Annotated in this window: 108 protein-coding genes and 2 pseudogenes (2 of these 110 only partly in view); 76 read left to right on the forward strand and 34 right to left on the reverse strand. The window is 52.4% G+C overall.

Translation table 11 applies throughout. The features are described from left to right. The 3 genes from cheA to ACMGGR_RS07900 all read left to right on the forward strand — a co-directional run. Nucleotides 1–970: the 3' end of a chemotaxis protein CheA gene (gene cheA, locus ACMGGR_RS07890; RefSeq protein ID WP_414148928.1), read on the forward strand. 1,031 nt of this gene lie to the left of the window's left edge; the window shows 970 of its 2,001 coding nt (coding positions 1,032–2,001); the start codon falls outside the window, past its left edge; the stop codon is at nt 968–970. Nucleotides 971–993: 23 nt separating this feature from the next. Then, complete coding sequence (gene cheW / locus ACMGGR_RS07895) at nt 994–1,491, forward strand: chemotaxis protein CheW (protein ID WP_246757587.1); 498 nt, start codon at nt 994–996, stop codon at nt 1,489–1,491. Nucleotides 1,492–1,700: 209 nt separating this feature from the next. Further along, nucleotides 1,701–3,359 (forward strand): methyl-accepting chemotaxis protein, encoded by a 1,659-nt coding sequence (locus ACMGGR_RS07900; protein ID WP_246757586.1) that lies wholly within the window; start codon nt 1,701–1,703, stop codon nt 3,357–3,359. A gap of 144 nt (nt 3,360–3,503) precedes the next feature. Here the strand turns inward: ACMGGR_RS07900 and pdxH are convergent, their stop codons facing one another. Beyond that, on the reverse strand, nt 3,504–4,088 hold the full coding sequence (pdxH, locus tag ACMGGR_RS07905; RefSeq protein WP_414148590.1) for a pyridoxamine 5'-phosphate oxidase: 585 nt from the start codon (nt 4,086–4,088) through the stop codon (nt 3,504–3,506). A 258-nt stretch (nt 4,089–4,346) separates the two neighbouring features. Here pdxH and ACMGGR_RS07910 point away from each other — a divergent pair, with 258 nt between their 5' ends. The 10 genes from ACMGGR_RS07910 (at nt 4,347) to ACMGGR_RS07955 (ending at nt 13,974) form a co-directional block, all read left to right on the forward strand. Beyond that, a complete protein-coding gene (locus tag ACMGGR_RS07910; protein WP_414148591.1) occupies nt 4,347–6,002 on the forward strand; it encodes a methyl-accepting chemotaxis protein in 1,656 nt (551 codons plus the stop codon). 349 nt (nt 6,003–6,351) lie between these two features. Further along, nucleotides 6,352–7,224 (forward strand): protein-glutamate O-methyltransferase CheR, encoded by an 873-nt coding sequence (gene cheR, locus ACMGGR_RS07915; protein WP_246757583.1) that lies wholly within the window; start codon nt 6,352–6,354, stop codon nt 7,222–7,224. Beyond that, complete coding sequence (locus tag ACMGGR_RS07920) at nt 7,224–8,273, forward strand: protein-glutamate methylesterase/protein-glutamine glutaminase (protein ID WP_246757582.1); 1,050 nt, start codon at nt 7,224–7,226, stop codon at nt 8,271–8,273. The genes cheR and ACMGGR_RS07920 overlap by 1 nt, the downstream gene beginning before the upstream one ends. Nucleotides 8,274–8,314: 41 nt before the next feature. After that, entirely contained in the window at nt 8,315–8,704 is a 390-nt protein-coding gene (cheY, locus tag ACMGGR_RS07925; RefSeq protein WP_034935773.1) for a chemotaxis response regulator CheY, read from the forward strand. 9 nt (nt 8,705–8,713) lie between these two features. Further along, on the forward strand, nt 8,714–9,355 hold the full coding sequence (gene cheZ, locus ACMGGR_RS07930; protein WP_246757581.1) for a protein phosphatase CheZ: 642 nt from the start codon (nt 8,714–8,716) through the stop codon (nt 9,353–9,355). A gap of 157 nt (nt 9,356–9,512) precedes the next feature. Next, nucleotides 9,513–10,658 carry a flagellar biosynthesis protein FlhB gene (gene flhB, locus ACMGGR_RS07935; RefSeq protein WP_246757580.1) on the forward strand — a complete coding sequence of 382 codons (1,146 nt, stop codon included), beginning with the start codon at nt 9,513–9,515 and terminating at the stop codon, nt 10,656–10,658. Next, entirely contained in the window at nt 10,658–12,739 is a 2,082-nt protein-coding gene (gene flhA / locus ACMGGR_RS07940; RefSeq protein ID WP_246757579.1) for a flagellar biosynthesis protein FlhA, read from the forward strand. The genes flhB and flhA overlap by 1 nt, the downstream gene beginning before the upstream one ends. Then, a complete protein-coding gene (flhE, locus tag ACMGGR_RS07945) occupies nt 12,739–13,131 on the forward strand; it encodes a flagellar protein FlhE (RefSeq protein ID WP_246757578.1) in 393 nt (130 codons plus the stop codon). Before flhA ends, flhE begins: the two co-directional genes overlap by 1 nt. Nucleotides 13,132–13,443: 312 nt before the next feature. Further along, nucleotides 13,444–13,833, forward strand: a complete 390-nt coding sequence (gene mchS3 / locus ACMGGR_RS07950; protein ID WP_414148592.1) for an MchS3 family protein — start codon at nt 13,444–13,446, stop codon at nt 13,831–13,833. A gap of 15 nt (nt 13,834–13,848) precedes the next feature. Next, nucleotides 13,849–13,974 (forward strand): hypothetical protein, encoded by a 126-nt coding sequence (locus tag ACMGGR_RS07955; protein WP_414148593.1) that lies wholly within the window; start codon nt 13,849–13,851, stop codon nt 13,972–13,974. Between the two features lie 180 nt (nt 13,975–14,154). Here ACMGGR_RS07955 and argS read toward each other — a convergent pair whose 3' ends face one another. After that, nucleotides 14,155–15,885, reverse strand: coding sequence for an arginine--tRNA ligase (argS, locus tag ACMGGR_RS07960; protein ID WP_414148594.1), 1,731 nt, complete (start codon nt 15,883–15,885; stop codon nt 14,155–14,157). Nucleotides 15,886–16,531: 646 nt separating this feature from the next. On the opposite strand from argS, the gene ACMGGR_RS07965 reads away from it, so the two are divergent. After that, a complete protein-coding gene (locus ACMGGR_RS07965; RefSeq protein WP_414148595.1) occupies nt 16,532–17,098 on the forward strand; it encodes a VOC family protein in 567 nt (188 codons plus the stop codon). Here ACMGGR_RS07965 and ACMGGR_RS07970 read toward each other — a convergent pair. Continuing rightward, entirely contained in the window at nt 17,095–18,243 is a 1,149-nt protein-coding gene (locus tag ACMGGR_RS07970) for a MalY/PatB family protein (protein WP_246757571.1), read from the reverse strand. The two genes, ACMGGR_RS07965 and ACMGGR_RS07970, sit on opposite strands and share 4 nt — an antisense overlap. 99 nt (nt 18,244–18,342) lie before the next feature. Here ACMGGR_RS07970 and cutC point away from each other — a divergent pair, with 99 nt between their 5' ends. Both cutC and ACMGGR_RS07980 read left to right on the forward strand, forming a co-directional pair. Beyond that, nucleotides 18,343–19,095 carry a copper homeostasis protein CutC gene (gene cutC, locus ACMGGR_RS07975; protein WP_414148596.1) on the forward strand — a complete coding sequence of 251 codons (753 nt, stop codon included), beginning with the start codon at nt 18,343–18,345 and terminating at the stop codon, nt 19,093–19,095. Nucleotides 19,096–19,262: 167 nt separating this feature from the next. Next, nucleotides 19,263–20,129 carry a hypothetical protein gene (locus ACMGGR_RS07980; RefSeq protein ID WP_414148597.1) on the forward strand — a complete coding sequence of 289 codons (867 nt, stop codon included), beginning with the start codon at nt 19,263–19,265 and terminating at the stop codon, nt 20,127–20,129. Between the two features lie 29 nt (nt 20,130–20,158). Here the strand turns inward: ACMGGR_RS07980 and ACMGGR_RS07985 are convergent, their stop codons facing one another. Continuing rightward, complete coding sequence (locus ACMGGR_RS07985) at nt 20,159–21,256, reverse strand: glycerol dehydrogenase (RefSeq protein ID WP_414148598.1); 1,098 nt, start codon at nt 21,254–21,256, stop codon at nt 20,159–20,161. A gap of 160 nt (nt 21,257–21,416) precedes the next feature. Here ACMGGR_RS07985 and ACMGGR_RS07990 point away from each other — a divergent pair, with 160 nt between their 5' ends. Further along, the gene (locus ACMGGR_RS07990; RefSeq protein WP_246757567.1) at nt 21,417–22,040 is read left to right on the forward strand and encodes a LysE family translocator; all 624 of its coding nucleotides are present in this window, start codon (nt 21,417–21,419) and stop codon (nt 22,038–22,040) included. A 296-nt stretch (nt 22,041–22,336) separates the two neighbouring features. Here the strand turns inward: ACMGGR_RS07990 and ACMGGR_RS07995 are convergent, their stop codons facing one another. After that, on the reverse strand, nt 22,337–22,798 hold the full coding sequence (locus ACMGGR_RS07995) for a hypothetical protein (RefSeq protein WP_414148599.1): 462 nt from the start codon (nt 22,796–22,798) through the stop codon (nt 22,337–22,339). Nucleotides 22,799–23,242: 444 nt separating this feature from the next. Here ACMGGR_RS07995 and ACMGGR_RS08000 point away from each other — a divergent pair, with 444 nt between their 5' ends. Beyond that, a complete protein-coding gene (locus ACMGGR_RS08000) occupies nt 23,243–23,497 on the forward strand; it encodes a hypothetical protein (RefSeq protein ID WP_414148600.1) in 255 nt (84 codons plus the stop codon). Between the two features lie 302 nt (nt 23,498–23,799). Next, on the forward strand, nt 23,800–24,837 hold the full coding sequence (locus ACMGGR_RS08005; RefSeq protein ID WP_414148601.1) for an Abi family protein: 1,038 nt from the start codon (nt 23,800–23,802) through the stop codon (nt 24,835–24,837). Between the two features lie 269 nt (nt 24,838–25,106). Here ACMGGR_RS08005 and cmoB read toward each other — a convergent pair whose 3' ends face one another. The 4 genes from cmoB to ACMGGR_RS08025 form a co-directional block, all read right to left on the reverse strand. After that, on the reverse strand, nt 25,107–26,072 hold the full coding sequence (cmoB, locus tag ACMGGR_RS08010) for a tRNA 5-methoxyuridine(34)/uridine 5-oxyacetic acid(34) synthase CmoB (RefSeq protein ID WP_414148602.1): 966 nt from the start codon (nt 26,070–26,072) through the stop codon (nt 25,107–25,109). Beyond that, entirely contained in the window at nt 26,072–26,812 is a 741-nt protein-coding gene (gene cmoA / locus ACMGGR_RS08015; protein WP_246757563.1) for a carboxy-S-adenosyl-L-methionine synthase CmoA, read from the reverse strand. The genes cmoB and cmoA overlap by 1 nt, the downstream gene beginning before the upstream one ends. 88 nt (nt 26,813–26,900) lie before the next feature. Beyond that, nucleotides 26,901–27,296 (reverse strand): MAPEG family protein, encoded by a 396-nt coding sequence (locus ACMGGR_RS08020; protein ID WP_414148603.1) that lies wholly within the window; start codon nt 27,294–27,296, stop codon nt 26,901–26,903. Nucleotides 27,297–27,380: 84 nt separating this feature from the next. Then, nucleotides 27,381–28,205: a DUF72 domain-containing protein gene (locus ACMGGR_RS08025; protein ID WP_414148604.1), complete on the reverse strand. Its 825-nt coding sequence runs from the start codon at nt 28,203–28,205 to the stop codon at nt 27,381–27,383. A 546-nt stretch (nt 28,206–28,751) separates the two neighbouring features. Here ACMGGR_RS08025 and ACMGGR_RS08030 point away from each other — a divergent pair. After that, a complete protein-coding gene (locus tag ACMGGR_RS08030) occupies nt 28,752–30,434 on the forward strand; it encodes a hypothetical protein (RefSeq protein WP_414148605.1) in 1,683 nt (560 codons plus the stop codon). Between the two features lie 32 nt (nt 30,435–30,466). Continuing rightward, the gene (locus tag ACMGGR_RS08035; RefSeq protein ID WP_414148606.1) at nt 30,467–33,862 is read left to right on the forward strand and encodes a hypothetical protein; all 3,396 of its coding nucleotides are present in this window, start codon (nt 30,467–30,469) and stop codon (nt 33,860–33,862) included. A 62-nt stretch (nt 33,863–33,924) separates the two neighbouring features. Here ACMGGR_RS08035 and ACMGGR_RS08040 read toward each other — a convergent pair whose 3' ends face one another. Next, nucleotides 33,925–34,488: a hydrolase gene (locus ACMGGR_RS08040; RefSeq protein ID WP_246757560.1), complete on the reverse strand. Its 564-nt coding sequence runs from the start codon at nt 34,486–34,488 to the stop codon at nt 33,925–33,927. 278 nt (nt 34,489–34,766) lie between these two features. Here ACMGGR_RS08040 and aspS point away from each other — a divergent pair, with 278 nt between their 5' ends. The 6 genes from aspS to ruvB all read left to right on the forward strand — a co-directional run bounded on the left by aspS (nt 34,767) and on the right by ruvB (nt 40,200). Next, nucleotides 34,767–36,563, forward strand: coding sequence for an aspartate--tRNA ligase (aspS, locus tag ACMGGR_RS08045; protein WP_414148607.1), 1,797 nt, complete (start codon nt 34,767–34,769; stop codon nt 36,561–36,563). Beyond that, on the forward strand, nt 36,563–36,997 hold the full coding sequence (gene nudB, locus ACMGGR_RS08050; RefSeq protein WP_414148608.1) for a dihydroneopterin triphosphate diphosphatase: 435 nt from the start codon (nt 36,563–36,565) through the stop codon (nt 36,995–36,997). The genes aspS and nudB overlap by 1 nt, the downstream gene beginning before the upstream one ends. 196 nt (nt 36,998–37,193) lie before the next feature. After that, nucleotides 37,194–37,937 carry a YebC/PmpR family DNA-binding transcriptional regulator gene (locus tag ACMGGR_RS08055; RefSeq protein WP_246757557.1) on the forward strand — a complete coding sequence of 248 codons (744 nt, stop codon included), beginning with the start codon at nt 37,194–37,196 and terminating at the stop codon, nt 37,935–37,937. A 34-nt stretch (nt 37,938–37,971) separates the two neighbouring features. Then, a complete protein-coding gene (ruvC, locus tag ACMGGR_RS08060) occupies nt 37,972–38,496 on the forward strand; it encodes a crossover junction endodeoxyribonuclease RuvC (RefSeq protein WP_246757556.1) in 525 nt (174 codons plus the stop codon). Nucleotides 38,497–38,569: 73 nt separating this feature from the next. Further along, entirely contained in the window at nt 38,570–39,187 is a 618-nt protein-coding gene (gene ruvA, locus ACMGGR_RS08065; protein ID WP_414148609.1) for a Holliday junction branch migration protein RuvA, read from the forward strand. Between the two features lie 8 nt (nt 39,188–39,195). Next, nucleotides 39,196–40,200: a Holliday junction branch migration DNA helicase RuvB gene (gene ruvB, locus ACMGGR_RS08070; RefSeq protein WP_246757554.1), complete on the forward strand. Its 1,005-nt coding sequence runs from the start codon at nt 39,196–39,198 to the stop codon at nt 40,198–40,200. 10 nt (nt 40,201–40,210) lie between these two features. Here the strand turns inward: ruvB and znuB are convergent, their stop codons facing one another. Together znuB and znuC are read right to left on the reverse strand one after the other, a co-directional pair. Beyond that, the gene (gene znuB, locus ACMGGR_RS08075) at nt 40,211–40,996 is read right to left on the reverse strand and encodes a zinc ABC transporter permease subunit ZnuB (RefSeq protein WP_246757553.1); all 786 of its coding nucleotides are present in this window, start codon (nt 40,994–40,996) and stop codon (nt 40,211–40,213) included. Then, nucleotides 40,993–41,745: a zinc ABC transporter ATP-binding protein ZnuC gene (znuC, locus tag ACMGGR_RS08080; RefSeq protein ID WP_414148610.1), complete on the reverse strand. Its 753-nt coding sequence runs from the start codon at nt 41,743–41,745 to the stop codon at nt 40,993–40,995. Before znuC ends, znuB begins: the two co-directional genes overlap by 4 nt. A 76-nt stretch (nt 41,746–41,821) precedes the next feature. On the opposite strand from znuC, the gene znuA reads away from it, so the two are divergent. From znuA to lpxM, 3 genes are all read left to right on the forward strand, one after another. Further along, nucleotides 41,822–42,769: a zinc ABC transporter substrate-binding protein ZnuA gene (gene znuA / locus ACMGGR_RS08085; RefSeq protein ID WP_414148611.1), complete on the forward strand. Its 948-nt coding sequence runs from the start codon at nt 41,822–41,824 to the stop codon at nt 42,767–42,769. A 12-nt stretch (nt 42,770–42,781) separates the two neighbouring features. Then, a complete protein-coding gene (gene mepM / locus ACMGGR_RS08090) occupies nt 42,782–44,113 on the forward strand; it encodes a murein DD-endopeptidase MepM (protein WP_246757550.1) in 1,332 nt (443 codons plus the stop codon). A gap of 219 nt (nt 44,114–44,332) precedes the next feature. Further along, nucleotides 44,333–45,208 carry a lauroyl-Kdo(2)-lipid IV(A) myristoyltransferase gene (gene lpxM, locus ACMGGR_RS08095; protein WP_414148929.1) on the forward strand — a complete coding sequence of 292 codons (876 nt, stop codon included), beginning with the start codon at nt 44,333–44,335 and terminating at the stop codon, nt 45,206–45,208. 52 nt (nt 45,209–45,260) lie between these two features. Here the strand turns inward: lpxM and ACMGGR_RS08100 are convergent, their stop codons facing one another. Next, the gene (locus ACMGGR_RS08100; RefSeq protein ID WP_246757548.1) at nt 45,261–46,493 is read right to left on the reverse strand and encodes an MFS transporter; all 1,233 of its coding nucleotides are present in this window, start codon (nt 46,491–46,493) and stop codon (nt 45,261–45,263) included. 151 nt (nt 46,494–46,644) lie between these two features. After that, nucleotides 46,645–48,087, reverse strand: coding sequence for a pyruvate kinase (pyk, locus tag ACMGGR_RS08105; protein WP_414148612.1), 1,443 nt, complete (start codon nt 48,085–48,087; stop codon nt 46,645–46,647). Between the two features lie 675 nt (nt 48,088–48,762). Here pyk and ACMGGR_RS08110 point away from each other — a divergent pair. The 10 genes from ACMGGR_RS08110 to ACMGGR_RS08155 all read left to right on the forward strand — a co-directional run bounded on the left by ACMGGR_RS08110 (nt 48,763) and on the right by ACMGGR_RS08155 (nt 59,347). Continuing rightward, nucleotides 48,763–49,593 carry a hypothetical protein gene (locus ACMGGR_RS08110; protein ID WP_246757546.1) on the forward strand — a complete coding sequence of 277 codons (831 nt, stop codon included), beginning with the start codon at nt 48,763–48,765 and terminating at the stop codon, nt 49,591–49,593. Between the two features lie 9 nt (nt 49,594–49,602). Continuing rightward, nucleotides 49,603–50,325, forward strand: coding sequence for a 2OG-Fe dioxygenase family protein (locus ACMGGR_RS08115; RefSeq protein WP_246757545.1), 723 nt, complete (start codon nt 49,603–49,605; stop codon nt 50,323–50,325). Then, complete coding sequence (locus ACMGGR_RS08120; protein ID WP_246757544.1) at nt 50,318–51,040, forward strand: SDR family NAD(P)-dependent oxidoreductase; 723 nt, start codon at nt 50,318–50,320, stop codon at nt 51,038–51,040. The genes ACMGGR_RS08115 and ACMGGR_RS08120 overlap by 8 nt, the downstream gene beginning before the upstream one ends. Before the next feature lie 45 nt (nt 51,041–51,085). Continuing rightward, nucleotides 51,086–52,069 carry a TauD/TfdA family dioxygenase gene (locus ACMGGR_RS08125; protein ID WP_414148613.1) on the forward strand — a complete coding sequence of 328 codons (984 nt, stop codon included), beginning with the start codon at nt 51,086–51,088 and terminating at the stop codon, nt 52,067–52,069. Nucleotides 52,070–52,073: 4 nt separating this feature from the next. Continuing rightward, complete coding sequence (locus ACMGGR_RS08130; RefSeq protein WP_246757542.1) at nt 52,074–52,421, forward strand: hypothetical protein; 348 nt, start codon at nt 52,074–52,076, stop codon at nt 52,419–52,421. 191 nt (nt 52,422–52,612) lie between these two features. After that, nucleotides 52,613–53,797: a PLP-dependent aminotransferase family protein gene (locus ACMGGR_RS08135; protein ID WP_414148614.1), complete on the forward strand. Its 1,185-nt coding sequence runs from the start codon at nt 52,613–52,615 to the stop codon at nt 53,795–53,797. Nucleotides 53,798–53,950: 153 nt separating this feature from the next. Next, nucleotides 53,951–55,219 carry an ATP-grasp domain-containing protein gene (locus tag ACMGGR_RS08140; RefSeq protein ID WP_414148615.1) on the forward strand — a complete coding sequence of 423 codons (1,269 nt, stop codon included), beginning with the start codon at nt 53,951–53,953 and terminating at the stop codon, nt 55,217–55,219. 15 nt (nt 55,220–55,234) lie between these two features. Continuing rightward, entirely contained in the window at nt 55,235–56,458 is a 1,224-nt protein-coding gene (locus ACMGGR_RS08145; RefSeq protein ID WP_414148616.1) for an MFS transporter, read from the forward strand. A gap of 404 nt (nt 56,459–56,862) precedes the next feature. Next, nucleotides 56,863–58,338 (forward strand): glucose-6-phosphate dehydrogenase, encoded by a 1,476-nt coding sequence (gene zwf / locus ACMGGR_RS08150; RefSeq protein WP_246757539.1) that lies wholly within the window; start codon nt 56,863–56,865, stop codon nt 58,336–58,338. Nucleotides 58,339–58,708: 370 nt separating this feature from the next. Beyond that, nucleotides 58,709–59,347, forward strand: coding sequence for a bifunctional 4-hydroxy-2-oxoglutarate aldolase/2-dehydro-3-deoxy-phosphogluconate aldolase (locus tag ACMGGR_RS08155; RefSeq protein WP_246757538.1), 639 nt, complete (start codon nt 58,709–58,711; stop codon nt 59,345–59,347). A gap of 99 nt (nt 59,348–59,446) precedes the next feature. On the opposite strand, the gene purT is transcribed toward ACMGGR_RS08155, so the two are convergent. Beyond that, nucleotides 59,447–60,631, reverse strand: coding sequence for a formate-dependent phosphoribosylglycinamide formyltransferase (gene purT / locus ACMGGR_RS08160; protein WP_414148617.1), 1,185 nt, complete (start codon nt 60,629–60,631; stop codon nt 59,447–59,449). A 138-nt stretch (nt 60,632–60,769) separates the two neighbouring features. On the opposite strand from purT, the gene ACMGGR_RS08165 reads away from it, so the two are divergent. Beyond that, nucleotides 60,770–61,111, forward strand: coding sequence for a YebG family protein (locus ACMGGR_RS08165; RefSeq protein ID WP_246757536.1), 342 nt, complete (start codon nt 60,770–60,772; stop codon nt 61,109–61,111). 478 nt (nt 61,112–61,589) lie between these two features. Here ACMGGR_RS08165 and ACMGGR_RS08170 read toward each other — a convergent pair whose 3' ends face one another. Next, the gene (locus ACMGGR_RS08170; RefSeq protein ID WP_414148618.1) at nt 61,590–62,429 is read right to left on the reverse strand and encodes a sugar phosphate isomerase/epimerase family protein; all 840 of its coding nucleotides are present in this window, start codon (nt 62,427–62,429) and stop codon (nt 61,590–61,592) included. 300 nt (nt 62,430–62,729) lie between these two features. On the opposite strand from ACMGGR_RS08170, the gene ACMGGR_RS08175 reads away from it, so the two are divergent. After that, nucleotides 62,730–64,793: a prolyl oligopeptidase family serine peptidase gene (locus ACMGGR_RS08175; RefSeq protein ID WP_414148930.1), complete on the forward strand. Its 2,064-nt coding sequence runs from the start codon at nt 62,730–62,732 to the stop codon at nt 64,791–64,793. Here ACMGGR_RS08175 and exoX read toward each other — a convergent pair. The 3 genes from exoX to ACMGGR_RS08190 all read right to left on the reverse strand — a co-directional run bounded on the left by exoX (nt 64,790) and on the right by ACMGGR_RS08190 (nt 66,537). Continuing rightward, nucleotides 64,790–65,452, reverse strand: a complete 663-nt coding sequence (exoX, locus tag ACMGGR_RS08180; RefSeq protein WP_246757534.1) for an exodeoxyribonuclease X — start codon at nt 65,450–65,452, stop codon at nt 64,790–64,792. The genes ACMGGR_RS08175 and exoX overlap by 4 nt on opposite strands. Nucleotides 65,453–65,464: 12 nt before the next feature. Beyond that, nucleotides 65,465–66,223, reverse strand: coding sequence for a carbon-nitrogen hydrolase family protein (locus ACMGGR_RS08185; protein ID WP_246757533.1), 759 nt, complete (start codon nt 66,221–66,223; stop codon nt 65,465–65,467). Nucleotides 66,224–66,306: 83 nt separating this feature from the next. Then, nucleotides 66,307–66,537, reverse strand: a complete 231-nt coding sequence (locus tag ACMGGR_RS08190) for a DNA polymerase III subunit theta (RefSeq protein WP_246757532.1) — start codon at nt 66,535–66,537, stop codon at nt 66,307–66,309. A 157-nt stretch (nt 66,538–66,694) separates the two neighbouring features. Between ACMGGR_RS08190 and yobA the strand changes: the two genes are divergently transcribed. The 3 genes from yobA to ACMGGR_RS08205 are packed head-to-tail and all read left to right on the forward strand — an operon-like array spanning nt 66,695 to nt 68,322. Beyond that, nucleotides 66,695–67,054, forward strand: coding sequence for a CopC domain-containing protein YobA (yobA, locus tag ACMGGR_RS08195; protein ID WP_414148619.1), 360 nt, complete (start codon nt 66,695–66,697; stop codon nt 67,052–67,054). A gap of 1 nt (nt 67,055) precedes the next feature. After that, on the forward strand, nt 67,056–67,934 hold the full coding sequence (copD, locus tag ACMGGR_RS08200; protein ID WP_414148620.1) for a copper homeostasis membrane protein CopD: 879 nt from the start codon (nt 67,056–67,058) through the stop codon (nt 67,932–67,934). A 49-nt stretch (nt 67,935–67,983) separates the two neighbouring features. Further along, complete coding sequence (locus tag ACMGGR_RS08205) at nt 67,984–68,322, forward strand: YebY family protein (RefSeq protein WP_414148621.1); 339 nt, start codon at nt 67,984–67,986, stop codon at nt 68,320–68,322. A gap of 333 nt (nt 68,323–68,655) precedes the next feature. Here the strand turns inward: ACMGGR_RS08205 and ACMGGR_RS08210 are convergent, their stop codons facing one another. The 4 genes and pseudogenes from ACMGGR_RS08210 to ACMGGR_RS08225 all read right to left on the reverse strand — a co-directional run bounded on the left by ACMGGR_RS08210 (nt 68,656) and on the right by ACMGGR_RS08225 (nt 70,345). After that, complete coding sequence (locus ACMGGR_RS08210; protein WP_414148622.1) at nt 68,656–68,928, reverse strand: hypothetical protein; 273 nt, start codon at nt 68,926–68,928, stop codon at nt 68,656–68,658. An 80-nt stretch (nt 68,929–69,008) separates the two neighbouring features. Beyond that, nucleotides 69,009–69,137 (reverse strand): annotated as a pseudogene (locus ACMGGR_RS08215) (site-specific integrase); the annotation flags it as partial. A 420-nt stretch (nt 69,138–69,557) separates the two neighbouring features. Next, nucleotides 69,558–69,908 (reverse strand): DUF1493 family protein, encoded by a 351-nt coding sequence (locus ACMGGR_RS08220; protein ID WP_414148623.1) that lies wholly within the window; start codon nt 69,906–69,908, stop codon nt 69,558–69,560. Further along, entirely contained in the window at nt 69,899–70,345 is a 447-nt protein-coding gene (locus ACMGGR_RS08225) for an STM2901 family protein (RefSeq protein ID WP_414148624.1), read from the reverse strand. Before ACMGGR_RS08225 ends, ACMGGR_RS08220 begins: the two co-directional genes overlap by 10 nt. A 464-nt stretch (nt 70,346–70,809) precedes the next feature. Here ACMGGR_RS08225 and ACMGGR_RS08230 point away from each other — a divergent pair. From ACMGGR_RS08230 to ACMGGR_RS08285, 12 genes and pseudogenes are all read left to right on the forward strand, one after another. Further along, a pseudogene (locus ACMGGR_RS08230) lies at nt 70,810–71,016 on the forward strand (phage repressor protein CI); the annotation flags it as partial. 147 nt (nt 71,017–71,163) lie between these two features. Beyond that, a complete protein-coding gene (locus ACMGGR_RS08235) occupies nt 71,164–72,423 on the forward strand; it encodes a hypothetical protein (protein ID WP_414148625.1) in 1,260 nt (419 codons plus the stop codon). 538 nt (nt 72,424–72,961) lie between these two features. After that, complete coding sequence (locus tag ACMGGR_RS08240; protein WP_414148626.1) at nt 72,962–73,381, forward strand: PH domain-containing protein; 420 nt, start codon at nt 72,962–72,964, stop codon at nt 73,379–73,381. Nucleotides 73,382–73,444: 63 nt separating this feature from the next. Next, nucleotides 73,445–73,693: a hypothetical protein gene (locus ACMGGR_RS08245; protein ID WP_414148627.1), complete on the forward strand. Its 249-nt coding sequence runs from the start codon at nt 73,445–73,447 to the stop codon at nt 73,691–73,693. A 242-nt stretch (nt 73,694–73,935) separates the two neighbouring features. Next, nucleotides 73,936–75,567: a TIGR04028 family ABC transporter substrate-binding protein gene (locus ACMGGR_RS08250; RefSeq protein ID WP_414148628.1), complete on the forward strand. Its 1,632-nt coding sequence runs from the start codon at nt 73,936–73,938 to the stop codon at nt 75,565–75,567. Nucleotides 75,568–75,579: 12 nt separating this feature from the next. After that, nucleotides 75,580–76,521, forward strand: a complete 942-nt coding sequence (locus ACMGGR_RS08255) for an ABC transporter permease (RefSeq protein ID WP_246757523.1) — start codon at nt 75,580–75,582, stop codon at nt 76,519–76,521. Continuing rightward, nucleotides 76,518–77,369 (forward strand): ABC transporter permease, encoded by an 852-nt coding sequence (locus tag ACMGGR_RS08260; protein ID WP_414148629.1) that lies wholly within the window; start codon nt 76,518–76,520, stop codon nt 77,367–77,369. Before ACMGGR_RS08255 ends, ACMGGR_RS08260 begins: the two co-directional genes overlap by 4 nt. Next, nucleotides 77,366–78,985, forward strand: coding sequence for a dipeptide ABC transporter ATP-binding protein (locus tag ACMGGR_RS08265; protein ID WP_414148630.1), 1,620 nt, complete (start codon nt 77,366–77,368; stop codon nt 78,983–78,985). Before ACMGGR_RS08260 ends, ACMGGR_RS08265 begins: the two co-directional genes overlap by 4 nt. Then, on the forward strand, nt 78,982–79,986 hold the full coding sequence (locus ACMGGR_RS08270) for a putative FMN-dependent luciferase-like monooxygenase (protein ID WP_414148631.1): 1,005 nt from the start codon (nt 78,982–78,984) through the stop codon (nt 79,984–79,986). Before ACMGGR_RS08265 ends, ACMGGR_RS08270 begins: the two co-directional genes overlap by 4 nt. 12 nt (nt 79,987–79,998) lie before the next feature. Continuing rightward, on the forward strand, nt 79,999–81,096 hold the full coding sequence (locus ACMGGR_RS08275; RefSeq protein WP_414148632.1) for an alkylhydroperoxidase domain protein: 1,098 nt from the start codon (nt 79,999–80,001) through the stop codon (nt 81,094–81,096). Nucleotides 81,097–81,176: 80 nt separating this feature from the next. Then, nucleotides 81,177–82,022: a VOC family protein gene (locus tag ACMGGR_RS08280; RefSeq protein ID WP_414148633.1), complete on the forward strand. Its 846-nt coding sequence runs from the start codon at nt 81,177–81,179 to the stop codon at nt 82,020–82,022. A 220-nt stretch (nt 82,023–82,242) separates the two neighbouring features. Beyond that, the gene (locus tag ACMGGR_RS08285; RefSeq protein ID WP_414148634.1) at nt 82,243–82,707 is read left to right on the forward strand and encodes an OB-fold protein; all 465 of its coding nucleotides are present in this window, start codon (nt 82,243–82,245) and stop codon (nt 82,705–82,707) included. 162 nt (nt 82,708–82,869) lie between these two features. On the opposite strand, the gene ACMGGR_RS08290 is transcribed toward ACMGGR_RS08285, so the two are convergent. Beyond that, entirely contained in the window at nt 82,870–83,040 is a 171-nt protein-coding gene (locus ACMGGR_RS08290) for a hypothetical protein (protein WP_246757516.1), read from the reverse strand. Between the two features lie 175 nt (nt 83,041–83,215). On the opposite strand from ACMGGR_RS08290, the gene ACMGGR_RS08295 reads away from it, so the two are divergent. The 3 genes from ACMGGR_RS08295 (at nt 83,216) to ACMGGR_RS08305 (ending at nt 84,954) form a co-directional block, all read left to right on the forward strand. Continuing rightward, nucleotides 83,216–83,416: a hypothetical protein gene (locus tag ACMGGR_RS08295; RefSeq protein WP_246757515.1), complete on the forward strand. Its 201-nt coding sequence runs from the start codon at nt 83,216–83,218 to the stop codon at nt 83,414–83,416. 355 nt (nt 83,417–83,771) lie between these two features. Continuing rightward, complete coding sequence (gene yjbD, locus ACMGGR_RS08300) at nt 83,772–84,071, forward strand: DUF3811 domain-containing protein (protein WP_246757514.1); 300 nt, start codon at nt 83,772–83,774, stop codon at nt 84,069–84,071. A gap of 235 nt (nt 84,072–84,306) precedes the next feature. Continuing rightward, the gene (locus ACMGGR_RS08305; RefSeq protein ID WP_414148931.1) at nt 84,307–84,954 is read left to right on the forward strand and encodes a metallophosphoesterase; all 648 of its coding nucleotides are present in this window, start codon (nt 84,307–84,309) and stop codon (nt 84,952–84,954) included. Nucleotides 84,955–85,029: 75 nt separating this feature from the next. Here the strand turns inward: ACMGGR_RS08305 and rsmF are convergent, their stop codons facing one another. The 3 genes from rsmF to yebS form a co-directional block, all read right to left on the reverse strand. Then, a complete protein-coding gene (gene rsmF / locus ACMGGR_RS08310; protein WP_343215861.1) occupies nt 85,030–86,466 on the reverse strand; it encodes a 16S rRNA (cytosine(1407)-C(5))-methyltransferase RsmF in 1,437 nt (478 codons plus the stop codon). A gap of 150 nt (nt 86,467–86,616) precedes the next feature. Next, a complete protein-coding gene (locus ACMGGR_RS08315; RefSeq protein ID WP_246757513.1) occupies nt 86,617–89,253 on the reverse strand; it encodes a PqiB family protein in 2,637 nt (878 codons plus the stop codon). Then, complete coding sequence (yebS, locus tag ACMGGR_RS08320) at nt 89,222–90,466, reverse strand: membrane integrity lipid transport subunit YebS (RefSeq protein WP_246757512.1); 1,245 nt, start codon at nt 90,464–90,466, stop codon at nt 89,222–89,224. The genes ACMGGR_RS08315 and yebS overlap by 32 nt, the downstream gene beginning before the upstream one ends. 199 nt (nt 90,467–90,665) lie before the next feature. Here yebS and ACMGGR_RS08325 point away from each other — a divergent pair, with 199 nt between their 5' ends. The 4 genes from ACMGGR_RS08325 to htpX all read left to right on the forward strand — a co-directional run bounded on the left by ACMGGR_RS08325 (nt 90,666) and on the right by htpX (nt 95,106). After that, entirely contained in the window at nt 90,666–91,166 is a 501-nt protein-coding gene (locus ACMGGR_RS08325; protein WP_246757511.1) for a GAF domain-containing protein, read from the forward strand. A gap of 97 nt (nt 91,167–91,263) precedes the next feature. Next, a complete protein-coding gene (gene proQ, locus ACMGGR_RS08330; protein ID WP_414148635.1) occupies nt 91,264–91,944 on the forward strand; it encodes an RNA chaperone ProQ in 681 nt (226 codons plus the stop codon). Nucleotides 91,945–91,963: 19 nt separating this feature from the next. Continuing rightward, entirely contained in the window at nt 91,964–93,991 is a 2,028-nt protein-coding gene (prc, locus tag ACMGGR_RS08335; RefSeq protein ID WP_246757509.1) for a carboxy terminal-processing peptidase, read from the forward strand. Nucleotides 93,992–94,224: 233 nt separating this feature from the next. Further along, the gene (gene htpX, locus ACMGGR_RS08340) at nt 94,225–95,106 is read left to right on the forward strand and encodes a protease HtpX (RefSeq protein ID WP_414148636.1); all 882 of its coding nucleotides are present in this window, start codon (nt 94,225–94,227) and stop codon (nt 95,104–95,106) included. A 42-nt stretch (nt 95,107–95,148) separates the two neighbouring features. Here the strand turns inward: htpX and ACMGGR_RS08345 are convergent, their stop codons facing one another. Further along, complete coding sequence (locus tag ACMGGR_RS08345; protein ID WP_414148637.1) at nt 95,149–96,534, reverse strand: MFS transporter; 1,386 nt, start codon at nt 96,532–96,534, stop codon at nt 95,149–95,151. A 190-nt stretch (nt 96,535–96,724) separates the two neighbouring features. Here ACMGGR_RS08345 and kdgR point away from each other — a divergent pair, with 190 nt between their 5' ends. Continuing rightward, nucleotides 96,725–97,516, forward strand: coding sequence for a DNA-binding transcriptional regulator KdgR (gene kdgR, locus ACMGGR_RS08350; protein WP_246757506.1), 792 nt, complete (start codon nt 96,725–96,727; stop codon nt 97,514–97,516). 36 nt (nt 97,517–97,552) lie between these two features. On the opposite strand, the gene ACMGGR_RS08355 is transcribed toward kdgR, so the two are convergent. Next, nucleotides 97,553–97,789 (reverse strand): YobH family protein, encoded by a 237-nt coding sequence (locus ACMGGR_RS08355; protein ID WP_246757505.1) that lies wholly within the window; start codon nt 97,787–97,789, stop codon nt 97,553–97,555. Between the two features lie 212 nt (nt 97,790–98,001). Here ACMGGR_RS08355 and ACMGGR_RS08360 point away from each other — a divergent pair, with 212 nt between their 5' ends. The 5 genes from ACMGGR_RS08360 (at nt 98,002) to ACMGGR_RS08380 (ending at nt 103,044) form a co-directional block, all read left to right on the forward strand. Then, nucleotides 98,002–98,268, forward strand: a complete 267-nt coding sequence (locus tag ACMGGR_RS08360; RefSeq protein WP_414148638.1) for a YebO family protein — start codon at nt 98,002–98,004, stop codon at nt 98,266–98,268. A gap of 25 nt (nt 98,269–98,293) precedes the next feature. Then, complete coding sequence (locus ACMGGR_RS08365) at nt 98,294–99,292, forward strand: MBL fold metallo-hydrolase (RefSeq protein WP_414148639.1); 999 nt, start codon at nt 98,294–98,296, stop codon at nt 99,290–99,292. A 698-nt stretch (nt 99,293–99,990) separates the two neighbouring features. Then, nucleotides 99,991–100,200 carry a transcription antiterminator/RNA stability regulator CspE gene (gene cspE, locus ACMGGR_RS08370; protein ID WP_001062678.1) on the forward strand — a complete coding sequence of 70 codons (210 nt, stop codon included), beginning with the start codon at nt 99,991–99,993 and terminating at the stop codon, nt 100,198–100,200. A gap of 165 nt (nt 100,201–100,365) precedes the next feature. After that, a complete protein-coding gene (gene rlmA / locus ACMGGR_RS08375) occupies nt 100,366–101,211 on the forward strand; it encodes a 23S rRNA (guanine(745)-N(1))-methyltransferase (RefSeq protein ID WP_246757502.1) in 846 nt (281 codons plus the stop codon). Between the two features lie 270 nt (nt 101,212–101,481). Continuing rightward, nucleotides 101,482–103,044, forward strand: coding sequence for a TerC family protein (locus ACMGGR_RS08380; protein ID WP_414148640.1), 1,563 nt, complete (start codon nt 101,482–101,484; stop codon nt 103,042–103,044). A gap of 10 nt (nt 103,045–103,054) precedes the next feature. Here ACMGGR_RS08380 and ACMGGR_RS08385 read toward each other — a convergent pair whose 3' ends face one another. The 4 genes from ACMGGR_RS08385 to pabB all read right to left on the reverse strand — a co-directional run bounded on the left by ACMGGR_RS08385 (nt 103,055) and on the right by pabB (nt 108,433). After that, nucleotides 103,055–104,617 (reverse strand): EAL domain-containing protein, encoded by a 1,563-nt coding sequence (locus tag ACMGGR_RS08385; protein ID WP_246757500.1) that lies wholly within the window; start codon nt 104,615–104,617, stop codon nt 103,055–103,057. A gap of 191 nt (nt 104,618–104,808) precedes the next feature. Beyond that, entirely contained in the window at nt 104,809–106,173 is a 1,365-nt protein-coding gene (sdaA, locus tag ACMGGR_RS08390) for an L-serine ammonia-lyase (RefSeq protein ID WP_246757499.1), read from the reverse strand. A 333-nt stretch (nt 106,174–106,506) separates the two neighbouring features. Then, nucleotides 106,507–107,079 carry a CoA pyrophosphatase gene (locus tag ACMGGR_RS08395; RefSeq protein WP_246757498.1) on the reverse strand — a complete coding sequence of 191 codons (573 nt, stop codon included), beginning with the start codon at nt 107,077–107,079 and terminating at the stop codon, nt 106,507–106,509. Beyond that, complete coding sequence (pabB, locus tag ACMGGR_RS08400; RefSeq protein WP_246758049.1) at nt 107,072–108,433, reverse strand: aminodeoxychorismate synthase component 1; 1,362 nt, start codon at nt 108,431–108,433, stop codon at nt 107,072–107,074. Before pabB ends, ACMGGR_RS08395 begins: the two co-directional genes overlap by 8 nt. A 108-nt stretch (nt 108,434–108,541) precedes the next feature. Here pabB and ACMGGR_RS08405 point away from each other — a divergent pair, with 108 nt between their 5' ends. Then, on the forward strand, nt 108,542–108,778 hold the full coding sequence (locus ACMGGR_RS08405) for a YoaH family protein (protein ID WP_414148641.1): 237 nt from the start codon (nt 108,542–108,544) through the stop codon (nt 108,776–108,778). Between the two features lie 147 nt (nt 108,779–108,925). Here ACMGGR_RS08405 and ACMGGR_RS08410 read toward each other — a convergent pair whose 3' ends face one another. After that, nucleotides 108,926–109,270: a RidA family protein gene (locus ACMGGR_RS08410; RefSeq protein ID WP_246757496.1), complete on the reverse strand. Its 345-nt coding sequence runs from the start codon at nt 109,268–109,270 to the stop codon at nt 108,926–108,928. Nucleotides 109,271–109,374: 104 nt separating this feature from the next. Here ACMGGR_RS08410 and ACMGGR_RS08415 point away from each other — a divergent pair, with 104 nt between their 5' ends. The 5 genes from ACMGGR_RS08415 to fadD all read left to right on the forward strand — a co-directional run. Beyond that, the gene (locus ACMGGR_RS08415; protein WP_414148642.1) at nt 109,375–109,794 is read left to right on the forward strand and encodes a DUF4186 domain-containing protein; all 420 of its coding nucleotides are present in this window, start codon (nt 109,375–109,377) and stop codon (nt 109,792–109,794) included. Between the two features lie 524 nt (nt 109,795–110,318). Further along, nucleotides 110,319–112,229, forward strand: coding sequence for an ATP-dependent DNA helicase (locus ACMGGR_RS08420; RefSeq protein WP_414148643.1), 1,911 nt, complete (start codon nt 110,319–110,321; stop codon nt 112,227–112,229). A 57-nt stretch (nt 112,230–112,286) separates the two neighbouring features. Continuing rightward, nucleotides 112,287–112,988 (forward strand): tRNA (adenosine(37)-N6)-threonylcarbamoyltransferase complex dimerization subunit type 1 TsaB, encoded by a 702-nt coding sequence (tsaB, locus tag ACMGGR_RS08425; RefSeq protein ID WP_246757493.1) that lies wholly within the window; start codon nt 112,287–112,289, stop codon nt 112,986–112,988. Between the two features lie 58 nt (nt 112,989–113,046). Next, on the forward strand, nt 113,047–113,646 hold the full coding sequence (locus tag ACMGGR_RS08430) for a Slp family lipoprotein (RefSeq protein WP_414148644.1): 600 nt from the start codon (nt 113,047–113,049) through the stop codon (nt 113,644–113,646). Between the two features lie 209 nt (nt 113,647–113,855). Next, nucleotides 113,856–115,343: the 5' portion of a long-chain-fatty-acid--CoA ligase FadD gene (gene fadD, locus ACMGGR_RS08435; RefSeq protein ID WP_414148645.1), read on the forward strand. Its footprint extends 180 nt past the window's final position; 1,488 of the gene's 1,668 nt are visible here — the first part of the coding sequence; its start codon is at nt 113,856–113,858; its stop codon lies off the right edge, out of view.

Genomic DNA, 115,343 nt, shown 5'->3' on the forward strand with positions numbered 1-115,343 from the left:
TTTCAGCCGCTTCCCGCGTCTGGTTCGCGACCTTGCCAGCAAGCTGGGCAAAGAAGTTGAGCTGACGCTGCTGGGTAGCTCCACCGAACTGGATAAGAGCCTGATCGAACGCATTATCGATCCGTTAACCCATCTGGTGCGTAACAGCCTGGACCACGGTATCGAATCGCCTGAAAAACGCGTGGCTGCCGGCAAATCCGGTACGGGTAACCTGACGCTTTCTGCGGAACATCAGGGCGGCAACATCTGTATTGAAGTGGTCGACGACGGTGCCGGCCTGAACCGCGAACGTATCCTCGCGAAAGCGCTTTCTTCCGGCCTGCCGGTGCATGACGGCATGAGCGATGAGGAAGTCGGCATGCTGATCTTCGCGCCTGGCTTCTCAACGGCTGAACAGGTTACCGACGTTTCCGGTCGCGGCGTAGGCATGGACGTGGTGAAACGTAACATCCAGGAGATGGGCGGCCACGTGGAAATCGCTTCTAAGCAGGGCAAGGGCACCACTATTCGTATCCTGCTGCCGCTGACGCTGGCTATTCTGGACGGCATGTCCGTTCGCGTCGCGGACGAAGTCTTTATTCTGCCGCTGAATGCGGTAATGGAATCGCTGCAGCCTCTGGCTGGCGACCTGCATCCGCTGGCCGGTGGCGAGCGCGTGCTGGAAGTGCGTGGCGAGTACCTGCCGCTGGTTGAGCTGTGGAACGTCTTTGACGTGCATGGCGCGAAAACCGAAGCAACGCAGGGCATCGTGGTGATCCTGCAAAGCGCAGGCAAACGCTACGCGCTGCTGGTAGACCAACTGATTGGCCAGCACCAGGTGGTGGTCAAAAACCTTGAAAGTAACTATCGCAAAGTACCGGGCATTTCGGCGGCAACTATCCTCGGTGATGGTAGCGTAGCGCTGATCGTCGACGTGTCGGCTCTGCAGTCTCTCAACCGTGAAAAGCGTGTGGCGGGAGCCGCAGCCTGACTTTAACCGATAAGGGTAAAACTATGACTGGAATGGCAACTGTCACTAAACTCGCTGGCGAAACCGTTGGTCAGGAGTTCCTGGTGTTTACACTGGGTGACGAAGAATACGGTATTGATATTTTGAAAGTGCAGGAGATCCGTGGTTACGATCAGGTAACCCGTATCGCCAATACGCCAGCCTTTATTAAAGGCGTGACTAACCTGCGCGGTGTTATTGTACCCATCATCGACCTGCGCGTTAAATTCGCACAGCCGGACGTGGAATATAACGAAAACACCGTGGTTATTGTTTTAAATCTTGAACTGCGCGTAGTGGGAATTGTTGTTGACGGCGTTTCCGACGTCCTGTCACTGACCACCGATCAGATCCGTCCTTCACCGGAATTTGCGGTAACGATGTCTACCGAATATTTAACCGGTCTGGGCGCGCTGGGCGAGCGCATGCTTATTCTGGTCGATATCGAGAAGCTGCTTAACAGCGACGAGATGGCGCTGATGGATACGCTGCGCAGCGCATAACGCTTAGCTTTAAATAAAGAATAAGAACACCCTGTGAGCAGGAAACTGCCGGGGTGTTTTTTATATCTTAAATCCGTTAACCAGGCTAAAAAATTAATTTACTTATTAAAGTATCACTTTAGTAAATCTGTTTGCTGCCTGCATAAAGTTCTAAAAATTAACGCCGATAAATTAAACGTTGATTCAATTTCTTCTACCAGGGGTATCCTATGTTTAAACGCATCAAGGTCGTTACCAGCCTGCTGTTAGTGCTGCTGGTATTCGGCACACTTCAGCTGCTGGCGGGCGGATTATTTATTCACGCGCTGACCAATGATAAAACCAATTTTTCTATTGCACAAAACTCCAGCGAGAACGTGGCGGCTTTTACCGATGCATGGGTATCGCTAAACCAGACTCGTATTGCTATTAACCGCGGCATGCTGCGTATACAGAGCGACACGGCAAATAATATCAACAGCGCTTCGCTGACGGATATTAGCAATCAGGGCAAAAGCCTGCTGGCCAGCGCGGATAAATCCTATGCGCGCTACCAGTCAATCCCTAATACCAAAGGGATGGATGCGGCCGTTATTGCACAGCTGGAAAAGAATTACGACAGCTATTCTAAAACGCTGGGCCAGATGCTGACGCTGATGGAAAACAGACAGCTTACTGAAATGTTCAAACTGAACATTGAGCAGAAGCAAAACGATATGCAGGATGCTTACACTACCTGGCGTGCCGCACAGAACGTGCTGACCGCGCAGGGTGCGGTAGATAACGAAAGCGCCTACGCCAAAATGCTGTGGGTGATTGGTGCCGTGATGGTGCTGGTTATCGCACTGATTTCACTGTGCTGGATTGGTCTGCGTACCGTGCTGATTAAACCACTGCAGGAAAACATTGAACATATCAGCCATATCGCCAGCGGCGACCTGACGCACGAGATCCAGGTTGAAGGCCGTAACGAAATGGCGCAGCTGGCAACCAGCCTGCGCGACATGCAGCAGGCGCTGGTGCGGACGGTCAGCGATGTGCGTGATGGTTCTGACGCTATCTATACGGGCGCTACGGAAATTGCTGCGGGTAACACCAATCTTTCTTCCCGTACCGAAGAGCAGGCTGCTTCGCTGGAAGAAACGGCTGCCAGTATGGAACAGCTGACCGCTACGGTGAAGCAGAACGCCGAAAACGCCCGTCAGGCTTCACAGCTGGCGCTGAGCGCGTCAGAAACCGCGCAGAAAGGCGGCAAGGTAGTGGATGGCGTGGTGAAAACCATGAGCGACATCGCGGGCAGCTCGAAGAAAATCGCTGATATTACCAGCGTGATCGACGGCATCGCTTTCCAGACCAATATCCTGGCGCTGAACGCCGCGGTGGAAGCAGCGCGTGCGGGCGAGCAGGGCCGTGGCTTTGCCGTGGTTGCTGGCGAAGTGCGCAACCTGGCGCAGCGTAGTGCCCAGGCGGCTAAAGAAATTAAGAGCCTGATCGAAGATTCAGTAGCGCGTGTCGATACCGGATCGCAGCAGGTAGAAAGCGCCGGTGAAACGATGGCGGATATCGTCAATGCGGTAACACGCGTGACCGACATCATGGGCGAAATCTCCTCCGCTTCTGATGAACAGAGCCGCGGTATTGACCAGATTGGCATCGCGGTTACCGAGATGGACCGTGTGACGCAGCAGAACGCCACGCTGGTGGAAGAATCCGCTACCGCTGCGGCTACGCTGGAAGATCAGGCCAGCCGTCTGACTCAGGCGGTTGCCGTATTCCGCGTACGCAAAGACCAGGGTAGTCGCGCCGCCGCGCCAGTTGCCCGTACCGTTAAATCCGCGCCGCGTAAAGCTGCTGCGGCCACTGACGAAGGTAACTGGGAAACGTTTTAATAACGAACCAGTAAAGGATTAAAAGCGGGTTTTTTAAGACCTGCTGCATAAGCCCGGTACAGCGCCGACCCAGATAAAGGGCGGTTCTGACCGGGCTTTTTTTATGCTTCTGGCAACGAAACGCGCGGCAATCGGAGAAAAGCCTCAAGGCTGGAGCAGCTGCTTTTCCCAGCGCCGATCTTCTGTCCTCGTATAAAGCTCTCGCAGATGCAGGCGGTTGTCGCGGAAGGTCAGAAATTCAATCGTTCGGGGGATAACCTGCACGCCGCCCCAGCGTTCAGGCTTTTCGATCGGCTGGCCTGCGGTTTCTTCTTTGGCCTGCCGGAGCTTTTTCGCCAGCTCGACTTCACCGCTTAATGGCTGGCTCTGCTGAAAACAAAGCGTGGTCAGCTGCGCGTCGCGCGAGCGCGTAGACCACCAGCTTTCCGACTGTTGCTCGCAGGCCCGCTGTGCCACACCTTCAACGCGCACCTGATAGCCTTTTGCTTCCCACCAGAAGGTAAGGGCGACGTTAGGGTTTTGCGCTATCTCTTTACCTTTACGCGAATCAAACCACGTACAGAAAGTAAAGCCCTGGTCATCGGCAGACTTCAGATCGACAAAGCGTGCGCTGGGTTCACCATCCGCAGAGACGGTGGAAACACATACTGCGCCGGGATGCTTCAGTGCCGCATCGCGTTTTACCTCGTCCCACCAGGTATGAAATTTAGCAAGCGGATCGTCTGACATGGTTGCTACTCCCTGAACAATAAGCGAATGAATTTTTGGCTGGCCCGGCGATGCATCAGTAAATTTCCGGGGGCTTCTACAAAGCATTATTCATCATTAAGACAGTGTAACGCACAGCAACGATTCGTCCCTTTTGGTGGCGCTGTAATGGCAGATTTCGCACCTGGCCGAATCACGCATAATCCGTGCTGTGCCTGCATAAAGTTCCCCTGGCCCTTGCCGATAACTAAACCAAATAGCCCCCCTACTGAGGTAGTTATGTTCAAGAGTATAAAAGTGGTGACCGGCCTGGTTAGCGTGCTGGTGTTGTTTGCTGTACTGCAGTTGGGAACTGGCGGTCTGTTTTTTAAAACCGTACAGAATGACAAGGAAAATTTTGAGTTCAACCAGCAAATGCGCGTCCTGCAGCAGGCAATGGGCACGGCATGGGTTTCGCTGGTCCAGGCGCGCAACACGCTGAACCGCGCCGGTATTCGCTATCTGCTGGACGTTAACAAAACAGGTCTGGGCGCGACTGCCAGCGATCTGATGACGCAGGCGCAGGCAGATCTGGCTGCGGCTGATAAAGGAATGGCGACGTTTAACGCCACGCTGAGCGAAGACGGAAAAAAGGCAGAAGACGTCCAGGCACTGCAGGCGCAATACAAACAGTTCCATGATGCGCTGGCAGACCTGGTAGTAATGATGCAGACCGGCCGTTTCAACGATTTTGTTGCCCAGCCGACGCAGAGCTATCAGGAGCAGTTTCAACAGGCTTACAACCACTGGCAGGACGTGGTTAACGGTCTGACCGCAAAAGGGGTTCAGGCTAACACTGATGCTTACCATCAGACCATCTGGCTGTTGCTGGGCGTGCTGCTGGTTTCCGCTGCGGTTATCGCCCTGGCCTGGAGCGGCATCCGTAAACTGCTGCTGCTGCCGCTGAACGCAAACATCGATCATATTCGCCATATCGCCAGCGGTGACCTGACGCAGACTATCGAGGTGGAAGGCCGTAGCGAAATGACGCAGCTGGCGCAAAGCCTGCGCGACATGCAGCAGTCGCTGGTGCGTACGGTCAGCGATGTGCGTGACGGTTCTGACGCTATCTTTACCGGCGCCACTGAAATCTCCGCAGGCAATAACGACCTCTCTGCTCGTACCGAAGAGCAGGCCGCCTCGCTGGAAGAAACGGCTGCCAGTATGGAACAGCTGACCGCTACGGTGAAGCAGAACGCCGAAAACGCCCGTCAGGCTTCGCAGCTGGCGCTGAGCGCGTCGGAAACCGCGCAGAAAGGCGGCAAGGTGGTGGATGGCGTGGTGAAAACCATGAGCGACATCGCGGGCAGCTCGAAGAAAATCGCTGATATCACCAGCGTGATCGACGGCATCGCTTTCCAGACCAATATCCTGGCGCTGAACGCCGCGGTGGAAGCAGCGCGTGCGGGCGAGCAGGGCCGTGGCTTTGCCGTGGTTGCCGGTGAAGTACGCAACCTGGCGCAGCGTAGTGCCCAGGCGGCCAAAGAAATTAAGAGTCTGATTGAAGATTCCGTGGCGCGTGTCGATACCGGATCGCAGCAGGTAGAAAGCGCCGGTGAAACGATGGCGGATATCGTCAATGCGGTAACGCGCGTGACCGACATCATGGGCGAAATCGCCTCGGCTTCTGGTGAACAGAGCCGCGGTATTGACCAGATTGGCATCGCGGTCACCGAGATGGACCGCGTAACGCAGCAGAACTCCTCGCTGGTAGAGGAATCTGCCGCTGCCGCTGCGGCGCTGGAAGCGCAGGCCAGCCGACTCAACCAGGCCGTCGCCGTGTTCCGCATTCGTAAAGAGAGCATCGCTCAGGCCGTCAGCAAGCCGCTGCCGGTAAGCACGCCGAAGAAGGCGCAGGCTGCCGCAGTTTCTAACGATAACTGGGAAACGTTCTAAGTAATCACGCGCCGTCGTCTGACGATGACGGCGCGACATTAAAGCATCTTACGCGTGAGAGGGTGTTTTTATGTCGCGGGCAGTAAAAAACAGCGTATTAACGCAATTTTAGCTCAGGAAGTTCGAACTGCTGCCGATAATCAGAGAAGCAATCTGAATGAATCGCCGGGTTAGCGCCCTCAGACAGCGTAAAACACATAACAGAACGCCGCGCTGGTAGTGGAAGCGGCAGCAGCCCCAGGCACGCTCGGGCCGCCCGGATAAGAGGTTTTTACCTTAACGACCGCGCAGGCCACAGGGAAAAATAATGACTTAACCCCTTAATCTGTACCTTGCAGGGTGGATCTGGATGAAAAAATCGACGTTGTTAGCACCGCCGGAAAACGCAACGATGCTGTCACAAATGGTGCAGCGCCTGCCGTTATCCGATACGCACTTTAAGCGTATCAGTCAGTTGATTTATCAGCGGGCTGGCATCGTTCTGGCCGACCACAAGCGCGAGATGGTTTACAACCGTCTGGTACGCCGCTTGAGAACGTTAGGTATCGACGATTTTGGTCGCTATCTGGCGCTGCTGGAGAGCGACTCCGGCAGTGCAGAGTGGCAGGCTTTTATTAACTCGCTGACCACTAACCTGACGGCGTTTTTCCGTGAAGCGCACCACTTTCCGATTCTGGCCGACCACGCCAAACGTCGCGGTGGCAGCTTTAGCGTCTGGTGTGCAGCGGCGTCAACCGGTGAAGAGCCTTACTCTATCGCCATGACGCTGGCCGAGACGTTAGGCGCGGGCCCTGGCAAATTCCAGGTTCACGCGACCGATATCGATACCCAGGTACTGGAAAAAGCGATGTCGGGCGTCTACCGCCAGGAAGAGCTGCGTACGCTGTCTCCACAGCAGCTACAGCGCTTCTTCTTTCGCGGGACTGGCCCACACGCCGGCATGGTGCGCGTGCGTCCTGAGCTGGCTAACACCATCACCTTTTCCCAGCTCAACCTGCTGGGCAATGAGTGGGCCGTGCCGGGACCGTTCGATGCGATCTTCTGCCGCAACGTGATGATCTATTTCGATAAAGAAACGCAGGAAAAGATCCTGCGGCGTTTTGTACCCATGCTGAAACCTGGCGGCATCCTGTTTGCCGGTCATTCTGAAAACTTCAGCCAGATCAGCAAAGAGTTTTACCTGCGAGGCCAGACGGTTTACGGGCTGACTAAGGAAAGATAATGGGCAAAATCAAAGTGTTATGTGTTGATGACTCATCGCTGATGCGTCAGCTGATGACGGAAATCATCAATGGTCATTCAGACATGGAGATGGTGGCGACAGCGCCCGATCCGCTGGTGGCACGTGATTTAATCAAAGAATTTAATCCTGACGTACTGACGCTGGATGTCGAAATGCCGCGCATGGACGGACTGGATTTTCTGGAAAAGCTGATGCGCCTGCGGCCGATGCCGGTGGTGATGGTTTCTTCGCTGACCGGCAAAGGCTCTGAAGTGACGCTGCGCGCGCTGGAGCTGGGTGCGGTGGACTTTGTGACCAAACCCTCGCTGGGTATCCGCGAAGGCATGCTGGCCTACAGCCAGATGATTGCCGACAAGGTGCGCGCCGCTTCCAGAGCGAAACTGCATGTACGCCGTGCGGCACCGACGCCGGTCATGCTGAAAGCCGGGCCGATGCTGAGTAGCGAAAAGCTTATCGCTATCGGCGCTTCAACGGGCGGAACGGAAGCGATCAGGCATGTGCTTGAACCGCTGCCGGCCACCAGTCCGGCGCTGATGATTACGCAGCATATGCCGCCAGGTTTTACCCGCTCTTTCGCCGAGCGTCTGAACAAGCTGTGTCAGATCACGGTAAAAGAAGCGGAAGACGGCGAGCGCGTGCTGCCGGGCCATGCTTATATCGCGCCGGGCGCGATGCACATGGAGCTGGCGCGCAGCGGCGCAAACTATCAGGTGAAACTGCACGATGGCCCACCGGTCAATCGTCATAAACCTTCGGTAGACGTGTTATTTAAATCAGTTGCGCAACATGCCGGTCGTAACGCCGTAGGCGTCATTCTGACCGGAATGGGTAACGATGGGGCCGCCGGTCTGTTGACCATGAACAAAGCCGGTGCCTGGACCATTGCCCAGAACGAAGCGAGCTGTGTCGTATTTGGTATGCCCCGCGAGGCGATAGCGCTCGGGGGCGCCAGTGAAGTGGTGGATCTCCACCAAATCAGCCAGCACATGCTGGCAAAAATTAGCGCCGGACAGGCATTACGTATCTAACGCAGCGCCCGTCCCGCGGGGCTACACAAACAGGAGTAATTATGGCTGACAAAAATATGCGGTTTCTGGTCGTCGACGACTTCAACACGATGCGTCGTATCGTCCGTAACCTGCTGAAAGAGCTCGGCTTCAATAACGTTGAAGAAGCAGAAGACGGCGTTGACGCCCTGGCTAAACTGCGCGCTGGCGGCTTCGACTTCGTGATTTCAGACTGGAACATGCCAAACATGGACGGCTTGCAGCTGCTGCAAACCATCCGTGCAGACGGCACGCTCGGCAAACTGCCGGTGCTGATGGTCACGGCCGAAGCCAAAAAAGAGAACATTATTGCGGCTGCTCAGGCGGGTGCCAGTGGCTATGTCGTTAAACCTTTTACCGCAGCAACACTTGAAGAGAAGTTAGGCAAGATCTTCGAAAAGCTGGGTATGTAAGGAGCCGAGATGAGCGAACTTCCGAAACCAAATGCCGATGCGTCCGCGCACGACATTATCTCCCGAATCGGTTCGCTGACGCGGATGTTGCGCGACAGCCTGCGTGAGCTGGGACTGGATCAGGCCATTGCTGAAGCGGCGGAAGCCATTCCCGACGCCCGCGATCGCCTGGACTACGTAGTGCAAATGACCGCTCAGGCGGCCGAACGCGCGCTGAACTGCGTGGAGGCTGCACAGCCACACCAGACAGAGATGGAGAATGGAGCTAAAGCGCTGAAAGGCCGTTGGGATGAGTGGTTTGAGAATCCTATCGAACTGGCAGACGCCCGCTCGCTGGTTTCGGATACCCGTGGTTATCTGGAATCGGTGCCACAGCATACGGGCTTCACCAATGCTCAGCTGATGGAAATCATGATGGCGCAGGATTTCCAGGACCTGACCGGTCAGGTTATCAAGCGCATGATGAACGTTATCCAGGAGATTGAGCGCCAGCTGTTGATGGTGCTGCTGGAAAATATGCCGGAACAGCCTGTGCGTCCGAAGAAAGACGCCGACAGTCTGAAAAATGGTCCGCAGATCAATGGTGAAGCGCCCGGCGTGGTGGCGAACCAGGATCAGGTCGACGACCTGCTCGACAGCCTCGGGTTCTAGTTTTTTCACTCCCTCAGGGCCGATGCTTATCGGCCCTTTTTTGCTATCAGCGAAATAACCCCCTTTTTACGCGTTTACTCGCGGCATCATCCCTGCGCGTTTTTGGCATGCTAGCCACATCAATCCCGTACCCCAGAAATTCCTTGAGGATTAGCCTGTGTCTGGTGATAGCGAAGAGGAAAAGACCGAATCCGCAACCCCCCACCGACTTGAAAAAGCACGAGAAGAAGGGCAGGTTCCGCGCTCGCGCGAGCTGACCTCGGTGTTAATGCTGGTGGCGGGCTTAGGTATTTTGTGGATGGGCGGCGAAAGCATGGCCCGCAAAATCGGTCAGCTGTTGGCGCAGGGGCTGGTGTTTGACCACTCGGTGGTCAGCGATACCAGCCAGATGCTGCACCTGATTGGCCGACTGTTTGTCCAGGCGGTTTATACGCTGATTCCGATGATGGCCGGTCTGGTTCTGGTAGCGATAGCCGCGCCGATGCTGTTGGGCGGCGTACTGATCAGCGGGAAAGCCATCAAGTTCGATATGGGCAAGATGAACCCGATTAAAGGATTAGGCAAGCTGGTTTCCGCGCAGACGGCGACGGAGCTGGGCAAGTCGATTTTAAAAGCGGTGCTGGTGGGCTGTGTGACCTGGCTGTATGTCAGGCACAACTGGCCGGAGATGATGCGCTTAATGAGCGAATCACCTTACACCGCGCTGGCCAGCTCGCTGAATATGATTGCTATGTGTTGCGTGCTGATAGTGCTGGGGCTGTCGCCGATGGTGGGCTTTGACGTGTTCTGGCAGCTCTACAGTTACTACAAAGGGCTGCGAATGACTCGTCAGGAAATTCGCGACGAATATAAGCAGCAGGAAGGTGACCCGCACATCAAAGGCAAAATTCGCCAGCAGATGCGCGCGGCAGCACGTCGACGCATGATGGCCGATGTGCCGAAAGCGGACGTTATCGTTACCAACCCGACGCACTATTCGGTCGCGTTGCAGTACGACGAGAAGAAAATGAGCGCGCCGAAAGTTATCGCAAAAGGCGCGGGTGAAGTGGCATTACGCATTCGTGAACTGGGTAAAGAGCACCGTATTCCGGTGCTGGAAGCACCACCGCTGGCACGTGCGCTCTATCGGCACAGTGAAATTGGTCAGCATATTCCCGGTACGTTATATGCGGCTGTTGCAGAAGTGTTGGCCTGGGTCTGGCAGCTCCGTCGCTGGAAGCTTGAGGGTGGCCTGGCTCCGAAAAAACCTGCTAATTTACCTGTGCCGGAAGCACTGGACTTTGGCTCTGGAGAGAAAGACTGATGGCGAATCTGGCCACACTGTTACGCTTACCGAACATGAAAGATACCCAATGGCAGATCATGGCCGGGCCGGTGTTAATCATGATGATCCTGTCGATGATGGTACTGCCATTGCCGCCTTTCATCCTCGATCTGCTGTTCACCTTTAATATCGCGCTGTCGATTATGGTGCTGCTGGTAGCGATGTTTACCCAGAAAACGCTGGAGTTCGCCGCGTTTCCTACCATCCTGCTGTTCTCTACCTTATTGCGCCTGGCGCTGAACGTTGCTTCAACCCGTATCATCCTGCTGGAAGGCCATACGGGCGCTGGCGCGGCGGGACGCGTGGTTGAGGCCTTTGGCCACTTCCTGGTGGGCGGCAACTTCGCCATCGGTATCGTGGTCTTTATTATCCTGGTCATCATTAACTTTATGGTTATCACTAAAGGTGCGGGGCGTATCGCGGAAGTTGGCGCGCGTTTCGTACTGGATGGGATGCCCGGTAAGCAGATGGCCATCGACGCCGACCTCAACGCCGGCCTGATTGGCGAAGACGAAGCGAAAAAGCGCCGTTCTGAGGTTACTCAGGAAGCGGACTTCTATGGTTCGATGGACGGTGCGAGTAAGTTCGTTCGTGGTGACGCCATCGCCGGTATCATGATCATGGTGATTAACGTCATCGGCGGTCTGCTGGTGGGCGTGGTGCAGCACGGTCTGGACGTGGGTCATGCGGCGGAAAGCTATACGCTGCTGACTATCGGTGACGGTCTGGTTGCACAGATCCCGGCCCTGGTCATTTCGACCGCAGCGGGTGTTATCGTTACTCGCGTGGCGACCGATCAGGACGTCGGCGAGCAGATGGTCACCCAGCTGTTCAAAAATCCGCGCGTGATGATGCTGAGTGCTGGCGTACTGGGTCTGCTGGGTCTGGTGCCGGGCATGCCTAACCTGGTGTTCCTGATGTTTACCGCCGCGCTGCTGGGTCTGGCCTGGTATCTGCGTGGTAAAGAAAACCAGCCGAAGGCCGAGACGCAGAGCAGCCTGGTGAAGAACATCGAAACGCCAACCAATATCGAAGCTTCCTGGACCGACGTGCAGCTGGAGGATACGCTGGGAATGGAAGTGGGCTACCGTCTGATCCCGATGGTGGATAATACGCAGAATGGCGAGCTGCTTGGCCGCATTCGCAGTATTCGTAAGAAGTTTGCGCAGGAGATGGGCTTTCTGCCGCCGGTGGTGCATATCCGTGACAACATGGAGCTGCCGCCAGCGCGCTACCGTATTCTGATGAAGGGCGTGGAAATTGGCAGCGGCGACGCCTATCCGGGCCGCTGGATGGCGATCAACCCGGGTACCGCAGCGGGGACGTTGCCGGGTGAAGCGACCGTCGATCCGGCTTTCGGCCTGGCTGCAATCTGGATTGACAGCGCGCTGAAAGAGCAGGCGCAGATTCAGGGTTATACCGTAGTAGAAGCAAGTACCGTCGTTGCCACGCACCTGAACCATCTGATTGGCCAGTACGCCAGCGAGCTGTTTGGCCGTCAGGAAGCGCAGCAGCTGCTGGATCGCGTAACGCAGGATATGCCTAAGCTGACGGAAGATTTGATCCCGGGCGTGATCACGCTGACCACGCTGCATAAAGTGTTGCAGAACCTGCTGGCGGAACGCGTTTCCATTCGCGATATGCGTACCATCATTGAAACGCTGGCAGAGCACGCCACCGTGCAGACCGATCCGCATGAGCTGACTTCCGTGGTGCGCGTTGCGTTGGGCAGGGCAATTACACAGCAGTGGTATCCGGGCAATGGTGAAGTGCAGGTTATCGGGCTGGACACCACGCTGGAACGTCTGTTACTGCAGGCATTGCAGGGCGGCGGCGGTCTGGAACCGGGCCTGGCGGATCGTTTGCTGGCGCAGGCGCAGGGTGCATTATCCCATCAGGAGTCGCTTGGCGCGCCGCCTGTGCTGTTGGTTAACCATCCGTTGCGCGCGCTGTTGGCTCGCTTCCTGCGTCGTAACCTGCCGCAGCTGATGGTGATTTCTAACCTGGAGCTGACCGATAACCGGCAGATCCGGATGACTTCCACCATTGGCGGACACTAATGAAAAAGCTGCTGCTGCTGTTAATCTGTTTGCCGCAGCTGGCGCTGGCCGGAGGGGGCGCCTGGCATGCCTCCGCACCGGGGCCGGGACTGATTAATCGAGGCATGCAGGCACCGTCGCCTGCGCTTAAGGCGGCAACGCCGGTTAACGGCGCGATTACGGAGATTAACTGGCGCTATACGCTGAATGGCCCGACGCCTTCCGGTTTTGCGGCCTGGCTTTGCGCAGAAACCCGCTGCGTGCGGCTTGAGGGTGGCAGTGGCTCCACGCGCGGGCTGACAAATATTCAGGCAGGTGGCTCGCTGCATTTTGTTTATGGCGTGCAGGGAAAAGGGCGCTTGCCACAGGCGCTGCGCGTGCTGGGTAATGAGGTGATGGTGAATTACCGTTAAGGTTGCTATCTGTACCACAGCACAAACGAAGGGGCGAAGCGATTCGCCCCTTTTTTGTTGGGCGGACAAAATTTTTGAATTTGACTACTGATTGGGTAGCGGCGTCGCTGCATGACTGGCGTATAGCGCTGGTGATTGACCTGCTGTGAATGTCGCTTTAAGCCAGGAATAAAAAATTTTTTTCTAACTGATGTAGATAGCAATTAGTTTCCAGGTGATAAAGGCCGCGTTCGAATAAAGGAAGTATTGTGGGCGCTATCACATACATAATGTTAGTGCCAATTTATAGTTTATTTAAGCAAGGAGGCCTTAATGAAATGGAAAAAGATCGTTATTTTTTTATTGATCCCTTTTTTTGCCCAGGCAGAGCAGGACATAGAAAGACGCTTATCCTCTGTAACGCTATTCTCTTTCGGCTTTAATGGTTTTGTGGCAAAAAAAATGCCACAGCAAATAATCTATGAAGATGTTTTGCATGACAAAAATTCTGTATTGATTTTCGAAAACATTATGAAAGGCGGCCATGCTACTCCTGAAGCCAGGGCTTATGCCGTATGCGGGCTTTGGGAAAAGAAAGAAATTAATAAAATTTATTTGGATGACAGCCTGAAAGAATTACAGGTGACCATTTTAAAAGCAGATATCCTTACAAAGGAGAAATTAGGAAGGCTTATCCTTAGAATAAGGTTATATGGGTGTTAATAATGGAGGTAATATATGGAAATTTTAAATTCAGAAGAGCTTAAAGAAGTTTCAGGAGCAATGAATTTACAAGGCTTGCCCCAATCTAATTTCGAAGTGTTGCTGTCAGAGATTCATTATGAGGCAGAAGAAGCTAAATAGTTTACTTTTTGGATATTAAACGACTTTTATGCGCAAAAGTGGAGAGGGAGCCGGGATTAAAATTTCAACGTTATCCCTTCGTTAACCAATAAAAAAGGCACGAGCGATTGCCCGTGCCTGCCCGAATAAACTTATCGGTGTCGGATGAGATGAAAGCTCACCCCATCCTTAATGCAGAAATTACATTCTTTCTACGGTATCAATACCCAGCGTATCCAGACCCTGCTTCAGCGTTTTCGCGGTCAGCAGCGCCAGCTTCAGGCGGCTCTGCTTTGTCGTTTCGTCTTCGGCGGCAAGGATAGGGCAATGTTCATAAAAACCAGAGAACAGCCCGGCCAGATCGTACAGGTAGGCACACATAACGTGCGGCGTGCCGTCGCGTGCAACCTGAGTGATGGTTTCTTCAAACTGCAGCAGGCGCACGGCCAGTGCGGCTTCGCGATCTTCGGTAATAACGGTCTTACCGTTGATGGCGGATTCTTCAATGCCTGCCTTACGGAATACGGAAAGCACGCGGGTGTAGGCATACTGCATATAAGGCGCGGTGTTGCCTTCAAAAGCCAGCATGTTGTCCCAGTCGAACACGTAATCCGTGGTACGGCTTTTTGACAGATCGGCATATTTAACCGCGCCGATCCCCACGCTGTTGGCCAGTTTATTCAGCTCGTCGGCTGGCATATCCGGATTTTTTTCGCTGACCAGCTTTGTGGCGCGCTCTACCGCTTCATCCAGCAGATCTGAAAGCTTGATGGTGCCGCCCGCGCGGGTTTTAAACGGTTTGCCGTCTTTACCCAGCATCATGCCGAAAGCGTGATGTTCTAAAGGTACGGATTCCGGTACGTAGCCCGCTTTGCGCACGATGGACCAGGCCTGCTGTAAATGCTGGTGCTGACGAGAATCGATATAGTACAGCACGCGGTCGGCATGCAGCGTTTCATAACGGTATTTGGCGCAGGCGATATCGGTCGTGGTGTAGAGGTAGCCGCCATCCTTTTTCTGGATGATAACGCCCATCGGCTCGCCGTCTTTGTTCTTGTATTCGTCCAGGAAGACAACGGTGGCGCCTTCGCTTTCTACCGCCAGGCCTTTGGCTTTCAGATCGGCGACGATACCTGGCAGCATGTCGTTATACAGGCTTTCGCCCATCACGTCTTTGCGGCTCAGCGTCACGTTCATGCGGTCATAAACGATCTGGTTTTGCGACATGGTAATGTCGACCAGCTTTTTCCACATTTTACGGCAATATTCATCGCCGCCCTGTAGCTTGACGACATAGCCGCGTGCGCGCTCGGCAAAAGCAGGATCTTCATCGTAGGTACGTTTGGCTTCACGGTAGAAAGCTTCCAGATCGGAAAGTGCGATCTCACCGTGCGCTTCGTTCTGCTGCTTTTCCAGAAAAGCGATCAGCATGCCGAACTGCGTGCCCCAGTCACCTACGTGGTTGGCGCGAATGACGTTATGGCCTAAAAACGACAGGGTACGCACCGCCGCATCGCCAATAATGGTCGAGCGAACGTGACCGACGTGCATCTCTTTCGCCACGTTTGGTGCGGAATAATCGACGACGATAGTTTGTGGTTCAACTGTCGTAACGCCAAGGCGAGGGGCGTTAACGACGCTGTCAACCTGAGCAGCAAGCCAGTCGGCATCCAGAAACAAATTAATGAAGCCAGGTCCGGCGATTTCAACCTTGCTGACGATACCCTGCAGGTCAAGGTGTTTAAGCACTTCTTCAGCCAGCTGTCGCGGCACTTTACCCAGTTGTTTTGCGACGGCCATGATGCCGTTCGCCTGGTAATCGCCAAACTGTGCTTTGGCTGACTGCCGTACCTGCGGTTCACAACTGGCCGGAGCGCCTGCTGCGATCATCGCCTGACTGACTTTATCTGAAAGAAGAGCCTGAATATTCACCGGATTACCTTATATGCAAAAACGCCTGCGTCATGGTGCGCAGGCTGTCATTTTGTACGAGGCCCTGTAGCAAAATTGCTGTACAGTGGCACCGCTAAAAAAGAAGGGGAAAAGTATACTGTATTTCGGATGTAGTTATCCAGGTACCTGAAGGCTCAGGAGGCGGGCTTTGCAGGAAAAAGTGGGGACAGTTTCCTGCATAGTCCGTCAGGTGCGGCGGCGGTGTGGGCGGTATGGACTGGCAACGGTCATTTTTTCGTTACGAACCTTCCAGTGACGTACCAAAGCAAACCCCATCATAACGACAAGCACTGCGACGAGTATTAACATCAGCATTTGCTATTCCTCAGTAGTAGAAGCGGAACGAATCTATAAGTATTCATAATACCCTACAAGTCAGGGGTGAGGATTTAAGAATAGTCGCATTGTATAAATTTAACTGAACGAATTTTTTGTCTTAAGACAAATTATATAGTGAAAAATGAGATCAAGAACCACCTTTTACTGGATAAAATGTTAGTTTTTTGCGTATTTTGCTGGTTTATCAGCGCTGAAAGTTAAGTTTATACAGTTTTATTGGTACGAAATTGTCAGTAATGCGCAGGATAAATATTACATTTAGTTAAGTTTTGGAAGGGGTAGTAGAATGTTTTCTGGTAATGTTGCTGAAGAACTAAGCGATTTGGTTAACAGTTCTTCTGAGTTTTTACGCTATCTTAACGATTTGGCGGCGCGTCTGGGCCTCGATCTGGTTGATTTAAAAGCCGATCATATTGCCGTGCGCTGCAATCAGCCCGCGACGGCAGAACGCTGGAAAAAAGGTTTTTTACAGCATGGCGTGCTGTTTTCAGAAAAAGAGATCAACGGGCGGCCCGTCGCTTTATTTGAACTGCATGAACCTTTAACCGTTGGGCCGTGGCAGATAAGCGTAGTAGAGCTTCCCTGGCCAGGCGAGCGTGTTTACCGCCATGAGGGCTGGGAACATGTTGAAATCGTTCTGCCGGGTGATGAAGAGCAGCTGAGCGCTCGCGCGATTGCGCTGATGTCCGATGAAGGTCTGTCAAGGCCGGGTGTTTCAGTCAAAAACAGTGCGCCAAAAGGGGCAGGCGAAAGGTTGCCTAATCCTACGCTGGCCGTCAGCGACGGCAACGTAACCATCAAGTTCCATCCCTGGAGCCTGAAGGACGTCGTGGAGAGCGAACGGGCGTCTTAACGTGTTAGCGTCTGTACCGCTTTTTCCATCCGCCGTAGCGCCTCGTGGATAAGGTCATGCGTACAGCCAAAGTTAAAGCGCACAAATTTATCATCGCCGAAATCTTTTCCCGCTGAGAATCCCAGCCCGTGCCGCTCGAAAAACAGCGCCGGGCTGGCAACGTTAAGCTGGCTGGCGTCGATCCAGGCCAGGTAAGTTGCTTCAGGCGCGGCAAGAGAAAGGCCTTCAATCGCGTTGATTCGCCGATCCAGCATTGCGCGGGAAGCCTTCAGATAAGCCAGTAGCTCATCCAGCCACGGCTGACCATCGCGCCATGCAGCGGTCGCGGCAACCAGCGACAGTACATCCGGCTGCGGCACAATACCCTGACGAACCGCGTTGAAACGCATGCGCAGCTCTTTGTCGGGAATAATGGCTACCGAAGCGCCAAGCCCGGCGATATTGAAGGTTTTTGAGGGTGAAACCAGCGTTACCGAACGCCGTTCTGCTTCTTTTCCCAGGCTGGCAAAAGGAATATGTTTTGCCCCTTCGGCAAGCAGTAAATCGCAGTGGATTTCATCAGAACAAACGATCAGGTCGTGACGTACCGCAAAACGAAGCTGGGCTTCCAGCTCTTCACGCCGATAAACCGTACCGCCGGGATTTTGCGGATTACAAAGCATCATGAGTTTTTCATGGCCGGTCATGGCCGTTTCCAGCTCGTCAAAATCTGCAATCCAGCGGTTTCCGCTCAGCCGTAGCGGGACATTGAGCTGCGTCCTTCCGGCAAGTTTAGCCGCTTTACGAAACGGCGGATAGATGGGCGTCGGCGCAAGCGTTCCCTGATGCGCTTCGGTAAAAGCGCGCACGGAAATGTTCAGGCCGCTCACTACGCCGGGCAACATCACCAGCCATTCAGGTTCGATTTTCCACTGATAGCGCGTCTGCATACGCGCTATTACCACCTCAGTCAGTTCATCCGGCGCCGAGCCATAACCAAAGATGCCGTGACTGACACGCTGCTGTAAGGCTTCGACCACGCATTCTGGTGAACGGAAATCCATATCCGCTACCCAAAGCGGCAAAATATCTTTGTCGCCATATTTTTGCCATTTCAGGCTGTCGCTGTGACGGCGATCGATTCGCTGGTCAAAATTGCATGCCATGTTAGTGATTCCCGTTACTATTATTTTAAGGTCTGTAGTCAGACTAAACAGCGAAAATCATTTACACAACCAGCCAGCAGTCATTAACAGGAGGATGGAATGTTAAAACTGGAAGTATGCTGCTACGGAGTCGATTGTGCGTTAGCCGCGCAAAATGCGGGCGCCGATCGCGTCGAGTTGTGCTCGGCACCTTCAGAAGGCGGCCTGACGCCGTCAGCGGGCAGCCTGATACAGGCTCGGGAAGCCGTGACCATTCCCGTTCATCCTATAGTCCGCCCGCGAGGTGGTGATTTTTGCTTTACGGACAACGAGTTTAATCAGATTAAGTCTGACATCGCCTTTATTCGTGAACTGGGCTATCCGGGACTGGTTATCGGGATGCTGGATGCCAACGGCCATATTCCCCTTGAGCAGATGAAGCAGGTGATGGCGCTTGCTGAAGGCATGGCGGTAACGTTTCATCGCGCGTTCGATCTTTGCCACAGTCCGTTAACCGCCTTACAGCAGTTAACCGATCTGGGCGTGGCGCGTATTTTAACCTCCGGCCAGCAGCAGAGTGCCGAAAGTGGTTTACCTTTATTAAAGGAACTAAATCAGCTGACGCGTGGTCCAATCATTATGGCTGGCGCAGGCGTTCGCCTCAGTAACCTGCAAAAGTTTGTAGAGGCAGGATTAAGCGAGCTGCACAGCTCCGCCAGTCAGAGGATTGCTTCCTCAATGCGCTATCGCAAAGCAGGCGTTTCTATGACATCGGTAGCGGAAACGGACGAGTTTAGCCGTCTCTGTGTGGACAGCGATATGGTCGAAGCGATGAAGGCTTCCCTGACGCTGAGCCCACCGATTGTTGCCTGACCCTCGATTTTGCCGCGCAGCACGCCAGTTCAGCGACGTGATGTTTGCAAGTACCAGGCCCCATCCATTTTGGTGGGGCTTTTTTTCTGCCTGTCGATCGTCATTTTTCTCATCCGCTCAGAATCCACTTACACTTAGATTTTCCCGTTGAGCTAGCGAGACTGCTGATGAACCCGATGTTGATTACCGCGTGTGCCGCGCTGCTGGCTTTGCTGAATGCTGCGCCAGCCGCCGCCGTTGAAAAATGTCCGGCCAGCGCCGCGCAAATTAATGACAGCAACAGCCTGCTGCTGTTGGGCGGCACGTCCAGAGGGCCGGTAAAGCAGGTGGTGATGGGCGAGTTTGGTAAGGATGTTGACCGGCAAAGACGCCTGCTGGGGGAGTTTGACCGCTGTGGTTCACTGCTACGTGCGGATATCAATTTTGATAAGAATGAGGGCGACCTGGTGCTGAAGATGGTACAGAGCATTACTCGCGTTGCCACCGGCTGGAAAGCTGTTTATGCCGTAGCCATATTTATCAAAAAGCCGGGCGAGCTGGTGGAGGTTAATAACAAGCAGGGCACCATCGATTTTCTGGTTGGCAAAGCGGGCACCATCACCAGCTCTTCAGAAGCTTTTTTACTTCAGGGCAAAAAAGGTTTTACTGAAACCACTAACAGCTACGATAGCCGACTGCGCCTGATAAAAAGCGTGGCGCGAGGATCGGACGCGCAGGCGAATGGCGAATCTGTCTATCAGTGGAACGATAAAAATCAGCTTATTGCCAGCCACTCTGACGACAATGAAATGAAATGGTCTTATGACGGGATGAATCGTGAGAAAGGGTTGTTTTCCATTACGCATAATCCTGATAGCAGGCTGACCACGCAGGATGAGTGCCAGCTGTGGGACGATCACGATAACTGTACCCTCAGCTATTCGCATGAAAGGGAAGTTTTTGCGCAGGGAGAAATTTCGCGGAACATCAGCGCGGCCTACCGCTTTGAGTACTGGCAGCCGGAGCAGGATAAACAGGGGCCAGATGCTCAATAAGAAAGGCGGCCCGAAGCCGCCTGGAAGCGTTATTTTACCGTCTGGCTGAACGCATCGACCGCCAGGATCGCGCTGGCAATATCCGCAGCGCTAAGGTTGGGGTTAAGATTTTTCAGCGTATCGCCTTCGCTGTTCGCCAGCTCGCCTACCTTCAGCAGGTTTTCCCAGCTCTCGTTTTCCAGATGCATCTCACGCAGCGTGACAGGCATTTTGATTGAGCGATAGAAGCGAACGTAACGCGCAATTTCCTCATCGGGACGCTGTTCCAGCACCATTTGTGTTAGCGTGCCGTACGCCACTTTTTCACCATGTGTCAGGTGATGGATGTCGCCATCAATAGCGGTAAAACCGTTATGGATAGCGTGCGCACCGGCTAATCCGGCATTTTCAAAGCCCAGTCCGGAAAGCAGCGTGTTGGCTTCCACTACCGCCTCGACGGCTGGCGTAACCACTTTTTTTTCTACGGCCTGATAAGCGCTGTAACCCCAGGTCAGCAGCGTTTTTTCGCAGGCTTCGGCAATTGCCATCCCGGCAATGGTTGGATCGCCATCCACCATCGATTTGCTGTGCGAGCGTTTGACCGCCTGCGCTTCGACATAGGTCGCCAGGCCGTCGGCAATGCCGGAAGCGAACAGCCTGACCGGCGCACGAGCGCAGACCTGCGTATCGACCAGCACCAGATCCGGATTTTTGCTGTAGAAGCGATAGCTCTCAAACACGCCGCTGTCGGAATAGATGACGGAAAGGGCGCTACAGGGCGCATCGGTCGAAGCGATAGTAGGGACAATAACGACGGGCTGTTTTAACTCGTCGGCAACCGCTTTGACCGTATCCAGCGTTTTGCCGCCGCCAACGCCGATGACCAGACGCGCGCCGTCTTTCTTAGCCAGTTCCGCCAGGCGAGAAATCTCGTTGCTGGACGCTTCGCCGTTGAACTGCTGATAGTGAAACTCAACAGCATGCTGCCGCAGCGAGTCCTGTACTTCTTTTCCCGTTAGTTTCCACACTACTTCATCCGCGACCACGAAAGCATTGTTGCCCAGTTCTGCAACATACTCACCCAGCTGCGCCATCACGCCAGCACCCTGGACATATTTACGTGGTGAAGAGAAAACAAATTTGCTCATCAGGCACTCCTTTTTGTGAAATAAAGGGTTGTACTGCTTCCACCGTAGACCTTTTGTAGCGAGAGCGTTGGTGGAAAAGCGGCATAGCAGTGAAAATGCGATTTTCGCCAGCGCAACATTTCTGTTAAAAAAGGGTTAAATTATTCCACAGGAGTTCGTTATGACCGCTTCGCTACTCGCTTTTCTTCTCACTATTACCTTGTTGACGATGACGCCGGGCTTCGATACGGCGTTAATTTTGCGTACATCGGCGGCCAGCGGCTGGAAAAAAGCGCTGGCGACCAGCATGGGCGTAAACCTTGGCTGTATGGCATGGGGTGTTGCCGTGGGCGTGGGGCTGGGCGCGCTGCTGCTGGCTTCAGAGATTGCCTATAACGCGTTGCGGCTGGTGGGAGCGGCTTATCTTTTATGGCTGGGCGTGGGGCTGCTGTTGAAGCCTCGTGGCGCTTTGACGACCGATCTGCCAGAAGCGAAAAAGCAAAGCAGCTACCGCAGCGTGTTTATGCGGGGATTTTTGGGAAATCTGCTGAATCCAAAAGTAGGGATTTTCTACGTCTCATTTCTGCCGCAGTTTATTCCGGCTGGCGGCTCTGTGGCGCTCTGGAGCATCGGGATGGCCTTTGCGCATGTGGTTATCGGCACGATATGGAACGGGATGCTGATTGCGTCGACGCAATATTTTGCGGAGAAGCTGCGTAAGCCAGCGGTAATGAAAGTGATGGATCGCCTGACCGGCTGCGTCTTTATTGGCTTTGCCGCTAAGCTGGCGCTGGCGAAGCGCTGAGGGGTTGCTGTGGCAAATGTTGCTGCACGTCGGGTGTAAAGCTGCAAGGGCAGGTCGGAACGTGGACTCGCCGTAAATACATCCTTGTAGGCTCGCCTGGCGCGTCCATGCGCCAAACGGTCCGCTTATCCGACCAGCCCTTGCTGCTGGTTGAGCGATTGAGTTGCTGTGAGAGGCGCTGCGGGAGCGGTGCAAAACATTGGCAATTGGGTTGCTGTGGAAGATCGCTGTAAGAGCTGCTACAGGATCGTAGCAGCGCATTAGCAATGGAATTGCCGCATTAAGTTCCCACAACCTTACCGAACCTGTACCAGGCCTCCATAGGTTTCCATATAGCGTGGCGCTTTCAGGTCATCGACCTGAAAGTTCACCAGCTCGAACAGCAGGCAAAGCAGGTTTTGTTGCGTTTCCCCACTGACGGAGCCGCTCATTAATACCTGCGTCAAAGCCTGGCAATAGTCGGTAAGGTTTTCAGGCTCCGTAATAAAAGGCGTATTACGGAGCGTAGTAACGTCACCTGTTGTTAATTGCATAATACGGTTATCGGGAACCGGCTCCTGATAAATTGACCGTAATTTCTCAAAGCTGGCGGTAAGCTTTTTAAAAAGCGCAAGGCGTTCCATGTCATTATCCGTCTCCATTAAGGCGGAAACGAGTCGCTCGTTATATTCCGCCAGGTCAATAAAGTCCATTCCCGCAGGAAGTGATGAAAAATTTGTAAACTCGGGGCGAGTTTGGGTAAACTGTTTCACAGCCATGATGTTACTCCGTTTAACATTGTGGTAAGAAGCTCGTCAGTGTCTCACCACTGGCGAGCTTCGCTATTTAACGCGGCCGACTTTGTTCGGCGCATGCCCACTCTATTCTTTTTATCTGCCTGGTCAATACTGAATTACCCTTTTTTCCTTCGAATAATTGATGGGATTTTTGTTATGGAAGGGTGCTCGAAAAATAGTAAGAAAACCTGAAATAAGTCGTCATTTTTTGCGAGGTGGCTCGTAATGAAAATACAAGTAACTTTTAAAGGTTAAGGCTTTTAGTAATATAGAGGTTCTGTTGTGGTTCGTTATTTTTATTGAAGGTAATTTGGTGGGGGTTACGTAAAGCGTGTCATAACAGTATGCTTATTCATAGTGTAGAGGTAGCAACAACCGCCTCTTATCGGGTGACGGAATACTCTGACTACTCAATAAAGAGGAATTATGGCGCTCTATAGCTTCATTCTGGCACTGTCAGGCGTAACGAATCAGACTAAAGGACTTGAAGACGCACTGCATGAAAGCGGCTGTGACGATGCGTTGCTATGCACATACGGAAAATCCGTCTGCGTTGAGTTCGACCGTGAAGCTAATTCTCTGAATGAGGCTATTGCATCAGCGATTAAAGATATCAAATCGGCCGGAATCGGCGCTATTGTTAAAAGAGATGACCTCACGTTTCTGGTGATAAGTAACTAGCGTCTCTTTATGTGCATCAGTGATGAACAGGTCACGGTTGTGCATTGGTTCCTGGGGAAAATGAAAAGTACATATTGAAGTAGTAACTTCAAATAATTTAGAGTGTTAGCACGAGTAGAATAAAGGAAGGTTGCTACAATGATTTGCACTAAGGAGGAACCGGAAAAAGTGTCACCTCCAAAAATGCGAAACCCCGAGAGGGACTAAAGTCTGTCTCGGGGATCTAAGTAGATTGTTGGAGGCGCTTAGTATTAACACCAGAGGGGCCGAACCAACTGCTCTGAAAAGGATTCTAAACACCTATGGCTGAAAGTCAAGTTCCTTACGATTATGCTGGCAATGAGGCCAGCCTCATTGAAAACCTGTCTAAAGAGCGCTTTGCGCCGTACTTAAAAAGTGCTGGGTTTAATACCCAGTATGCTTTCAGTTTGTATCTTTATAATGCACGGCTGTCAAAATCCTTCCTTTATCCCTTACATATTCTTGAGGTCACTCTTCGGAACAGGATGAGCGAGGTATTCAGCGTTTATTTCGATGAAAAATGGTTTGACCATAGCTCTTTCAGATCGGGATTGTCGGATGAAAGCATGGATGCGCTGGATCGTGGGATAAGAAGAGCTAAAAAGCCTAACAAGGAAGATATTATTTCAACATTAACTTTTGATTTTTGGTCAAACCTGTTTAGACCAGAGTACGACAGGTTTGTATGGCAAAAAAACATGAAGAATTTATTGCCGAATGTCTCTATGACTCGAAAAGAGTTCGAGAAAACGGTCAAGGGCATTAACGATTTTCGAAATCGTATTGCGCATTATGAACCAATACATAAAATGAACTTGAGTCAGATGCATGTTGACATATTGAATACATTGCAGTGGTTGTCAACTGAAACCAGCCTCTGGGTAAAGCATCATTCCACTGTCAACGAATGTTTACGCATGAAACCTTCGCCAAAAGGGAATGGGAGTGTTTTGATAAGCGACCGATGTGATAAGGATTTTACAGTAGTAACTCTCGATGAAACCATCAGTAAAATAAATAACTCGAAATTTACGATTTGCGTTGATAGTAAAGGTGATATAAAAGCCGTTCTAAAAAAAGAACATCTGGCTAACTATATAATGTCCCAGTCAGAAGACGATGAAATAATAATAGATCTCAAGTCTCATGACGTAAGCACTCTAATCGAGAAAATGCTTGTTAGTAATGTTAATATTTGCGATGCAGGAGATCCTTATATATGTATTGGGAAGTATTTTAAAAGCAGAGTCAGTTTTCTCGTTGTTCTGGATAAAGGAGAAATCACAGGCGTAGTAGAGAAAGCACATCGGAGATATTAATATTACATATAGTTAATCAGATTTTCTGTACCTTGTTGGTGGATATATTCATCCCTTTACGACCCCGTGCCGTAGTCCCGTTTCTGAGTGCAGTTCTTCCGAGATATATTAATAAGCCCGATCCGGATAAACCACGCCTGAATAAACCGAACCCGGATAAACCAGGCCCAAATAGGCCAGACCCGGATACCGCACAGGCGCAGTATCCGGGTTTCCACGGAAAGAACATCATCCGGACAGGACGAAATCCACTTCGGGTTGCAATCGACCTAAGGTTTTCGCGCCACCAGCACGGCGCGCAGCGGGGCCGGATAGCCTTCAACGGTTTTAGTCGGGTCGTTGGGGGCGAGGAATTCCGCCAGCGACTCGCTGGTCATCCAGTCGGTGCGGCGCTGTTCGTCAGTTGAGGTAACGGAGTAGTCCGCGATTTTAACGTCAACGAAGCCGCACTTTTCCAGCCAGTTTTTCAGCGCGCCGGTAGACGGAATAAAATAAACGTTACGCATCTGCGCATAGCGTTCGCCAGGCACCAGTACCGCATGCTCGTCGCCTTCAACGACCAGCGTTTCCAGCACCAGCTCGCCGCCGCTGACCAGCTGGTTTTTTAGCTGATAAAGGTGATCCAGCGGCGAACGGCGGTGATAAAGCACGCCCATCGAAAAGACGGTATCGAAGGCCTTCAGTTCCGGCAGCTGTTCAATCCCCAGCGGCAGCACGTGCGCGCGCTGATCGTTACCCAACAGCTTGCGCACCGCCTCAAACTGGCAGATAAACAGCTGCATCGGATCGATACCGACCACCAGATTCGCGCCGGCACCGACCATGCGCCACATGTGATAGCCGCTGCCGCAGCCAACGTCCAGAACGGTACGGCCAGCCAGCGACGAAATGTGTGGCAGCACGCGGTCCCATTTCCAGTCCGAGCGCCATTCGGTATTGATATTCACGCCGTACAGCGAATAGGGGCCTTTGCGCCACGGCATCAGATTGCGCAGCAGGCTTTCAAGGCCGCCGCGCTGGCGTTCGCTCAGGTGGCTGCTGTCGGCGCTTACGCTGTGCAGCAAGTCCAGCGTTTCCGGCACGATGACCGGCAAATGCTCAACAGAGCGATCCCAATTCTTGAAATGGCCGTGCAGCTGTTCACGCTGCCAGGCGGCAATCTGCGCCGGTAAGGTTTCCAGCCAGTGCGACAGCGGACTTTTAGCGATCAGCTGATAAAAATTACCAAAATCCATCAGTCAGTTCCTGCCTTCAGCGCAATCAGCGAGCCAAAATTAAAGCACTGGAACCACAGCTCGGCGTGCTCAAAACCGGCGGTACGCAGCCGTGCCTTATGCGTTTCCACGCTGTCGGTCAGCATGACGTTTTCCAGCATGCTGCGCTTCTGGCTGATCTCCAGTTCGCTGTAGCCGTTAGCCCGTTTAAAGTCGTGGTGCATATTAAACAGCAGCTCGCCCACGTCCGCGTCGGCAAAGCTGAATTTTTCAGAAAGCACCAGCGCGCCGCCGGGACGCAGCCCTTGCCAGATGGTATTAAGCAGCGCCTGGCGTTCAGCCGGTTCTAAAAACTGCAGCGTAAAGTTCAGCACCACCAGCGAGGCATTTTCGATAGGGATATGACGAATATCGGCTTCAATAACCTCTACCGGGGTATCGGCGCGAAAGGCGTCGATATGGCGGCGGCAGCGTTCTACCATCGCGGGGGAGTTATCGACGGAAATAATCCGGCAGCCTTCTGCTTTAATATTACGACGCACCGACAGCGTGGCGGCACCCAGCGAGCAGCCGAGATCGTAAACCTGGCTATGCGGCTGGACAAAACGCTCGGCCAGCATGCCGATCATCGAAATAATGTTCGAATAGCCGGGCACCGAGCGCTGGATCATATCGGGAAAAACTTCGGCCACGCGCTCGTCGAACGTCCAGTCGCCCAGTTTGGCAATTGGCGCGGAGAACAGCGTATCGCGGTTAGACATAGTGGTAAATCCGGAAAAACGAAAGGGCGTATTCTGGCAGAAAGCGACGCGGGCTGCATCTTTTCTGCCGCTGAATTAACGGCTGCGGCTAGTTAAGGGTAAAAACCAGATCCCAGGGAAGAAAGATCAAATTGAGAATAATCATTGTCAGCAGCGACAGCATGGTGATGATCATCCCGTTTTTACGCCATAACAGCGTGCTGGTGCGCATGCCGTAGCTGTGTAAAACACGGCCAAGGAAAAAGAAGAGTCCGGACAGATGCAGCATCCACATGTCCGCGCCGTTCATCTCCATCACCACCAGCAGCAGCAGGGCGAGAGGAATATACTCAACCGCGTTGCCGTGAATACGAATGGCCGTTTGCAGTTCATAAAAGCCGCCGTCGCCATGAGACACGCGATACTGACGGCGCAAACGCACCACGTCAAAAGAAAACTTGATAAGAAACAGTGCTCCAAGCACCACATACAGCGCGCTGACCATCCTTACTCCGTGCAGGCTAAAACGTCAGGCGCCATCATAGCGGCGAAAAGACGCGCTGTCAGCAAATGCTCCTGTTCGTCCAGTTCAGAATAAACTTTCCTGCTGCGGCCAGTCCGGCATTGCGCCAATATCCGGCACGGCTTGCTGCAACGCGGGCCAGAGGCTTTGCACCATCCCGGGCGCGAAGGCCACGTCTGGCGTATGAATAAACAGCCACGGCTGGCCCTGTTCGCGCCACTGCGGCAACTTTTTTTGCCAGGCTTCAAACCACTGTAAGTTAGCGCTGGCGTCATCGCCGCCGATAAAGCGGATCATCGGCTGGTCGGCGGTCATCACCGCATGTACCGGCAGATGCGGCTTTTTGCGCTGCGCTTCAATAATGGCCGGATTACTGGCGATAGCGGAATGTACGCCGCGGGTGTCCAGAATGACTCGATTCACGCCGCGCTGGTGTAAACCGGCATTCAGCGCCTTTTCAGCTTCGCCCTTAGCGAAAAATTCAGGATGGCGGACTTCCACGCCGTAGCTGAACGTTTTTGGCAAGCCGTCAAGAAACGACCAGAGCGCGGGCAAATCGGCTGGCGAAAAGGCGGAAGGAAGCTGTAGCCAGTACTGACCGATGCGGGAAGCGAGCGGGGCCAGCAGGCTGAAAAATTCTGCGGTCAGATCGCCGCTGTCGCGCAAGGCAGCCTTATGGCTGATGGTGGCGGGAAATTTAAAGCAGAAGCGAAAGTCGTCGTGGGTCATGTCATACCAGCGCTGCACAATGTCAGGACGCGGCAGCGCGTAGAGCGTGGTATTGCCTTCTACGCAGTTAAAGTAGCGTGCGTAGTCAGCAAGCGTTTCCATGCCCAGCTTTTTCCATTGTGGATGCTGCCACTGCGGCAGACCCAGATAAAAAGGCTTCATTGTTTCTCCTTACAAGAAAAATGGGTATGCAAAAAAAGATAACGTAACACAGACGCCATTACCGTGGAAAATCGAAAAGTCGCTAATTTTAATGGTTTTTATTTACACGCTCATTTCTTATGATATAAATTTTAAAAAAATATATGTAAGGTTAATCCTAATTGCCAATGTTCCAAAGAGGTAACCTGTTAAATAATAAAATAAATCAAATTAATCGATCTTAAAGATCATTAATTTAACTTATGAGTTATTCAGAAAGGGGTTATATATATTACATTGCTGCCAGATAAATAAACTTCTTATTAGTCATCATGCAGGATGCGGGTTTTATATATATAGAAAAATAAATTATTTCCTGCGCTTGCAGGATTTTTTATTAAGTGACAAGAAGCTATCCTTGCCGAATTGGAAAACTTATTAATTCTTCACGTAAAATTTCGATCAGGCTTAATTGCTGCTGAAACCCAACTATCTCTTTTTTAATGTTTAATTTTTTTTAAAGAGATTTTCTCTGCTGTTTAATAACTGATTTCTGAGGAGTTTACTATGAGTGCCAACCAGTCATATCTTTCTGACGGAATTTATAACTATTCTATTGTGGTAGCTACAACGCAGGAAAGCATAAATGCCACCATGAAGGATTATCTGTATACCACTAGTTTTGACAAAGTTCAGATGTACTGGAATCAGGATGACTATGGGAATCCAGTACCAATAACTAAAGATGAATTACTCAAGCAAACAGCCGGCACCGATCCCCTGACGGTGGCAAACTGGAAGCAAGGGGATACGGCATCGCAGGATATTGAAAATATATCAAACAGTAATTTTTATTTTGCTTTCGAAGCAGCGATAGGCATTCCACAAAACGTCTCTCCGGAGGCCATTCCCGATATCATAACCTTGCAGGAAAACAGCCAGTCGGTCTTGTTTAATCTTCTTTGCGCAGAGTTTACTATTGTCAGCTGTACTTTTGGCAGACATGGCATCATAAACTTTGAACGTTTCAGTCAGTCGGATAGTGACTTCTGGATTTTTACCTCTCAGGTTATATTAAAAAAAATAGAAGATAACAGTAACCTGTCTCAAACAGTACAGGAAAAACTGAATAATATTGGTCCTGATGCATTCAGCGTTCAACAGTTATTGCTTGACCTGGATAATGCGGCAAGCGAATCCACACCGGAAATCAGCGGTGTTGATAAGGGAACGATGGTCTATTCGCTTTTATCACAGGTCTTTATCGGGGCTTATTTTTCAGAAATGAAATCAAAGGGAGTACCTGTATTAAGTTATTCGTTTATACCCAAAGCAGCGCCTGTCCAAAGTGATAGTACTTTAAAAATATCTTCCATTGCAGTAGAAGTCTCACCTTACAGCGCCCCTCAGGGCACCAGTAGTGATTCGGGGCTTTCTACGCTGAATTATCTTTGCGCATTAAATGGCGATACTTTGCCTCCCTCTGTTGAATTCCGCTGGAACTGGGTAGAGGCGGCAGACAAGAACAACTTTGATGGCATTATCGCTATTAATAGAAATAGATTCGCAACTTATCTGGATGCGCAGATTGCACCAGCTATCACGGGCAACTGTTTTAAAGCCGGCGTTCGTGTCTGGTTGAGTGGTGCTTTTAAGCAAAACGTTGATTTTGATGTCACGCTGACCTCAGCACAAACACCTGTGACAACTTTTACCCCATCTGGCTCCGGACCGATAGTTGTCTCCTACGCTTATTCTTCATCAGCCTCCGACAGGGCAGGCCTGGACGGCGATATGGGGCAGGTTGATATTACCAGCAGCTATAATGCCAGCATCACTTTGACAGGGAGTCAAATTATTATTCATCAACAAATAATCATTTATGTAAAGGCCAGAAAGTTACAAACCTCTGTAGGCTGGAACGCTGTCGATAAAACATTAACCGATACCTATACGCTATCGGTGGATGAAAACGGAAAGATTGTTGTTGCAGAAAGCTCAGTCCCAACGGATAAAGCCGAGCCGATACCGACAGATAACTGGTTCGTCAATTTGTTTACCGATCTTAATCAGGCCACCAAGGCTATACAAAATCAGGTAAATAAAGTTATCGAGCCCGGTTTTAAAGATATTCCTCTTAATGTTGTGCAGGATTTTATTTTCCCTGGTGGTAAAACGTTTGTGTTCAAAGATGTGCTCTTCTCAGATGAGCAGGATCTGATCACCAGCGTAACGTATACACGTTCCTGAACGATGTAAAAATTAACCTGTGAGGTAATGTTATGAGCACGCCAAAAATCACCACCTCTGTTGAGATAATGAAAAATTTTAAACAAAATCAGATTATGTCGCCCGATAAAAAATTCGAAGCACTGCAAACGACTGCGGGAAATTCTTTATTATTTTCTGTCGGTTCAGATAATGCCTTTTATGTTACCCTAGAACAAGTTGAGCACAGCACTGGATGGCAGAAAATCAATCTTAGTACAGATCAGATCAATAAATCTTTTCCGGGTCAAAGTGGCTTAAGCTGTAAAGACTTCGATGTTGCGCAAAGTCATGTGGATGGAACTCTGGGCCTGGCAATGGTGCTGAATGACGGCAATTACGATCATCTTTTTCTGAGTCTGGGAAACTCAGGAGAGGAAACAGACTGGCTAAACAATGTAAGCTGGAAGGAATATCCTTTTGATAACCCAACTAAAAGTATCGTTATTGCTGGCGTGTCGATTAGTGAAACAGCAAATCAGACGCAGTATATTATTGTAGATATACTGCGCGATCTCACTAGCCCAACTAAATTAATTTCGCGTTACTATCTTACTAAAGACGCTACCACCGTATGGCAACCGCATGATGTAGCAACGGATATCGCCGCTGAAAATTATAGTAGCTGCCTGGGTAGGCAGCATTTCCTGAACAGCCCTCATCAGCCTCAGATTGATGGCGTTTATACATGCGGCCAAATCGGAGGAGAGGCGCAGCTGACGTTTCAGCCTCTTTATAATGAATTTAATAAAGATATAGCTGCAGCGGTATCCAGGCTTGTGTTGCCTGGTAATCTTGTTCCTGAGGCTATTGCCGCCTGCCGTAAAAAAGATTTATCAACAGATCTTTATGTTTGCAGCGATGGCGCGCTCTATTATTTCGCCAGCAGCAACCAAGGCGATAATGCCATTGGCGAGCTAATTATGACCAATGCCAGTTTTACTCATGTTAAAAAAATTTACGCCGCTCAGTCTGACAATAATAGTATTGTCTGGGGACTGAACGGTAATAATGAAATATTTTATATTTGTTGTCAGGCAGGGCAGGAAACGGCCACGCCTTCAGCCTGGAGCTATCCTTTAGCGATAGTAAACAATGTTGATGAGTTCTCACCCTATATTAATATGATCGATGATGGAAACACTTTTTTTGTCGCGGCGGGTAATGAGCTACAGAAGTTCACTAAAACGCAAGCGCAGTCTCTCTGGCGGACAGAATATATTTTACTGCCGACGGAAGATATTACTCAAACGCTGCAATACAATTCATCGACAACGCATATTCTGGTTACCGATGAGAATAACATTCCTCTGGTTGGTGAGTCCGTTACTATCAGCGCCAGCCATCGCGTTGGGGTTTATATTAATCATCTCTATTATGTGATAGACGCCGACGGTATTGAAATGAGCACTGACCAGACCGGCACACTGACCATTGTGGAATGGAATAGCGAGCTTGCCGGGACGCTGCTTACGTTGAAAGATCGGGCGGGCAATGTTTATCAGGTCGATCCCTCAGAAAAGGTGATGAATAAAATGCTTCAGCTGAACAGCCCGTCTGCGCTCAAAGCTGCAGTAATTGACGACGGCAGAGGAATGAAAACGCCACTGGTCGATTCCAACATACAAGCTACTCAGCTTCAGGACGTAGCCAGTAGTACAAACCAGTTACATGATATTTATACCTCTTTATCACCACAATCTGTGCAAAACCTGCTTCAGGCCGCCGTGCGAACACCCGTGCTTTCAAATCAGAATGCCGTTGTGGTGGAAATCAGCGATCTCTTCCGCTGGCTAAAAACAGTGCTTTCAGAACCGGTTATTGAGATTATTAGAGATGAAGAGGCCAAAATCTGGCATTTTGTAGCGCATGTTGAGGATGAAATTTATACGGCGGTACTGGACAAAACTGAAAAAGTTGTTGGCGCTATGGTATGGATTTTACATAAAATCTCTGGCGGTTTAGATAAGCTCATTAGTTATGTACAATACGTTTTTGCATATGATGATATTATATTTACTCATAGGGTAATGAAGAACGTTTATATTCAGCAGATTAAAGATATTATCATTAACCTGAACGGCATGAAGCAAAATGTACAAAATGCCTTCAGCGCCATGCAGGCAGATGTTAATCATTGGGCTGACATTAACGAATTTACTCAAACTCCACAAAATCAAATCGTAATGAGTGATGCGCAAAAAGGCTATAACTCAGCGCCTGCTCAATTTGGCATTCATCATTTTAAGGGGAACATTAACAGCACTACGGGTACGCTTGATACGAAAGTGATTACCGAGGAGATTTTTAAAGATTTATTGAACTTGCTGGAGAATGAAGGGCAGACGCTGGTAGCAACCTGTGAGGCAATTAAAACCGATATCATTGATAAAATTAAAACGCTGTCGCTATCTGATATTATTAAAAAGTTCGTGGCAATTCTGGTTGACGATTTGCTGCAAACAACCAGAAATATTATCGATGCGGCTATTGATGTTGCTTTATTGCTAACGGATATTTATCTGGCGATTATTACGGAGAAAATAGAAATTCCGGTTTTATCATATCTTTATAAAGAATTAACGAAAGACGATCTCTCCTGTCTGGATGTGATGTGCTTTATTGCTGCAATTCCAGCAACCATAACCTACAAGCTGACCCACAGTACCGCACCTTTTTTTGCTAGCGACTCTTTCTCCCAAGGATTACTTAACGCAACGGATATGTCTGTTATTCGTACCTTATTTACTCAGCAAACTACTACCCTGTTGCAATCCGGGAGAACGTCTTTAACCGATAGTGACAATATTCTTGATGGCAATCGTATGCGAGTATTTGGTACAGTAGCTGGCAGCTTCGCGCTGGTGGGATCGGTGGTAATGATCCTCAGCAAATGGGGGCTATATGCCATTGAAGATACCATGTTAATCGATACGCGGTTAAATTATTACCTTACCGCTTTTTCTGCTGTGGGAAATGTGCTTTATCTCTCACCGAACTTTGCCACTATTATTAATACTAATAGCCATAACTGGTGGGAGGTAATGAACAGTTTGCTGGCTTCGGCCTGTTTAGTTAACAGCTTGATAGCTATTCCTGTTTCTAAACCTGGTGTCGATCAGAAATATAGCAAAGCGGTTGCTCTGGCAAATACGGTCATTGCCTTGCTGACCATTATTCCGGTAAGCAAAAATATCGCCGTCAACCAGAACGATAAAAATTATCCTTCTCTTGTACCTGAGTCCATTGCCAACGTAGTCGATTGTGCCGCAGGAATAATGGATTTCCCTTTGAGCGTAACAGAAAAGGGATTACCTAAAACGGTTGCAATAGGCGTTCAGACTGGATTAGAGGCGATTTACGGCATTTGCACTCTTATTTCGGGAGGCATAAACGAAGCTGAACACTAAATGTAAATTACCCGGTCGAAATGACCGGGTAATGTGAATATGTCTGCCGACAGATCGCCAATTTACAGCGCGGCGATAATGTCGTCAGAGGTGCGAACGCGACCCAGACGAGGGAAAATATACTTAAAGCTGCCGTTATGCTCTTCCGTGCTGCCAGCGGCGCAAATATCTTCTGCCACGATCAGGTTAAAGCCCAGTTCCCAGGCGTTACGCGCGGTAGATTCTACGCCAATATTGGTAGAAATGCCGCCCAGCACGATGGTATCAATACCGCGACGGCGCAGCTGTAGCTCCAGATCGGTGCCGTAAAACGCGCCCCACTGGTGCTTGATGACTTCGATATCGCTGTCCTGTTTGCCCAGCGCTTCCGGCCAGTCCCACCAGTTGTCCGGCAGCGGGCCGCCGTGGCTGTTGTCGACAGGCTGCTTTGGTGCATCGCCAAAGTCTTTTGCCCAGCCTACGCGCACCAGGACTACCGGCGCATTGGCGGCACGGAATTTATCGGCCAGCTTTGCTGAACGGGTAACCACATCTGCCGCCGTGTAAGGGCCACCGGCGAAAGGCAGAATGCCTTCCTGTAAATCAATCAGCACCAGCGCGGTGGTCGCTGCATTTAATTCCAACATATTTGCTCCGAATGTCAGGGAAAACGGTCGAGAATACAGGCAGTCAGCCCATTTGGGCGATAACAACAATGTGAGAGACGCGTGAAATTTGTTAGCTTTTGTGAGATGCAGGATAATTGTAGCGGTTTTTGTTGGCTTTCGGCGCCGCTGGCTGGAAGCGGCACTTATCGCGCCGGGCTTTTTCCATTATAATAGCCGCCTTTTTCGCGGCGGCATCGCCCTGAACAGATAACATCAAAGATGCTGCCCGTGAGCGGCGAAGTTAAAAGGATAGCGTTATGCGTACTGAGTATTGCGGACAGATCAACCTGTCTCACGTAGGCCAACAAGTGACACTGTGCGGGTGGGTTAACCGCCGCCGCGATCTGGGAAGCCTGATCTTTATCGATATGCGCGATCGTGAAGGTATCGTGCAGGTGTTCTTCGATCCCGATCGCCAGGACGCTTTTAAGCTGGCCTCTGAACTGCGTAACGAGTTCTGCATTCAGCTTACCGGCACCGTGCGTGCCCGTGACGAAAAAAACAAAAACAGCGATATGGCGACGGGTGAAGTCGAAGTCTTTGCGACCGACCTGACCATTATCAACCGCGCCGAGCCGCTGCCGCTGGACTCTAACCAGGTTAACAGCGAAGAAGCGCGCCTGAAGTATCGCTATCTGGATCTGCGTCGTCCGGAGATGGCGCAGCGCCTGAAAACCCGTGCAAAAATCACCAGCTTCGTTCGCCGCTTTATGGACGATAACGGCTTTTTAGATATCGAAACGCCGATGCTGACCAAAGCCACGCCGGAAGGCGCGCGCGACTATCTGGTGCCAAGCCGCGTGCATAAAGGCAAGTTTTATGCGCTGCCGCAGTCGCCTCAGCTGTTCAAACAGCTGCTGATGATGTCCGGCTTCGACCGCTATTATCAAATCGTGAAGTGCTTCCGTGACGAAGACCTGCGCGCCGATCGCCAGCCGGAATTTACCCAGATCGACGTAGAAACCTCCTTTATGACCGCCCCTCAGGTGCGTGAAATCATGGAGCGGATGGTGCGCGACCTGTGGCAGGACGTCAAAGGTGTCGAGCTTGGCGATTTCCCGATGATGACCTTTGCGGAAGCGATGCGTCGTTACGGCTCCGACAAGCCGGATCTGCGTAACCCAATGGAGCTGGTGGACGTTGCCGATCTGCTGAAGGCAGTCGAGTTTAAAGTCTTCTCCGGCCCGGCTAACGACGTTAAAGGCCGCGTGGCGGCACTGCGCGTGCCTGGCGGCGCGGCGCTTAGCCGTAAGCAGATTGATGAATACGGCAAGTTTGTAGAAATCTACGGCGCGAAAGGCCTGGCGTGGATGAAGGTTAACGAGCGTGCGAAAGGCCTGGAAGGCATCAGCAGCCCGGTTGCCAAATTCCTGAGCGCGGAAATTGTCGAAGAGATCCTGACCCGCACTTCCGCCGCCGATGGCGATGCTATCTTCTTTGGCGCCGACAGCGCGAAAATCGTCGCCGATGCGCTGGGTGCGCTGCGCCTGAAGCTGGGCCGCGATCTGGATATCACCAACGGCAACGCGTGGGCGCCGCTGTGGGTGGTTGACTTCCCTATGTTTGAAGAAGATGGCGAAGGCGGCCTCACCGCGATGCACCATCCGTTCACCGCGCCGCGCGATATGACGCCTGCCGAGCTGCAAAACGCGCCGGAAACGGCTATCGCCAACGCCTACGACATGGTGATTAATGGCTACGAAGTCGGCGGCGGTTCTGTGCGTATCCACAACGGCCAGATGCAGCAAACGGTATTCGGCATTCTGGGTATCACCGAGCAGGAACAGCGCGAGAAGTTCGGCTTCCTGCTGGATGCGCTGAAGTTTGGTACGCCGCCGCACGCTGGTTTAGCTTTCGGTCTGGATCGCCTGGTTATGCTGTTAACCGGTACGGATAACATCCGTGACGTTATTGCCTTCCCGAAAACGACGGCAGCGGCCTGTCTGATGACCGAAGCGCCAAACTTCGCTAATCCGGCCTCGCTGGGCGAGCTGGGCATTGAGGTGATGAAAAAGTATCAGAAATCCTCCGACGAACAGTCAGAGAACAACTAATGGCGTATAAGCAGCCCGTTTCGGTACTGGTGGTGATCTACGCCCGCGATACCGGACGGGTGCTGATGCTGCAGCGGCGTGACGATACCACCTTCTGGCAGTCCGTAACGGGCAGCCAGGAAGAGGGCGAAAGCCTGGCGGAAACCGCACGGCGCGAAGTGCTCGAAGAGACGGGAATTGATATCAACGCCGGACAGCTCACATTAGTGGACTGCCAACGTCAGATAGAATTCGAAATCTTTGCGCATTTCCGCCACCGCTACGCGCCAGAGGTTACGCACAACAGCGAGCACTGGTTTTGCCTGGCGCTGCCTTATGAACGCGATATCACCATCAGCGAACATCTGGCTTACCGCTGGCTGGCGGCGGCAGAAGCGGCGGCGCTGACGCGATCCTGGAGTAACCGCCAGGCAATCGAAGAATTTGTTATTTAACTCCGTGGCCGACCAGTAAGCGGCCGATGGAATGGAATAAGTCAAACGTTCAGGCGTTTATCGGCGCAGCAAAGTTGTTCGCTGCCAGCGCGCAGCAACCGCAGCGTACTTCAGTACGTGAGGATTGCGAGCACTGCCAGCGGACAAAGTTGCAAGTAAGATAGCCTGTCCGATATTTATCTGGAGAAAAGATTTAATGGCTGGTCATAGTAAATGGGCAAACACTAAGCACCGTAAAGCGGCTCAGGATGCCAAACGCGGCAAGATTTTCACCAAAATCATCCGCGAGCTGGTGACGGCGGCAAAACTGGGCGGCGGCGATGCCGGTTCTAACCCGCGCCTGCGTGCGGCAATGGATAAAGCGCTGTCCAACAACATGACGCGTGACACCATGAACCGCGCTATCGCGCGCGGCGTCGGCGGTGAAGACGACAGCAACATGGAAACCATCATCTATGAAGGCTACGGTCCTGGCGGCACGGCGGTCATGGTTGAATGCCTGAGCGACAACCGTAACCGTACCGTTTCCGAAGTGCGTCACGCCTTTACCAAAACCGGTGGCAACCTGGGTACCGATGGCTCCGTAGCCTATCTGTTTACCCGTAAAGGCGTGATCTCTTTCGCACCGGGCCTGGAAGAAGATACCGTGATGGATGCGGCGCTGGAAGCCGGTGCAGACGACGTAGTGACCTACGACGATGGCGCGATTGACGTGTTCACCGCCTGGGAATCACTGGGCGAAGTCAAAGACGCGCTGACCGCAGCCGGTCTGAACGCCGACAGCGCAGAAGTCACCATGATCCCATCGACCAAAGCGGATATGGATGCGGAAACCGCACCAAAACTGCTGCGCCTGATCGATATGCTGGAAGATTGTGACGACGTGCAGGAAGTCTACCATAACGGTGAGATCTCCGACGAGGTGGCGGCGACGCTGTAATGGCGTCCTCACAGCAACAAAAACGGGGTGCGTGATGGCGATCATTCTGGGTATCGATCCCGGCTCACGCATCACCGGCTACGGCATTATCCGCCAGGTAGGTCGCCAGTTGACCTACCTGGGCAGCGGCTGTATCCGCACTAACTCCACCGATTTACCGTCGCGCCTGAAGCTGATTTACGCGGGCGTCAGCGAGATCATCACGCAGTTTCAGCCGGAATATTTTGCCATCGAGCAGGTCTTTATGGCGAAAAACGCCGATTCGGCGCTGAAGCTGGGCCAGGCTCGCGGGGCGGCTATTGTCGCGGCAGTGAATCACGATCTGCCGGTGTTTGAGTATGCTGCACGCCAGGTGAAGCAAACCGTAGTCGGCATCGGCAGCGCCGAAAAAAGCCAGGTGCAGCACATGGTGCGAACGCTGCTGAAGCTTTCCGCCAACCCGCAGGCAGACGCCGCCGATGCGCTGGCTATTGCCATCACGCATTGCCACCTTAGCCAGAACGTTAACCGTCTGGGCGAAGGCAAGCTCAATCTGGCGCGTGGCCGCCTGCGTTCCTGATAAGCTGGATATCTATCCAGCTTTTTTTATGATATAAATCCCCGCATTAACCTATTTCTGAAGGAAGCTTAAGGTGATTGGTCGTCTGAGAGGCAATATTCTGGAAAAACAGCCGCCGCTGGTGCTGCTGGAAGTCGGCGGCGTAGGCTATGAAGTGCACATGCCGATGACCTGTTTTTACGAGCTTCCCGAACTGCAACAAGAAGCGACGGTGTTTACCCATTTTGTGGTACGTGAAGACGCACAACTGCTGTTTGGCTTCAACAGCCGTCAGGAGCGGGCGCTGTTTCGCGAGCTGATCAAAGTTAACGGCGTCGGGCCAAAGCTGGCGCTGGCCATTCTTTCCGGTATGTCCGCACAGCAGTTTGTTACGGCCGTAGAGCGTGAAGAGATCGCCGCGCTGGTCAAGCTGCCTGGCGTGGGTAAAAAGACCGCCGAGCGCCTGGTGGTAGAAATGAAAGACCGCTTTAAAGGCATGCACGGCGACCTGTTCGCTGCCGATGCGCCGTTTGCGCTGACCAGCGAAGTCCAGGCACCTGCGGCGGGCAATAACGCGGAAGAAGAAGCCGTTGCCGCGCTGGTATCGCTGGGGTATAAACCTCAGGAAGCCAGCAGAATGGTCGGTAAAGTGGGCCATCCGGATGCAGATTGTGAAACGCTGATCCGCGAAGCCCTGCGCGCAGCTATTTGAGGTAAAGCATGATTGAAGCCGACCGCCTGGTCTCGCCGGGAACCTTCAGCGAAGAAGAAGTGATTGACCGCGCCATCCGTCCAAAGCTGCTGGAAGAGTATGTCGGCCAGCCGGTGGTGCGTGAACAGATGGAAATTTTCATCCAGGCCGCGAAAATGCGCGGTGACGCGCTGGATCACCTGCTGGTATTCGGGCCGCCGGGCCTGGGGAAAACCACGCTGGCCGGTATTGTCGCTAACGAGCTGGGCGTTAACCTGCGCACCACTTCCGGCCCGGTGCTGGAAAAAGCAGGCGATCTGGCGGCGATGCTCACTAACCTTGAACCGCACGACGTGTTGTTCATCGATGAAATCCATCGTCTGTCGCCAGTAGTGGAAGAGGTGCTCTATCCGGCGATGGAAGATTACCAGCTGGATATCATGATTGGCGAAGGGCCAGCGGCTCGCTCCATCAAGCTGGATCTGCCGCCGTTTACGCTGATTGGCGCGACAACGCGTGCGGGGTCGTTAACGTCGCCGCTGCGCGACCGCTTCGGCATTGTGCAGCGCCTGGAGTTTTATCGCGTAGAAGATCTCCAGCACATCGTTGGCCGCAGCGCTGCCTGCCTGGGTCTGCCGCTCAGCGAAGAGGGCGCGCTGGAAATCGCTCGCCGTTCGCGCGGTACGCCGCGTATCGCTAACCGCCTGCTGCGCCGCGTCAGGGATTTCTCGGAAGTGAAAGCCCAGGGCAGCCTGAGCGGCGACGTGGCTGCCAGAGCGCTGGATATGCTTAACGTGGATACGGAAGGCTTCGACTATATGGACCGCAAGCTGCTGTTGGCCATTATCGATAAGTTTACCGGCGGCCCGGTCGGGCTGGATAACCTGGCGGCGGCGATTGGCGAAGAGCGCGAAACCATTGAGGACGTGCTGGAGCCTTATCTGATCCAGCAAGGCTTTATTCAGCGAACGCCGCGTGGCCGAATGGCAACGCAGCACGCCTATAAGCACTTTGGCATCACGCGGGAAGAGTAAGAGAAACCGGCTACACAGCCGGTTTTTTCATCATGCTCAGCATAAACATCAGCGACGCGCCCAGCACCACCGACGGGCCGGCTGGCGTATCGTAAAAGGCGGAAAAGGTTAATCCGGCGCTGACGGCCAGAATGCCTACCACCACAGCGAAAGCGGCCATCTGCTCCGGCGTGCGGGCGAAGCGTCTGGCAGTTGCGGCAGGGATAATCAGCAGCGAAGTAATAATCAGCGCGCCGACAAACTTCATCGCCACACCAATGGTCAACGCCGTAACCAGCATCAATACCATTTTAGTGCGCTGGATATTCACGCCGTCCACCTGCGCCAGTTCAGGGCTAATCGTCATGGAAAGCAGCGCGCGCCAGTTTGCGGCCAGCACAATCAGTACCACGGCCACACCCGCGGCAATGGTATAGAGGTCGGCTGGCGTTACGGCCAGTAAGTCCCCAAACAGATAGGCCATCAAATCTACGCGCACGCCGGACATCAGGCTGACCACGACCAGGCCTAACGACAGCGCGCAGTGCGCCATAATGCCCAGCAGCGTATCAATAGCCAGATGCGGGCGGCGCTCCAGCCAGACCAGCAGCAAAGCCAGCAGCAGCGTTACGGCAATCACCGCGTAAAACGGGCTAATATTCAGCAGTAAACCGAAAGCGACGCCGAGTAGCGAAGCGTGCGCCAGCGTGTCGCCAAAATAGGACATGCGCCGCCAGACCACAAACGAGCCCAGTGGGCCAGCCGCCAGCGCCAGAAAAAATCCAGCCAGCCAGCCGGGTAACAGCAGTTCAATCACTTGTTTTGTCCTCTGCGTAAAACGATACGTCCCTGAAGGTCGTGACGATGATTATGTTGATGGCGATAAATCGCCAGCTGTTCCGCGCCGCGAGGGCCAAACATAGAGATAAACTCCGGATGTTGCGACACCGCCTCCGGCGTGCCCGAACAGCAGATATGCTGATTCAGGCACAGCACCTCGTCCGTTTTCGCCATCACCAGATGCAGATCGTGCGAAACCATCAGCACGCCGCAGTTCAGCTCGCGCCGCAGCTGATCGATCAGATCGTAAAGCGCCACCTGACCGTTAACATCCACGCCCTGGGTCGGCTCATCCAGCACCAGCAGCTGTGGCTGATTGAGCAGGGCACGCGCCAACAAGACACGCTGCATTTCACCGCCCGACAACTTTTGCAGCGGCGCGTTAACCAGCTGGCCAGCCTGAACGCGTTTTAACGCGGGCAAAATGTCGGCGCGTTTGACGCCGCCACGCAACAGCATAAAACGCTCGACCGTCAGCGGCAGCGTGGCATCCAGATGAATTTTTTGCGGCACGTAACCAATACGCAGCCGTTCATGGCGAATCACGCTGCCCTGCGTTGGCTGAATCAGTCCCAGCACCACGCGGACCAGCGTAGACTTACCGGCACCGTTAGGCCCAAGCAGCGTTAATATCCTGCCGGGTGCCAGCGCCAGAGAAACGTTGGAAAGCACGGCGCGCTGACCAAAGCTGACGGAAATTTTTTCAAGGCTAATCAGTGAGGACATAGGATTACAGTTTGCAGAAGTTTTCGAATGTTATAATATCACAATCCATCAACCTGTCACGATGGACTGAATCATTATGTTACAAAAAACCAAGCCCTTATTCGCCCTCTGTGCTGCACTGGGGTTTGCCGCTTCGCTTGCCGCACCCGCGCAGGCTGCCGTAGTCGCTTCCGTTAAGCCATTAGGTTTTATTGCCGCCGCCATTGCCGATGGCGTGACGCCGGTCGACATTTTGCTGCCTGACGGCGCTTCCGAGCATGATTATTCATTGCGCCCTTCAGACATCAAACGCTTGCAGGACGCGGATCTGGTGGTTTGGGTTGGCCCGGAAATGGAAGCGTTTATGCCGAAAGCCGTCGCCGCGCTGCCTGCACAAAAATCGCTTGAGCTGGCAGATTTATCGACGGTTAAACCGCTGTTGATCCGCGGTCAGGATGAAGATGAAAATGAGCATGAAGAGGGGAGTGAAACCGATCGCGGTCACGCCCATACTCATCACCACGGCGAATATAATATGCACCTGTGGATGTCGCCTGAGATCGCCCGGCAATCTGCGGTTGCAATCCATGCAAAATTATTGGAACTTATGCCGCAAAGCAGAGACAAACTAGACGCGAACCTGCAGCACTTTGAGGCAGAATTGGCCACGGCCGATACGCAGATAGCGACTCAGCTTAAGCCGGTTAAAGGAAAAGGGTATTTCGTCTTTCACGATGCGTATGCATACTTTGAAAAACATTTCGGTCTGACCCCAACAGGTTATTTTACCGTTAACCCTGAAATCCAGCCCGGCGCCCAGCGTTTACATCAAATTCGAACAGAGTTGGTTGAGCACAAGGCCGTTTGTGTCTTTGCTGAGCCACAATTCAGGCCGGCCGTAATTGATGCCGTTGCCAGAGGAACCTCGGTGCGTTCAGGAACGCTCGATCCGCTGGGAACGGCCATCACACCGGGAAGAGACAGCTATGTGACATTCCTCTCACAGCTGTCCAGCCAGTATACGAGCTGTCTGAAAGGAGCATAGAGGAACTAATACGTGCAGCAAATTGCCCGCGCTGTCGCTATGGCGTTTAATACATTGCCGCGAACCCACCGCGTTATGCTGGGTTCGCTCACCGTTGTCACGCTGGCCGTCTCCGTATGGCGGCCATTCGTTTATCATCCCACCGTCAGCGATGACAATCCGATAGTCAAAAGCATTGAGCTGGATAAGAGCCAGCTGCGCACGCTGCTGCCGGAAGCCAGTGAGCCTATCGATCAGGATACGCCTTCGCCTGATGATGATGTGCCGAAGGATGAACTGGACGAGGATGTACCTAATGAAGCCGGCACCCACGACTACGTGGTGTCTGCGGGAGATACGTTAAGCAGCGTGCTTAATCAGTATGGCATTGATATGGGAGATATCAACCAGCTGGTCAAGGTCGATAAAGATCTGCGTAACCTCCAGATTGGGCAGCAGCTGTCGTGGACGCTGACCGACGATGGCCAGCTCCAGCGTTTAACCTGGGAAGCGTCGCGTCGCGAAACCCGTACCTATGACCGTTCTGGCGATACGTTCAAATCCTCTTCCGCTATGCAGAAGGGCGAATGGCAGAACAGCGTGCTTTCCGGCACCGTAGACGGTAGCTTTGTAACCAGCGCCCGCAGCGCCGGGCTGAGCAGCGGTGAAATCAGCGCGGTCATTAAAGCGCTACAGTGGCAAATGGATTTCCGCAAGCTGCGCAACGGCGACCGTTTTTCCGTGCTGATGTCGCGCGAAATGATGGAAGGCAAAAGCCAGCAGAGCCAGCTGGTTGGCGTTCGCCTGCAAACCGGCGGCAAAGATTATTACGCGATTCGCGCCGCAGACGGCAAGTTTTATGACCGTAGCGGGGCAGGCCTGGCGCACGGTTTTATGCGCTTCCCGACCGCGAAGCAGTACCGCGTTTCCTCCAACTTCAATCCGCATCGCCTGAATCCGGTAACCGGCCGTGTTGCGCCGCATAAAGGCGTGGATTTCGCTATTCCACTGGGCACGCCAGTGCTGGCAGTGGGCGACGGCGAAGTGATCGTGGCTAAACGCAGCGGCGGTGCCGGTAACTATGTGGCGATCCGTCATGGTCGCCAGTATATGACCCGCTACATGCACATGAAAAAGCTGCTGGTGAAGCCGGGTGATAAAGTGAAGCGGGGCGAGCGTATCGGGCTTACCGGCAACACGGGGCGCTCTACCGGGCCGCATCTGCACTTTGAAGTCTGGATCAACAACCAGGCGGTTAATCCTCTGACGGCGAAACTGCCGCGTATGGAAGGGTTGACCGGCAAAGATCGCAGCGACTATCTGGCTCAGGTTCGCGAAGTTACGCCGCAGCTGCGCTTTAAATAACCGTTATTACTATTAATAAAGCCGACGGATGCACCGTCGGCTTTTTTCTTTGCGCGGTAAATGCCGCGGGCATTGCAAAATTGCTCGTCAACACTATCATTAGCCGCTCAAAGTTTGAGGCGAGTGCATGGAACATAAGAAAAGCAACATTGAGTTTATTCCCACCTTTCAGAAATCTTTTCTGCTACCGCGTACTGGGGGAGCTGGCTGGCTATCGGTCTGTGCGCCGGTATGGCCTGGCTGCCGGTCGGCCTGCGCGATCCTCTGCTCGGCGCGCTGGGGCGCTTCGCCGGGAAATTCGCCAAAAGTGCTCGCCGTCGCGCGCAGATTAATCTGTTTTACTGCCTGCCGGAATTAGCCGAAGCCGAACGCGAAAAGATTATTGATGAGATGTTTGCGACGGCACCGCAGTCCATGGTGATGATGGCAGAGCTGGCCATGCGGCCGGCCCATACGCGTAAGCGTATTACCTGGCACAATAAAGAAATTATTGAGCAGATCCGCGCCGAAAATCAGAACGTGATCTTTCTGGTTCCGCACGGCTGGGCGGTAGATATTCCGGCGATGGTGCTGGCGTCGGAAGGCCAGAAAATGGCGGCGATGTTCCATAACCAGCGCGATCCCGTTATGGACTATATGTGGAACGCCGTCCGCCGCCGTTTTGGCGGGCGTATGCATGCCCGCAATGACGGCATCAAGCCTTTTATCAGCTCGGTGCGGCAAGGGTACTGGGGATATTATCTGCCCGATCAGGATCACGGCGCGGAGCACAGCGAGTTTGTGGACTTTTTTGCCACTTACAAAGCAACGCTGCCTGCGGTCGGACGCCTGATGAAGGTTTGCCGGGCCAGAGTGATCCCGCTGTTTCCGGTCTATAACAGTAAAACGCACGGTCTGGATATTTATTTGCGTCCGCCGATGGACGATCTGCTGACGGCAGATGACACCACGCTGGCGCGCAGAATGAATGAAGAAGTCGAAATTCTGGTGCGGCCGAATCCGGAACAGTACACCTGGATCCTCAAGCTGCTGAAAACGCGTAAAGAGGGCGATATCGAACCTTATCGCCGCAAGGATCTTTACCGTAAAAAGTAACCTGGCTGGCCGAGGCAGAAAAACCTGCCTCAGCCGTTAGTGAAATAAAGACCTACAGCGACACGACGGTCGAGCGCCGTTTACGCTCTTTTAAAAATGCCCGCACCAGCCAGAACCAGGCTAGCCCACAAAGCAAGTTCACCGCGCTAAACCAGAAGCTGTTGCCACGAAAATAGGCGCTTTTCGCCAGCTCTATCCCCAGGGCAAAGACGATAATACTCACCATTCCCAGCATTGCAGCCACTCCGCCTTTGCCCGCGTCGCTGGAATAAAGCGTCAGGCGATAAAGACTGGCGTTAACCAGCCCCGTGCCAAAGCCGTACAGGCTCAGTCCGGCGGTCAGCCACAGGTAGCTATGTAAATTGATGGCGTTAGCCGCTGCTGCCAGCGCCAGACCGGTAAGAATAGGCCAGGCCGCCAGGCGCAGCGGATACTCAATCGGCCGCCGACCTGCAATCCGGCCCAGCGTCAGGTTGCCCGCAATCATCGCGATAAATACCGGGAGCTGGAGCAGGGCATAATCCATCCTGGTCAGGCCCTCGTCATGGATTAAAATGACCGGCGACAGCGCCACCCACGCAAGACAGGGAATCGAGACCAGCCCAATCGCCAGCGAACCGCCCATTACCTGACGATCTTTCAGCAAGGCAAGATAGCCGCCCGCCAGCGATTTAAGCGACAGCGACAGCGTTTTATCGCCTGCCGTTTCCGGCATGGTGCGCCACAGCCCAACCAGCGCCAGCGCGGCAACGCCGCCAAACAGCCAGAACATGCTGCGCCATTCGCCAATCGACAGAAAAGCCGCCCCGGCCAGCGGGCCTGCCAGCGGTGCAATCAGCGCCACGTTAGCCATTAGCGCCATCATTTTTACGGCCAGCGATTCGCTAAAGGCTTCCTGAATGGTGGCGTAGCCGACCGCGCCAATAAAACAAAGGCTGGTTCCCTGCATCAGGCGCAGCAGAATAAACTGCTCAATATTCTGTACCCAGTGCGTGGCAAAACAGGCCAGCGTAAAAAAGGCGACGCCCGCCAGCATCACCGGCCGACGGCCTGCCTTATCCGAAAGCGGCCCGAGTAACCATTGCAGTACGATGCCGCCGATTAAATAGGCGGTAAGCGAGGCGGAAACCCATTCAGGGCCAACGTGAAATTCGCTGGTTACCAGCAGCATGCCCGGCTGGATCATATCGTGGGCGATATAGCTGGCAAATTCGAACAGCACCAGCGAGAGCGGGAAAATCAGATGGCGTCGGGACAGGCTCGACACCGGAACAAATAAGGGCATTCTGGCTCCTTCCAGTAAAAAGCAAACAGGATAAAACACGGCAACATACAGCAAGAATGTGCAGGGTTAATGACTTTTTTATTGAAATAAAAAGAAAGAAGGGACGAGGAAAAGCTACCGGGCACGCTGGCCCGGTAACGCGGAACAAAACTTATTCTACACGCAGTACACGGCTGGTGTTGGTCGTGCCTGTCGTGCTCATCACATCACCCTGGGTAACGATGACCAGGTCACCGGACATCAGGAAACCTTTATCACGCAGCAGGTTGATAGCGTCGTGAGCAGCGACCACGCCATCATTGTTGCTGTCAAAATAGACTGGCGTTACGCCACGATACAGCGCGGTCAGGTTTAACGTATGTTCATGGCGTGACATAGCGAAAATCGGCAGGCCGGAAGTGATACGTGAAGTCATCAGCGCGGTGCGGCCAGATTCCGTCATGGTAATGATCGCCGTGACGCCCTGCAGGTGGTTGGCTGCATACATGGCGGACATGGCAATCGCTTCTTCAATATTGTCGAACTGCACGTCCAGGCGATGTTTGGAAACGTTGATGCTGGGGATCTTCTCCGCGCCGAGACACACTTTTGCCATCGCCGACACGGTTTCTGCCGGATACTGGCCCGCTGCGGTTTCCGCTGACAGCATCACCGCATCGGTACCATCCAGCACGGCGTTCGCCACGTCCATCACTTCTGCGCGCGTTGGCATCGGGTTAGTGATCATCGATTCCATCATCTGCGTGGCGGTAATCACCGCACGATTAAGCTGGCGTGCGCGGCGAATTAGCGCCTTCTGAATACCGACCAGCTCCGGATCGCCAATCTCTACGCCCAAATCGCCCCTGGCAACCATGACCACATCGGAAGCCAGGATAATGTCATCCATCGCTTCCTGAGAGGCAACGGCTTCTGCGCGCTCCACTTTAGAGACGATTTTCGCTTCGCAGCCGGCTTCACGAGCCAGGCGACGCGCATAGTTGAGATCTTCGCCGCAGCGTGGGAAGGAAACGGCCAGGTAATCCACGTCGATTTTGGCGGCGGTAAGAATATCCGATTTGTCTTTTTCCGTCAGCGCTTCGGCTGAAAGGCCGCCGCCAAGCTTGTTGATACCCTTGTTATTAGAAAGCGGGCCGCCAACGGTCACTTCGGTAAAGACCTTCATACCCTGAACTTCCAGCACTTTCAGCTGCACGCGGCCATCATCCAGCAGCAGAATGTCACCAGGCACAACGTCAGCAGGCAAACCTTTATAGTCGATGCCAACTTTTTCTCTGTCGCCTTCGCCTTTGCTCAGGCTGGCGTCTAACAGAAAGCGATCGCCCTGGTTAAGGAAAACCTTGCCTTCTTTAAACGTTGAAACGCGAATTTTCGGGCCTTGCAAATCACCTAAAATAGCAACGTGGCGGCCGAGTTTTGCGGCAATCGCGCGCACGTCGCTGGCACGCTGCATATGATCTTCTGGCGTGCCGTGAGAAAAGTTAAGTCGAACGACGTTAGCGCCAGCTGCGATAATTTTTTCGAGATTGTTGTCGCGATCGGTAGCCGGACCAAGCGTGGTAACGATTTTGGTTCTTCTTAAACGTCGAGTCATGGAGAGTTCCTTGTGTTTTAAAACGGCTGGTGAAGGAGTAACCCTCGCCAACGGTGCATCTGTGCGCATTTGTGCTGATAAAACAGACGTTCAGACAGTTAACGGGCCGGTCTGTTTCTCACTCTGTTTGCTCTGAAGGCGGGCGGTGAAGCCGTCAATGGATACAATACTGGCACAGCAGCCCGAAGTCATCATCTTGTCCCGCTTAGTCTCGACGAATTTATCGCATCCGGTCGGCCTGAAGGGGGGGAGCCATGCCGCATAAAAATCCTGAAGCGCTTACGCGATTAATCTGATTCGTTAGAAAATTTTATGCGCTGCAAACGTGCTGAGAGCGTCAAATGCGCTTTCATCTTCCTCAGAGCGGCAGGAGAAGCTTTGCAAGCACACAGGATTAAATGCCGCTGTTTATCTCTTTTACTGGCCAATAATAGCGGCTGTGGTGTTTTATCAAGCCATTCGCAACGCTTGCAAAATAATTATCACCAGTAATAACTATGTTTACAGTGATATTTATTATTGGTGATAGTAACCAATGTTTATTTTAAATAAACAACAGAAAAATTAATGTTGTTGACGCGTCAAAGCGAGGGTGATAGAAATTAAACAAATTATAACAATTTATTAATTATTTAGATCAGGGAAACAACAGAAAAACAACTTTTGCGAGGTTTTATGTCGTTTCAATATTACGAAGATGATGTCAAAGACCTGGACTTATATAAAGTCGCGCGGATTATCAAGGAAGGAAACGCGGATGGCCGGGTACTCTACATTATTCGCAACGCGGTAAAACCTGCGGTCTGCGAAAAAATAAAAAGTAACTTTTATGAAATTATGCAGATTAAAGGCAATCATCGCCCTGATGATGGTTTCGTAAAAACAGAACAAATCGGTTCCTCACAGTTTCATAAAACGGGACTTGAATACATCACGGCCACGGTGGAATCAGATGCTGATGTTTTGAATTTATATCAGGGTATTTCAGATCACGATGTGCAAAGCTTGTATCTGGACAAACAGCTGGAAGTTTTCTTTACGCAAGAAAAAATCGGCTATCGTCCTTCAGCTTTCAAAAGCCATCATGCTAATTTTGCGACTACCAGAAGATGGCTGGATAACGGCAATATGTCTCTGTGGCCTCATGATGACAGCGCCCAACTGAAATTTGCAGAAAAAGATGGTTATGAAATTGCAAAAGCTAAAAATGTGATTTCATCAAATCTATGTATTTGCGATGCGGCTAACGGTGGTGAACTGAAAGTCTGGAACTGTCGCCCGGACGATAATATTCGCCGGGAGTTTGATGTTGTCGACACGGGTTATCCTTATCCGCTGGAATTTGCCGATAACTTTGCCAGCTTCACCGTCCGTTTAGCCCCAGGCGACCTCTATTTCCTGAATGCCTCTTATCTGCATGGCGTAACCAGCTCTGTAGAAAACGAAAGGATTAGCTCAGGGCGATTTATTGGCTACATCGAGAATAAAGTGGTCTGGTGGACATAGAGATAAAAAATGGAAATTAATCATATTGTTCAGGATTTGCAGGGCACAGGACATGCAAAATTCAACCTCCAAAACTTCGAAGACTTCATTATTCAGGATGAAGAGCTTAAATTGCTAAAATCCCGTTTCCCTGAAATGCCGCTCGATACTTATTCGGAAGGCAACAGATTAAGAAACTATATCCAGGTGGCTTATCAGAATGATACGTTGCGTTACGGCAAGTTTGAGCCTTATCAGCAGACTAAAAGATATAATCCTGTTACCGGCGGTGTCGTAAGAGACTATCAAAATATCAGTGAAGAGATCCTGAATACCAGGCTCTTTAATGAAATCGTGCAAAAAGATATCGATATAGTAAAAAATATTGATGATATGCCGCCCGTCGAAGAGTTGATGATTGGCGTCCACTTTTTCCGCTATAACGCAGGAAAAGAGCCGGCCTACAGTTCACCTTCATGGTTGCATAAAGATGATGAAGATGTGGTGTTCATGCATCTTGTGGATGTTTCTGCCGATCTTGTCGGCGGGGAGAGCATTATCGCTAAACACCCTAAAAAGATCGACCGCGTACTCAGAATGCGAAAAACATTCGATACGCTGGTTGTGAACCATCGCTGCTTTCATGCTGTGACACCAATGAGCGTGCCTGAAGAATACGATGAGCGTAATTTCTTGCACAGGGACATTATCCTGGTGACCTTCCAGAAAAGAAAAGGTGAAGATTTTGAGTAAGAACATAGCTGTTGTTACCGGCAGTAACGGAGGAATAGGACAGGCGATAGTTAATTCGCTGCTCGATAAAAACTATAAGGTCTACGGTTTAGATCGGGAAAATGATATTCATCACGACAGCTTTGAATTTATTGAAGCAGATTTAAAAAATTTAAATGCGCTGAACGATTTTAGCTTCAATAATATCTCACTCGGTGATTATAGTCTGTTGATCAATGCAGCGGGCATCAGAGAGATTGTGCCGCTGCTGGATTTAAGCCTGGATACCTGGTCAGACGTCTTTTCAGTCAATATTACCGCACCTTTTCTGCTCTCCAGAAACTTCTGCAGAAAGCTGGTGGCGCAAAAAAGTGAGGGAAGTATCGTCAACATTGCTTCCGTTAGCGGCATGCTTGCGGAGCCGGAACGGACAGCTTACGTCTCTTCTAAACATGCTTTACTGGGTATGACTAAGCAATTTGCGCTGGAGTTTGGTCGACAGGGGATAAGGTGTAATTCTGTTTCACCCGCTATTACCCGCACAGGTATGACCGAGCACTATTTTCACGATCCCGACATTATGGAAAAAATAAATCGCGGTCTTTACGCTCCCCGCACGGGCGAGCCACAGGATATTGTTGCCGTGGTGAATTTGCTGGCCGATAAAAACTCGCAGTTTATCAACGGCGCTAATTTTGTTGTGGATGGCGGCTGGACCTGTGGGAAAGATTTGTAATTAAAACGCGGATAACCTGGTTTTTAAATTTATTGGAGAATGTCAGTGATTGAGACCGTATGGATTTCCTGGGAAGAGCAGCAAAACCTGAAGCGACTGGCCGAAACATTCAGTCTGTTTGATGACGAGACGCTTTTTTCATCGCTACCCTTATTAAAGCAAGAGGTTAAAAATATCCTCAGCCCGGAGACCTGGTCTGCTCTGAATGGATTTATGCCTGGCGACGGTAATATTTTACGCGTTAATGGCCTGCCTTTTGATTACAACATACAAGAAACGCCCTATACCGGCTACGTTGACAATGCAGATCTGCCGATTGCCAGCGTCATGCAGTTTGCCGTTTTTGCCGCCTGCGATATTTTTCCAATCTCATATCTGCGGGAAAATAAGGGGCTTCTATTCCGTCATGTGGTACCCACGCGTAAACGGGCAAAGCGAGTCAGCTCCCACGGCAGCGCGCTGACGCTGGATATGCATGTTTCAAATCCTATCCTGCCTATTATCCCCGAAGAGACCCACAACGTTTCCGGCTCGCCGGAGGTGCTCGCTTTTTACGGCGTCCGGCCCGATCCTGACGTCTTTACGGAGGTCGTGGAGCTGGACGAGGTGCTGGCACAGCTGGAACAGCACGTCATTGATGAGCTTTGCGAAAAGAAATATTTTTTCAGAATGCCGTCTTCTTTTAACGGCGATGAACTGAAAGGGCCGCTCGCCATTCTTGGTATCAAAGAAGGCATGTATTACAACAGAACGGATATGGATACTGTTATCCCGGTTGATTATCCTGCCCTGGTTAGCCTGAACGTCTTTATGGAAGCGACCAAAAAAGTGAAAAATTACCATCGCCTCCAGCTGCCACCGGGCGATATGCTGCTGTTTAAAAACCAGCGGACGCTGCACTCACGGCAAAAATTTGTGGCCAGATATAATGGTCTCGATCGCTGGATGGTGCGCCTGTACGGCAGTGCCAACATGGCCCGCCATCATGCGGCAGACGAATCAAAACGCTATCTTGGACTGACTTATTAATCATATGAAAACTTTAATTATCAGTGACACAGTCACTAATCTGAAAAAAATTGATGCCGCGCTGACCGATAACGCTTGCCTGGTAACGGGCTATTATCCTCAGGAGGCCGATCTTTCTCCTTTTGCTCTGATAAGCCCCAATCTGCATGAAGCCGTGGCGGAAAGCGAAAATATTGTTATTTCCCTGGAAAGTGATAAGTGGGATGAGGTTATTCTGGGCTTGTCAGGTATTCTGACCAGAGTTTCAGAAGAAACCAAAATAATCAGCTATACCCGACTCGCGGCAGACAAGCTTAAAATCTACTCACAGTTTTTATCCTCAAAAAATCTTGTATTTGTAGATAAATCCTGAGTGGAAAAAATGTTCGCCGGGCTTATTGGCAGAGCATGAAACGTTTTCGATCGCCTGCTTTTTTGCAGGCGGTTTTTTTAAGGAAATCAGCAATACCGGGACGATTACGGCCATAACGTTATTGTAGTCACAAGATTTTAACAGTAATATAAAAAATAGTTAAAACCAGAAATCTGGATTGGGAGTAAGCAATGCTTTCGAAAAAGTCCGCCGGTATCAAATCTTCCGCAGTAAGAGAGCTGCTTAAATTCAGCAAAATACCTGGCGTTATATCCCTGGCAGGTGGCATACCTGCGACAGACCTGATTGATGTGGAAGGTATTGATACTATCCTCAGAGATATTTTATCTCGTGAACACAGAAATCTATTTCAGTACAGCGTTACGGAAGGCGAAGAGCATCTGCGCGAACAGCTCTCCCGCTGGAATAAAGGCCACAATCTGGATGTCGACGCAGAAAGTATTATTATTACTAACGGTTCGCAACAGGCTATTGATTTGCTGGCCCGCGTGTTTCTGGAAAAGGGTGATAGGGTTCTGGTAGAGCGCCCGACATATCTGGCGGCGCTACAGCTGTTTGGCTATAGCGATGCTACCGTGGACGAGCTGCAATATGATGCAGAGGGAATTGATTTAAACCAGCTGGAACAGGCGATGGCCGCTGGCGGCGTAAAAATTGTCTATCTGACGCCTAATTTTGCCAATCCTACGGGCGGTACCATCAGCTACGAGCAGCGCGTGACTATTGCCAAACTGGCGCAGCGCTACCGTGCGGTAATTATTGAAGACGATCCTTACGGGCATCTGCGTTTCAGCGGCAGCCCGGTGCCGTCAATCTACTCCATCGCACAAAGCCTCTTCGGCAAAGATCACACTGTGTGTTACATGTCCAGTTTTTCAAAAATCTTCTCACCGGGATTAAGACTTGGCTGGTTAGCGGTGCCGGAACAGTTCCATATGGCAACGGTAGTGGCAAAACAGGCACTGGATTTGCACACCTCCACGCTGAACCAGAGTATTGCAGCCCATTATCTTGAGTCCGGAAGGATCAACGAAAGGGTGGAGATGCTGAAGGCGACCTATAAAGATCGCCGCGACTATCTGATTGAATCACTGCACGAATACCTGGGTGATGACATTACCTGGAATACGCCTGACGGCGGGATGTTCCTCTGGTGCCATCTGGCAGAAAATGTTGATGCCTCTCAGCTTTTGCAGGAATGCATTAAGGAAAATGTTGTCTTCGTGCCGGGTGAAGTATTTTTTGCACGTAACCCACAGAAGAACTCGCTGCGTTTATCCTATTCCATGCTTAATAATGATAATGCGCGCGAAGCGGGCATACGCATTGCCAGGGCCTTGAGCAGGTTAAAATAATCTGAAAGGGCATTAATCTTATTAATGCCCTGTTTTAACATTGATAAATATTCATTGCTGGTATCGATGCTGGCCGAAATTCATTCGAGCTAATTAATAAAAAAACAAAAGCGTATTCAGTAGATAAAATTTAATTATTTCAGAGGGTAGGTTATGAGCAGTCGTGGAGATTATATTCTTCTTGTAGGCGCAGAAGTTCCTTTTCGCGAGCGTACTTTTGCCGGTGCATTACGTGCTGCAAAAGGAATGGATGTATTTACCGTTACTAATAATATCCTGTCGCACACGCTAAAATATTTTGACGGTTATATTTGCGCGCCGATATCAAATCATGAAAAGGTACTGCAGGAAGTCATCCGCTACGAAGAGCTAACCGGCAGAACGCCGTTTGCGGTTATTCCTACCAACGACTTTACCGTAGTAACCGCCTCCTTTTTAGCGAATCATTATGGTTTGCCACACAATGATATGTCTGTTGTCGAAAGATGCAGAGATAAATTTATTATGCGTGACTGCCTGCTTAAAGCGGGTTTACCGGTACCGAAATATTTTCAGGTTTCGGATGTAGCGACCTTACGCCTTGCCGTGGAACAAACCGGTTATCCGGCTATTATCAAGCCACGCCTGATGGCGGGCAGCCTGGGCGTAATAAAAATAGCCTGCGAAGAAGAGCTTATCCCTGCATTCGATAAAAGCGTTGCGGATGTGAAAAGTATCAATGGCGAGGCTAACGCTGACGAAAGCTTGTTTATTGTGGAAGAATTTATCGATTTTCCCTTTGAAGTCAGCGTAGAGGTACTCAATACGCCAGATTTTAGTCGGGTAATCGGCGTTACCGATAAATACCTCGGCGCACCTCCTCATTTTGTTGAGTTAGGGCACGTTGTCCCTTCTCGCTTTACCTCCAACCGCACACTTATTGAACTTGCCGAAAAAACCTGTCGCGCATTAGGTATCAGGCACGGTATCGCACATTTTGAAGCCAAAGTGAGCGCGGAAGGTGAGGTAAAGATCATTGAGGTTGCGGCCAGAACCGGCGGTGACAGTATCATGGGACTGGTTGAAAAGGTGTACGGCTATAATCCTTATCAGCTCCATGTCTCTTCCTATATCGATCCGGAAATGGTTTTTACCAGCGATCTCGAGTCAGGGAAAGGCATTGCTGCTATTGCTTTTATGAAAGCCGAAACGGGCACTATTGCAGCAATCAACATCCCGCAAACTCTCCCGGCTAATATCCTGCACTTTAATGTGATGGCTATTAAAGGCCAACAGGTTTATCCGCTGGACTCCTGGCGTAACCGTGAAGGAATAATTGAATTTTTCTGGCCGGGCGAAATGCAGGGCGAAAAGCTTTTTACCCGGCATCTGGAGCTGGCTCAGGATCTCTCAAAACAGACATTTCAGATGGTATCTGTATAAAGGTAAGGAACTGCTTTGGCCGTCTTCAGTTTTCAAAAATTTATTATCAGCAGAGGGCTGGGCGCCCTCTGCGACCAGTTTCTGATGTTTGCTGTCCCTCTGGCCATTCTTAAGTCTACAGGGTCTACCAGCTTATCCGCTTTGTCTTTCGTGATTGAATGGATACCCCGGGTGCTTTTCTTTCCCATCGCGGGTTCGCTGCTGCAAGGGAAGAACTTCAAAAAGATATTTCTGGCGCTGGATATTTTCCGCTGCGTGGCATTACTGGCAGCTTGTCTGCTGATCAAAATAACCGGCATTTTTGGCGCGTTAACCGCGCTAATGGCCCTGATGTCGCTATGTTACGTGCTGAACTTCGTATCAATAGAATCGGTTATTCCTGCCAACGTGCCGCGTGAAGATTATGCTAAAGCACATGCAAAAATTCAGACGGTTGAACAGTTCTCGCAGATTCTGGGGCCAGCTATTGCCATCGTTATTTATTCGCATACTCAGGTTAACGGTATTTTGCTGGTGTCAGCCGTTCTTTTTTTGCTCTCCGCCATCAATTTGTTCACGCTGACAATCTCTTCACCAGCCTCAGAAAAAATAGCCAGGCCTGGCGATATCATTAAGTCTAATAAGGCCGCTTTTTCATATCTGTTTGAAGATAAAAAAATCATTTATCTCTGCGCGATGACGTGGATTGTTAATATTATTTATGGCGTGGTCCTGGCTATCTCTCCGGCTATTATCCTTAAGCATTTCAGGCTGGACTCTGGCTCGCTGGGGGTGATGCAGAGCATCGCCGCGCTGGCTTCCGTAATACTTTTTTACCTGATCCCGAAAGTCTCGTTTCGCTTTGGCGTTACCCTGGTGGGGCAGTGCTCGCTGTTAATCATATTACTTAGTGGCTTACTGCTGGGCGTCGTGGATAACTACTACCTGTGGGTTGCGCTCTATGCGCTGCTGAGCGCCTTTGACGGCGGATTCAGCGTCTATATTCGCATCATGCGCAGCACGGTTATTCCACCGGCCATTTTATCGCGCGTGATTGGCGTAGTAGGCATGCTGAATTTGCTTTCTATTCCGCTTGGCGGACTGGCGGTCAGTCTGCTTTCTGAAAAAATGGCGTTGCAGAACATTATATTAATGGCTTTTGCGTTGTCGTTTGTCCTGACAATAGTCCTTCTGTTTGTAGGGCGATTAAGGTTCGGCTATAAAAAGTATTTTCCTCAGGTGCAGAAAGAACCGGGTTAAAGGCCGTAAATAATGCCAGACAGCCAATTTATTCCGCCATTCCGGGCCTCTCTTTTTATCTGTTTTGTCGATTTCTAACAAAGGTGAAATCGATGAAGCCAGTAGCGGGTAAAAGTTTGTTTTTTATTTCTTTAACGGGCATTTTCGCCGTCGTTTCCCGCTTTTTACTGTCTGTTTGCGTAACGCGCCCGATTTGCTGAAAACAGAGGGGCGGAAAAATTAAGCACAAACTGCCTGCTTCCTGGGCGGCAAATTTTAGGCAAACTGGCTACTCTGTGCTGGAGAGGCGCTGTCAGGTTTACGTAGACCCGGCAAAAGCAGTACATTGTATTGAAAGAAAATCAGAAAAGCCCGACGGTGAGGGAATCCACCGGTCGGGCTTATCCTGCAACGAGGAGAATAGAATGGCGGTTACACAAACAGCCCAGGCCTGCGATCTGGTAATTTTTGGTGCCAAAGGCGATCTTGCACGCCGGAAACTGTTGCCTTCCCTGTATCAACTGGAAAAAGCCGGTCAGATCCACGAAGAGTCGCGCATCATCGGCGTTGGCCGTGCCGACTGGGATAAAGCAGCCTACACCAAGGTCGTACGCGAAGCGCTGGAAACCTTTATGAAGGAGGCCATCGACGAAGCGCTGTGGGATAAGCTGAGCAGCCGACTCGACTTTTGCAATCTGGACGTGAACGACGCGGCGCACTTTACCCGACTGGGCAAAATGCTGGATCAGAAGAAGCGCGTAACCATTAACTATTTTGCCATGCCGCCGGGCACCTTTGGCGCCATCTGTAAAGGGCTGGGAACGGCCAAACTGAACGCGCAGCCTGCCCGCGTAGTAATGGAAAAACCGCTGGGTACCTCGCTGGAGACCTCGCGGGAGATCAACGATCAGGTTGGCGAATATTTCGAAGAAAACCAGGTTTTCCGTATTGACCACTATCTGGGCAAAGAGACGGTACTGAACCTGCTGGCGCTGCGTTTTGCCAACTCGCTGTTTGCCGCTAACTGGGATAACCGGACCATCGACCACGTGCAGATTACCGTGGCGGAAGAAGTCGGTATCGAAGGCCGCTGGGGTTACTTCGACAAAGCGGGCCAGATGCGCGATATGATTCAAAACCACCTGTTACAAGTTTTGACCATGATTGCGATGTCGCCACCGGCAGACCTGAGCGCTGACCGCATCCGTGACGAGAAGGTTAAGGTGCTGCGTTCATTACGTCGTATCGACCATACTAACGTGCGTGATAAAACCGTGCGCGGTCAATATACTTCTGGCTTTGTGCAGGGCAAAAAAGTCCCCGGCTATCTGGAAGAAGAAGACGCGAACAAATCCAGCAACACGGAAACTTTCGTCTCTATCCGCGTCGATATCGACGACTGGCGCTGGGCTGGCGTACCGTTCTACCTGCGTACCGGCAAGCGTTTGCCAACCAAGTGTTCAGAAGTTGTGGTCTACTTCAAGAACCCGGCGCTCAACCTGTTTAAAGATTCCTGGCAGGAACTGCCGCAGAACAAGCTCACTATTCGTCTGCAGCCGGATGAAGGGGTAGATATCCAGATTCTGAACAAAGTGCCAGGGCTGGATCACAAGCACAATCTGCAAACGACCAAGCTTGACCTGAGCTTCTCAGAAACCTTTAACCAGTCGCATCTGGCGGATGCCTACGAGCGTCTGCTGCTGGAAACCATGCGGGGCATCCAGGCGCTGTTTGTACGCCGTGATGAGGTGGAAGAAGCCTGGAAATGGGTAGACTCCATTATGGAAGCCTGGGCCGCAGATAACGAAGCGCCTAAGCCTTATCAGGCCGGTACCTGGGGACCGGTTGCTTCGGTAGCCATGATCACCCGCGATGGCCGTTCCTGGAACGAGTTCGAGTAGTTTACCCTCTGCGCCGCTGCAAGGTTTACAACAGCGGCGTAAGAAAAGCGAATTATGCCATCCCTGAACTATGGAGCCTGCGTTGAACAGACGTCAGGCTCCATAGTTTTTTTTATGTCTGGCATAAGCAGCCCGGTAAGATCTTTAAACGCCGCAGGGGTTTTTACTGCGATAAAAAAGCGGCAGCGGGACAAACTGCGAGCGAGCTTCATAAATTGAACCGTTGTTTCAAAAAAACGAGCGCTTACGTGGACGAAGCCGTCCGTAATCCTGTATGGTAGCAAACGAACACTTGCGGACGCTGCACGCGTCGTTTTTGCCCGCCTTGCTCTCAACGTAAGCTGGCAGGCCTGACAGGAGAAGCAGGACGATGAGTAACTGGGAAATTAGCGCTGAACAGATTCTGAAGACTGGCCCGGTCGTGCCGGTTATCGTAGTGAATAAGCTGGAGCACGCGGTACCGATGGCGAAAGCGCTGGTTGCGGGCGGCGTAAAAGTGCTGGAGGTGACGCTACGCACGGCCTGTGCAATGGATGCCATTAAAGCGATGATTCAGGAAGTGCCGGAGGCCATCGTAGGCGCAGGAACGGTATTGAACAGCCAGCAGCTGCGGGAAGTGACTGACGCGGGCGTTAAGTTTGCTATCAGCCCTGGCCTGACCGAATCCTTGTTGAAAGCAGCCGTAGAAGGGCCGATTCCGCTGATCCCTGGTATCAGCACCGTTTCCGAACTGATGACCGGCATGGATTATGGCCTGCGCGAGTTTAAATTTTTCCCGGCAGAAGCTAACGGCGGCGTAAAAGCGCTACAGGCGATTGGCGGCCCGTTCCCTCAGGTAAGATTTTGCCCGACCGGCGGGATTTCTCCGGCTAACTACCGCGACTATCTGGCCTTAAAGAGCGTGTTATGTATTGGCGGTTCATGGCTGGTGCCTGCGGATGCGCTGGAGTCCGGTGATTACGATCGCATTACGCAGCTGGCGAAAGAGGCGGTGGCAGGCGCGCGCTAAGGTTAAACAGCGTGGGCCGTACAACGCTTTTTCCGTCAGCGCCGTAACGATTTCCTGCATCAGCCCCTTAACAGGGGCTGATTGTTGGCCGATGCTTGCTTAGCCCTGGCCGCTGACCTTCACGCCAGCCGCGCAGTTAACGGCACGCTGTACAGCATCTGCAATATTCTCACCGGTTGCCAGCGCTACGCCCAGACGGCGCTTGCCCTGTATCTCTGGTTTACCAAACAGACGGAGCTGCAGGCCCGCGCCCAGCACCGCATCTAAACTGGCAAACTGCACGTTGCTGCTTTGCAGCTCAGGCAAAATGACGGCGGAAGCCGCAGGGCCATACTGGCGAACGGCACCAACAGGCAGGCCAAGGAAAGCGCGTACGTGCAGGGCGAACTCTGACAGATCCTGAGAAATCAGCGTGACCATTCCGGTATCGTGCGGACGAGGTGACACCTCGCTGAATACTACATCGTCACCGCAAACGAACAGTTCCACGCCGAACAGGCCGTGACCGCCCAGCGCCGTCACTACCTTTTCTGCGACCTGTTGCGCACGCTGTAAGGCCAGCTCGCTCATCTGCTGCGGCTGCCAGGATTCACGATAATCGCCGTCTTCCTGACGGTGGCCGATTGGCGTACAAAAATGAATGCCGTCGACGGCGCTGATGGTCAGCAGCGTGATCTCGAAATCGAACTTCACCACGCCTTCGACAATCACGCGGCCTGCACCGGCGCGACCGCCTTGCTGCGCATATTCCCATGCCGCCGCCAGTTCGCCTGCCTCACGAATAAAGCTCTGGCCTTTACCCGAGGAGCTCATTACTGGTTTAACAATGCAGGGGAAACCGATTTCCTGCGCGGCCTGGTTAAAGTCTGCCACGTTATCGGCAAAGCGATAGGAAGAGGTGGGCAGCAATAGCTCTTCAGCCGCCAGACGACGAATGCCTTCGCGGTTCATGGTCAGACGCGCCGCGCGAGCGCAGGGCACTACGTGCTGGCCCTGTTTTTCCAGCTCAATCAGCATATCGGTAGCGATAGCCTCGATCTCCGGCACGATATAATCCGGACGTTCCAGCGCGACCAGCGCTTTCAATGCTTCGCCATCCAGCATGTTAATCACATGGCTGCGGTGGGCGACATGCATAGCTGGCGCATCGGCATAGCGATCGACCGCGATCACTTCAACGCCCAGACGCTGACATTCGAGCGCCACTTCTTTGCCCAGTTCTCCTGAACCTAACAGCATTACACGAGTTGCGGCAGGACGCAGCGCAGTACCAAGAGTTGTCATAAATCTCTACCTGATTGAGGGAAAAAACGCGCGCGCAGTATAAACGAAAACGATTGCGCGTTCATCAGTTTTTCGGGCTTGAGAAATAATGCAGGGCTGATATACTGTATAAAAATACAGTTAAACGAGGTGTGTACTATGGCTGTTGAAATCAAATATGTTGTCGTCAGAAAAGGTGAGGAAAAGATGACTTTCGCCAGCAAGAAAGAAGCCGACGCTTATGACAAAATGCTTGATATGGCTGAAGTGTTCTGCGACTGGTTAAGCGCCGCGCCGCTGGATATGGACGAAAACCAGCGTGAAGCGCTGGGTATGTTCCTGTCTGAACACAAAGATGCCGTCCAGCATATTCTGCGTACCAGTAAAATGCCAGAAGCGGCAGACGAGCGTCCTGCGGCTTCCGTTGCCGAGCTTAGCGCCGTGACGGATGAAAAAGGCGAGGAAAAAGCGGGCAAAACCGGGCGTGGCAAAGCTGCCTGAGGGGTAAAGTCCCCTGAATAGCTGAATAGCTGAATAGCTGAATAGCTGAATAGCTGAATAGCTGAATAGCTGAATAGCTGAATAGCTGAATGGACAGATAGCGATATCATTAAGCCGCCAGGTTGCCGGACATTCGCCGTGCTGCCTGCTCAGCGGCAGAAAAGCCAGCCGCCCGGCTGGCTCTGTTTTATCCACTGGCGCAAGAGCAGGTCGTGCTTAGCCAGTTAACTGACCGGCACGCTTTATGGCTTGACCTGGCCACTTAACCGACCGGTACGCTTTGTGACATGTTTAGCGAGTTAACCCATCAGCACGCTTTGCGACATGTTTAGCCACTTAACCCACCAGCACGCTTTATGGCCTGACCTGGCCAGTTAAGCGGCCAGCACGCTTTGTGATATGTTTAACCAGTTAACCCACCAGCACGGTTTATGACATGTTTAGCCAGTTAACCGGCCGGTACGCTTTATGGCCTGACTTAGCCAGGCTGGCCTGGCGTCGCCTGGGCGCAGCAGCGTTTCAGAGCATGCATTGCCTCTTTTGCCGCGTCGGCGGGCGCTCGCTGATGGAGCCCATCGTTAAAGACCTCCAGTCCCACCGGCCCCCGGTAACCTTCCGCTTCCAGGTAATCCAGCAGCGTATAAAGCGGGAAGTTTCCCTGACCCGGCAGCAGGCGATGGTGCCTGGCCGTCTGCACCAGCTGGTCACCTGACGGCAGTTCGTCCAGATCAGAAAGCTGTACCAGAAAGATTTTTTCCATCGGGATCCCGTTGAGATCGGCGATAGTGCGGTTGCGTACAAAAATATGAAAGGCATCGATAACCAAACCAAGGTTGGGTTCATTGACGCGCTGGACAAGCTGCCACGCGGCCGGGGTTGTGTTGATGTGCGTACTCCACGCCATCGCCTCGAAAGCCACCCGCAGGCCGCGTTTTCCGGCTTCCTGAGCCAGCCAGCGAATATCTTCCTCTTCTCTTTCGGCCATACACTCTTTTTGCGTGGAGGCCGGAGTCAGTATTGTTGTCGCACCCAGCGCCACGGCCGTATCCAGCATTTCCAGAGCATCGCGGCGTTTTTCCTCGCGCTGGTGGTCAGGCGCGCCGTCAAAATCCAGCAATACCTGGTAATCAGTCAGCGACAGGTTTTGCTGCTGTAGCAGGCTTGCGACATCTTTCGCCGTGCCTTTGGCCGCATCGACATCCTGCCGCCACAGTTCTACCTGGTTGAATCCCGCTTCGGCCGCGGCAGCAATTTTCTCTTCCGTCGTGCCGCCTAATAAAACCGTATTGATAAACAACGGGCTATTTTGAAAACGCATACTTTTCCCCTTATCGACTATTCTGTCTGACCTGATAAAACGTAAACGGTCTGACCTTTTGACTCTGTGATGCGGGTAAGTATAGTGGTCTGCGTAAATTTGCCAGTAACATCAGTGGGGTAAAGGTTTGCCAGGCTTTGCCTGCCTTGACGCTTCCTGACGCGTGCGTTCAGAAAACCTGAATGCGCCAGAAAGCTTTTAAACCTTGTTTTTCAACTCTTCTTCGCGCCTGCCGCTTGGCAATCACCGCCACAACTGCCACCCTTACTCTGTATAACTGATTCAGCGGGGCAAAGAATGATAAAACCACCAGTCGCCAGAAAGATTCCTTTTGAGATGACCGCTCATGGTGAAACGCGCATCGACAACTATTACTGGCTGCGCGATGACAAGCGTGAAAATCCAGACGTGCTGGACTATCTGCACGCGGAAAACGATTACGGCAAAGCCGTTATGCATACGCAGCAGGCACTGCAGGATCGGCTACTGAAAGAGATGGTCGACCGCATTCCACAGCGCGAGCAGTCCGTTCCCTACGTCAGAAAAGGCTATCGCTATCAGCGGCGCTACGAAGAGGGCAACGAATATGCCATTTACCTGCGCCAGCCGGAAAACACAGAAACCCCGGAAGAGTGGGAAACCCTGGTCGATGGCAATCAGCGCGCTGCTCACAGCGAGTTTTACACGATGGGCGGCCTGGGCATCAGCCCGGATAATCAAACGATGGCGCTGGCCGAGGATTTTCTTTCACGCCGTCAGTACGGCATTCGATTCTGCAATCTGCAAACCGGCAGCTGGTATCCGGAAGTCCTGGAAAACGTCTCCTCCAGCTTCGTCTGGGCCAGCGACAGCCGCACCTTTTATTACGTATTAAAAGACAAGCAGACGCTGCTGCCGTGGCAGGTCTGGCGTCACCGGTTAGGAACGTCGCAGCACGAGGACGAGCTGGTTTATGAAGAAAAGGACGACACCTTTTACGTCAGCCTGCATAAAACGATGTCCGAGCATTTTATTTTAATCGTGCTTAACAGCAGCACGACCAGTGAAATCCGGCTGCTTGACGCCGAATTTGCTGATGCGCAGCCGCAAATCTTTTGCCCGAGACGCAAAGATCACGAATACAGTCTCGATCACTATAACCACCATTTTTACGTTCGCTCCAACCGTGAAGGTAAAAACTTCGGTCTCTACCGTACCGATCACGTAAAAGAAGAGAAATGGGAAACGCTGATTGCGCCTCGCGAGCAGGTCATGCTGGAAGATTTCGCTCTGTTTCGCGACTGGCTGGTGGTAGAAGAACGCCAGCGCGGCCTGACCAGCCTGCGCCAGATCAGCTGGCAAACCGGCGAGGATTACGGTATTGCCTTTGACGATCCGGCTTATGTCACCTGGCTCTCTTTTAATCCTTCTCCGGATACGAGCAAGCTGCGCTACGGTTACTCTTCCATGACCACGCCGGATACCCTGTTTGAACTGGATATGGACAGCGGCGAACGGCACATCCTTAAACAGGCTGAGGTAAATGGGTTTGATGCCAGCCACTACCGCAGCGAACATCACTGGATCACCGCGCGTGACGGCGTCGAAGTGCCGGTATCGCTGGTTTACCACAAAGAGCACTATCGTCCGGGTAAAAACCCGATGCTGGTTTATGGCTACGGCTCCTACGGCAGCTGCATGGAGGCGGACTTCAGTGCCAGCCGTCTTAGCCTGCTGGATCGCGGTTTTGTTTTTGCGCTGGCGCATATTCGCGGCGGCGGCGAGCTGGGCCAGCAGTGGTATGAAGACGGCAAGCTGTTAAACAAGCTCAACACCTTCCATGATTTTATCGACGTCACGAGTACGCTGGTTGAGAAGGGCTATGGCGATCCTGAAAAGCTGTACGCGATGGGCGGTAGTGCTGGCGGCCTGCTGATGGGGACCATCATCAATATGCAGCCAACGCGCTTTCACGGCGTGGTGGCTCAGGTTCCTTTTGTCGATGTGGTCACAACCATGCTGGATGAGTCAATACCGCTAACGACCGGTGAATATGATGAGTGGGGTAATCCGGCCGACGAGCAATATTATCGCTATATCCGCCAGTACAGTCCTTACGACTGCGTGAGCGCGCAGGATTATCCGCATATGCTGGTCACGACCGGGCTGCACGACTCACAGGTGCAGTACTGGGAGCCGGCGAAATGGGTGGCGAAACTGCGGGAGTTAAAGACCGACGAAAATCTGCTGCTGCTCTGCACCGATATGGATGCGGGCCACGGCGGCAAGTCGGGACGCTTTAAATCTTACGAAGGCGTAGCGCTGGAGTATGCGTTTCTGATTGGGCTTGCGCAGGAGACGCTGAGCGCCGCCAGCGCGCGTTAATCTGCTGACAGCGCCCGTTCCATCGCGCTTTTCAGATCGGGCTTCAGATCCGGGATATTTTTTAACATCCACTTCAGGTATCCCGGATCGCGCTTCACCACATCATCAATGCGGCTACCCCGGTATTTCCCAAAGGGAAAAGTCACGCTGGAGCCGCGAACCTGCATGCGGCGCACCATCTCCGGCGCGTCCCAACCGGAAAACTCCATAATGCGAATTAACAGCGCGGCGGTAACGTAGCAGTCATACAGCGCGCGGTGAGCATGCAGATCGGCCGGAGGCGTAACCTGAAGCTGCAACGATTCACGCAGCGCCTGGTTGCCATATTTTTTGCCGGGCCACAGGCCGCGCGCCAGCGTCATGGTGCAGATCCATTCGCCCGGCATTTCCGGCAGCATGCGGCGGTCAAAGCTGGCATTATGCGCAACGTAATAAGCGCTGCCATGGTAGCGACCGATTGCTTCTTCAATAGTGGGTTTGCCCGCAACCATCGCTTCGGTAATACGGTGGATCGCCATCGCTTGTCGGCTGATAGGGCGATCCGGCATGATAAGGTCGCTCATGGGGTTAACAATTTGACCGTCGATAACGTCAACGGAGGCAACCTCTACCACGCCGCCATGTAATCCACAGGTTTCAGTATCTATTACGCGTAACATAGATTTTCCCTCTCAAAGAACGGCTGCCGGATGCAGAGAGTGAACTTCGCCTTGCCAGTCGTGGCCTTTGCGGCGGGCAATAATCAGCTGTTCGCCTTCGCTGCCGCTGACCACCTGCCGACCTTTTTCGTCCCAGATGGCGCTTTTACCCGCGCTTTGAAAACCGCCTGTCGGCAGAGCATGGTTGGCCATCAGGACAGCCATCTGATATTCACGCGACCAGCGTGCCAGATAGTCGCAGTCCTTATGGTAGCCGTTTTCAGAGAGCAGGACGCTGGTGGCATACAGATTTGCGCCACGGCGGGCCGCATCCCGGGCATACTCTTCAACGCTGATATCCGCGCAAACGGCCATGGCCACATGATGATGCTGGTAGCCAAACAGCGGGACGCTTTGCCCTGCTTTAAAAAACGGCTTTTCAGCCTCAACCAGATGGCGTTTGAAGTAGGTCAGCCGGGTACCGTCAGGCAGGAAGGCCATTGCACTAAGCCGGGTATGCTCGCCATCCTGCAGCGGCAGGCCGGTAATAATGCTCATCTTAAATTTGATAGCCGCTTCGGCGAAAACGTTCAGCCTTGTATCGTCCTGCGGCATCGCCAGCTCGCTGGCAAGCGCAAGCTCATAGCCGGTGATGGACAGTTCAGGAAACATCAGCAGGTCAACCTGATGCAAAGCGGCCTGTTCAACGAATTCGAGATGGCGCTTAATATTCCACGCGATATCTCCCGCACGGGAGCCTGATTGCGCTGCAGCGATACTCCAGACAGACATAAATATACTCGCGTAACGGATTTTGAGACGTTATCTCAACCGAAGCGGTCAGGAAACACAAGCAAATAAAGCTCTTTTTGCCACTATTTTTGTTTGGGCTCGTAAGGTAGACGCGACAGGCTCAGTGAAGCCTGACGATAATGCATAAGACGCTGGCGGAACCAGTCGCGCAGCGCTTCGGGCTGTTCGCGCTCTACCATTTCGGCCACAATCGGCATGTTATAACGCTCTTTAAAAGCCACGCCAGCGGCGGCCAAATCGACGTTGATTTTATCTTTTTCTTCCTGCGGCAGTTCAGCCAGATTGTAGTTCATCAGTACCTCCATTAATCCGTCGCAAAAATAAAGCAGGCGAGCGCGTTTCGCAAGCCCGACCGTGGCTTTAAGTTGTGAACGACTCGACACTTTATTTTTAGCGGAGTATTCTTGCGGCCTTGTCGCAGCTTCCGCTGCACCAAAAGGGAAGGATTCAATGCGTAGGTCAATGATTTTCGCGCTGGCGCTGAGTGCCGCCGCTTTCTCACAGCAGGTTTCTGCTCATGCCCATCTTAAAAACCAGTATCCTGCTGCCAACGCCAGTGTCGAAGCTTCGCCGCAGGCGCTGACGCTAACTTTTTCGGAAGATATCGAACCCGCTTTCAGCGGTGTGGAAGTGACGGCGGGCAGCCAGGTCGTTCCTCTTGCCAAAGCTGAACGTGCGCCGAAACAGCACAATCAGCTGATTGTACCCTTAGCGAAGCCGTTGACCAGCGGGCACTATCAGGTTAGCTGGCATGTACTGTCGGTTGACGGACATAAAACTAAAGGAAACTATACCTTTAGCGTGAAGTAATATGTCCCTTAGCTTCTTCTATATACTCTGCCGCTGGCTGCATTTTGCGGCGCTAATGACGCTTGCCGGTGGCAGCCTGTATACCACGTTGTTGGCCCCCGCGCGTTTCAGGCCTTGTCTTTCCGTACGCTTTAACAATCTGCTGACTGCCGCTGCGCTGGTATCGCTATTGACTGCTGTTTTACTACTGGCAGCGCAAACTGGCCTGATGGCAAATGGCTGGGCTGATATCGCCAGGCCAGAGATATGGCAAGCGGTATTGCAGACACGTTTTGGGCAAGCCTGGCAATGGCAGCTGTTTGCCGCGCTGGCTGGCGTAGCGGCTTTGATGGCTAAAGGTCGACCTCGACAGCAGCTACTGCTGTTAAGCGGAGTAGGGCAGCTGGCCGGGCTGGCTTTTGTTGGTCATGCCGCCATGCTGGATGGCGTAGCGGGCTGGCTACAGCGTGCTAATCAGGTCGTGCATTTACTATCTGCTGCTTTCTGGGCTGGCGGCCTGTTGCCCGTATTGATTTTAATGCGCGATATGCGGCAGCTTCCCGCCAGTTACGATGCGGTACGCACGCTGATGCGCTTTTCCCGCTATGGGCATCTTGCGGTCGCGCTGGTTATTATCAGCGGCATCATTAACGCCTTTATCCTGTTGCCGACGTGGCCGCCTGCATACGGGCAGTACAGCCAGCTTCTATTGCTGAAAACATTGTTAGTAGCGGTAATGTGCTTTATCGCCCTGTTTAATCGTTACTGGCTGGTGCCGCGCTTCCAGCGTAGCGGCCAAAATGCGCACCATCAGTTTATGCTCACCACGCTGGCTGAATTACTGTTGGCAACGCTGGTTCTGTTGCTGGTAAGCATTTTCGCCACGCTGGAGCCAGCCTGAATTATTTACCGCCCGTCTTCGGGCGTTTTGAAAGAGGTATCGTACTATCATGAAAAAACTGGCCAGCCTGATCGTCGCGCTAAGCTTTTGTTCCAGCGCAATGGCTTCAGAAATTATTACCGTCAGCCGTTTTGAAATGGGTAAAGATAAATGGGCATTTGACCGGGAAGAGGTCATGCTGACCTGCGCTAAAGGCGGCGCTCTGTATGCTATTAATCCCAGCACGCTGATGCAGTATCCGCTAAACGAGATTGCCGAGCAGCAGGTCAAAAGTGGACTGGCGAAAGGAGAGCCGATTAGCGTCATCCAGATCGACGACCCCGCGCATCCTGGCCAGAAGAAAAGCCTGGCACCTTTCATCGAGCGTACGCAAAAGCTGTGTGACTGATAGCTCTGCCGCGCTTCTGCTTATCTAAGCAGGCGCGGTAGCAGTAATTGCCTCTTCTTGCCATTCCGTCACTATTTCTGCCGTTACGATCACAGACCTGTCATATTCTGGCTGGCCCTGATGGCGCCAGCTGGAAAATCCTTGCTTCTGTACTACCTTTTAAAGGGCAAGGCTTCATAGCCTGCATAAATGCCAACTTTTAGCGCACGGCTCTTAAAGAGCCATTCCCCTGGACCAAAGACAGGACTCGTCTTTGGTCTTTTTTTGGTCAGGGTTTTAAAACAGTACATTACAGATAAATCAATCACTTAAAATTCGCCCAGTAGTACCGTATTACCCCCTGTATGAACCTATGTAGCCACTTTTTAGCGCCATTCTTGCCAGCGGATTATTGGTTACGGCCTCTTCCAGCTGGTCAGATGCAAAGTGCGCATAACGCATGGTTATACGGATATCGGAATGCTCCAGGATGCGTTGCAGTACCACGATGTTACCGCCAGCCACCATAAATGACTGGCAAAGCTGTGGCGCAGAACGTGACTCATCTGGCCTTTGGGTAAGGTTATTTCGGCCAGACGTATCACGCGGTAAAACGGTCGATAACACTCAGAGAAAAACTTTTCTTCTTTATCTTTTAGCTCGTTATACAAATCATCCCCGATAGGAACCGTGCGGTTTTTCTTCCCTTTGGTGTTGATGAAAGTAATCTTGTTTGGGGATATCTGACTTGCCTTTAGTCCTGCGGCTTTACTCCAACGTGCACCGGTAGAAAGGAAAATTCTAACTATCAGAGTTAGCTCCGGATTGCCGTGCAGTTCACAACTTACCTATAAAAAAACCAACCCCACCAAATGCCAGGGCAGTGGTAATAAAGAAAACTGGATTGGCTGCAATAACATCCCAGTATTTACTAAATAATACAGTTAGATTCACTGTCGGCTCAGGCTCGATTGTATTCAAAATAGCTTAATCGAAGGCAATGCATCAGCAAACTTAGCCTCCTTCTTCCTTCTACAGACTTAACACGTCGAAGATTAGTGCTTAAATATCTATCTCTATAAGAAAAGTACATAGATTACTTATGCTCAGCTAACCTATCTACCGCATAAGAATTTTAAAAAATTATTTTATTTGGTAAGGGATGTTCCCGATGGTCGGGTCATTTTCCACACAAAGGAACAGTAGCAGGTCAAGGGTGAGATCTCTTGCGTTTACCTTTGTAGACGTTATGCCCATCAATAAAGCCAGCGTCCCGCCTTAGCTGATTCTATCAGCATGTCAATTGTTAGCGGCTCAGCTCGCCGGTTTACAACCTTAAGCTCCTTCGAGCGAAGGAAATTAGGGATAAGACCTTTACTTGGCGGCCAATATTTAAAAAAATCAAAACCTGATTTATCTACGTTAAACCGTGAAAAATACTCAGTCATAATTTCGTCACCCGTTTCTCTCGCCCACGGATAATGACCGGTAGAAAGGCTGGTTTCAAGCGTCAGGACAGGCTTTTTTTTTGCAAACAAAGGCTTCTGATTATAGTTCTCTTCATACCAGCTCATCACACTGGCTGCGATATCATCTTTTAGTTCCATAGCTTATCATCGCCTCTGGCAATAGTGTTATAGCTGCGGGTTGCCTTCCAGGATATCTGAATAACGTCGTTCATAAGATATGCGATACCTAGCATAGGCACCCACCTTCCCACAAAAGCGCCAAGATTATTTACGTAGCTGAACCGTAGATGTTTAATGCTTTCGTTAGTCAAAGTAGGCCAACGACTCACCCGAACATTCAGCCACTGGCGAAGATCTCGGCTTAAAATGGATGTGCCATCGGTTGTGCCGCCAGGTTTTGTCCTGGTTATAAGATGAGGCTGGCCAATTATCACTAATGCAAGCGTGGCGATATCTTTAACGCCTAATTGTTTCTGCGCTTCCTCCAGAAAAATCCAGAAAAAAAGCTCACCTGCCGAAAGGTTATGAAACCCTTTATAGAAGTAAGTTCCTTTAAGCTGTTCAGTAGTATCCATATCATTCCCTTGATTTAGTTACCATGCATACCTTAACAGTAACATAAAATTCCATAACGGTTTCGGACGCCTTCAACGGCATTTTGCACGGTTTTTCATATTTCAGAATCCTGCTTGCTCTTTCTGCTTTCAACGCCTCTCAGCGCTTAAAAGAGGTGCTCTGCCATACATGTTCCCCCCTCCGCGCGCAATGCTATCCCCGCCACGCCTGCCCGCTTTGTAAGGCACTTTTAATGCATGTGCATGGGGGAAGCGCGCCAGTACTGGCACCCATCAGGTTTTTTCGTATGTGTATTCTAATGCAGATCCATGCACTCTGTACATGCATGACCCGTTCTGATGATTTCTATGTCGTTTACCGGGCGGGTAGATCAGTAGGGGATTTGAAAGGTTTGCATCGTGCTCTGCAAAATATGGGTTAAAGCGTGTCTGTCAAATTCAAGGGTAAATGACCTGTATTTGTTAATAGTGATTTCGGTTCATGGCTGGTTGACGCTGGCGTAAACGATATAAGTAATGGGCTCTGGTTATCAGGAGTAGAAGGTAAATATGATATAATGCTTTTACCGGGAAGAAAAGTAAGTGTTACAAAAAAATCAAGTTTTATATGTGGAGTAGATGAATTAGAGACGGTTGGGAAAGTAATGTTAACTATAGGTTATAACTTTTAAGATCAAGGTTTATAACTATCGTTTTAGCTCTTATACTCTGAACATGATCTGTAAGAAATATCCGTATAAAAAGTAAGGGATATAACATTACGTGAAACAGGAGAGGTTGCAAAAATATATGAATGGCGATTATTTAAGGGGTGTTAAATGATGGGTTATATCAAAGAAAAATTAGTTATGGAGATTGGCAATGCTGACTCTATTTCTGAGGCTTTAATACTATACAAAAACTTCTATCAACTTATTCCTGAATATAAATTTGTTTTTTCTTCTCCAAAGGGCCCCTACCCTGGGTTTGAGTGCAATAAAAAATTTAAACATGGAGCAGCAATAAGATCCCTTTTCAACGATGAAAATGTCGTAGTTTTTGATCCATTAACATTTGAAGAGATGTTTAGTAGTAAAGGATGTTCTACTTTTAGAATTGATTATTCTATATCCTTGGACAGTCAAGCTTTAAGCTATCTTCAATCATATATTAATGGTAAAAAGCATAACCATGAAAATGATATTGAAGAAGTGTTTAAATTTATAGTTAAAAAAGAAACGCAAGTAGATTCAATTTTATATGAAATGGAAAATCTAATGAATTTAGATAATCCAGAAAACCACCCCAAGATATTTGATAAACTCTTAGGCTATCAGTTTATAAGGAACATCAATCCTGATGTATTTGAAAGAGAAGGGGGTATTAATGCAAGTATATCAAAAAATGAACTATTCATAAATACTGATGCCCATTTTAAAAGAATGATGAAAAATTCCCAGGATCTAAGATTCAGAGAAGGTATAAAGTTTCGTCATTCACAGGTGTATATTTACCTTCTTATGATGAGTATCATACAAATAAGTTCCCCCTCTAGGTCTTTGAAGAATAAAATGCTAGAGATGTTATCTTTTGCGCATAATAAAGCTGGCTTTTTAGCGACAAGGGAAATAATGATAGCTAAAGAGTTTTTTGAGAGAGGAACAAAATTTCCTTTTTTTAGCAAAATTCATAAAAACTCAAAAAAATTATGGTCGGCTTTAAATGGCATGGTATGGGACCTGACTCATTACAGATATTTAGAACAGGCTATTACGTTTAATATGGGAAATGACGAGAGATATTTTTTTCCAGGCATCATAAGCTATGATAAGGGTTTTATAGAAGTAATGGAGCTTACCCCTTTAAAAACTGTTGCCTTTAATACTAATGGGAACATACCAATACCTTTTTATGATGTTGGGGATGGTACTAAAATAACTGGAAATATAAAAGAAATCCGGAATTACTATAATGAGCTATGTAGTGATGCAAAAAGGAAAGAGAGGGAAACTTCTCGCGAACTTCAAGATAATAACTTTGCATCCCTTATATTGGAACTTGAGAAAACGTTAGAGTCTGTAGCCAATGTGCCGCGATAAAAATTGTAGCCACTAATGCGCCATTCCCCAATCTAACTCTTTGATTATAAAGGACGTTAAAATTATTTGGTCTTATTTTAATATTCACATAAATCAATATTTTATATTCTTCGGGCCGAAAAAAGCCGAAAACTGGCTGAAGTCAGGGCTTTCTTGCATCCGCGCTTGTGAGTTTCATTACATCCGGCGATTATGCGTCGCATTAGTCGCATTAGTCGCATTAGTCGCATTAGTCGCATTAGTCGCATTAGTCGCATTCATCACATTCGGCGCATTCGCTGGCGCAGTCCTGTTTATTGTTACACAGAAAATCTGCCACGCTGGCAAATCGCTGGGTGTTTTATTTTTTTAAATCAGAAGGATGCGGGATAATTATAGCTAAAAATAAGAGGTAATATTGAATTTAAGTGATCAAGATGTTTTCGTTATGTAGATATTCAATTCATTTTAAGAGGTCACTCTTAGTGAAAAAATACCCCTGGGCTGGCAAGGGTGGTAGAATGTCTCTCCGGAATTACTTATATAAGGATATAGCGCTATGGCTTACATTGATTCTACTCTTATCAACAATGAATCTTTGCTTTATCGCGGCAAAGTCACACTATGGGCTTTATTGCCCTGGATAGTCTGGGGAGTGATTTTCGCATTGGTTACGGCAGGAGCAGGATTGTTACTGATACCTCTTGGCTACATGATTATACGTTCTAATGAGGCCGGAATAACAGATAAACGTGTTATCGCGAAAACCGGGTTAATCAAGAGAGATACTATTGAGATAGGTTTGAGTAAAGTCTCAAGCCTACAGGTTAAGCAAAGTATTCTGGGCCGTATTCTTGGTTATGGTTCTTTAACAGTTTGCGACGTAGGCACATCACGTGCACCAATAAAATATATAAAAAACCCTATGGAGTTCAGGCGGTGTTTCTTTGAATTACAAGAAAAGAATGGAATCAATTAAATCTTTATAAATTTTGATAGCCCAGCCTTAGCGCTGGGTTTTTTTAGATGAAATTACGGGGCTGTGCTAAAGAAAAGTAGTGAATTCGATAATGGTGACGATCTTCTGAAAATATTATCTGGCAATATGATAACGCCAGCATCCAGACTTTGTTCAAGCAATAGCCCGGCATTGCTGACGCTCTGTCTTTACCTTTATCTTTATCTCTATCTCTATCTCTATCTCTATCTCTATCTCTATCTCTGTCTCTGTCTCTGTCTCTATCCCAATCCCAATCCATTACAGGCAGTACATTGTATTCCCGGGCAGTAATAATTGATAGCCAACAGTTTTTTTACCTCGGATAGCACATATATAACTTACCTTTTATCTAAACTATTCGATTCATACTGGGGTCGGCAGATGCTCGGACGGTATTTACCAGCGTGCTGATGCATAAATCCGCCATTTCTCTTTTTTAAATAAGCTTTGACCAATTCATTGGTTTGCCAGTTTGTTCTGCCATTCGATGATGATTCCGCCTGCTGAGGCAGCTGATAACAAAGGAATTCACCATGAAGACACTTTTAACGCTTTTGCCGGTGCCGCGCGCGCTGGCTTTTACATTGCTTGCAGGGAGTTTCACCGTTCACGCCGCCGCGCCGGTTAAAGGGGGAACGCTGATTTATCTTGAACAGCAGGCACATACTAATCTTTATCCTCCAGCGGGCGGCTTTTATCCCAACGGGGGCATTCTCAATCAGATCACCGATAAGTTAACCTGGCAAAACCCGCAAACCTTACAGGTTGAGCCGTGGATTGCCGAAAGCTGGACCACTAACGCCGATAAAACCGAATATACCTTCAAAATTCGTCCTGGCGTGACCTTTTCGGATGGTACACCGCTGGACGCCAACGCCGTGGCCAAAAATTTCGATACCTACGGTCTGGGCAATAAAGCGCAGCGTCTCCCGGTTTCAGAGGTCATTAATAACTACGAGCGCAGCGAAGTTGTCGATCCCTTAACGGTGAAGTTTTATTTCAAAAAACCATCACCGGGTTTTTTACAGGGTACTGCGACCATCGGTTCGGGACTGGTTTCTTTAAGCACGCTGGCACAGAGTTTCGATCGGCTGGGTGACGCTCGTCATATCATCGGATCCGGCCCGTTTGTGGTCAGTGATGAAAAGCTGGGGCGCGAAGTTGATCTGGTAGCGCGAAAAGATTACCGGTGGGGGCCAAAAAGCAGCCAGCAGCAAGGCCCGGCTAATCTCGACGGCATCAAGATAATCGTGACGCCTGAAGACAGCGTACGCATTGGCGCATTGCTGGCAGGGCAGGCCGACTTTATTCGTCAGGTTCAGGCTTACGATGAGAAACAAGCCAAAGAGCAAAGCTTTCCGATTTATGCGGCACCCACGCGCGGCGTAAACGACAGCATCAGCTTTCGTCCGGATAATCCGCTGGTAAGCGATATCCGCGTGCGTCAGGCATTGCTGCATGCCACCAACGCTAAACAGATAGTAGAAACGCTTTTTTCTGCAAACTATCCGCAAGCTACCTCTGTGGTAGCCACAACGGCGGCGGGCTACGTCAATCTGGCCGACAAGCTAACTTTTGATCCGACGAAAGCAAAAGCGCTGCTGGATGAGGCGGGCTGGAAACTAGCTGCGGACGGGATTCGGCAGAAAGAGGGTCAGCGTCTGGCATTAACCCTCTATGAATCCGTGCCGCAGCCACAGAACAAGCAGGTATTGCAGCTGGTGGCGCAACAGTGGCGTCAGGTTGGCGTGGCGTTAACGATTAAAGCCGGCGATGCCGGGAGTAAAACCCTTGATAGCCTCGATCCGCAAAAAACGCCGCTTAACGTGACGGAAGTAGGCCGTGCCGATCCGGACGTAATCAAGAGCAGCTTTTATCCGGCGAACAGGGACAATCTGCTGCAAAAGGGCGGCTCCAGCGACAAGGTTAAAAGCTTCCGCGACGACAAGCTGAACCAACTGCTGGTTAACATATCTGCTGAAGTGGATCCGACAAAACGTTTACAGCTGACTGGCGATGTCCAGCGCTATCTGCTGGACCAGGCGTATGTCATTCCGATCTTTGAAGAGCCGCAGGTGTATGCCGGCGCGCCCTGGCTGAAGGGCGTGAATTTTGAAGCGGTTGGTCGTCCGGCACTGTACGGGGCCTGGCTGGAAAAACACTAAGTCGAGGTCATCATGCGCCATTACTTACCGCGTCGGCTGGCGGCAGGGCTGCTGGTTCTCTGGGCCGCCTTCACCTTATCTTTTGTGTTGTTGCAGGTACTGCCAGGCGATGCGGTACTGATTAAATTTCAGAACCCGGATCTCGGGCTTAGCCCGCAGCAAATTGCCGAAATGCGCCAGGCCTACGGCGCGGATAATAGCTTGTGGCAGCAATATCTGCATACGCTGACCGCCATGCTGCATGGTGACTTCGGTTACTCGGTTCAGGCAGGCGTGCCGGTCAGCGAACTGCTGGGCAGCAATCTGCCCGGTACGCTGCGCCTTGCCCTGGGCGGATTTTTACTGGCGGGGCTACTGGCTTTTGCGCTGTCTGCGCTGTCGCGTTTGCCCGCGCTGCGCGGCTTGCGTAATTTGCTGCAGTCCGTCCCGGCGCTGTTTATCTCTATCCCCACTTTCTGGCTCGGCATCGCGCTGATTCAGCTGTTTTCATTTCAGCTGCGCTGGATCCCGGTCATTAATCCTTCGCCCTGGCAGGGACTGATTTTGCCCATCGTCACCGTAGCTATCCCCATTTCTGCGCCGCTGGCACAAATCCTGTTACGCAGCATTGATGACGTGTCGACCAGGCCTTTTGTTGCCGTGGCGCGAGCCAAAGGAGCCAGTGAAACTTACGTACTGTGGCGACACATTTTACGCAATGCGATGTTACCCGTGCTGACCATCGCAGGTTTGCTGCTGGGCGAACTGATCGCCGGGGCGCTCGTTACTGAAACCGTGTTCGGGCTTGGCGGCCTGGGCCAGCTCACGCAGCAGGCGGTCAATAACCAGGACGTTGCGGTGTTGCAGGCGGTAGTGATGATTTCGGCCCTGGGTTTTGTGACCATCAATCTGCTGGTGGATCTGGTAATGCCGCTGCTGGATCCCCGTCTGACGCTTTCAGGAGGTGCAGTATGAGTCTGGTCGATTACGCGATGGCACGGCAAAAAAGCGTTGCTTCGTCCCGCACAATAAGGCTCCAGCCCGGATTATACCTGGCGTGGGCGGTGATAGTGGTTGCCGTACTGACCGCGCTGCTGCCCGGTTTGTTCACGCATTACAGCGCGACCGAAGGCGTCGTCGGCGCACAGCGACTGGCTCCGCAAGCAGGGCACTGGCTGGGCACCGATCAGCTGGGCCGGGATCTGTTTGCGCGCATCGTTTACGGCGCATCACATTCGCTATCGGCCGCGCTTCTGGCGGTGGCGGTGGGATTTATTTTTGGCACCGCACATGGTGTGGTAGCAGGCGCAACCGGTGGTAAAACCGAATCCTGGCTAATGCGCACGGTGGATGTGTTGCTGTCGATTCCCTCGCTGCTGCTGTCGTTAAGCGTCTTGATCTTACTGGGTTTCGGGACGTTAAACGCGGCGACGGCGGTCGGTATCGCTTCTGTTGCCAGCTTTGCCCGCCTGGCGCGTGGTGAAGTGGTACGTCTGCGCCACAGTGAATATGTCGAAGCGGCTTACGGTAGCGGCGGCCGTTTTCTTGCGGTGCTGTGGCGGCACATTCTTCCCAATACGCTGACGCCGCTCGTTGCTTATGCAGCGCTACAGTTTGGCCAGGCCATTCTGGCGCTGTCGACGCTGAGTTTTCTTGGTTACGGCACGCCGCCGCCCGCTCCGGAGTGGGGATTACTCATTGCCGAAGGACGAAATTATCTGGCGACAGCATGGTGGCTAACCACTTTTCCCGGCCTGGTGGTGGTAGCCGTGGTGCTTTCCGCCAACCGCATTAGCCAGCAGCTGGCTGGAGGACGCCGATGAACGCACTGCCTTTACTCGCCGTTGAGGCTCTCAGCCTGAGCTATCGCAGCGGCAGCGCCTGGCAACAGGTGGTACATAACGTCAGCTTCCAGCTCAAGGCGGGCGAAATGGTTGCCTTAGTAGGTGAGTCCGGCTCTGGCAAAACCACTGTCGCCCAGGCGATTATGGGGCTGATGGCGGAAAACGGGCGTCGCGATAATGGTCAGATCAAGCTCAACGGCGTCGACATCAGCTCATGGGCACAAAAACGGCTGGATTCACTGCGCGGCGCGCGGATTAGCCTTGTGCCGCAGGATCCCGGTAATTCGCTTAACCCGGTAAAAACCATCGGCGAACAGGTAGAAGAAATCCTGCGCCTGCATTTAAAGCTAACGCGTGCACAGCGCCAGCAGCGCGTGGCTGAGCTGCTGACGCGCGTAGGGCTTAGCTACCCCGAACAGCGCGTCTCGCAGTATCCTCATCAGTTATCGGGCGGCATGAAACAGCGCGTGCTTATTGCCATCGCGCTCGCCTTACAGCCGGATATTATTATTGCTGATGAGCCGACCAGCGCGCTGGACGTTACGGTGCAGAAACGCATTCTCGATCTGCTGGATACGCTACGCCAGGAATCGGGTACCGCGGTGCTGTTTATCACGCACGATTTGCCGCTGGCGGCAGAGCGCGCCGATCGCATCATTGTGTTTCGTCACGGGGAAATTCAGGAATCCGGACCTACGGCACAGATTGTTAGCGGGCCACAACATCCCTATACGCGCCAGCTGCTAATTGATGCTGCACCACGGCCGCACCAGCGAGTGCAAAAAGCAGCCGCACGTTTCTCCACGCCAGCTATTCAGGCAACAAAGCTCTGCAAAACATTTACGGCTGGCAAGCAACACAGTTTGCTGGCGCTCGATCGGGCAAGCCTTGTGGTACAACGAGGGACGACGCATGCGCTGGTAGGCGAATCGGGCTCCGGTAAAACAACGCTGGCTCGCATCCTGTTAGGCTTTGAGCAGGCGGACAGCGGTGAGGTAATGCTGGATGGCATTGTGACTGACGGCTTACGGGGCGAAGCGCTGCGCCAGCTGCGACGCAAAATTCAGTTTGTCTGGCAGAATCCGTTTGCCTCGCTCGATCCGCGCCAGACGCTGGCGCAGATTATTGAAGAACCCCTACGTAATTTTGAACGCCTGAGTCGCAAAGAGCGTCGACAGCGTGTCGAAGATGTCACGATACGCGTTGCGCTACCGCTGGCTTTATTGTCACGTAGCGCCCGCGAACTCTCTGGCGGCCAGCGTCAACGCGTCGCGCTGGCACGCGCGTTGATTTTGCAGCCAACGATTCTGGTGCTGGATGAAGCAACCTCGGCGCTGGATGTTACGGTCCAGGCGCAGATCCTTGACCTGTTGCAGCAGCTGCAAATAGCGCAAGGCCTGACTTATCTGTTTATTACGCATGATCTAGCAACGGTACGACAGATTGCCGACAGCGTAACGGTATTACAGGCCGGCAAGGTAGTTGAACAAGGTGACACTGTCACAATCTTCAGCGCGCCACAGCATTCCTATACCCGCGAACTGATTGCCGCAATCCCATCTTTTACTCCCTTTGTTGAAAAGGAGTCTGCATGACCAAACGCATTGGCTTTTTCACCCGACTGCTGGATAAGGCGCCGGCAAAAGAGCGCTACCGCCTGGCAACCGAACAGATTCAGCACGCTGAACGCTGCGGCTTCGATAGCGCCTGGATTGCCCAACACCATTTTCACGAGGCGGAAGGCGGCTTACCTGCGCCTCTGCTGTTTCTGGCACATGTCGCAGCACATACCCGCACTATTCGGTTGGGCACCGCCATTATTACGTTACCGATGGAAAACGCGCTGCGCGTTGCAGAAGACGCCGCCGTGCTGGATCTGCTGGCAAACGGACGGCTGGAGATCGGCCTTGGTTCGGGCGGCACGCCAGATTCGTTTCTGCCGTTTGGCCTGACCTTTGCCCAGCGCGGTACGGCTTTCGCCGATAATCTACATATTTTGCTCAGTGCCTGGCGAGGGGATTCGCTGGCTCATCCCAACAATCACCTCTATCCGGCAGCCGCGCAGCTCGCCGACCGCGTCTGGATTGCAACTTTTTCCGTTGAGGGAGCGGTGCGCGCGGCCCAGGCTGGACACGGATTGATGCTGTCCCGTACGCAGCCGCGTCCTTCAGGCCAGCCAGCCTTACCGCTTGATGCAATACAAAATCCCCTCATTGATGCCTATCTCGCCGCGCTGCCTGCGGGCGTTGCGCCGCGTATTCTGGCTTCGCGCACTGCCTTTGTTGCTGATAGCAGGGAGCACGCCAGGCGCATAGCCGAACCGGGCATTCGCCAGCAGGCGGAACACTATCTGGCGTCAGGCCATCAGTTACGCGGCGAGACTTTTGATGATTTGCTGGGGCAGTTTGATGCGCATATTGGCGATATTGCCGCCGTTAAGGCGTCGCTGGCGCAGGACAGCACGCTATCGCGCGTTACCGATATTTCTTTTCAGGTGCATTCAGCCGAGCCGTCGCATGCGGAAACGCTGCGCTCCATCGAATTAATCGCAGAACATCTTGCGCCCGGGCTACGAGCAGCGGGCGAGCATCGCTAACAGGAGCTTTTCATGACTCAGCCCAACGATTTACTGGCCTCGCTGGCAGACATTGCCCCCGATTCTGAACTGGCTGAGGCGCGTCGGCAACGCGACGCCGCCACGCTGCATGCTCAGGGCAGTTACGAGATTATTTTTGCTCAAAACGATGATGATTTTCCTCTCAACGAACGCTTAGCGCTGGCCGCGCAGGTGGCGGAATGGCACGGGCAGCCAGCTTTACAGGCACACTATCGGCAGCAGACTCAGCCATTAAACACTTCGGCGCGCAATACTACCGCGCTGGAGTTTGCGCATCGTCTTACCTTTGAGCCGGTTACGGCTGCGCCTTCACATCTTAAAGCGTTACAGGAGGCGGGCTGGAGCGAGCGCGGGATTGTTACGCTCGCGCAGCTGGTGGCGTTTATTAGTTTTCAAAGCCGACTACTGTCAGGGCTGCGGTTGCTTCAGGGAAAGGGCGCGCAGGACGAGTCACCGGCAGTGGTGGCTGGAAAATGGCACGATGCGCCGCAGACCGCCAGCGGTAAAAGGGCATTAACGGCCTTTACGCAGCTTGAATTAGGCTGGGAACCGTGGCTGGCAGCGAAACCGCTGACGGAATTTAACGCGGATGAACAGACAACGCTGGCGAAATTTGGACATAGCGATTCGGATTATTTTCGCCTGCTGGCGCGTAACCTGCCGCTACTGGAGCAACGTACGCTTACCGATAAAGGTATTTTCTACACGCAAGGTGGACTGCCTCGTGCCGAACGTGAATTAGCAGCGGCGGTAGTTAGCAAGGTAAACGGCTGTATCTTTTGTGCCTCTGTCCATGCCCGCAAAGCCAGTCAGCTGTCAAAAGATAACGAGGCGGTACAAAAACTGTTGGAGGTTGCGCCCGGCGGGCAGTTATCGCACGGACAATCGCCGCGCTGGCAGGCAGTCATTGAGCTTGCAGCCGCGTTATCCGTCACGCCACCCCGCGCCACGCAGCGTCAGGCAGATGCGCTGCGCGAGCAGGGGCTGGATACGCTTGCCCTGTTAGATCTGATCCAGTCCAGCGCTTTTTTTGCCTGGGCGAACCGCCTGATGCTGACGCTGGGTGAGCCTTTCTTACCTGAAGTATAAGGATAGTCATGTCATCATCTGCCGCCAGCGCTGTGGGCCTTAAAAAGGGTAGCCCGATTGTTAAAAAGAGGAAATCTTTTATGCCTGTTTCCGTTCTTCGGCCCGTAGTCGATCATGCCGTGATTAACGTGGCCGATCGGCTTGATACAGCTCGTTCTCTGTTCAGCCGTTTGGGGTTTCAGCTTACCGAGCGGGGGCATCATTCTCTGGGCTCCAGCAATCATCTGGCCATTTTTGGCGAAAACTATCTTGAACTGTTGGGGTACGAACAGGGAAAGGAAAAGCAGCGTGTCGATCTCTGGCAGGCGCCGCCGGGTTTAACCGGCCTGGTGTGGAAAACCGATAGTGCCGATAACGCCTTTCAACATCTGGAGCGGCATGATTTAGATGGCGAGCCGCCAGCCTCGTTTTATCGCCCGGTCACCTTACCGGATGGTTCACTGAGCGAAGCACACTTTCGCACGGTGCGCCTCCGTGCTTCCCGGATCCCCAATGGACGCAGCTTTTTTTGTCAGCATCTTACGCCAGAGGCGGTCTGGCAGCCGGAATGGCAGGTCCATCCTAACGGTGTGCAGAACATCAGCGAATTTGTCATTGTTGCGCAGGATCCTGCCTTATCTGCGCAGGTGTACAGCCAGCTGTTTGGTGTCGAAAAGGTTCTGGCCTGTCAGGATGGGGCGTTTGCGCTGCACGCTGGCGCGGTTACAGTGCATTTTGCTTGCGTAGATTATGTACGGCACCGTTTTGGCTCATTGCCAGCGGATTACGATGGCAGTGCGCGAATGGCGGCATTAGGTTTTAAGGCCAGCGATTTAACGAAGGTAAAAGCGGCATTATTAAAAGGTGACATTGCATTTAGCGATCGCGACGGCGCTATAGTCGTAAATGCCGGAGAAAACGTTAATCTGGCATTAAGGTTTGCTTAGCTATTTATTGCGGTCAATCATGCAGTGACCTTATTTCTTTAAGGTGGTGCGCATTTTTTGCGCGCTTATTCTTCATTTTTATCTTTTTTAATCCTTAACCTAAATTTCTTCTCGTCCCTGCCGATAAAGCCTGTGGCTGTTAAAGAAACGCTTTTATGCCTGCCCGCCAGGCAGAAAGCTTTTTTAACGGCACCATTTCACAGTTTGACAAGGAAAAGAGATGAAAAAAATTATCAAATGGGCTTTCTTTATTATTATTGCGCTAATTGTTATCCGGGTGCTGGCTGGTCCAAACGAAGAGAGTAAAAAAGCCGCTGAGGCTTCAAGCGGTGAGCAACCCGCCGATATAGCAGAAAGCGCTCCGCCGCAAAAAGAGGTATTCCGTATCTCGGCAGGTAAACTCTTCAGAGATTATGAAGAAAACGAAGTGGCCGCGGATGAACGCATGAAAGGTAAGCAGATAGCGGTAACCGGCGTGGTTCAGGCTATTGATAAAGATTTTACCGACGCCATTATTATCAGGCTGAAAACAGATAATCAGTTTATGCCCGCCAGAATGGAAATGGTCGACTCACAGAAAAGCACGGCCTTGACCCTTAAAAAAGGAAGTCAGGTAGAAGTGGTTTGCCAGAGTATATCTCGCATAATGGGTGCACCTTCAGGCAGACGCTGCGTTTTTAATTAATAGTGATGGGCTGTACAAGCCCATATTCGCTTTTTCTCATGACCTGAAAGAAATAAAACGCTGATAAGTGTGACAGGAGGAGTGCGGCCATAGCAATAATACCGCTATCCACAAAGATCAAATGCCGACCGAAGTCGACATCGCATTTATCAGCGCAAATAATTACGATTGCGGCTGCCCAACAGGGCCTGCGCCTAAGGTACCGCCCGGTACTGACTGCGCGCTTGGTGCATGAGGGCGTCCATCATTGCCTACCGCGTCGCTGCGGTGCATACAGCCTGCCAGCGATAAAACGGCCAGCAGAGCAACTAAACCTTTTGTACAATTTTTCATAGTATTTTCCGTGGGTTGAAAGTGGAACAGCATGTAAAGGATAGCGCAGCCTGCGCGCACCGCCAGCCGGTCAGCGTAAAATTTTCATCACAAAAAAGGCGCAGTTCCGTATTCCTCCCTCACAGGTAATCAATCCCCGGCTACACTTAATGGACTGGAAGCCAAAGGAGGAATTATGTCTGATAAAGAACTTAATAAAAAACGCAAAGAAGAAGGCGATGTGCATAAAGGTTTGCCAGAGGCAGCGCCTTCCGCCGGCAATGCTTATGAAGAAGACGATCATCCGGCAAGAGATAATCCGGACGAGCATGGCGAAATGCCCCGTACGCGTGATGACAGCCAGGCAGATAAAAAAGATCCATATCAGGAAAAATAATTTGTTAAATCGTTACCTGATGGGTAAAGGCGGCAATAGCTCGCCTTTACCAACGCGGATATTTTATTAACCCGTTTTACTCTCCTGTCCCTGGGGCTTATCCCGTTCTCATGAAGCTAATCTCGTTATGGCTGGTCAGAATTTGTTGCTGGCAGATGATGACGATCCTCCCTGAAAATAGACCTTTCGGTTAATTATCACGCCTGTTATCTCGTTAAAAATTAAGGGCGATTTGCAGACGATATGCCATCACATTTTTTTTCAGGCTTGTACAACCGCGAGTAAAGCTCTACGCTGCACCTGCTACCTGGGCTGCGCGATGTTCGCGTTTAGCATGCTGGCTGGAGTTATCACCATGAAAAGTACAAAAGAGATTTCTATTGACCAGTTTACCGATGGTGAAAAAGAGCTGATCGAGGCGAAGGTAAAAACGCTGACGCTAAAAAAAGGCCATGTTCCTTCCTCGAAAGAAGAAAAAGAGATTTTAAAAGAAGCCAAGCGACTGGTGATGAAAGATCGCGTAGTGAAAGAAAGCACTAAAGCAGTTGTCGCTAAAAAGCCTCGTAAGCCTTCCACGGCAAAAGAGAGTGAGGTTAAAGAGTTTAACTGGAGTGCCTCTCTGCGAAAAAATCCCCGCGCCCTGAGAAACAGCTAGTCTTTTAGCCCGTCGACAACAGCTTGATGTTAACCTGTAAACAGTAGCTGAAGTGCTTTAACCAGCACTTCAATCAGCAATATGCCGCCAGTAATTACCATCGTCAGCATCAGCCAAAACTGTTGAGCGTTTCCCATATTCTGCCGACTCCCTGAGACGTTAACAGACTATACTTTAGTGTCTGTTAATTAAACATTACGTCAACTTCCACGTAAAATTACCTCAGGGTGCGACCATAATGTATCAATATCTTAACGGTAAAGCGTGGCGGCATATCTATATCGTCGGCGACCTGCACGGTTGTCTGAACATGCTCAAAGATAGCCTGGAAACTTATCGTTTTGATGCGGAAAAAGACCTGCTGATAGCCGTGGGGGATTTGATTGATCGAGGGCCGGACAGCCCCGGCTGCGCCGAGTTGCTGAGTAAGCCCTGGTTTCGCAGCGTGCGCGGCAATCACGAAGAAATGGCCATCAATGCGTTAACAAAAGGCGAACATCAACAGTGGATTGGCAATGGCGGAGAGTGGTTTTACAAACTTGAAGGCATGAAGATGATTGAAGCCAAGCACGCCCTTAGCCGCTGTCGGCTGATGCCGCTGATTATCCACCTGCAACTACAGGATAAGCTGATTGTTATCGCGCATGCTGACTACCCGGCCGATCGCTATGCCTGGGAAGCCCCGGTCGATCCTTTCGACGTGGTCTGGAGCCGTAACCGGGTTGAACAGGCAAAGCAGGGCAGAGCCACAGCAATCAGCGGCGCGGATGCTTTTTACTTTGGCCATACGCCGCTTGCTGAAGCTCTGAGCGCGGCAAACCTGCACTTTATCGATACCGGTGCCGTGTTCGGCAACCGGCTTACCGTGGTACAGGTTCAGTGAGTCAGGAAAACAGCTTGCCGTAGTACAAGTTCAGTGAATCAGGAAAACAGCTTGCCGTGGTACAGGTTCAGTAAGTCAGGAAAACAGCTTGCCGTCCCGCACCAGCTCGCGTGGGTAGCTGTTTTTAATGCGGCTGTTCACTTTCTTCGCCAGCCCAATCGGCTGCTGCTGACAGGTGACGATGATTTCATCGGCCGGCAGCTCGCGTTCAGGATAGATATCGCGCCCGCGATACCACTCTTCAGCTTCCGCCAGCGTCAGCTCAAAACGATTTTTAGCCTGTGGCTGAGCCAGCGCAACAACCGCCTCATGCTGCCAGCGATAGCCTTTGGCGAAGGTTTCCGCCAGCTTTAAGCCGATGCGGGAAAAGCGCACCTTGCCTAACAATGGCTCCAGCGAAACAGGGAAAAGCCACAGTTCCTTATCACGCTGCCAGAGGCTATGCGTGACGCTGTCCCAGGCCAGGCCCGACTTCGCTGCGGCCATCGCTATCTCCTGCTCCTCTTTGCGTTTTACCGGAGAAAAAGGCAGCTTGCCCACTTTATAGCCGGGCAGCGGTAGCGGCGGCACGCCTGACGTTTTACGTAAGCGGGCAACAAAAAAACCTTCGCTATCAAAAAGATGTGGGAAAACGTGCAGGAAACCTTCGTCAGTGCTTGCGCTGTCGGCGCCGATAAAAAGATCGTTAAGCGGTTCAATCGTTACGGCATCAGGATAGCGCGCCAGCAGCCAGGCAATCACCTGCTGATTTTCGCTACGGTTTAGCGTACAGGTTGAGTAGATAAGCGTGCCGCCGGGCTTGAGCGCATGAAAAGCGCTGTCGATCAGGTCCTGCTGCGTCGCGGCGATCTCTGCCGTGCTTTCCGGTGACCAGTTGCGCAGCGCGTCGGCATCCTTACGGATAACACCTTCGCCGGAGCAGGGCGCATCGAGTAAAATCGCATCGAACGTTTCCGGCAAGGCCGGGCCGAAAACGCGGCCGTCAAAGTGCGTAATCGCCGTATTGCTTACGCCGCAGCGGCTGATATTGGCATGCAGCACCTTCACCCGGCTGGCAGAATATTCGTTAGCGAGCAACATGCCCTGGTTATTCATGCCTGCTGCAATCTGTGTTGTTTTAGATCCGGGCGCGGCGGCCACGTCCATCACCCTTTCCGGCTGGGGACAGCCAGCAAACAGGGCGGTGACCGGCAGCATTGAGCTGGCTTCCTGAATATAAAACAGTCCTGACAGATGTTCTGCCGTACTGCCAAGCGGAAGCGCTTCGGCATCGTCACGGCTAATCCAGAAGCCTTCGCTACACCAGGGGATCGGCGTCAGCGCCCAGTTGTAAGGCGCAACCTGCGCCAGAAAATCTGCCACGCTAATTTTCAGCGTATTAACGCGCAGGCTGCGGCGCAGCGGCTGTTGGCTGATAGCAATAAATTTGTCGAACTCTGCGGCGTCGGGCAGCAGGTCGCGCATCTGGCTCAGGAAAAGGTCCGGGAAATACACGCGTGAAGAAGAAGACACTGAAAAATTCCGCTGTAAAAAAGTAGGGCGAGTCTAGCACACTCGCCCTGATGAAAAAAAACGGGCAGTTGGGCTGCCCGTACAGATTGCTGACAAAGCTAAAGCGATACCTGCAACAAAACATCACGGGCCGTGGACGGCCCGTCACGATTATTTAGCCGGCAGCGCGGTTCCCCATTTACGCCAGTCCTGCGGCTCTTCGTTTTCCAGCAGGAAATGCTTGCCGCTGGTGGCCTGCGGTGCCAGCGGAACGGTTGGCGGCGTGGCAAACTGAATGCCGCCCTGAATAAACTGCTGGAAAGTCCCGGTTTTCACCACGCCGCCAATCAGGCCAAACTTGAAGTTGTAGCCGGATGCCAGCCAGAACACCGAGTTGTTCCTGACCAGATGCTGATATTTTTTGCTGATGCGCAGCGTGATTTGTACGCGATCCGCCATTGCTCCCAGCGAGGTTCCCGTCACCGTTCCCACTTCTATGCCACGGAACAGCACAGGTGTGCCGACGGAAAGCGAGCCACCTTCAGGCGCATCCATAATAATGTTCAAGCCATCCAGATAGCGCGCATCGGTAATGGTTGATTCCTGAAGTTCAAAGGTACGCTGGGCGCGGCCCTTGCCCGGATCAACGTTGATATAGGGCTGAAGTATCGTGTCCAGATGGTTGACGCCTGCCGCAGAAATTTCTGGTGAAACCACCGAAAAGCGGCTGCCCAGACGCGCAAAGTCCTGCACGTATTCCGGATAAAGCACGGCCTTAGCGATAACCTGATCTTTCCGGTCGTTTAGCGCCAGCGATTCCAGCTGACCGATGGTAATACCCAGATAGCGAATCGGCATGCCTGAAGAGAGCTTGCTGGCATCGAAAGTGCGCAGCGTAATCTGGCTACCTACCGCCCTGGCGGCCGTTTCCGATTCAAACAGCGTGCGCTTGTCTTTGCTGGTTAAACCGGCACCCGCACCGCTGAGGTTATCAAAGCTGATGGCGCCTTTCAGCGCACGGTTCAGTGGCGAAGCCTGCACGGTTAGCCCGCTGCCGTTCAGCTGCACGCGCGCGCCGCCTTCCGACCAGAAAACACTGTTTGGCGTCAACAGTTTGCGGTATTCCGGCTTGATATGTACGCGAACGTCAAATTCGTTGGCTCTTGGCGTTACGTCAACAATTTCACCGACCTGGAACTTACGGTAAAGCACCACAGAACCAGCCTGAATATCCGGCAGGCTGTTAGCGGTCAGCGTCAGCGTGGTAGGAAGCTGGTTAGTGGTAATTCCTTCAGCCGCTTTTTCCGCATTAGCGTAAAGCGGGTAGCTCTGTTTTGGCGCGCCTTTACTACCTGGCTCAAGGCGAATGCCGCCGTCGACCCATTCGCGCGCGCTGGCACCCAGCACCTCCATCCCGTCAATGCCCAGCTTAACGTCCAGGCGGCTGTTAATAATGAACTTGCTGTCGCCATGCACCAGCTGGCGATAATCCGGCGTGATGGCAATGATAAAACCAACGCCTTGCTCATTCAGCTTGCGGTTGACCACCTGGCCAATCTGCATACCGTGCAGCATGACCGGCTGACCCGCATCAATGCCGTAGCTTTCTGGCGCGGTCAGCTTTACCTCCAGCGTGTCGGGCCGTTGCAGCAGCGACTCGTTGCTTCGCAACACCGTAAAGCGATTTTGTGGCTCACCTTCGCCCGGCACCAGTTCAAGCGTGCTGCCGGTCAGCAGGCTGCTCAGACTGGTATCGGCCAGCGTGATTTTCGGGCTGCGCATCTCTATACGCGTGCCGCTGCGCATCAGGCCGGTAACGGAAGGATCGATAGTCAGCTCGCCTGTAACCTTACCGTCAGGTTGAAGGTTTAGCGCGGTGAGGGTGCCGACTTCCAGTCCCTGATACATCAGTGGCGTACTACCCGCCTTGAGATCTTTTCCGCCGGGCAAATCCAGCGTAATGAGCACGCCGCGATGGCTATGTGCCAGATCGGGATAAAGCTGGTAGTTATCTTCGCTTTTTGCCTGCGCGGAATCTTCCGGGGAGTCGAAGGCGATAGCGCCGTTAACCAGCGCCGCCAGGCTTTCCAGCTGCACTTTGGCCCCGCTTAAGCCAACGTCGGCTTTAACGCCGGAGACGTTCCAGAAGCGACTTCCTTTTTTCACCAGGTTGGTAAAGCGGCGCTCAATCAGGACGTCAACGGTCACGCCCTGATTGCCGGGATTAATGCTGTAATCATAAACGCGGCCGACCGGAATTTTACGGAAATAGACCAGCGAGCCGGTATTCAGCGAGCTAAGGTCGGGCGCATGTAGATGAATCAGCATTTCGCCGGTATTGACGCGGTATTTCGGCTGCGTGTCCAGCGCCACAAAATGATCCTGCGGCTTGCCTTTGCCCGGCATCATGCCGATATAGTTACCGCCTACCAGCGCATCCAGACCGGATACGCCCGCCAGCGACGCTTTCGGCGTGACCAGCCAGAACTGCGTTTTGTCCCGCAGCGCCTCTTTCATATCGCTTTTGATACTGGCTTTGATTTTTATCGTGCGTAAATCGTCGGTCATACTGATGCCCTGCACCAGGCCAACCTCTACGCCCTGATAGCGCACCGGCGTGCGGCCCGGCACGATACCGTCCGCCGTGGCGAAATCGATAGTGACGGTGGTGCCGCGCTCCTGGTAATTGGTCCAGACGAGCCAGCCCGCAATCAACAGCGCGATAAACGGTAGCAGCCAGAACGGCGAAATTTTGCGTCGGCGTTTAATGCGTGCGCTAGTCGGTGTAGTCGGCGTTTCCTGTTGCATGTGCATCCCAAAGTAAACGGCTATCCAGCCACTCAACGGCAAGGATAGTAAGAATAACCGACGCGCCAAAATAGAAGGCGGCCGGCCCCATAGTAAAAGCCAGAAGCTGATCGCGATTGACCAGCGACATAGTTAATGAAATCACAAACAGGTCCAGCATAGACCAGCGTCCGACCCAGGTAACTACCCTGAGCAGCCGAACGCGGGTTTTCAGGCCCTGCTCGCAGTTAAAATGAATGCTCACCAGCAGCGTCAGCAGCACGATAACCTTGGTGAAAGGCACCATGATACTGGCGATAAACACCACGGCCGCCACCGGAATATTGCCGGAAGCCAGCGAGAGGATACCGGAAAGGATCGTATCTTCCTGCCGTGAGCCGTTCAGATAAATGATGGAGATAGGCAGGACGTTAGCCGGAATAAGCAGCACTATCGACGCAATTAATGCAGCCCAGGACTTCTGCAGGCTGAAACGGCGCCGCAGGCGCAGCGGCGTATGGCAGCGCGGACAGCGACCGCGTTCATCGGGCAGGCCGGTATGGTGACAGTTGAGGCAAACCCGTAGCTGTTTGGGATCGACATGCGGCTGCGGCTGGGGATAAAAGCGGTGCCACAGCTGCTCAATGTTCATATGAATAAGCGTTACCAGGCTGAGTATCGCCAGCGAGATAAAGGCGATTAAACCCGGCCCGAAATTAATATCCGCATAATCTTTCACCTTTATTGAGGCGACGGCGATGCCGATAAGGTAAATATCCAGCATGACCCACTCTTTCAGCCGGTCAAGCATCAGCAAAACCGGACGCAGATTTAACCCCAGCCTGTCGCCAAAAAAGAGCCACATAACAGAAGCAACAAGGGTTGCGGGTGCGCCAATAGTGCAAAAAGCCACCATTGAAGCGGTAATCACATCGCCCTGCTGGGTCATTTGTAAAATGCCCTCCAGCAGGCTGGCGCGAATCGTGGTGCCCAGCAGGCGTATAGTGAGCAGCGGCTCGCTGAAGGCAAACGGCATCAGCAGCAGCATGGTCACCGCCATCGCCATTAACCGCGTCATCGACCAGTCGCGGCCGTTAAGGATAGTCGCGTTGCAGCGCGGGCAGTGCGCCGTCTCATTAGATTTAACATCTGGTAAGGAAAAAAGGGTATCGCATTGCGGACAACGCTGATAACGTGCCTGAGGCAGAATATGGCTAATAGCGTATATTTTCACAGGTTACCCGGATTGGCAGGGTACGGTCAGGCAAAATCGCCACGGCGAACCACTCTTCGTTTATGCTTTTAAAGCTTCAGATCAACAAGGGTATATTAACTAACGGAATCATTCACCTTGTCCGTCTGGACTTTTAATGCTTATTTTATTGGGCGAAGTCATACTGGACTTCGTAACAAGTTTCAATAATGGTTAAAAAATGACTAAAAAAGAATTCTACTCGGACCTTAATCGCGATTTGCGTGCGCTTATTGCAGGCGAAACCAGTTTTCTGGCCGCGATGGGGAACTGTAGCGCGCTGCTGTTCGAACGTCTGGAAGGCGTGAACTGGGCCGGCTTTTACCTGTTAACGGAAGAGAATACCCTGGTGCTTGGCCCTTTTCAGGGCAAAATTGCCTGCGTACGCATTCCGGTAGGCCGTGGCGTATGCGGAACCGCCGTAGCCGAAAACGCCGTACAGCGTGTAGATGACGTGCATGCTTTCCCGGGCCATATTGCCTGCGACGCCGCCAGCAATGCGGAAATCGTTCTGCCGATAAGCGTTAACGGCCAGACGATTGGCGTGCTGGATATCGATAGCGTGGTCTATAACCGCTTTGATAATGAAGATGAAACGGGGCTAATTGAGCTGGTCGAAGGCCTGTGTGAAGTATTGGCTGGCTCGGATGTCGAAAAATTTATTCACATGAAACGCAGCTAAAGTGCTGGATAACGTAGCATTTGCCGATGGTGTCATTATAATGACGCCTGTTCATGCCTGCGGCTTATTGGCTACCCCGTTGTAATCAGGAAATTTCATGGAAAATCAACCCAAGTTGAATAGCAGCAAAGAAGTAATTGCCTTTCTGGCAGAGCGGTTTCCACAGTGCTTTAGCGCCGAAGGCGAAGCACGACCGCTAAAAATCGGCATCTTTCAGGATTTAGTCGACCGCGTGCAGGGCGAAATGAGCCTGAGTAAAACTCAGCTTCGTTCCGCGCTGCGCCTTTATACTTCTAGCTGGCGCTATTTATATGGCATCAAAGCTGGTGCTACCCGCGTTGACCTGGATGGCAACCCTTGCGGCGTCCTGGACGAGCAGCATGTAGAACATGCCCGTAAGCAGCTCGAAGAGGCGAAAGCGCGCGTTCAGGCGCAGCGCGAACAGCAGCAGGCGAAGAAACGTGAAGCGGGTGAAGAAGCCGCGCCGCGCCGTCCGCGCAAGCCGGTTCGTAAACCTTCTGCCGAAGGCGAGCAGCCCCGGGCCGCGCGTGCGAAGCCACAGCGTAATCCTGGCAGCGCGCCTTCCGCAGAACGCCAGCCGCAACGCAGCAAACCCGTTACGGATACCGCAGCGCTGCAGGTAGGTCAAAACATTAAAGTCACGGCTGGCAAAGGTGCGATGGATGCAACCATTCTTGAAATTACCAAAGATGGCGTCCGGGTACAGTTGGCTTCCGGCCTGGCAATGATAGTACGCGCAGAACACTTGCAGTTCTGATACGGAGGCCAATCAGGGCATGAACAACTTTTTTAAAACCACCGTTATTGCTGCGCTGCTGTTTACCGGAAATGTTTTCGCTGCGGATACTATTACGCGCGCCGATCAGATCCCTCAGCTTCATCAGGAACCGCAGCACGCGACGGTCAGCGAGCGCGTTACGTCGCGTTTCACCCGTTCGCACTATCGCCAGTTCGATCTGGATCAGGATTTCTCGGCCAAAATTTTTGCCCGCTATCTGAACCTGCTCGACTATAACCACAACGTACTGCTTGCTTCTGACGTTGAGCAGTATGCAACGAAAAAAACCACGCTGGGCGACGAGTTAAAATCGGGCCAGCTGAACGTTTTTTACGATCTTTATAATCTGGCGCAGAAACGCCGTTTCGAGCGTTATCAATACGCGCTGACGGTGCTGAATAAGCCAATGAATTTCAGCGGTAACGATACGATTGATATCGACCGCAGCAAAGCGCCGTGGCCAAAAAACACGGCTGAACTGAATCAGCTGTGGGATGCCAAGGTCAAGTATGACGAGCTGAGCCTCAAGCTGACCGGTAAAAGCGAAAAGGAGATCCGCGAGGTTCTCACCAAACGCTATCAGTTCGCGATTCGCCGCCTGGCACAGAGCAACAGCGAAGACGTTTTCCAGATGGCGATGACCGCTTTTGCCCGGGAAATCGATCCGCACACCAGCTATCTCTCTCCGCGCAACACCGACCAGTTCAATACGGAAATGAGCCTGTCGCTTGAAGGCATCGGCGCGGTACTGCAGATGGATGACGACTACACCGTGATCAACTCAATGGTAGCGGGCGGTCCGGCAGCGAAAAGTAAAACCATCACGGTGGGCGATCGTATCGTCGGCGTCGGCCAGCCTGGCAAACCGATGCAGGATGTGATCGGCTGGCGGCTTGATGACGTTGTCGCCCAGATCAAAGGGCCAAAAGGCAGCAAGGTTCGCCTGGAGATTTTACCGGCCGGTAAGGGCACCAAAACCCGTATCGTCACGCTGACGCGCGAAAAAATCCGTCTGGAAGATCGCGCGGTGAAAATGAGCGTGCATAACGTCGGCAAAGAGAAGGTCGGCGTGCTGGATATTCCCGGCTTCTATGTTGGCCTGACCGATGACGTAAAAGTGCAGCTGCAGAAACTGCAAAAGCAAAACGTCGACAGCATTGTTATCGACCTTCGTACCAACGGCGGCGGTGCGCTGACGGAAGCGGTTTCGCTTTCCGGCCTGTTTATCCCGTCTGGTCCGGTAGTACAGGTGCGCGATAACGTGGGTAAAGTGCGCGAAGACAGCGATACCGACGGCATCGTTTACTATAAAGGTCCGCTAGTTGTGCTGGTCGATCGGTTCAGCGCTTCCGCTTCGGAGATCTTTGCCGCCGCCATGCAGGACTATGGCCGCGCCCTGATCGTAGGCGAGCCAACCTTTGGTAAAGGCACGGTGCAGCAGTATCGCTCGCTGAACCGTATCTATGACCAGATGCTGCGCCCGGAATGGCCAGCGCTCGGTTCGATTACCTACACCATCCAGAAGTTTTACCGCGTTAACGGCGGCAGCACGCAGCGTAAAGGCGTGACGCCAGATCTGCTGATGCCAACCGGCGTCGAAGCGGTCGAAACCGGTGAAAAGTTTGAGGACAATGCGCTACCGTGGGACAGCATCAATGCGGCCTCGTACACCAAAACAGGCGATTTAAAACCGCTTGAGCCGCAGCTGCTGAAGGCGCATCAGGATCGTATCGCGAAAGATATGGAGTTCCAGTACATCCTGAAAGATATCGCGCGCTTTAACGCTATGAAGGACAAGCGCAACATCATCTCTCTTAACCTTGCTGAACGCGAGAAAGAGAACCATGAAGATGATGCGTTACGCCTGGAGCGCATTAACGCTCGCCTGCAGCGCGAAGGCAAGAAGCCGTTGTCAAAGCTTGAGGACCTGCCAAAGGATTATAAAGAGCCGGATCCTTATCTTGATGAAACGGTGAATATCGCCAACGATCTGGCGCAGCTGGAACAGCAGCAGAGCGCTAAATAACCCTCAGGGCACAGCGAAAACTGTGCCCTTTTTTTACCTGAATTTTCCTGCCGTTTGCTGTCTCTCTACCTTTCCTGACACTTGACGTTTTCCCGCCTGTTAAAAGTTGCGACAAAATGTAAAGTTATGTCTTTTTAGGGAGTTAAAGACCTCCAGCGCTTGAAATGTTTTCCTGCACCCATAGGATAGTTATCCGCTGTTAGCGTTTTTTTAACCGAGGAAGAAGAAAGTTTATGATGCGTATTGCGCTTTTCCTGTTAACCAACCTTGGCGTCATGTTGGTGTTCGGATTGATACTCAGTCTGACAGGGATCCGGTCAAGCAGTGTTCAGGGCCTGATGATTATGGCGGGTCTGTTTGGCTTTGGCGGTGCGTTTGTCTCACTGCTGATGTCCAAGTGGATGGCGCTGCGTTCCGTCGGCGGTGAGGTGATTGAACAGCCGCGTAACGAAACCGAACGCTGGCTGATGCAGACCATTGCCGGACAGGCGCGGCAGGCCGGGATAGCGATGCCGCAGGTGGCTATCTATCATGCACCGGATATCAACGCGTTCGCCACCGGCGCGCACCGTGATGCTTCGCTGGTCGCGGTATCGACTGGTCTGTTGCAGAACATGAACCGTGACGAAGCCGAAGCGGTGCTGGCCCATGAGATAAGCCATATCGCTAACGGTGATATGGTCACCATGACGCTGATCCAGGGTGTCGTGAACACCTTTGTCATCTTTGTTTCGCGCATTATTGCGCAGATCGCTTCCGGCTTTATGTCGGGCGACCGCGAAGAAGGCGAAAGCAGCAACGGCAACCCGCTGGTCTATTTTGCGGTGTCGATGGTGCTGGAGCTGGTGTTTGGTATTCTGGCCAGCATCATCACCATGTGGTTCTCGCGCCATCGTGAGTACCATGCTGACGCCGGTTCGGCACGGCTGGTCGGCCGCGAAAAGATGATCGCCGCGCTGCAACGTTTGAAAACCAGCTACGAACCGCAGGAAGCCAGCACGATGATGGCGTTCTGCATCAACGGCAAATCAAAGTCGCTTAGCGAACTGTTTATGTCGCATCCGCCGCTGGATAAGCGTATCGAAGCGCTGCGCAGCGGCCAGTACCTGAAGTAACGTTTATCGAAGAAAAATGCCGGTCACTGACCGGCATTTTTTTTATCCTGCCTTTTTACCGGGTGCTGGCTGCGTCAGACGCAGAGCGCTGACCACGACGGCAACGGTCGAGAAACTGCCCGCCAGCAGCAGTGAAGCATGCGTACCCTGCTCGTTAAACAGGTTAAACATCAGCGCCACTAACGCTGCGCCACTGGTTTGCCCGAGCAGGCGCGCGGTGCCCAGCATCCCGCTGGCGCCGCCGCTGCGATGGCGAGGCGCAGAGGAGATAATCGTATGGTTGTTAGGTGACTGAAACAGGCCAAATCCCGCTCCGCAAATCATCATGCGCCAGATAATACTCCAGTCGCCCGGCGTGGCAGGCAGCAGAGCCAGCGAAAACAGACCGATGGCAAAAAACGCCAGTCCGATAGCGCCGAGCAGCCCGGCGTGGTAACGCTCGATCAGCCTTCCGGCAATAGGTGCCAGCACCATGGTAGCCAGTGGCCATGGCGTGAGCAGCAGACCGGTTGCCACTTCATCACGATGCAGCACCGTCTGCAGATAGAACGGCAGCGAGACCATCGCCAGCATCTGGGCGCAGAAAGAACAAACCGACGTACACAGCGAAAGCGAAAAGACGGGGATCCGTAGCAAGTCTACTGGCAGCAGCGGGACAGGAAGACGCAGCTGGCGGCGAATAAACACAATGCCAATAACGATCAGCGCGACGACCTCCGCCGTAATCAGTTTGCCGCTCTGACCCTGGGCGAAGCCGCTAAGCGCTGAAATCAGCAGGCCAAAGGTCAGCGCGTTCATAATGGCGCTGGGAACATCAAAGCGCTGTCCTTTTGCTTTTTGCACATTATCAGGCAGAAAGCGCCATGCCAGCAGCAGCGCCGCGATGCCTACGGGAACGTTGATCAAAAACAGCCATTTCCAGGAGGCAACTGACAGAACGGCGGCGGCGACCGTGGGGCCGGCTGCGGTTGAAACGGCGACGATCAGCGAATTGATCCCCATGCCGCGACCCAGATGCCGCTGTGGGTAGATAATGCGGATCAGCGCCGTATTAACGCTCATCAACGCTGCGCCGCCAAAGCCTTGCAGCACCCTGGCGAAAGTCAGCATTTCCAGCGAGCTGCAAAGCGCGCAGAACAGTGAGGTAAAGGTAAAAACCACCAGGCCGCACTGATAAATCCGACGATAGCCAACGATATCGCCCAGAAAAGAGAGCGACAGCAGCGAAACGATGATCGCCAGCTGATAGGCGTTAACAATCCAGATCGACGCAGCCGGACTGGCGTGTAAATCTCTGGCGATGGTCGGTAAAGCAACGTTAGCGATAGCGCCATCCAGCACGGCAACGGTAATACCCAGCGCGATGGCCAGAATTGCGCCGTAGCGCTGTGGAACGGGCAGGCCATCCTGTTGAGGAGTTTGTGGCATAAGGGATAATAGTCAGGGGAGTGAATATCACAATGCTAATCATTTTTTACCGCTGGCGCTACGGTTTACGCAGAGGTAACTATCAGCAAATGTGTCCATAGCGCGGCGAGGTTAACATTGCGCAGCCGCGACGGCAAAAAGTATACTGGAAATAGTGTTTCACTTTTTATAAAACAAAAAAGGCAGAGCAATGGCAAAGGATGAAGTGGATAAACAACCCGATTCGGTCTCTTCCGTACTGAAGGTTTTTGGCATTTTACAGGCGTTGGGCGAGGAGAGGGCGCACGGTATTACCGAGCTTTCCCAGCGCGTAATGATGTCTAAAAGCACCGTTTATCGCTTTCTGCAGACGATGAAATCGCTCGGCTATGTTGCCCAGGAAGGCGAAACGGAGAAATATAGCCTGACCCTGAAGCTGTTTGAGTTGGGTGCCAAAGCACTCCAGAACGTTGATTTGATCCGCAGCGCTGATGTGCAGATGCGCGAGCTTTCCCGCCAGACGCGTGAAACTATCCATCTGGGCGCGCTGGAAGAAGACAGCATCGTCTATATTCACAAAATCGACTCGCTCTATAACCTGCGCATGTATTCACGCATTGGCCGGCGCAATCCGCTGTACAGCACCGCTATTGGCAAAGTTTTGCTGGCCTGGCGAGAGGCGGAAGAAGTACGGACAATTTTAGCAGGCGTTACCTTTCAGCAAAGCACGCCGCGCACGGTGACCACGCTGGAGCAGCTGATGACCCAGCTGGAAAAAGTGCGGGCTCAGGGCTATGGCGAAGATATTGAGGAGCAGGAGGAAGGCTTACGCTGCATCGCCGTACCGGTCTTCGATCGTTTTGGCGTGGTTATTGCCGGGCTGAGCCTCTCTTTCCCTACTATCCGCTTTTCGCAGGAAGAGAAGGGGAGTTACGTGGCGATGCTGCACCAGGCGGCAAAAACAATTTCCGAACAGATGGGTTACAGGGATTATCCTTTTTAAAGCAGATGGCCAGCGTAAGGCTGGCCAGCCGTACCCTTAGTTATCTACTACTTCGCTGGTTTTCCGTAATAAAGGACAATCGGTAACGCCAACGATGCCGCTGTCGCTATGCAGATATTGTGCGGTCGTCACGCCTCTGGCAGTGAGATACTGGCATTGTAAACCCATGCCTGCTACGTTTTTATGGCTTCCGGCCAGCACGCCATAGCCTGTGACCAGCAGCGCCAGCCATGCCAGCACCAGTAGCGCAACGATTCGAACAAAAAATTTCATGGTATCTCCGTGTTAATGCAGACGCTTCCCGGCCGCGCCGGGGTCTGCTTACCCTTATCAACATGTTGTGGCAGTTTGGTTGAGCTTACTGTAACCCGATGCCGTTGCCTGCGCGAAGGTTCCTAAAGTTCTGTCAGGCCGCTATGAATTCGGCGATCTCCTGGTAGAATCGTGGCGAAACAAACGTAACGGTGCTAAGTAGCTTCAGGAGTATGAGCGTGTTAAACGAAGTCGTAAACGGGTCAGGTCTGGCAATCCTTTGCGTGCTGGGCGTGGCAGGGCTGCTGGTCTGGTTTTGGGTTAATCGTGCCAGCGTCAGGGCCAATGAGCAGATCCGCCTGCTCACCGCGCTGCTGGAAGAGCAGAAAGAACAGAACCAGCTGCTACAGAGGCTGGTAGCAGCGCAAGCCGGTGCTGAGCAAGCCGCTGCGGGCGGCAACGACGAGCCCGATTTTATTCGCGTTATTCCGGAGCGCTAAGCCGTTCCGGCACAAGGAGCTTTAAATGGCCTGGCAGAATCCCTGGTACGATCCGCAAAAAAGCCACCATACGCCGGAAGGCTTTCGCAATCCCGAGGCGGAACTGCGTAATAAAGGCGATTTACAGCGCTGGCGTAAAGAACGAAAGGCACAGGGATTGCCGTTTCCGCCTGCCGCAGGCTACGACGGGTTTATCCGGCAGTGGTGGCAGCGAGCGGACCTTTCCGGGCAGGATGACGCGGTCTGGTGGCTTGGCCATGCCTGCATTCTGCTGCGGGTTGCGGGAAAATATACGCTGATCGATCCCGCTTTGTCAGAGCGTGCCTCGCCGCTAAGTTTCTATGGGCCGCAGCGTAAAACGCCAGCGGCGCTGGAGATTGACGATCTTCCCTCGCTGGATTGCGTGCTGATTTCGCATAATCACTACGATCATCTGGATACGCCAACCATCAAAAAAATCCTCAGGCGTTTTCCGCATGTGCAGTTTGTCGTGCCGTTAGGGCTGGCTCCCTGGTTCCGCAAAAAGGGCGCAAAGCAGGTTACCCAGCTGGACTGGTGGGAGAAAGCGGATGTCGTCGGCCTGGAGGTCTTTGCCGTGCCGGCGCGCCACTGGAGTATGCGCACGCCTTACGATCGTAACCGCTCTTTGTGGTGTGGCTGGGTCGTAAAAAATAGTGCACTAAGCTTCTGGTTCAGCGGCGACAGCGGCTATACGGATAATCTATTGGATATCCCCCGCAGGCTAGGGCCTTTTAACCTGGCCGCATTGCCGGTAGGGGCTTATGCACCGCAATGGTTCATGCGCGGACAGCATATGGACCCTCAGCAGGCCGTTTATCTGCATCAGCAGCTGGGCCAGCCCGTGACTATACCTATTCACTGGGGCGTTTTTGAGCTGGCCGACGAGTCGCTGGACGAGCCGCCCAGCGTGCTGGCAGAGGCGATGCAGGAAGCGCAGCAGGATGAGGTGCGCTTCAGCGCGTGGAAAATTGGCGCGAAAATGGCGCTAAATAATATAATTTAAGAACATTCCTAATCGGTGAATTTAAAGGCAGGAAAAAAACGAGATGCCCGTCCGTTAATCCGGATTGATTAGTGGTACTACCGCGAATTAACAGATAGCGACTGTGCTTTTAAATGGGGCAGTTAAAATTTCATTTTCCTGATTTTGGTGCAATTTAAAATTTAATATGAACCGGCCGCTTCTTTTGTTTAACTTTTGACATGGCCGTCTTCAACTTCCAGCAGATATGATTAAATGAATTTTTTCTGGGGAAGCTTTGCCATATTTCTGCAATAAACGCGGTTAAAAATCACCGCAGACGCAGGCCCGGACGATAGACTTAAGCGCGGTAGCGGATTATGATAGAGCCTGCAAAGTATGACTGCCAGGCTAACCCTATTCGGTTTTACGCGTTTAATGTTTGAGATTCCTTTGTTAATGAGCAATAAGTGCCGACGACGTTTCAATTATGTGCGATAGCGCCGCCACTGTTTAAAAATGACTTGCCATTAATAATCGAATATGTGATAACGCTTTTGGTAAAACGGGGTACAGTTCTGTTTATGTATGGCATCTTCAGTAAAGAAGTTCTGAGTAAAGACGTTACGTTGAATACCGCTTCCTTGCCGAGCCTTAATTTTATGCCTCATGCAGTCGTGTCTCTGATTTTTCTGTACGTCACGCCTTCGGGCGAATTAACATTCTAAGGAATTTGCAAAATGGCAAAGATTAAAGGTCAGGTTAAGTGGTTCAACGAGTCTAAAGGTTTTGGCTTCATCACCCCGGCTGACGGCAGCAAAGATGTGTTCGTACACTTCTCTGCAATCCAGGGTAATGGCTTCAAAACTCTGGCTGAAGGCCAGAACGTTGAGTTCGAAATTCAGGATGGCCAGAAAGGCCCTGCTGCTGTGAACGTCACCGCTATCTAATTTTCGATCTTGCCGTTGCCCGCGCGACGGATCAGGCAAGCATCAGAATAGTAAAGCCCTGCCATTAATGGCGGGGCTTTTTCCGTTTAAAACAGCGTAAGAAAGTCTCCATCAACCCGCCGCTTTCCGGTAAACTGCCGCCCTTAATCATTCCGGAGAGTTGTTATGTCCTATCTGTGCCCGCTTTGCCATCAACCTTTGTTGCCTGACGCGTCCGGCTGGTGCTGCGAAAACCGGCATCAGTTTGACCGGGCGAAAGAGGGCTACGTTAACCTGCTGCCGGTGCAGCATAAACGTTCAAAGCAGCCGGGTGACAGCGCGGATATGATGCAGGCGCGGCGAGAGTTTCTGGATGCCGGTCACTATCAGCCGTTGCAGGAAGAAGTTTGCGCCATCTTTCAGCGCATTTTGCCTTTAACAAACGTCAGCGTACTGGATATTGGCTGTGGCGAAGGTTATTACACGCATGCCGTGGCGGACATGCTGCAACGGCAGGGTGAAGCGGAAGTGCACGCGCTGGATGTATCCAGAGTGGCCGTTCGCGCCGGGGCCAAACGCTATCGCAACGTCCGCTTTTGCGTGGCTTCCAGCCACCGTTTGCCTTTCGCCAGCGGGCAGTTTGACGCCGTATTGCGTATCTATGCGCCCTGTAAAGCGGAAGAGCTGGCGCGGGTGGTCAAACCGGCAGGTTACGTGCTGACCGTAACGCCGGGACCGCGCCATCTGCTGCAGTTTAAAGAGCTGATCTACCAGGAAGCCAGGCTGCATGACGAAACGCCGGAGCAGCTGCAGGGCTTTACCTTGCAGGAACAGCATTCGCTGAATTATCCAATGAATCTGAACAGTGAAGAGTCCGCCGCGCTGTTACAGATGACGCCTTTCGCCTGGCGTGCTCGCCCGGAAGTGTGGGGCGTGTTAGCGACCACGCCATCGTTTGCCGTTGAAACCGACTTTACTTTGCGCCTGTGGCAGCGTGACGAGCAGGAAACGGGTCTGCACGACGACGAGTAAAAACAGCAGGCCTACGCGGCCTACTGTAAATGTAAGCAAATATTTTGACGAAGCCCGATGCGCTGTTTACAGTAGAACTCCTTAATTTTATCAGGAGTAACGGGCCTCAGCTCTCTCTATGGACTGTCATCGACGTCTTTTAACCATGCCACCGGGCCATCCGGCTACTGTCATCCCGCTCGCTGAGAGCATCCAGTTTCTGTCCCTGTTTCCCGAGTGCGGCGCCTGTTCGCCAGCTCGCTTTTCCTGCGCCTTTATCCGGAGTTCGTCATGGAATTTCTCTTAGACCCTTCAATCTGGGCCGGTTTGCTGACGCTGGTCGTGCTTGAAATTGTGCTGGGTATCGATAACCTGGTTTTTATTGCCATCCTTGCCGATAAGCTGCCGCCAAAGCAGCGTGATAAGGCACGTCTGATTGGACTGTCGCTGGCGATGATCATGCGCCTGGGTCTGCTTTCGTTGATTTCGTGGATAGTGACGCTGACCCGTCCGCTGTTCAGCGTGGGAGACTTCAGCTTTTCAGGTCGCGACCTGATCCTGCTGGCGGGTGGGTTATTCCTGCTGTTTAAAGCCACCATGGAGCTGCATGAACGGCTGGAAAACCGGGAGCATAGCGGCAGTGGCAATAAGGGTTACGCCAGCTTCTGGGCGGTAGTCGTACAGATCGTGATTCTGGACGCCGTCTTTTCGCTGGATGCGGTGATTACCGCTGTAGGGATGGTGAATAACCTGGCGATCATGATGACGGCCGTTATCATCGCGATGGGGTTAATGCTGCTGGCCTCGAAGCCGCTGACTAACTTTGTCAACGCCCATCCTACGGTAGTGGTGCTCTGTCTGAGCTTCCTGCTGATGATTGGCCTTAGCCTGGTAGCGGAAGGTTTCGGGTTTCATATTCCGAAAGGCTATCTCTACGCGGCAATCGGCTTCTCTATTTTGATCGAGCTGTTTAACCAGATAGCCAGGGTTAATTTTCTGCGCCACCAGGCCAGAAGGCCGATGCGCGAACGTACCGCCGAAGCGATTTTGCGTCTGATGGGAAGCCGTCATGGACAACCTGCTGAAAATGACCCCGAGAGCGACACGGCAAAAATTATGCCGAAGGAAGCTTTCCAGGATGAAGAGCGTTATATGATTAACGGCGTACTGACGCTGGCTTCCCGTTCGGTGCGCAGCATTATGACGCCGCGCGGTGAGATCTCCTGGGTCAACGCCGAACGACCGGTAGAGGAGGTGCGCATGCAGCTACTGGATACGCCGCACAGCCTTTTCCCGGTCTGCCGTGGCGAGCTGGATGAAATCATCGGGGTAGTCAGGGCAAAAGATTTGCTGGTCGCGCTGGATAACGGCGTCAATGTGGAAACCTTCGCCGCCGCGATGCCGCCGGTTATCGTGCCGGAAACGCTGGATCCGATTAACCTGTTGGGCGTGCTGCGTCGTGCGAAGGGCAGTTTTGTGGTGGTCAGCAACGAGTTTGGCGTGGTTCAGGGACTGATAACGCCGCTGGACGTGCTGGAAGCGATAGCGGGCGAGTTTCCGGATGAAGATGAAACGCCCGAAATTATTGCCGACGGCGAAGGCTGGCTGGTCAAAGGCGGCACCGATCTGCACGCCATCCAGCAGCTGCTGAATACGCAAAGCCTGGTTAAGCCAGCGGACGATCACGCGTCGCTGGCTGGCCTGCTGATTGCGCAAAAAGGACAGTTGCCGACGCCCGGCGAGGTCATTACGCTGCCGCCGTTCAGCTTTCAGATTGTGGCGGCCACCGACTACCGTATCGATCTGGTGCGGATAACGCGCGAACGTGAACTGACAGAAGAGGAACCGGCTTAACGGGCCACCATCAGCCGCCGCCGTGCGGCTGATGGTCAACCAGCCACTGCGGAAACGCTTCAAGCGGCATCGGACGAGCAAACAGATAACCCTGCAGCACGTCCACGCCTTTTTCACGTAAATAGGCTGCCTGCTCTTCCGTTTCCACACCTTCCGCGACCAGGCTCATATTCAGCCGCTGCGCCAGTGAAATCACCATATCAGTAACGGTAGCGTTAATAGCATCCGTCCCTATTGCGGCGGTAAACAGCTTGTCGATTTTCAGCACGTCCGGACTTAATGTCTTGAGATAAGAAAGCGAACTGTGTCCCGTGCCGAAGTCATCAATAGCCAACCTGACCCCTGCCTGACGCAGCTGGGCGACCACGCGGCGATCCACTTCCGGAAGAGCGTCGCGTTCGGTGAGCTCGACGATAAGCTGAGGAACAGGATTTGCCGACCACCAGTACTGCTTTAAATCCATCATAATCTGCCGATGATGGAAGTGGCTGGACGCGACGTTTATGGCGATATGAAAATCGGCTTTCTGCGGCAGTGTAGGGAGCTGCCGCACCAGTTCTTTAAGGACATAGCGCGTTAATGGCGCAATTAAATTATTGCGTTCCGCCAGCGGAATAAACAGGTCTGGCGACACCCAGCCCTGACGGGCGCTCTGCCAGCGCAACAGTAACTCAATCCCTTCGCACTCACCGCTACGGGCGTTGATCAGCGGCTGACAGTAAACCATAAATTCGCGCGCGTTAATGCCATAGCTGATTTGCCAGGCCAGACTCATACGGTTAGCGGTGGCCAGCCAGACGATATAGCCAGACAGCAGGCTCAGCAACAGGGCCAGAGGGAGCTGGCCGGGCAGCGTCGACAACGCCAGCCGTGTAGGGGCCGGGCCAAATAACGTGACCGAAAAAGGATAGCGCAGCGAAGTATTCTGATAGCTGACTTCATCTTCAGCAGCCAGCGCCGTTTCAATCATCGGGTTGCCATATTCCAGGCTGTGCGTGCCGACGTTAAATACGGCACGCTCAACCCAGGGCAACGCCGGTTCCAGCAAATAGTTGCTCATCATCTCAATATTAATGACTTGCAAAATACCGGCCCGATTATTGGCCTCAACAGGCGTCCACAGCAGCAAAACGGGCGAGCCTTTCAGTAAATCTTCGTCGGTGCTCAGCACCATGCGCTGATTATTTACCGCCAGTTCCGGATAGGTGGTACTGAAGCTGATATTGGTACTGCCGAAAATGCTGGAGCAGTACATGTTGTCATGCTGAACCAGAATAATTGACCGCACGGTTTGCAGCGAAGCCAGCTTTTCCACCAGCGGGAAGCGCACCTGCTCACAAGGCAATCCCACCAGTCCCAGCGTATTGTTTGCCGCCACGTCCAGCGGTGAAAAAAGGCGATCGAAACGCTGAATAGCCACTTTGGCGAAAGTCTGCGACTGCTGCTCAATATGTTTTTTCTCTACGACGAAACGTAAAGCAAGGGTAAGGATGAGCACCAGCGTGGCTACCACTATAGCAATCAACAAGCGTCGGCGGCGAAAAGCTCCCGTAGCTTCCTGTGACACCTGCATTAGTTACCGTCCTTAAAGCGAAACACGAACATGAAGATCCACAAGTTATCGGCAAAATTAACGTTAAGTTTAGTCGCGGGTGAGGGAAAAAGCGGGATAAAAAAACAATCACTTATCAGGCGGGTAGCAGAGGAGGGAATCAGGGGGAACAGGCAAAAGGGCCAGCGCCGTGAAGGGCGCTGGCGCAGGGATTAATCACACTGTACTTTGATCGCCAGGCCGCCGCGAGAGGTCTCACGGTATTTAGCGTTCATATCCTTACCGGTTTCATACATCGTTTCGATAACCTTATCCAGCGAGACGCGGGCTTCGCTGGTACGGCGCATCGCCATGCGCGCAGAGTTGATCGCTTTTACCGAAGCAATGGCGTTACGTTCAATGCAGGGAACCTGAACCTGGCCGGCCACCGGATCGCAGGTTAAGCCCAGATTGTGCTCCATGCCGATTTCCGCCGCCACGCAAACCTGTTCCGGACTGGCACCCAGCAGTTCGGCCAGGCCTGCGGCCGCCATTGAGCAGGCAACGCCAACTTCACCCTGACAGCCTACTTCCGCACCGGAAATAGAAGCGTTCATCTTATATAAGATGCCAACCGCACCGGCCGCCAGAAAATAGCGGATGAAAATATCCGGGCTGACGGACGCAATAAAATGGTCGTAATAGGCCAGCACGGCCGGGACGATGCCGCACGCGCCGTTGGTTGGCGCAGTAACAACGCGGCCGCCCGCCGCATTCTCTTCGTTAACCGCCAGCGCAAACATGTTTACCCAGTCGATAACGTTCATCGGATCGCTGGAAAGCTTATCGGACGACACCAGCAGCCGACGCAGCGCGGAAGCACGGCGCGGTACGCGTAGCGGCCCCGGCAGGACGCCTTCGGTATTCAGGCCGCGATCGATACAGTCGCGCATGCTTTGCCAGACGTCGGCGAAATAGCGTTCGATCTCATCGCGGCTGTGCAGCGCCAGCTCGTTCTTCATTACCATGCCGGAAAGCGACAGCCCCGTTTCGTGACAGTGGGCCAGCATCTCTTTGGCTGAATTGAACGGATAGGGCACCGACACTTCATTCAGGGTAGACTGGCCAAAGTGCTCTTCGTCAACAATAAAGCCGCCGCCGATAGAATAGTAAGTTTTACTGTAAATCATCGCCTCATTGGCAAACGCATAGATACGCATGCCGTTTTCGTGCAGGGAAAGGTTATCGCTGCGGAAAACCATGCCGCCCTCACGTGGGAAATCTACTTCATGCGCGCCGTTCGCCAGCAGCAGTCGCTGGCGCTCTTCCACATCGCGGATAAAGGCAGGAATACCATCAATATCGACCGATTCCGGCGAGGCGCCTGACAGCCCCATAACGATCGCGATATCGGTATGGTGGCCTTTGCCGGTAAGAGAAAGCGAGCCGTAAACGTCCACGGCGATACGCGTTACGTCAGTCAGCTTGCCCAGATTGACAAGATCGTCAACAAACTGCTTGCCGGCTTTCATCGGCCCCACCGTATGGGAGCTGGATGGACCTATGCCGATCTTAAACATGTCAAAAACACTAATCACATTTTGCTCCCGGGTCAGCGATTGATAGCTGGAAATTGAGGTAATGGTAGTCATCCTGCGCGCGATAGTCGCATGAAATAAACTAATCAGCAGCAGGCGAAAAAGTTATACACAGCCTTATCTGGCTGTTGGCTTGTGCACTTGTTCTGCCTGAACTTTATTAAGGCAAAGCAAGCGGGCCCGTCATGCTCCGGGCCTTCTGTTTGCGCTGCAATATAAAGGATTTACGCTGATTGTGAAGGGGGAAAGGCAACTAAAATCGCGAATTTTGACGTCAGACCGATTAATCGAACGGCTAAAAGCGCTAAACGGCGCTATTTTGTGCGGAAAAGGCTACTCTGCCACCTGTAAACTCAGCTCGCGAATGATCCCCGCCGTCATGCCCCAGATAAAATAGTTTTCAAACCATGAAAGCCAGACCCGATGGGTCACGCCGTGACGGTGAATATCTAACGGGGAGTAGCGTCCCAGACGTAGCGCTTCCTGTAGCGGCATTTCAAATACCGATTCGACTTCCGCCTCGTTGGCCTGCCAGCACAGGTTAGCAGGCAAAATGCCGACCACGGGAGTGACCTGGAAGCCTGTGCTGCTGGTCACCGGAGGTAATACGCCAATCACTTTTACGCTTTCCGGTGGAATCGCGACCTCCTCCTGCGCCTCTCGCAGCGCAGTGCAAATCAGTGACCGATCTTCGTTATCCCGCATGCCGCCTGGAAACGCGACCTGGCCCGCATGTTTGCGCAGCGTCGCGGCACGCCGTGTCAGCAGCAGGCCGGGACGTGGGCGATCGATAATCGGCACCAGCACTGCCGCCTGGCGGGTTGGCAACGAGGCGGGAGAAGCCTCCGGCTGCTGTAGCAGAAAACGCGTAATAAACCGATCCAGCAGAGGCGAGGATTCAGCCATGATAGTGCTCCAGACAGGGAAGAATACGATTCACTTTGTCGAACGTTTCCTGATATTCCGCCTGCTCGCTGCTGTCGGCGACGATGCCGCCCCCGGCGGTGCAGTAAAGCTGGCCGTTTTCCGCCGTCAGCGTACGGATAGTGATGCTGGTATCCATCCTGCCACACACGCTGAGATAGCCAATGCTGCCGCACCAGGCGTTGCGGCGATGCGGCTCCAGCTCGTCGATAATTGCCATCGCCCGGACTTTTGGCGCGCCGGTAATAGAACCACCGGGAAAGCAGGCGCGCAGCAGATCGCTGGCGGACAGGTCGGGCTTCAGCCGGGCAGTAATAGTGCTGACCAGATGATGCACGGCCGGGAAAGGCTCAACGACAAACAGCTCCGGCACTTTTACCGTGCCGGGTATCGCCACGCGGCCAATATCATTGCGCAGGAGATCGACAATCATCAGGTTTTCCGCCCGATCTTTGGGTGACCGGGCCAGCTTCTCCGCCTGGCGCCGATCGGCCTGCGGATCGTTCAGGCGCGGCAGCGTGCCTTTAATCGGGCGCGTTTCAATCTGGCCGGCGGCAATCTGGAGAAAACGCTCGGGGGAAAAGCTCAAAATGGTGCTTTCCGGTAAACGGATAAAGGCGCTAAACGGCGCGCGATTTTGCTGATTAAGCCGCTGCCAGGCCTGCCATTCGTCGCCGCTGTAGCTCGCCTGAAAGCGCTGGGCCAGATTGATTTGATAGCAGTCGCCGCTGCGTAACCACGCCTGAACCTGACGAAACTTCACGCCATACTCTTCGCGGCTCATATTTGATACCCATGAGCTGGTCAGGCGAAAAGGTTCGCCGCTATCAATCTGCTGCTGACGCAGCCAGTGCAGGCGGCTCTCTGCGTCGCCATGCGCAATTAACGTTAGCGACTGCCGATGATGATCGGCAATCAGCGTCCAGTCATAAATGCCCACGGCCATGTCCGGCGTATGCAGATCCTGCGCGGCCAATTGCGGTAGCTTTTCAAAACGTCGCCCAAGGTCATAGCCAAACAGCCCCAGCGCGCCGCCCTGAAAAGGGAAGTCTGCCGTTTCACAGGCAGTAAGGCCGCAGTTGTGTAGCGTTTGCTGGAGTAAATCAAGCGGGTCGGCAGCGCTCTCCATCACGGCTTCGCCTTGCGCAATCTGCGTTAGCTCGCCTCTGGTGGTCAGCGTGATCAGCGGGTCGGCAACCATAATGTCAAAGCGATTGTCGCTGTGCTCGGCCGCGCCGGAATGCAGCAGCATTGCCCAGGGCCGGTGGGAAACAGAAGCAAAGAGCTTCTCAAGCGCGTCAGGCGTATACTCTAGCGGATAATAAACAGGTGGCATGATGAGCAGATCGGAACCAAAACAGGCAGCAAGCCTGGCATATTTTTTCGCTGCTGGCATCTGTTTGTTACGCGTGGAATAATTCCCGCGACTGAAACAGGAGCAGATATGATTACAGGTTTACCGGCGCTGACGCTGGAACAGCAGCAGCAGGCAGTGGAACGCATTCAGGAACTGATGGCGGACGGCATGAGCAGCGGCCAGGCGATCCAGCTGGTGGCGGCGGAAATTCGTGAAAACCACACGGGCGACATGATTGCGGTGCGCTTTGAAGATGAAGACGACGATGGCGACGGCAGCGAAGGCCAGGAGCAGCACGACGACGCAGAAGACGACGACTATTAGTCATAGCAAGACGACGCGGAAGAAGACGACGAGTATTAGTCATAGCAAGGCGACGCAGAAGACGACGACGAGTATTAGTCATAGCAACGCGACGCAGAAGAAGACGGGTATTAATCATGATGGCGCACCGGCAGGCGCGCCGTTAGCTTATCTGGCCGCCACGATTTTGATTTCGACCAGATAGTTGGGATTCATCAGGCCGGCCTGCACGGTACAGCGCACTGGCGCATTGCCCGGCGATACCCAGGCGTCCCAGGCTTTATTCATCGCTGCAAAATCCTCTTTGTGCACCAGGAAAATGGTGGCGTCGAGAATGCGGCTTTTGTCAGAGCCAAGACGTGCCAGAATGCGGTCGATCACCGCCAGCGCGTTAGCCGTCTGCGCTTCGGCATTTTCATCCAGGTTTTCCGGGACGCTGGTGTAGTAGATGGTATCGTTATATACCACGGCTTCCGACATACGGGGCTCTGGATCAAGGCGTTCAATAGTCATCTGATTTCCTTTTGCTTCTTCACAATGGCCGACAGCCTGGCACAGTTGCCGTGCGCTTGTCACCCTCAATCACAGCGCTCAGCTTTTATTATCCGGACATGCCCGTGCAGAGTATTAACGAACTTTTTTCGCGCCTTTCGCGCTCGCCTTTTCGCCAGAAATTCCATCTTGGCCACGCGGAATATGTTTATTGCCAAAAGAAGGGCGAAGAGAGGGTTGCGCAACACGCGGCGGAATTTATCCGCGATCGTCTTTCAGCCGCAGAACCCGTGAACGATGGCCAGCAAACGCCCTTGCGCGGACATCCGGTTTTTATCGCCCAGCATGCGACGGCGACCTGCTGTCGTGGCTGCCTGAGTAAATGGCATTGCATCCCGCAGCATCAGGCGATGACGGCAGAACAGCAGGCATGGGTGACAGCAGTTATCGTGCACTGGCTTCGTCAGGAAATGCAGCGGCCATTACCGCCGGAAAGACCACGGCGAAAAAAGCCGATCAACGATCGTCAGCTTCCGCTGATATAAAAGGATGCGCGCCTGCATTTTGGGTGAAAAGAAATATACATTAACATATTTTATAAAATACCCGCCGCCTGGGGCTTGTGATTTTACCGGTAACATTCTAGTTTTAACTGCGGCAGTAAACTACGGTAAAAAACAGGGGTATTGATGATGAAACTTTCTAAACTCGTTGTTTATATTGAAAAAATAGGCATAGCGATCTTCGTTGTCTTATTATTTTACATGTTGATAACAGGACTGCTTTCGGCTTCAGGCTGGGAACACAGCTGGCCGTACCCACACCGCTAGAATTCGACTTTTTCATCAGGGAAAATAAAGTAACAGGCAGATTATTCAGGCGATTGCCTTTTCTCGTCGCCAACAGCCTGAGCCGCATTACTAAGCCGTAGCCCGTTCATGCTTTTTCCCGCGCCAGATTCGCGGGTGGGTTGGGTTTTCTTGTTTAACCACATGATTTTTAAGGGTTTGTATCCTTATGGCAATGCTGCCATAATAGCCTGCTTTTTTTTAACGGGCGGTGAGGATACGTGGTAAACGATTTTGCAGCAGATGGCGCGCTGGCGCAGGCCATTCCCGGTTTCAAGCCGCGCGAACCTCAGCGCCTGATGGCGGACGCGGTCAGCCAGGCCATTGATGATAAACGGGAGCTGGTGGTAGAAGCAGGGACGGGCACCGGTAAAACCTATGCCTATCTTGCGCCAGCCCTGCGTTCAGGTAAAAAGGTCATTATCTCTACCGGATCAAAAGCGCTCCAGGACCAGCTGTACAGCCGCGATTTGCCGACAGTAGCGCGTGCGCTGAAGTTTAAAGGCGTGCTGGCGTTGCTGAAAGGGCGTTCAAACTACCTGTGTCTGGAAAGGCTTGAGCAGCAGTCAATGGCGGGCGGTGAACTGGCGGCGCAGGCGATGAGCGATCTGGTCCATCTGCGCGGCTGGTCCAGCGAAACGGTAGACGGCGATATCAGTACCTGCGGCGGCGTGGCGGAAGACAGCCCGGTCTGGCCGCTGGTTACCAGCACCAACGATAACTGCCTGGGCAGCGACTGTCCTTTATATCAGGACTGCTTTGTTGTAAAAGCGCGCCGCAAAGCGATGGACGCCGATGTCGTGGTGGTGAACCACCATCTTTTTCTGGCGGATATGGTTGTGAAAGAGAGCGGCTTTGCTGAACTCATCCCACAAGCGGACGTGATGATTTTTGACGAAGCGCACCAGGTGCCGGACATCGCCAGCCAGTATTTTGGGCAGCAGCTTTCCAGCAAGCAGCTGCTCGACCTGGCCAAAGACATTAACATCGCTTACCGCACCGAGGTTCGCGACGCACAGCAGCTGCAAAAATCGGCTGACCGGCTGGCACAAAGCGCGCAGGATTTCCGCCTGGCGCTGGGCGATCCGGGTTTTCGCGGCAATCTGCGGGAGCTGCTCGCCAGTTCTAATATTCAGCGCGCGCTGCTGCTGCTGGATGACGCGCTGGAGCTGTGTTACGACGTGGCGAAACTCTCGCTGGGCCGCTCGGCGCTGCTGGATGCCGCTTTCGAACGAGCTGCACTCTATCGTGGTCGACTTAAACGGCTGAAGGACGTTTCGCAGCCCGGTTTCAGCTACTGGTATGAATGCAACAGCCGTCATTTCGTGCTGGCGCTGACGCCGCTGTCGGTATCCGATCGCTTTCGTGAAGTGATGAACGAACGCCCGGCCAGCTGGATATTTACTTCCGCCACGCTGGCGGTTAATGAACAGATGACGCACTTTGTTGAAAGGCTCGGCGTAGCCAGTGCCAAAACGCTCATTCTGAACAGCCCGTTCGATTTTGCCCGTCAGGCGCTGCTGTGCGTGCCGCGCAATTTGCCTTCGCCAAATCAACCCGGTTCGGCCCGCCAGATGGCGCGCATGCTGCTGCCGCTGATTGAAGCTAACAATGGCCGCTGTTTCTTCCTCTGTACTTCACACCAGATGATGCGCGAACTTGCCGAACAGTTTCGCGCTATGTTGACGCTGCCGGTGCTGTTACAAGGGGAGACCAGCAAGGGCGAGCTGTTAAAGCAGTTTATTGCGGCGGGCAATGCGGTGCTGGTGGCAACCAGCAGTTTCTGGGAAGGTGTTGACGTACGCGGCGATGCGCTTTCGCTGGTGATTATCGATAAGCTGCCGTTTACGTCGCCTGAAGATCCGCTGCTGAAGGCACGTATGGAAGATTGTAAACTGCGCGGCGGCGATCCTTTCGATGAGGTGCAGTTGCCGGATGCCGTTATTACCCTGAAGCAGGGCGTCGGGCGCCTGATCCGTGACGTCGACGATCGCGGCGTGCTGGTTATCTGCGACAACCGCCTGGTGATGCGGCCCTACGGCGCGGTTTTTCTGAACAGCCTGCCGCCCACACCGCGCACGCGGGATATTCAGCAGGCGGTTGATTTTCTCCGTCCGCCTTCAGCACAGTAATTTATCGCGCAGTATGCTATGCTGCGCGCCGAAATTTTCCCCCCGCCAGAGGTAAGTATGTCCACGCAAATTTTAGCTATTGATACGGCTACCGAAGCCTGCTCGGTAGCGCTGTTAAAGAATGACCAGGTCACGGCCCATTTCGAGCTGTGCGCCCGTGAGCATACGCAGCGTATTTTGCCCATGGTGCAGGCGCTGCTCCTGCAGGGAGAAACAACCTTAAACGAGCTGGATGCGCTGGCGTTCGGCAAGGGGCCCGGCAGCTTTACCGGCGTGCGTATTGGCACAGGTATCGCTCAGGGGCTGGCGTTTGGCGCGCTGCTGCCGATGATTGGCGTTTCCACGCTGAAGACCATGGCGCAGAGCGCATGGCGCCTGCAGCAGGCGAGCCGCGTGCTGGCCGCCATCGATGCGCGGATGGGCGAGGTTTACTGGGCGGAATATCAGCGCGACGAACAGGGCGTCTGGCAGGGAGAGGCCACGGAAGCGGTACTCAAGCCGGAAGCGGCTCTGCAACGTATGGCGCAGCTGGAAGGGCGCTGGGCGATGGTCGGCACGGGCTGGCAGGCTTATCCGCAGCTGAGCGCCGACAGCGCGCTGACCCTGCAGCCAACAGAAGTATTACTGCCGTGTGCGGAAGATATGATCCCGCTGGCGGCGCTCGAGCTGGCGGCAGGAAAAACCGTGGCGCCGGAGGAAGCAGAACCTACCTATTTACGTAACGAAGTGACATGGAAAAAATTGCCGGGAAGGGAGTAAACTCAGCAACTAATCGGTACGGAAGGAGTCCAAGCAGTTAGGGTCACAGGAGAGTTTTATGCGTAAAAATCTGTTGTTACGGTCAGGAAGTTTGCTGCTGGTTTCCCTGCTGCTGGCGGGTTGCGTCAGCGTGCCGGATTCGATTAAAGGTACATCGCCCACGCCACAACAGGATTTGGCGCGGGTGCTTAATGCGCCACAGATATATGTAGGTCAGGAGTCTCGTTTCGGCGGTAAGGTAGTCAAAGTTACCAACAAAGATGGCCTTACCCGTCTCGAAATTGCCGCTATGCGTCTGGACGAGAGCGGGCGTCCGATTCTGGGCACGCCTTCCATCGGGCGTATCTATGCAGATATTCATGGTTTTGCCGATCCTGTCGATCTAAATAGCCAGATGGTCACGGTGGTAGGGACGATTAAGGGCACGGAAAAAGGCCAGATTGGCCAGGCTTCCTATCAGTTTGTTACGGTCGCGGTGACGGGCTATCAGCGCTGGCGGCTGACGCAGCAGGTCGTTTCACCACAGCCGCCAATGGATCCGTGGATCTGGTACGGGCCGCCGCGCGGACGCCATCGTGGCGGTTACTGGGGGCCGCCGCCGGGCGCCATGTTTTATAATCAAGGTCCGGCAGAAGTACAGACTATCCTGACCGAATAATCGTTACGCAGTAAATTGCCAACCCGACGGCTGCCCACAAGCGTCGGGTTGTTTTTTTGCATTTCAGGACGAAATCAAATTAGTGATACGCTTCGCAACCCTAAAACAGAACCACCCGACAAACTGGTACGCTGAGTTAATATAATGTTAATTAACGGCGTGGGGCAGGGGTTGTGATGACAATAAATACAAGTTTCCGAGGAGTTTCCGTGAACAAGGTCTGGCTTAACCGCTATCCCGCAGACGTTCCGGCTGAAATTGACGCCGACCGCTTTCCTTCCCTGATTGACCTTTTTGAACATGCCGCCCAGCGCTATGCCGACCAGCCCGCCTTTATTAACATGGGGCAGACGATGACCTATCGCCAGCTGGAAGAGCGCAGCCGCGCTTTTGCCGCCTGGCTGCAGCAAGAGCTGGGCCTGAAAAAAGGCGATCGCGTCGCTTTAATGATGCCTAATCTGCTGCAGTATCCCATCGCGCTGTTCGGCATTTTGCGGGCCGGGATGGTAGTGGTTAACGTTAATCCTCTTTATACACCGCGAGAGCTTGAGCATCAGCTTAACGACAGCGGGGCCAGCGCTATTATCATCGTGTCCAACTTTGCTCATACGCTGGAAAAGGTGGTAGCGAAAACGCAGCTTAAGCACGTCATTTTAACTCGCCTCGGCGATCAGCTTTCACCGGCAAAGGGAACGCTGGTTAACTTTGTGGTGCGCTACGTTAAGCGGATGGTACCCAAATACCATTTGCCTGGCGCTATCTCTTTTCGGCGTGCGCTGCATAAAGGTGAACAATTGCAGTATGTGCGGCCTGAGATCGCTAATGAAGATCTGGCCTTTCTACAATATACCGGCGGCACAACCGGCGTGGCGAAAGGCGCAATGCTGACCCACCGGAACATGCAGGCCAATCTTGAGCAGACCAAGGCTACCTATGGCTCGCTGCTGAAAGAGGGTAAGGAGACGGTCGTCACCGCGCTGCCGCTTTATCATATCTTCGCCCTGACCGTAAACTGCCTGCTGTTTATCGATCTGGGCGGCGCCAATCTGCTGATTACTAATCCTCGCGACATTCCGGGCATGGTGAAAGAGCTGGCGAAAATTCGCTTTACCGCTATTACCGGCGTGAACACGCTGTTCAACGCGCTGTTAAATGATGAAAATTTCCATCGGCTGGACTTTTCGAGCCTTTCCCTTTCCGCTGGTGGCGGCATGGCGGTACAAAAAGCGGTCGCGGAGCGCTGGGAAAAGCTGACCGGGCACTATTTGCTGGAAGGCTATGGCCTGACCGAGTGCTCGCCGCTGGTGTCGGTCAACCCTTATGATATTCGCTATCACAGCGGCAGCATTGGATTACCGGTGCCCTCTACCGATGTCCGCATCGTGGATAGCGAAGGCAACGAAGTGCCGGGCGGCCCTGGCGAGCTGTGCATTAAAGGCCCGCAGGTGATGCGGGGCTACTGGCAGCACCCGCAGGCCACGGATGAAGTGCTGAAAAATGGTTGGCTGCACAGCGGCGATATTGTTACCGTTGATGAGGAAGGATTTATTCGCATCGTCGATCGTAAAAAAGATATGATCCTGGTTTCCGGTTTTAACGTATATCCTAACGAGATAGAAGATGTGGTTATGCTGCACCCGAAAGTGCGCGAAGCCGCAGCGGTAGGCGTACCAGAGCCGATAGCGGGCGAGACGGTA

It is taken from the genome of Erwinia sp. BNK-24-b, assembly GCF_047456155.1.
Lineage (GTDB): Bacteria > Pseudomonadota > Gammaproteobacteria > Enterobacterales > Enterobacteriaceae > Erwinia > Erwinia phyllosphaerae.

Coding starts and splice junctions, on each gene's coding strand:
- cheW (WP_246757587.1), top strand. CDS start 994: ATGACTGGAATGGCAACTGTCACTAAACTCGCTGGCGAAACCGTTGGT.
- ACMGGR_RS07900 (WP_246757586.1), top strand. CDS start 1,701: ATGTTTAAACGCATCAAGGTCGTTACCAGCCTGCTGTTAGTGCTGCTG.
- pdxH (WP_414148590.1), bottom strand. CDS start 4,088: ATGTCAGACGATCCGCTTGCTAAATTTCATACCTGGTGGGACGAGGTA.
- ACMGGR_RS07910 (WP_414148591.1), top strand. CDS start 4,347: ATGTTCAAGAGTATAAAAGTGGTGACCGGCCTGGTTAGCGTGCTGGTG.
- cheR (WP_246757583.1), top strand. CDS start 6,352: ATGAAAAAATCGACGTTGTTAGCACCGCCGGAAAACGCAACGATGCTG.
- ACMGGR_RS07920 (WP_246757582.1), top strand. CDS start 7,224: ATGGGCAAAATCAAAGTGTTATGTGTTGATGACTCATCGCTGATGCGT.
- cheY (WP_034935773.1), top strand. CDS start 8,315: ATGGCTGACAAAAATATGCGGTTTCTGGTCGTCGACGACTTCAACACG.
- cheZ (WP_246757581.1), top strand. CDS start 8,714: ATGAGCGAACTTCCGAAACCAAATGCCGATGCGTCCGCGCACGACATT.
- flhA (WP_246757579.1), top strand. CDS start 10,658: ATGGCGAATCTGGCCACACTGTTACGCTTACCGAACATGAAAGATACC.
- flhE (WP_246757578.1), top strand. CDS start 12,739: ATGAAAAAGCTGCTGCTGCTGTTAATCTGTTTGCCGCAGCTGGCGCTG.
- mchS3 (WP_414148592.1), top strand. CDS start 13,444: ATGAAATGGAAAAAGATCGTTATTTTTTTATTGATCCCTTTTTTTGCC.
- ACMGGR_RS07955 (WP_414148593.1), top strand. CDS start 13,849: ATGGAAATTTTAAATTCAGAAGAGCTTAAAGAAGTTTCAGGAGCAATG.
- ACMGGR_RS07965 (WP_414148595.1), top strand. CDS start 16,532: ATGTTTTCTGGTAATGTTGCTGAAGAACTAAGCGATTTGGTTAACAGT.
- ACMGGR_RS07970 (WP_246757571.1), bottom strand. CDS start 18,243: ATGGCATGCAATTTTGACCAGCGAATCGATCGCCGTCACAGCGACAGC.
- cutC (WP_414148596.1), top strand. CDS start 18,343: ATGTTAAAACTGGAAGTATGCTGCTACGGAGTCGATTGTGCGTTAGCC.
- ACMGGR_RS07980 (WP_414148597.1), top strand. CDS start 19,263: ATGAACCCGATGTTGATTACCGCGTGTGCCGCGCTGCTGGCTTTGCTG.
- ACMGGR_RS07985 (WP_414148598.1), bottom strand. CDS start 21,256: ATGAGCAAATTTGTTTTCTCTTCACCACGTAAATATGTCCAGGGTGCT.
- ACMGGR_RS07990 (WP_246757567.1), top strand. CDS start 21,417: ATGACCGCTTCGCTACTCGCTTTTCTTCTCACTATTACCTTGTTGACG.
- ACMGGR_RS07995 (WP_414148599.1), bottom strand. CDS start 22,798: ATGGCTGTGAAACAGTTTACCCAAACTCGCCCCGAGTTTACAAATTTT.
- ACMGGR_RS08000 (WP_414148600.1), top strand. CDS start 23,243: ATGGCGCTCTATAGCTTCATTCTGGCACTGTCAGGCGTAACGAATCAG.
- ACMGGR_RS08005 (WP_414148601.1), top strand. CDS start 23,800: ATGGCTGAAAGTCAAGTTCCTTACGATTATGCTGGCAATGAGGCCAGC.
- cmoB (WP_414148602.1), bottom strand. CDS start 26,072: ATGGATTTTGGTAATTTTTATCAGCTGATCGCTAAAAGTCCGCTGTCG.
- cmoA (WP_246757563.1), bottom strand. CDS start 26,812: ATGTCTAACCGCGATACGCTGTTCTCCGCGCCAATTGCCAAACTGGGC.
- ACMGGR_RS08020 (WP_414148603.1), bottom strand. CDS start 27,296: ATGGTCAGCGCGCTGTATGTGGTGCTTGGAGCACTGTTTCTTATCAAG.
- ACMGGR_RS08025 (WP_414148604.1), bottom strand. CDS start 28,205: ATGAAGCCTTTTTATCTGGGTCTGCCGCAGTGGCAGCATCCACAATGG.
- ACMGGR_RS08030 (WP_414148605.1), top strand. CDS start 28,752: ATGAGTGCCAACCAGTCATATCTTTCTGACGGAATTTATAACTATTCT.
- ACMGGR_RS08035 (WP_414148606.1), top strand. CDS start 30,467: ATGAGCACGCCAAAAATCACCACCTCTGTTGAGATAATGAAAAATTTT.
- ACMGGR_RS08040 (WP_246757560.1), bottom strand. CDS start 34,488: ATGTTGGAATTAAATGCAGCGACCACCGCGCTGGTGCTGATTGATTTA.
- aspS (WP_414148607.1), top strand. CDS start 34,767: ATGCGTACTGAGTATTGCGGACAGATCAACCTGTCTCACGTAGGCCAA.
- nudB (WP_414148608.1), top strand. CDS start 36,563: ATGGCGTATAAGCAGCCCGTTTCGGTACTGGTGGTGATCTACGCCCGC.
- ACMGGR_RS08055 (WP_246757557.1), top strand. CDS start 37,194: ATGGCTGGTCATAGTAAATGGGCAAACACTAAGCACCGTAAAGCGGCT.
- ruvC (WP_246757556.1), top strand. CDS start 37,972: ATGGCGATCATTCTGGGTATCGATCCCGGCTCACGCATCACCGGCTAC.
- ruvB (WP_246757554.1), top strand. CDS start 39,196: ATGATTGAAGCCGACCGCCTGGTCTCGCCGGGAACCTTCAGCGAAGAA.
- znuC (WP_414148610.1), bottom strand. CDS start 41,745: ATGTCCTCACTGATTAGCCTTGAAAAAATTTCCGTCAGCTTTGGTCAG.
- znuA (WP_414148611.1), top strand. CDS start 41,822: ATGTTACAAAAAACCAAGCCCTTATTCGCCCTCTGTGCTGCACTGGGG.
- ACMGGR_RS08100 (WP_246757548.1), bottom strand. CDS start 46,493: ATGCCCTTATTTGTTCCGGTGTCGAGCCTGTCCCGACGCCATCTGATT.
- pyk (WP_414148612.1), bottom strand. CDS start 48,087: ATGACTCGACGTTTAAGAAGAACCAAAATCGTTACCACGCTTGGTCCG.
- ACMGGR_RS08110 (WP_246757546.1), top strand. CDS start 48,763: ATGTCGTTTCAATATTACGAAGATGATGTCAAAGACCTGGACTTATAT.
- ACMGGR_RS08115 (WP_246757545.1), top strand. CDS start 49,603: ATGGAAATTAATCATATTGTTCAGGATTTGCAGGGCACAGGACATGCA.
- ACMGGR_RS08130 (WP_246757542.1), top strand. CDS start 52,074: ATGAAAACTTTAATTATCAGTGACACAGTCACTAATCTGAAAAAAATT.
- ACMGGR_RS08135 (WP_414148614.1), top strand. CDS start 52,613: ATGCTTTCGAAAAAGTCCGCCGGTATCAAATCTTCCGCAGTAAGAGAG.
- ACMGGR_RS08140 (WP_414148615.1), top strand. CDS start 53,951: ATGAGCAGTCGTGGAGATTATATTCTTCTTGTAGGCGCAGAAGTTCCT.
- zwf (WP_246757539.1), top strand. CDS start 56,863: ATGGCGGTTACACAAACAGCCCAGGCCTGCGATCTGGTAATTTTTGGT.
- ACMGGR_RS08155 (WP_246757538.1), top strand. CDS start 58,709: ATGAGTAACTGGGAAATTAGCGCTGAACAGATTCTGAAGACTGGCCCG.
- purT (WP_414148617.1), bottom strand. CDS start 60,631: ATGACAACTCTTGGTACTGCGCTGCGTCCTGCCGCAACTCGTGTAATG.
- ACMGGR_RS08165 (WP_246757536.1), top strand. CDS start 60,770: ATGGCTGTTGAAATCAAATATGTTGTCGTCAGAAAAGGTGAGGAAAAG.
- ACMGGR_RS08170 (WP_414148618.1), bottom strand. CDS start 62,429: ATGCGTTTTCAAAATAGCCCGTTGTTTATCAATACGGTTTTATTAGGC.
- exoX (WP_246757534.1), bottom strand. CDS start 65,452: ATGTTACGCGTAATAGATACTGAAACCTGTGGATTACATGGCGGCGTG.
- ACMGGR_RS08185 (WP_246757533.1), bottom strand. CDS start 66,223: ATGTCTGTCTGGAGTATCGCTGCAGCGCAATCAGGCTCCCGTGCGGGA.
- ACMGGR_RS08190 (WP_246757532.1), bottom strand. CDS start 66,537: ATGAACTACAATCTGGCTGAACTGCCGCAGGAAGAAAAAGATAAAATC.
- yobA (WP_414148619.1), top strand. CDS start 66,695: ATGCGTAGGTCAATGATTTTCGCGCTGGCGCTGAGTGCCGCCGCTTTC.
- copD (WP_414148620.1), top strand. CDS start 67,056: ATGTCCCTTAGCTTCTTCTATATACTCTGCCGCTGGCTGCATTTTGCG.
- ACMGGR_RS08205 (WP_414148621.1), top strand. CDS start 67,984: ATGAAAAAACTGGCCAGCCTGATCGTCGCGCTAAGCTTTTGTTCCAGC.
- ACMGGR_RS08220 (WP_414148623.1), bottom strand. CDS start 69,908: ATGGAACTAAAAGATGATATCGCAGCCAGTGTGATGAGCTGGTATGAA.
- ACMGGR_RS08225 (WP_414148624.1), bottom strand. CDS start 70,345: ATGGATACTACTGAACAGCTTAAAGGAACTTACTTCTATAAAGGGTTT.
- ACMGGR_RS08235 (WP_414148625.1), top strand. CDS start 71,164: ATGATGGGTTATATCAAAGAAAAATTAGTTATGGAGATTGGCAATGCT.
- ACMGGR_RS08240 (WP_414148626.1), top strand. CDS start 72,962: ATGGCTTACATTGATTCTACTCTTATCAACAATGAATCTTTGCTTTAT.
- ACMGGR_RS08250 (WP_414148628.1), top strand. CDS start 73,936: ATGAAGACACTTTTAACGCTTTTGCCGGTGCCGCGCGCGCTGGCTTTT.
- ACMGGR_RS08255 (WP_246757523.1), top strand. CDS start 75,580: ATGCGCCATTACTTACCGCGTCGGCTGGCGGCAGGGCTGCTGGTTCTC.
- ACMGGR_RS08260 (WP_414148629.1), top strand. CDS start 76,518: ATGAGTCTGGTCGATTACGCGATGGCACGGCAAAAAAGCGTTGCTTCG.
- ACMGGR_RS08265 (WP_414148630.1), top strand. CDS start 77,366: ATGAACGCACTGCCTTTACTCGCCGTTGAGGCTCTCAGCCTGAGCTAT.
- ACMGGR_RS08270 (WP_414148631.1), top strand. CDS start 78,982: ATGACCAAACGCATTGGCTTTTTCACCCGACTGCTGGATAAGGCGCCG.
- ACMGGR_RS08275 (WP_414148632.1), top strand. CDS start 79,999: ATGACTCAGCCCAACGATTTACTGGCCTCGCTGGCAGACATTGCCCCC.
- ACMGGR_RS08280 (WP_414148633.1), top strand. CDS start 81,177: ATGCCTGTTTCCGTTCTTCGGCCCGTAGTCGATCATGCCGTGATTAAC.
- ACMGGR_RS08285 (WP_414148634.1), top strand. CDS start 82,243: ATGAAAAAAATTATCAAATGGGCTTTCTTTATTATTATTGCGCTAATT.
- ACMGGR_RS08290 (WP_246757516.1), bottom strand. CDS start 83,040: ATGAAAAATTGTACAAAAGGTTTAGTTGCTCTGCTGGCCGTTTTATCG.
- ACMGGR_RS08295 (WP_246757515.1), top strand. CDS start 83,216: ATGTCTGATAAAGAACTTAATAAAAAACGCAAAGAAGAAGGCGATGTG.
- yjbD (WP_246757514.1), top strand. CDS start 83,772: ATGAAAAGTACAAAAGAGATTTCTATTGACCAGTTTACCGATGGTGAA.
- ACMGGR_RS08315 (WP_246757513.1), bottom strand. CDS start 89,253: ATGCAACAGGAAACGCCGACTACACCGACTAGCGCACGCATTAAACGC.
- ACMGGR_RS08325 (WP_246757511.1), top strand. CDS start 90,666: ATGACTAAAAAAGAATTCTACTCGGACCTTAATCGCGATTTGCGTGCG.
- proQ (WP_414148635.1), top strand. CDS start 91,264: ATGGAAAATCAACCCAAGTTGAATAGCAGCAAAGAAGTAATTGCCTTT.
- prc (WP_246757509.1), top strand. CDS start 91,964: ATGAACAACTTTTTTAAAACCACCGTTATTGCTGCGCTGCTGTTTACC.
- htpX (WP_414148636.1), top strand. CDS start 94,225: ATGATGCGTATTGCGCTTTTCCTGTTAACCAACCTTGGCGTCATGTTG.
- ACMGGR_RS08345 (WP_414148637.1), bottom strand. CDS start 96,534: ATGCCACAAACTCCTCAACAGGATGGCCTGCCCGTTCCACAGCGCTAC.
- kdgR (WP_246757506.1), top strand. CDS start 96,725: ATGGCAAAGGATGAAGTGGATAAACAACCCGATTCGGTCTCTTCCGTA.
- ACMGGR_RS08355 (WP_246757505.1), bottom strand. CDS start 97,789: ATGAAATTTTTTGTTCGAATCGTTGCGCTACTGGTGCTGGCATGGCTG.
- ACMGGR_RS08360 (WP_414148638.1), top strand. CDS start 98,002: ATGAGCGTGTTAAACGAAGTCGTAAACGGGTCAGGTCTGGCAATCCTT.
- ACMGGR_RS08365 (WP_414148639.1), top strand. CDS start 98,294: ATGGCCTGGCAGAATCCCTGGTACGATCCGCAAAAAAGCCACCATACG.
- cspE (WP_001062678.1), top strand. CDS start 99,991: ATGGCAAAGATTAAAGGTCAGGTTAAGTGGTTCAACGAGTCTAAAGGT.
- rlmA (WP_246757502.1), top strand. CDS start 100,366: ATGTCCTATCTGTGCCCGCTTTGCCATCAACCTTTGTTGCCTGACGCG.
- ACMGGR_RS08380 (WP_414148640.1), top strand. CDS start 101,482: ATGGAATTTCTCTTAGACCCTTCAATCTGGGCCGGTTTGCTGACGCTG.
- ACMGGR_RS08385 (WP_246757500.1), bottom strand. CDS start 104,617: ATGCAGGTGTCACAGGAAGCTACGGGAGCTTTTCGCCGCCGACGCTTG.
- ACMGGR_RS08395 (WP_246757498.1), bottom strand. CDS start 107,079: ATGGCTGAATCCTCGCCTCTGCTGGATCGGTTTATTACGCGTTTTCTG.
- pabB (WP_246758049.1), bottom strand. CDS start 108,433: ATGCCACCTGTTTATTATCCGCTAGAGTATACGCCTGACGCGCTTGAG.
- ACMGGR_RS08405 (WP_414148641.1), top strand. CDS start 108,542: ATGATTACAGGTTTACCGGCGCTGACGCTGGAACAGCAGCAGCAGGCA.
- ACMGGR_RS08410 (WP_246757496.1), bottom strand. CDS start 109,270: ATGACTATTGAACGCCTTGATCCAGAGCCCCGTATGTCGGAAGCCGTG.
- tsaB (WP_246757493.1), top strand. CDS start 112,287: ATGTCCACGCAAATTTTAGCTATTGATACGGCTACCGAAGCCTGCTCG.
- ACMGGR_RS08430 (WP_414148644.1), top strand. CDS start 113,047: ATGCGTAAAAATCTGTTGTTACGGTCAGGAAGTTTGCTGCTGGTTTCC.